Source organism: Janthinobacterium sp. 75 (genome assembly GCF_004365495.1).
GTDB lineage: Bacteria > Pseudomonadota > Gammaproteobacteria > Burkholderiales > Burkholderiaceae_D > Janthinobacterium.
The window spans coordinates 2166712-2280326 of the sequence record NZ_SORD01000001.1 but is presented as its reverse complement, the minus strand read 5'-3'; the positions used below and the strand labels follow the sequence as shown (position 1 = coordinate 2280326).

Sequence of the window (113615 nt, the reverse complement as noted above, 5' to 3'; positions counted from 1 at the left end):
CGGCACGCGCGTGTTTTCCGTCGAACCGGCCATTCCACGCCCAGGCAGCGTGGCACACCCGCGACGCCGCCCCAGCGACCGCGCGCGCCACTTGCCCGTGGGACCGCAACTGCTGGGCCGCGTGCTCGATGGCGCAGGACGGCCGCTTGATCAGCTGGGCCCGCTGCATACGACCGATAGCGCTCCCATCAATGTACGCCCCGCCAATCCCCTGGGCCGCGCGCCCATCGTGGCCACGCTGGACGTGGGCGTGCGCTCGATCAATGCCATGCTGACCGTAGGCCGTGGCCAGCGCATGGGCCTGTTCGCCGGTTCCGGCGTGGGTAAAAGCGTGCTGCTGGGCATGATGGCCCGCTACACGGAAGCGGACGTGATCGTCGTCGGCCTGATCGGCGAACGGGGACGCGAGGTGAAGGAATTCATCGAGCAAATTCTCGGCCCGGAAGGCTTGGCCCGCTCCGTCGTCGTGGCCGCGCCGGCCGACACGCCGCCCCTGATGCGCCTGCAAGGGGCGGCATATGCGACGGCCATTGCCGAGTATTTCCGCGACCAAGGGCAAAACGTGCTGTTGATCATGGATTCGCTGACCCGCTACGCCATGGCCCAGCGCGAAATCGCCCTGGCCATCGGCGAACCGCCAGCCACCAAGGGTTATCCGCCGTCCGTCTTCGCCAAGCTGCCCGTGCTGGTGGAACGGGCCGGCAATGGCGAGGAAGGCGGCGGCTCGATCACGGCCTTCTACACCGTGCTGACCGAGGGCGACGACCAGCAGGACCCGATCGCCGACTCCGCGCGCGCGATTCTCGATGGCCACATCGTGCTGAACCGCCGCCTGGCCGAGGCAGGCCACTACCCGGCCATCGACATCGAGCAATCGATTTCACGCGCTGCCCACTCGATCACCACGCATGAACACCAGCAACAGGCGCGCAAACTCAAGCAACTGTATTCGCGCTATGAACGCAGCCGCGACCTGATCAGCGTGGGCGCCTACAGCGCCGGCACCGATCCCGTGCTGGACCAGGCCATCGCGCTGCATGAAAAAATCGAGGCGTTTTTGCAACAGCAAATCACGGAGCGGGTCAGCATGGACGAGAGCTTGGGGCAACTTACCGCTCTATTCGACTGATTAGGGCTTGCACAGCGGGAATATAATCAAGTATGGCTTCTCCTTCCCAACTTGCAACCCTGATTGACCTTGCCCAGCGCGAAACGGACGATTGCGCCAAGCGCCTGGGCGCGGCCCTGAAAGCGCTGGACGATTGCCGCCAGAAGCTCGAGATGCTGTCCGGTTACCGCGATGACTATGCCAAGCGCTTCGAGGCGAGCATGAGCAACGGCATTACGCCCATGGCCTACCGCAATTTCCAGGCCTTCATGGTCAAGCTCGACAGCGCCATCCTGGGCCAGCAGCAAGTGGTCAACCACGCGCAGGCACGCAGCGACAATGAAAAACAGCACTGGCAGAACGCCGAACGCAAGCGCATGTCGTACACCACCCTGAACAACCGGGCGCAGGAACAGGCGCTGAAGCTGGAAAACAAGCGCGACCAGAAAGCAATGGATGAGCACGCGGCGCGACAAGCCTATTACAAACGCTAAGCAACACTGAGGCAGCATCATGCAAACCCTGCAAAACCCGATTTCCCAGATTGTCTCGCCGAACGCCACGCCGGGCGCTCCCAACCGCAGCCAGCCGCCCACCAGCGGCACGGCGGGCGACTTCCAGCGCACCCTGAACCGCCAGATCGAGCAACGCCAGGCCAGCCGCAATATGGAGCAAGCGGCAGCACCGGCGGCGGCCCGCCCCGCCAGCCCTGCCGCCACGCAAGCACCCGCCCAGGCACAGGCCAAGGAAACGAAGCCGGCGCAAGTGGGCACCGAACAGGCCGCCACCAGCGAACAGCCATCCGCGCCAGCCAGCGAAGCGGCCGCGCCCGCCACCGGCGACAGCGCCACGGCCGAGGCAAACGTGCCCGCCGCCCCCGCCGCAACAGTCACGCCGCCAGCCGATCCGGCCGCCGAGATGCTGGCCCTGGTGGGTAGCATCCAATTGGCGATCCAGCCGCCAGCCCCCAAGGCCGTACCGGAACTGCCAGCGCGCGCCAGTGTCAAGGCCGACGCCAAGGGCGTGACAGCAGCGCCATTACTGGCAGCCGGCCAGGGCAGCGGCAAGACCGCCGCCACCGCCGCCACTGCGCAAGCCGACAGCGCCGACTTCGCCGACAGCCTGGGCCTGGCCCAGGGCAAGACGGCCACCACGCAAGGCAACAGCGTGCCGACCGGCAAGGGCGAGCCGGGCAAACTGGCCATCGACGCGCAACTGGCGGCCACCGCCAAGGCTGGCACCACCGTGGCCGAACCGATTATCAAGGAAGCTCCTGCCGACCTGAGCCGCCTTGCGGCCCAGTTGCAGCCAGGCGCGCTGCAGCAGGCCGCCGCCGCTGTGGCTGTGCCGGCAGATAAACTGACGGGCCGGGTCGGCACGCCGGCCTGGGACCAGCAACTGGGGCAAAAGGTCGTGTGGATGGCGGCCGGTGGCGACCAGAGCGCCACCCTGACCCTGAATCCACCCGACCTGGGGCCTGTGCAAGTGGTCCTGACGGTCACCAATGACCAGGCCGATGCCGCCTTCATGTCGGCCCAGCCCGAAGTACGCCAGGCGCTGGAAGCGGCCATGCCGCGCTTGCGCGAGATGATGAGCGAAGCGGGCATCGCCTTCGGCAGCGCGACCGTCTCGGCCGGCACGCCGGAACAGAAAAACAATGGCGAGCGTGCCGCCTCGGGCGAACGCCGCGGCAATGGCCAGGGCGGCGGCGTCTCCGGTGGCGAGATCGCCATCGCGCCGGCGACAGGCGGACGCAGCCGGCCCAGCCTGAGTGCCGTGGATACCTTTGCCTGAGGCCAATTCGTCGTCCACGGGCCACTGGCGCGCCTCACAGCGTAACTTTTCGTATAAAAACAGCGAGTTGAGGGCGCTTCCGCCCTCTTTTCACTGCATCCTTCTGCGCAGAATTTGCCGATAATGACATAATGGCGTCGTGATCCACTTCCATGCACTCGAGTACCATTGAAAGCAAATCCAAAAATGAAAGCAGATCCGAAAGCAGATGCAGGCCTGGCCCCCGCCGGCGCCTCGAAAAAGAAGCTTCTGATCATCGTGCTGGCCTCGGTGCTGGTGGCTGGCGGCATCGGTGGCGGTGCCGCCTGGTACTTCCTGCATGGCAAGGCCGATAAAGAAGAATCGGCACCCAGCAAGAAAAAACATGCCGCTTCCAAGGCAGGTCCGCCCGTCTTCGTGCCCATCGATGCCTTCACCGTCAACTTGCAGCCGGAAAATGGCGAGCAATACCTGCAAATCGCATTCACCTTGCAAGCGAGCAGCCCGGAAGAAATGGACTTGATCAAGGTCAACATGCCGAAGGTGCGTAGCCGCTTGCTGCTGCTGCTGTCCGGCAAAAAAGCATCCGAACTCAATACCGTGGAAGGCAAGCAGCAACTGGCGGCCGAAATCATCAATCAGGTGAACCAGCCGTTCGAGGACAAAGGGCCGGAGCAGGACGTGACGGACGTATTATTTACCGCATTCATCATTCAATAAGCAGCCATGGCCGATAATTTCCTCTCCCAGGAAGAAGTCGATGCCCTTTTGAAGGGCGTCAACGGAGACCAGGACGACGCGCAGGCGCCGGAAGATGTCACGGGAGTTCGTACCTACAACCTGGCAACCCAGGAGCGCATCGTGCGCGGCCGGATGCCAACGTTGGAAATTATCAACGAGCGTTTCGCCCGTCTGCTGCGCGTGGGCCTGTTCAACTTCTTGCGCCGCAGCGCCGAAGTGTCAGTAGGTTCCGTGCGCGTATCGAAATATAGCGAATTCATCCGCAACTTGGTGGTGCCGACCAATCTGAACCTGGTGCACATGAAGCCGCTGCGCGGCACGGCCCTGATGGTCTTCGATCCGGGCCTCGTATTCTTGCTGGTCGACAATCTGTTCGGCGGCGACGGACGTTTCCATACGCGCGTCGAAGGGCGCGATTTTACGCAGACGGAGCAGCGCATCATCTTGCGCATCCTCGACATCGTCTTTGAAGCCTATACCAAGTCGTGGGAGCCGGTCTTCCCCGTCGAGTTCGAATATATTCGTTCAGAAATGAACACGCAGTTCGCCAACATCGCCACGCCGAACGAAGTGGTGGTTGCCTCCACATTTACGGTGGAACTAGGCTCCGTTTCCGGACAAATTCACTTCTGCATGCCATATTCGATGATCGAGCCGATCCGCGATTCGCTGACCTCGAGCCTGCAGGGCGAGGCGCTGGAAGTGGACAAGCGCTGGATCCGCCTGATGACGCAGCAAATCCAGATCGCCGAAGTGGAACTGGTGGCCTCGCTGGGCACGGCGCGCGTCTCGTTCGACGAAATCCTGAACATGAAGGTGGGCGACATCATCCCGCTGAATATTCCCGAACTGATCGCCGCCACCGTCGACGGCGTGCCCGTGATGGATTGCACCTACGGCGTGTTGAACGGACAATATGCGCTGAAAGTCGAAAAGTTATTGGCAAACACCGATAACATGAACAATCACTAAATAATTACCCGGGCCGCGTTGCGGTCCGTATCTGTACAACAGGAGAAACACATGTCTGACAACCAAGACGACCAAAGCGCGGAAGACGATTGGGGCGCGGCCATTGCCGAGCAGGCCAAGGCGGAAGCGGAAGCGCTGCAGAACCAGGCCGCCAATACGGCCAGCGCGGCCAGTGCCGCCGTGTTCAAGGACTTTTCCAAGCAGGCGTCGAAGTCGGAAACGCATAACGATATCGATTTCATCCTCGATATCCCCGTGCAGCTGACGGTAGAGCTGGGCCGCACCAAGATTGCCATCAAGAACCTGCTGCAACTGGCGCAGGGTTCCGTGGTCGAGCTCGACGGCCTGGCCGGCGAACCGATGGACGTGCTGGTGAACGGCTGCCTGATTGCCCAGGGCGAAGTGGTGGTGGTGAATGACAAGTTTGGTATCCGCCTGACCGACATCATCACGCCTTCCGAACGCATCCGAAAATTGAATAAATGAAGCCTGGCCTGTTGATTTCCACCCTGCTGCCGCTCATGGCGGCATGCAGCATTGCGCTGGCGGCGCCGGCTTCGGCGCCCGTACCCGCTTCGGCCCCGGCTGAAACGGCAGCGGCCAGCGCACCTGCCGAAGTTGCAACTGAAAAACCCGCTGCCGCCACTGCCGCTGCATCGGCGCCTGCCGCCGCCCTGCCCGCCATGCCGGCAGGCGCGCCCATGACGATGGCGCCGACGAGCTCGGCTGGAAGCTTGCTGCAAACCATCTTCGCACTGGTGTTCGTGCTGGCCTTGCTGATCGGCCTGGCCTGGTTCATGAAGCGCTATGGTCCCAAGGTCATGGGCGGCAACAACAAGATGCGCGTCGTCAGCTCGCTCAACCTGGGCGGACGCGAACGCATTGTCCTCGTCGAAGTGGCCGACCAGTGGATCGTTGTCGGTGCCTCACCCGGCCGCATCAACGCACTGGCCACCATGCCGCGCCAGGAAGGCGAGTTGCCGCAACTGGCAACGGCGCAAAACGGCCCTGCGGCCGCCAATTTTTCCGAGTGGCTGAAACAGACCATCGAAAAACGCAATGGGAAATAAGCAGCAGATGGCGTGGTCCAACGTAAAGACTCCCCTGACCTGGCTGCTGGCGGCGGCCGCCCTGGCCTTGCCGCTGTGGGCCATGGCCCAGCCGGGCATCCCCGCCTTCAACAGCACGCCAGCGCCGGGCGGAGGGCAGAATTACTCGCTGCCGGTGCAGACGCTCATCCTGATGACGTCGCTCACCTTCTTGCCGGCGGCCCTCTTGATGATGACCTGCTTTACGCGCATCATTATCGTACTATCCCTGCTGCGCCAGGCCATCGGCACGCAATCGGCGCCGCCAAACCAGGTGCTGGTGGGGCTGGCCCTGTTTTTGACCTTGTTCGTCATGGGCCCCGTGTTCGACAAGATTTATACGGATGCCTATCTTCCTTATCAGGAAAATAAGATCAGCATGCAGCAAGCCATGGACAAGGGTGTCGATCCCCTGAAAACCTTCATGCTCAAGCAAACGCGCCAGGCTGACCTGGCCCTGTTCGCCAAGATGTCGCGCTCGCCGGCCTTGCAAGGCCCGGAAGACGTGCCGCTGCGTATCCTCGTGCCCGCCTTCGTCACGAGTGAACTGAAAACGGCGTTCCAGATCGGCTTTGCCATCTTCATCCCGTTTTTGATCATCGACATGGTGGTTGCCAGCGTACTGATGTCGATGGGTATGATGATGATGTCGCCGGCCACCATTTCGCTGCCGTTCAAGCTGATGTTGTTCGTGCTGGTCGATGGCTGGCAGTTGCTGCTGGGCTCGCTGTCACAGAGTTTTTACTAGGGGAAATAAATGACACCCGAAAGCGTCATGACCCTGGGCCGCCACGCGATGGAAATCACCCTGATGGTGGCCGCGCCCATGCTGCTCGTCGCCCTCATCATCGGCTTGATCGTGAGTATTTTTCAGGCGGCCACGCAGATCAACGAGGCGACCCTGTCTTTCATCCCCAAGCTGGTCGGCATCTTTGTCGCGCTCGTCGTGGCCGGCCCGTGGATGCTGTCCGTCATGCTCGACTACATGCGCCAGGTATTTACGGGCATTCCGAACCTGGTGGGCTAGTGCAGCAACCGTTGCCATGCTGACCCTGTCCAGCATCGAACTGAACACGTGGATCGCAGCACTGCTGTGGCCGCTTAGCCGCATCCTCGGCCTGATCGCGGCCGCCCCCCTGTTCGGCAACGCTGCCGTGCCGGCCACCGTCAAGGTGACCCTGGGCGCGCTGCTGGCCATGATCATCGCCCCCACCGTACCTGCCTTGCCGGCCGTCAACCCGATGTCATTGCCCGGTTTGCTGATCCTCACGCAAGAGATGCTGGTGGGGCTCGCCATGGGCTTTTCCATCCGCATCGTGTTTTCCGCCATCGAAATGGCCGGTGAGCTCAGCAGCCTCACCATGGGCCTGGGCTTCGCCTCCTTCTTCGACCCGCAAACCAAGGGCAGGTCTTCCGCCATCAGCCAGTTCCTCGTCATGCTGGCCACGTTGATGTTTCTCACTGTCAACGGCCATCTGGTCTTGCTGGCGGCGCTGGCGGAAAGCTTTGTCAGCCTGCCCATCTCATCGAGCCCCATCAGCGGCGGCGGTTTCCAGCAGTTGGCGGCCTGGGGCGGGGAAATCTTCCGTTCCGGCCTGCAAATTTCGCTGCCCATCATCGCCGCCTTGTTGCTGACCAACGTGGCCCTGGGCATCTTGACGCGGGCCGCGCCGCAGCTGAACATTTTCGGTATCGGCTTCCCCGTCACACTGGGTGTGGGATTGCTGGTAATCAGCATGGTACTGCCCTACCTGGCCACGCCCTTCCAGAACATGTTCCTGCGCGGCATAGAAACGGCGCGTTTGCTGCCGCGCGGCTTTGCCACGCGCGACCGCCCGCCACCTCCCGCGCCGCCGAACCCCTTGCGCCCGGCGACGCCGCTACCGCAGCCGCCCGTACGCTGATCAGGGCTAGCAGCCCAGCGCGTGGCGCAACAGCAGTGCGGACAGCACGAACATGCTCACGCCAATCAAGCCATCAAGCACTTGCCAGGCCCTTGGCCGCGCAAACCAAGGCGCCCGCCATCGCCGCCTTCGGGGCCGAGCACCCGGTGCTGCTGCAAGTGGCCGTCGACGACCAGGACCATACGGCCAAGTGGCTGCGTAGCGGCGCTGTGCTGGCGGCCGTTAGCGCCCCGGCCCGGCCCGCATCGGGCTGCAACAGCCGCCCCTTGGGCGCCATGCGCTATCTGGCGGCCGCCAGTCCGGCCTTCATGCACCGGTATGTTGCCCAGGGGTGGGCGCCGCCAGCCTGGCACTGGCGCCCAGCCTCATATTCAATGCCAAGGACGAGCTGCAATCGCGCTGGGTGCGGCGCCTGCGCCACCGGCATGTGGAACTGCCGCGCCATGCCCTGCCTTCCTCGCATGCCTTCGTCACGGCAGGCCTGGCCGGCTTGGGCTGGGGCTTGCATCCGCAGGCACTGATCCAGCCCTGTCTCGACAATGGCAGCCTGATCGAACTGCTGCCCGAGACGCCCCTGGATGTGCCCCTGCACTGGCATACGGCATGCGCCGCGTCCGGCCTGCTCGACGGCTTGAGCGGGGCCATCCTGGCCGCCGCCCGCACGGGCTTGCTGCCGCCCTGACTTGTCGCTTCAGTGCTGGTCGCTGCTGAGCGCAAGGCGCCAACGCCGCAGATCCAGATTCAGGCGCAACTGGTGATATTTGACCAGGTAGCGCACGCCGACCAGGGCTGCTGCCAGGCCCGACAGGGCGCCGATACCCAGCGCCCAGCGCGGGCCGAAAGTGTCGGCCACCCAGCCCACCACGGGCGCGCCCAGCGGCGTGCCGCCCGCCGAGATCGCCAGCAGGATGGCCATCACGCGGCCCCGCATGGCGGGCGCCGTCGACAGTTGCACGCTGCTATTGACGCTGGTGGTAAACGTTTGCGCGGCGATGCCGATGACCACCAGCATCATGCCGAACAGCCAGTAATTAGGCATCACGGCGGCCAGCGCGCAGGCCAGGCCGAACAGCGCGGCCGCCCCCAGCAGCAAGGCCAGCGTGGGCTGGCCGCGCCCCGCCGCCAGCAGGGCGCCGGCCACGGAGCCGCAAGCCATCACGGAACTGAGCACGCCATACTGGCCGGCGCCCGCCTGGAATGCCGTGACCGACATGGTCGAGAGGAAAATCGGGAAATTCAGGCCAAAGGTGCCGATCAGGAACAGCATCAGCAGGATGGCCATCAGATCGGGCCGCTGGCGCACGTAGCGAAAGCCCTCGCCCAGGCTGGCGCGGGTGGCCTTGATACGCGGCGCGCGGCGCAGCAACTCCACGCGCAGCAGCAACAGTGAACCGATCACGGCCGCAAACGAGGCGGCGTTGATGATAAAGACCCAACCGCTGCCGACGCTGCTGATCAGCAGCCCTGCTACCGCAGGGCCCAGCATGCGCGCCGCATTGAACGAGGTGGAATTGAGCGCCACGGCATTCGTCAGGTCTTCCTCGCCGACAATTTCGGCAACAAAAGTCTGGCGCACGGGCGAATCGAAGGCCGTCACGCATCCCAGCAGGAAAGCAAACACATACACATGCCACAGTTGTACCAGGCCGCTGATGCACAGTATCCCGAGTCCCAGCGCCAGCAAGCCCATCGCTGCCTGCGTGCACAGCAGCAATTTTCTCCGGTCGAGCAAGTCGGCCGCCATGCCCGTCAGGGGCAGCAACAGCAGTTGCGGGCCGAATTGCAAGGCCATGACGATGCCGACGGCACTGGCTTTGTGCTGCGTCAATTCGCTCAGCACCAGCCAATCCTGCGCCGTGCGCTGCATCCAGGTGCCGATATTCGAGACGAGGGCGCCGCCGGCCCAGATACGGTAATTGGGAATGCGTAGCGAACGGAATGTGTTGTTCATCTGGGCGTGCGGGCTCCTTGCCGGGGTCGTGGTGAAAAATTCAGCGGGTCATTCCGCCAAGCGTTTGAGTAATGCCACCGCTTGGTTCAGTTCGGTGACTTCGGCCGGCGTGAGCCGGTTTTCAATGGTGCGCGCCAGCCAGTCTTCGCGCGCGGCGCGGCTGGTCGCGATCCAGGCCCGGCAACTATCCGTCAGGGTCAACAGCGTCTGCCGGCCATCCAGCGGGTCGGGCGAGCCCGTCACCATCTGCGCTAGCGTCAAGGCTTGCACGGTGGCAGCCATCGACTGGGGCCGCATGCCTTCGGCGCGCGCCAGGCTGCTGGCGGTGGCCGGGCCGTCGCGCTCAAGGCGGCTCAACACGGATGCCTGCGACATGCTGACATCGCCCAAGTGCGCTTCTTCGCGCAGGCGGCGGCGCAGCTTGCCGATGAGAATGCGCAATTCGCCAGCCAGTTGCAGCACCTGCTCGTGGTCTTCGTGTTCTTCTTGCTGGGTGGTCATGGTAGCCGTGGGGTGGATCAACGACCTCCACTATAACAGATAGTCAGGTAGACTGCACAGTTTGCCTGTGTATATTGCAAGAATGGCCAGATTGCAGGCGCAAAAAAAAATGCCGGGGCGGGAGATGCACTCCCTGCCCCGGCTTGCCGGTCATCCTGCGATGCTGGCCGCTTAACTGATGTAATTGAACAGTGACAGGCCTGAAATCGAGGTAAACGATTTTTGCGCCGCCTGCAGGGTCACCTGCTGCTGGCTGAAAGTGGAAATGGCCTTGACCATGTCCAGGTCTTGCAGATCCGACAGGGTGGTGGCGTACTGGATATCGAGGTCGTCGCCTGCGCTGTCGAGATAATCGAGTTCCTTCATGCGGGAACCGACTTCCGCGCGCACGGACAGGACATTGTCATAGGCCGTGTCAAGAATATTATGCGCGGCGTTCAAGCCGTTCGTCAGGCGTGCCTGGCCCGCATCGCCGCTGCCCGGCTGGCCCAGCACGCCGATCAGGTTTTTCACGGTGGTAAACAGCGATTCCTTGGCGCTCGGCTCCAGCGTAAAGCTGTCCTGGTCGGCCGGCTTGCCCGTGATGTTTACCTGCTGGCCGTCGAAGGTAATGGCGTCGCCCGCCTTGTAGGGAATGGGCACGGCGGGATTCGGCACCGTCTGGCCCAAGGTGGCGTCCGTGACGGTGTACGTGGTGACGGCGTCGGTGCCCGTGCCCGTGACCTTGAAATCGATAGAATACTTGTGCCCCGTCAATAGCGACGGGTCCGTCACCGTGCCGCCCGACACGATGCCCGAGCCGCCGCGCGTAAAGTTCGCGGTGGCCGCCGCCGTGGTGAACTTGCCGTTGCCGGTCAGGTTATTTTCGAACACGGTGGCGCCGGAATCGCTGGTAGCGAGGTAGCGCGCCGAACCCACCTGCAATTCGCGCTGACCCTGGTCGCCCACATAGGTGGCGCCCGTCGGTGTTTGGCTGAATGGCTGGGTGGTGGATTTATAGCCGGAAAACAGGTAGCCGCCGGCGCCGTCGGCCGTGTTGGCGATGCCCAGCAAGTCGGTCAGCCGGCCTTCCAGCTCCTTGGCCAGGGTATCGCGGTCGACATCCTTGAGGGCAGGATTACCGGCCTTCAGGACCAGGTCTTTCACGTCGGCGATCAGCGAAGTGGTGCTGGCCAATGCCAGTTCTTCCTGCGACAGGAAATTCTTCGCGTTCGAGCGGTTCGTCACGAACTGGGTATTGATCGATTGCGACTGCGTCACTTCCAGCGCGCGCGCCGAGGCGATCGGATCGTCGGCCGGCGTCAGGTTGCGGCGGTTCGCCGACAGCTGCATCTGCGTACGGTTCAAGGCGCCCTGCAGATTGTTCAGCTGCGAGCTGCCCTGGTCATAAATCATTCGTGTACTGATGCGCATGATGCTGCCCTTCCAGAAAGCCGCCGCGCGCAAGGTCGCGGCAAAAATTGATTAACGTCCCAGGCCGATCACCACGTCGAACAGGGTGCTGGCGATCTGCATGACCTTGCCGCACGCCTGGTAGGACTGCTGGTAACGCAGCAGGTTGGCCGCCTCTTCATCGAGGTTGACGCCGGAAACGGCCTGCTGCTGGGTGCTGACCTGCTGCAGCAAGGCCAGGCTGGCCAGGCCGCTGACCTGTACTTCACGTGTCTTGTTGCCCACGAAGCTGACGGTTTGCGCATACGAACCCTGGAACGTGGCATTGCCCCCATCGAGGATGTTCTTCGTCTGCAAGCCCGCCAGCAGCGCCGCGTTACGGTTGTCGCCCACGCCGCCCGAGTTCGGCGCAATGGTGAATTTATCGCCCTGTGCGGGCGTACCCGTCATGCTGACATTGATGCCGCCAAAGCTGAGGCTATCGCCTTCCGTATACGGGATGTTCGCCGTGCCGGCCGGATAGGTCGTGGTAGCGCCATTCAAGCCCTTGACCGTCACCGCCTGGCCCGGCGGGAAACCCGTCAGCGAGGTGGTCGCCTTGTCATAGGTCAAGGTCAGCGGCCCCGTCAGGGCATTGCCCGGGGTCAGGTATGCCTTGTCGACGGAGCCGGCGCTGAGCTTGCCCGAGCCCGTATTGGCTACCGGCGCCGAGGTGGCGATGGGCGCGGCGGCGGCGATCTTGTTGCGGTCGGTGATCAGCACGTTCAGGCCGGCCGCGCCATTCGCCGTCGGCCTGATGACGTAGTTGTCACCTTGGGCGGCCGTGCCCGAGATCGAGAAATCGACGCCGTCGATGGTTTGCGGCCCCGTTTGCGGATAGGGATTGATGATGGTGTGCGCACCGTCGGATTCGCGCGTCACCACATAGTTGCTGCCGTCGTACTTCAGGCTGTAATCGCTGGCCGTCAGCTTGGTGGGGTCGCTGACCTTGGCCGACAGCACGGTGGTGCTGCTGGCGTTGTTGCCGCGGTCGGCGCCGATCACGGGGTCGGGTATCTTGAAGAAGTCGCCGCCCATGGCGCCATTCAAGTCCTGGCCCAGCTTGTGCTGGTCATTGAAGGTGCTGGCCAGCGCGATGGCCACCTTGCCCAGGGAGTTCTGGACATTGTCCAGGGTGCCGCTGCGGAAATCCAGCAAGCCGCCCAGCGAGCCGCCGGTCAGGGAGCTGTCCGGCAACACGGTGACGGTACTGCCAGTGACATAGCCCACCTCAATGCGGTTCGGGTCTGTCCGCGAAGGCGTGGCCGCCAGTTCAAAGCTGCGGTCCGCCACCACAAGCGGCTGGCCCGCGCCGATGGAAATGGTGACGGTATTGTTGGCAGCGGGCTGCACCGTCGCCTTGACATATTTGTTCAATTCCGTGATCAGCTGGTCACGCTGGTCCAGCAGATCGTTGGGCTGGTTGCTGGCATCGACCGACAACTGGGAAATCGATTTGTTCAGCTCGGCGAGCTGCTTGGCGTAGGTATTAATCACCGCCACGTTCGACGTGATCTGCGAATTGACGCCATCGCCGATCTCCGTCAGGCGCGCGCTCAAGCCCTGGAAACGGGAAGCGAGCGAACCGGCGCTCGACAGCAGCGCCTGGCGCGAGGCGACCGAGGACGGATTGGCGCTGAAATCCTGTACGCCCTTGAAGAAATCCTGCATGGCGGGCGACAGGCCCGCCGTGGGATCGGCCAGCAAGTTGTCGATCTGGCTGATCTGCGTGTAATAGCTATCGAGGGCGCTGGTGGCGCTTTGTGCGGCATTGACCTGGGTGGCCATGAAGCTGTCGTACTGGCGCTTGATCTGCGACACCTCCGTGCCCGTGCCGACGAAGCCATAGCCGGCATAATTCGACTGCGAAGTCTGCTGCAGCACCGTCTGGCGATTGTACCCGGGTACATTCGCATTGGTGATGTTATGCCCGGTCGTCGACAGGCCCACCTGCGCTGCAAGCAAACCGCTCTTACCGATGCTGAGTAGATTCGAAGTCATGGTGTCTTATTGGTTACCGTCAAATGTATTTACGGCAGCCGCGGCGAAAACTTGAAGCGCGCGGCCTGCACATGGGTGGGGACGCGCCTTAACCGACCAGCGAATTCTTGATAATTTTTGTCAATTTGGCAGCGTAATTCGGGTCCGTCGCGTAGCCGGCCTTTTGCAAGCCCTGGGCGAACGTGCTGGCATCGCCCGCGCTGGCCAGCACTTTCTCGTAGCGCTTGTTGCCGGTAATCAACTGCGCATAATCCTTGAAGCTGTCCGCATAGCTGTCATAGGCGCGGAACTTCTCCACCTTGCGCTGCGCCTTGCCATTCACATATTCGGTCGTGACGGCTTCCGTGACCTTGCCCTTCCAGTCGGCCGAGGCTTTGATGCCGAACAGGTTATGGCTGCTGCTGCCGTCGCGGCTGATGATTTCGCGCTTGCCCCAGCCCGTTTCCAGCGCCGCCTGGCCCAGCATGAACTTGGCCGGGATGCCGGTGGCACGGCTGGCTTCCTCCGCATGCACGCCCAGTTTTTCCTGGAAGGCGCGCACATGCGGTGCTTGCGTGGCGTTGGCCTTGTCGCTGAGGGTCTTGCCGGTGCCGGTGGCATTGCTTGCACCCTCGGTGAGGGCGCCCTGCTGCTGGCGGAAGGCGGCCAGCGCCTGCGCCATGCTCGACGAGCGGGGTGACGGCGCTTCGGCGCCGTCGGCAGCCAGCGCCTGGTTCGACGACGACAGTTGGCGGATCAGCACGTCCGCCAGGCCCGTGCCTCGCTTGGCCAGATTCTGGCTCGTCTGCTGGTCCAGCATCGAGGTGTACATCTTGCTTTGCTGGCTATCCATGATGCCGTCCTGCGGCGTGGCGTCGCGCATGCTTTTCATCATCATGTTGATGAACATGGCTTCAAATTGCGTGGCCGCCTCTTTCAGGGCGGCGGGGTCTTTCGCCTTGGCGGATTGGCGCAAGCCATCCATGCCCTTGACGTCGTAGGCGGCGGTATTGCTGAGGTCGGTTTGGCTGATCATGGCGTGCCCATCAAATGATTTCAAGTTCGGCGCGCAGCGAACCGGCCGCCTTCATCGCCTGCAGAATGGCCAGCAAGTCTTGCGGCGAGGCGCCGATGGCATTCAAGGCTTTCACCACGTCGGACAGCGAAGCGCCGCCCTTGACCAGCATGACCTTGCCCGGTTCTTTCTTGATATCGATCTGTGCCGTCTGCGTGACCACCGTGCGCCCGCCCGACAAGGGCGCCGGCTGGCTCACCTGCGGCTCGACATTGATGGTGACGGACAGGTTGCCGTGCGAAATGGCACATGTTTCCAGGGTCACGGACTGGTTCATCACGACGGAACCGGTGCGCGCATTCATGATGACCTTGGCCGCCAGGCGGGCCGGATTGACTTCGATGCTTTCCAGCTGGCCCAGGAAGGTCACACGCTGGTCGCTGCCGCCCGGGGACTGCACCTGGATCACGCGCCCGTCCAGCGCGGCTGCCGTGCCGGCGCCGTAGCGGCTGTTGATGGCGTCGACCACCCGGCTGGCAGTGGCGAAATCGGTAGCATTCAATTCCAGGCGTATCGTGTTGTTGGCGCCCAGCACCGAGGGCACGGTGCGCTCGACGGTGGCGCCGCCCGAGATGCGTCCCACGCTCAAGTGATTGATGACGATGGAGCTGCCGGCCGCCTGCGCGCCCACGCCACCCACCAGCACGTTGCCCTGCGCCATGCCGTACACCTGGCCGTCGGCGCCCTTCAATGGCGTCATTAATAAAGTGCCGCCGCGCAAGCTTTTTGCATTGCCCATCGACGACACCGTCACGTCGAGCAGCTGGCCCGGCTGGGCAAACGCGGGCAAGGCCGTCGTCACCATCACGGCGGCCACGTTTTTCAGCTGCAAGCTGGTGCCTTGCGGCAAGTTAATGCCCTGCTGCTGCAGCATCGCCGCCACGCTCTGGATGGTAAATGGTGTTTGCGTGGTCTGGTCGCCGCTGCCATCGAGGCCGACGACGAGGCCATAGCCCATCAGCTGATTCTGGCGCACGCCGGCGATACTGGCCAGGTCTTTCAGGCGTTCGGCCTGGGCGACGGGCGCCAGCATGGCGCAAGCCAAGCCGCAGGCGAGCAAAAGGCGGGGGAAAGTCAAGGTCGCCATGATCAGAACGGCAACAGGCTGAGGAAGAAGCGCGAGGCCATCGAGGCCATTTCGGCGCGGTCGATCTGGCTGTTCGTGCGGTACTCGACGCGCGCGTCGGCCACCTGGGTCGATGGCACGACGTTGCCCGTGCCGATGGTGTCCGGATTGACCATGCCCGAGAAGCGGATGAATTCCGTGCCCTTGTTCATGGCGATTTGTTTTTCGCCGGCGACGATCAAGTTACCGTTTGGCAATACCTCGATCACCGTCACGCCTATTGTGCCGCTGAAGGTGTTGCTGGCGGACTGGTTGTCGCCATCGGCAAATTTCGTTGCGCCAGTCGCCGAGACGGTGCCGCCGAAACGGCCCTGGGCGATGCCAGGCGTGCTGAAACCCACGCTGCCGGACTTGTTGCCGGAACTGGCGCCCGCCTTGACGGCATTCGTGCGCTCGGTGATGGCAATCGTCATGGTGTCGCCCACGTGGCGCGCGCGGCGGTCTTCGAAGGCGGGACGGTAGGTCGACGGCTGGTAAATGGAACCGTTGCTGACGACCACGGGTTCGGGCATCGGCGCGCGCGTGGTGGTCGGATATTGCACGATCGAGGTGGGCGTGATGGCGCAGCCGGACAGCAGGACTGCGGACAACAGGGCGATGATGGGGTATTGCATGACGAACCTCCGCTGCCATCCGGCTGCGGATGGCATGACGACTATGAACATTAAAGTTGCGACAATTTCTGCAGCATTTGATCGGATGTGGTGATGGCCTTGCTGTTGATCTCGTAGGCGCGCTGCGTCTGGATCATGTTGACCATTTCCTCGGCCACGTTGACGTTCGAGCTCTCGATATAGCCCTGCATCAGCACGCCGGCGCCATTCGTGCCCGGAGTGTTCGTCTGCGCCACGCCGGAGGCGCCCGTTTCCATGTACAGGTTTTCGCCCTTCGATTCCAGGCCGGCCGGATTGACGAAGGTGGTCAGCTGCAGGGAGCCGATCTGCGATGGCGCCACGGTATTGGGCAAGGTGACGGAGACGGTGCCGTCGCGCGCGACGGTCAGGCTCAGCGCATTGGTCGGCACGGTGATGGCAGGCTGGATGACGAAGCCTTCGGAGGTCACCAACTGGCCGTTGGCATCCGTCTGAAAGGAGCCGTCGCGCGTGTAGGCGGTGGCGCCATCGGGCAGCAGCACCTGGAAGAAACCGGTGCCGTTGACCATCACGTCGCGCGAATTGCCCGACGCCTGGGGATTGCCCTGCGTATGGATGCGTTCGGTAGCTACCGTGCGCACGCCCGTGCCGATCTGCAAGCCCGACGGCAGCTGGGTTTGCTGCGACGATTGCGCGCCCGGCTGGCGCACATTTTGATACAGCAAGTCTTCAAACACGGCGCGCGACTTCTTGAAGCCGGTGGTGCTGACGTTGGCCAGGTTATTGGCGATCACGTCCATCTGCGTCTGCTGCGCTTCCAGGCCGGTCTTGGCTATCCAAAGGGAACGAATCATGTTTTTTCTCCAATAACAGCGCTTGCCAGCCCTGTAGACTATTTCTATGTGACCATTATGCGACCGGCTCTATCAATTCAAAGCGAGGATCTGGGTGGCTTTCGCCGCGTTATTCTCGGCATTCTTCAACAAGCTCATTTGTGTTTCGAACTGGCGCGCCAGGGCGATCATGCTGACCATCGAGTCGACGGGGCTGACATTGCTGCCCTCCAGCGCGCCTGTGGTCAGTTTGACGGCCTGGTCGGCTTGCGCCACCGTGCCATCCTTCAGGCGGAACAGGCCGTCGTCGCCGCGCACCAGTTGCTGCTCGGGCGGGTTGACCAGCTTGATGCGTCCCAGCACCGTGGACGGGCCCGGCGGCACATCCGTGGAAATCGTGCCCACCGTGCCATCGCTGGCGATGGCCACCGTGACGCCCGGCGGAATGGCCAGCGGTCCCGTATCGCCCTGCACCATCAAGCCCGATTGGGTCTGCAACATGCCGTTTTCATTGAGTTTCAAGGCGCCGTTGCGCGTATAGGCTTCTGACCCGTCGGCCGACTGCACCGCGATCCAGCCCGCATTTTCCACGGCCACGTCGAGCGCGCGGCCCGTGTGCTGCATGGGTCCTTGGGTGAAATCGGAACCGACCGTCGAATCGACGACAAAGGCGCGCGTCGGCATCATGCCGTCAGCCACCACGGGCACGGCGCGAAACGAGTCGAGCTGGGCACGGAAACCCGTGCTGGTGGCGTTCGCCAGGTTATTCGCCGTGGTCGCCTGCTTGTCCAGGATGTGCTTGGCGCCCGAGCCGGCGGTGTAGATGAGACGGTCCATTTTTTATTTCTCCTGTTGCCTTCAACCCAAGGCAGAAAGCTGGGGTCAGACCCGGCGGGGGAATGCGCCGCAATGCGGCACATTCCGGTCACGAAGTGACTGACTCCCTGATTATTAACGCAGGTTGACCAGGGTCTGCAAGACCGAATCCTGCGTCTTGATGGTCTGCGCATTCGCCTGGTAAGCGCGCTGCGCCGTGATCATGTTGACCAGTTCGGCCGTCAGGTCCACGTTCGACACTTCCACGGCCGAGGCGCGCAAGTCGCCCAAGCCGCCCGAGCTCGGCTCGCCCGTCATGGGGCTGCCCGAGGTCGAGCTTTCCGCCCAGGCATTGTTGCCCAGCGGCTCGAGGCCATTCGGATTGGCAAATTTGGTCAATACCACCTGGCCCAGGTCCCGTGTCTTGCCATTGTTATACTGGCCCTGGATCACGCCATCGGTGCCCACCACGAAACGGCTCAGCTGGCCGGCCGCATAGCCATCGGCCACGGTCCGCTTTTCGCTGGTCGACGAACTGAGCTGGGTGGAATTGGTGAAGTCGACCTTGATCGCCAGGTTCGCGTTCGCGCCCGTGGCGGGGAAGACGGGCAGGTTGACCGTCACCGGCAAGGTTTGCGGCGGCGTCAGCGCCAGCATGGCTGCCTTGTCCAGGCTGCCGACGCTGTTGAACACCAGCGAAGCCGACTTCACGGCGGGCACTTCCGTCACCGAGGCGATATTCTTGTCGATCTGGTCTGGCGTCAGGCTGGAATTGACGCCATTGGGCACGGCGCTGCCATAGGTGGCGCTGATGGCGGCCAGTTGGGCGGGGCTGGCGCCGGCCGCGGCGGCGGCAGTGCGCACGGCGGCGCCGGCCGCATTGCCATAGGCCACGGCGGCTGCCGTGATATTGGCTGGCACCAGCGGCACGGCCGTGACAGCGGACTGGTAAGCGGCGCGCGCGGCGACCGAGGCGGCATCGGTCTGCGCCGCCGCCGCCACTTTCGCGCTGGTAATTTCCTTGCCGTCAGTGGCCGAGTAGACATCCCAGGTATTGGTGCCCGTCTTGACGTAGAAATTGGACATGGTGTGCGAATTGCCCAGCGAATCGAAGACCGGCACGGGGAATTGCTTGGTCCACGACTTTTGCTCGCCCACGCTGAACGGCACCACGGTCGGCATGGCCGAGTTGGAATCGAGGTTGACCTGGGTATCGACCTTGGTAGTCGCCTGCGGCGCCATGTCGGACGGGTCGATCTGCAGCGGCACGGTAGCGCCGGCCAGGATCTTGCCGTTCGCATCGGCCGGATAGCCCGTCAGCTGGGCTTTCTGGGCGTTGATGATAAAGCCGCTCTTGTCAACCTGGAACTGGCCATTGCGCGAATACTGGATGGCGCCGTTCACGCTGGTGCGGAAGAAACCGCCGCCATTGATGGCGATATCGAGCGGATTGGACGAACTCTCCAGGTTACCCTGGTTGAACAGCTGCGCCACTTGCGACACGGCCACGCCGATGCCGGGCTGGTTGCCGCCCACGCCATACAGCGAATTGGCATAGATGTCGGCAAACTGCGCCTGCGACTGCTTGAAACCCACGGTGGCCGAGTTGGCGATATTGTTGCCGATGACGTCCAGCGATTTGGCGGCGCCATTCAAGCCGCTCAGGCCTTGTTGGAAAGACATTGTGTTCTCCTGGTAGAAATTAGGGGTAGAGGGTCTACGCTACAAATGAGCGGCTTACAAAATCTGTTTCACATCGGCCATGGTAATGCTGCCCACGCCCGGTACATTCAACTTCACGCCACCCGCCCCCGTCGACACGCTGGCGACCGAACCGAACATCAGCGCCGCTGCATCCGTGAGCTTGGCCCCGCCGCGCGTGGCTTCCACCGAGAAGGTGTACGCGCCGTCGGCCAGCACGATGGGCTTGCCATCCTTATCGAGGTCGGCGGTGGAACCGTTCCAGCCCAGCGGCAAAGTACCCGCGTCCTGCGGGCCCAGGTCGATGGAATGGACTTGCTTGCCCAAGCTGTCGTAGATGATGACCTTGACGCTGTCGGCCGGCGTCGCCAGGTCCACGCCCAGCAGGGCCGCACTCTTGCTCAGGGTGATGTTCTTGCCTGCTGTCAGCACGCCGTGGCCGATAATATTGGCCGCCTGCATGGATTCAGCCTGCTGGTAGCTGGTTTTCAGCGTTTCCAAAGTGGTATTGAGCTTGTTGACGCCCGTCACCGTGGACAGCTGGGCCAGCTGGCTGGTCAGCTGTGCATTGTCCAGCGGGTTCATCGGGTCCTGGTTTTGCAGCTGGGTCACCAGCAGGGTCAGGAATTTGTTCGTCTCCTCCTCGACGCTGCCCTTCGCGGCCGTCGTCTTCTTCGGATTCATCGTCGCCATCAGGTCGGTGACGGGGCTGGTGCTGGTATCGATGGTTGCCATAATAGTCAGTCAGCCTTATTGGCCGAGCGTAAGGGTTTTCAGGAGCAGCGACTTGGCCGCATTCATGGTTTCGACGTTGGTCTGGTAGGAGCGCGAGGCGGACAGCATGTTGACCATCTCGTCGACCGTATTCACGTTCGGCATGGTGACGTAGCCCTTTTCGTCGGCCAGCGGATTCTTCGGATCGTAGACCAGCTTCATCGGCGACGGATCTTCGATCACCTTCTGCACCTTGACGGCCGTGGCGCCGTTGGCCATGGGCACGGCTTCGAACACCACCTGCTTGGCGCGGTAGGCTTCGCCCGTGGCGCTGGTGGCGCTATCGGCATTGGCCAGGTTGCTGGCCACCGTGTTCAAGCGCTGCGCCTGAGCGCTCATGGCCGAACCGGACACATTGAAAATATTAAACAGCGACATGATTATTGTCCTCCCTGAATGGCCGTCAGCATGCCCTTGATCTGCGAGTTGAGGAAGGTCACGGCCGCCTCATAGCGGATGGCGTTGTCGGCAAAGGCGTTGCGTTCGAGATCCATATCCACCGTGTTGCCATCGACGGCGCCCTGGGCCGGCGCGCGGTACAGCAGCGGCGTGCCGTCGGCCAGGGACTCGACCTTGCCGCCTGCGCCCGCAACTGCAGCCACACCCTTGCCCGGCATATGCTGCGGCGCCGTGCCCTTCAGGGCCGGCTGCACGCCATCCTTGCGCGCCATCGCGCCCTTCAGCGCGCTGGCGAAATCGACATCGCGTGCCTTGTAGTTGGGCGTATCGGCATTGGCGATATTCGAGGCGAGCAATTCCTGGCGCGTCGAGCGCAGGCTCAGCGCCGTCTCGTTGAAGCGCATGTAATCGTCGAGTTTCCCTATCATGTCAGGCTCCGGAAAGATCTGCCACTGGCGCCTGAGATGGCGAAAGGATGGCGGTATAGTGATGACAGGAAACATAGTACGGCGGCCACCGGTAAGGCCATCGCCGGATCAGACTGTACTTTTACCCCTTAATCGGGGCTTCGAACGGGGCGACGCGCACTATCATGGCAGTATTCCAGAGGCCTATCACCATGAAAACACCGCTTGCACTCCTTCTCGCTCTAGCCACCCTGCCAATGCTGGCCCAGGCGCAAAACGCCGGCCGGCAAACGCCGGAAGCGCTGCGCAACAGCGTGGAACAGTTTCTGCAAGTGCAAAGCAATGGCTTGCCGGGAAAAGTAACGATCAGCGTCGGCGCCGTCGATCCGCGCCTGAACCTGGCGGCCTGCCCCGCACCGCAAGCATTCATGGCGCCGGGCGCCCGCGCCTGGGGCAAGACCACGGTGGGCGTGCGCTGCACGGCACCAAGCAACTGGACCATCTATTTGCAAGCCAACGTGGCCGTCGTGGGCGACTACGTGGCCAGCGCCGTGCCGCTGGCGCAAGGGCAAGCCATTGATGCCAGCCAGCTGGTGACGATGCAGGGCGACCTGGCCGCATTGCCGGCAGGCATCGCCACCGACATGGCCCAGGTGGTGGGCGCCAGCACGAATATTTCCTTGCCGCCAGGCACGCCAATGCGCCTCGACACCCTGCGCCGCAAGCCGGTGGTGATGCAGGGCCAGCTGGTGCGCGTCGTTTCCAGTGGCAATGGTTTCCAGGTAGCATCAGAAGGACGCGCCATCGGCAGCGCCGGCGATGGGCAGACGGTACAGGTACGCACGCAGAGCGGCCAGCAGATCAGCGGCGTGGCGCGCGCGGGTGGCATGGTGGAGGTCGCCTTTTAACACGGATAGATAGCGATATTGTAGTCTGGTGCACTAAAGTTCCTGGATAAGATGCCGATAAGAAGTCATATCCCGGAGTTTTTTGACTTCGACCAGACGAGGATCACGCTGTGAAAATTACCGATAACACCATTAAAAGCAATCCCGGCCTGCCGGTGGCGCCCCCGAGCACCTCCGGCGCCCGGAATGCCGAGAAAGCCCAGGCAACACCGACGACGTCGGACAATGTACGCCTGTCGCCGCAAGGACAGGCATTAGCGGCCAGTGCAACTGCCGGCAGCGGCGCCGTGTTCGACACGAAAAAAGTCGAACGCATCAAGCTGGCGATCGCCGACGGGCAGTTCCAGGTCAACTCTGAAAAAGTGGCAGACGGTCTCCTCGACACAGTCAAGGACTTGCTGCACTCACGAAATAGATAGGTTCCCTCATGCAATCAGTGACTCCGTTTTCCAGCCTGCGCGACGAGCAACAGCTCATGACCACATTGCTGGCATTGATGAAAGAAGAACAGCGGCATCTGGTTGCGGCTGACATCGATGCAATCACGGAGCTCACCGCGCGCAAGACGGCACTCGTCGGACAATTGAGCCAGCTGGCGGCGCAACGCCACCAGGCGCTGGCGGCGGCCGGTTTCACGGCCGCCGAAGCGGGCATGGAAGAGTGGCTGGTCGGTGCCAGCGAAGCCGAGGCGGCGCCCCTATGGAAAGCCCTGCTCGAGACCACGCGCGAAGCCAAGGAACAGAACCGGTTGAATAGCCTGCTGGTCAACAAACACATGTTGCACACGCAAGGCGCCCTGAACGCCATGCGCCCCACGGCCCAGAGCGGCAACTTCTACGGCCCCAGCGGCCAAGCAATGACGAACACAGCCAGCCGGCGCGTCGTCATCGGCTAAGTTTTCACGCGACGCTCACGACGCCAAACCCGGAAACAGCAGCGACAAGCACAGCAATAAACCATTGCTGCAAGCATGCGCCGCGGCGGCCGCCACATACGCGGGCGCCGGGCCCATGCTGCGCGCCGTCAGGTAGCTGGCTGCGAACGTGCATCCGCCAATAAAAGTGATGGCCGCGTGCAAGATCCCGGCACCGTTCACGACATGGAGCAGGGAAAAAAGTGCCGCGCTGGCCAGCAGGCTGACCGCAGTGCGCACCTTGTAACGGCGTAATATCTCCAGCGGCAGCCACTGCCCGATGAGCGTCTCGAACAACGGCGCCCAAACGACGGCTATCCAGAGTATCGTCGCCGTGCTGGCGTCTTTCAGGGACGCCGCAGCGGTACCACCCAGTTGCTGCGAGGTGAACAGGGCCACGGCAGCCAGTGCCAACGGTACGAAGATGAGAAAGTTGATGGCGCCCACGGTCACCCCCAACATCAAAGCGCCCCGCATGGGGTGCGCTGCCATGCGCACCCGCAAGGCGGCCAGGCTGGCAGCCAACTGCGGCAGCGGAAAATTCCTCGCTTTCAGCATCCGTGCATGTCTCCTCATGGCGCATCCGCCCCTCAGGCAGGCGTGCGGCCATCATAGCGCGGCGGCATGGCGTCAAACAAGGCTAATTATTGCAAAACATGCATGCTCTCCACGCCTCAGCCATGCGCGGCACGCCCCGTATGCTGGCGAAATTTCGCCGCGATGGCTTGTCCCTTCGCTGCCGCGGCGGCCTGCTGCGCCGGCGTCAGCTCGTTTTGCAGCCAGTGCCAGTATTCATCCTGATACGGATTGGTGGTGCCGGGCGCCAGGATGTCGTCGTACACCATGCGCAGGGCCAGCAGGTAGCCATACGCTTGCGGGGCATCCTTCTGCACCACCTCGCCATCGCGCAGGTAGGCCATCATCAGGGTAGCCACGCTGCTCAGTTCAGCGTCATCCGCCTGCGCCGTCAGCTGGGCAATGGCTTGCCGCTTCCATGCCTGCACCAGCGGATCGTCAGGACGGTTGCGCAGCGCGCTGCGGTCGCCGAACGGCCCTTCCCACAGGAACAGGGTGGCAGCGCCCGGCACACCCGCCTTGGCGGCGGTCGCCAGGTAGGCCAGGCGGTCCTCGCGCTGGCGTTGCGTCAGGCCCCCGCACAGCTGCTGCTGGGCGGCTTTTTCTTCCGCCGTCATCTCGCGTCCCAGCTCGAATTCCAGCCCCGGCAAGCGGCTTTCGCGCTGGAAAACAATGCAGTCGTCGATCAGGTTGAAGGCCGCATACGCGTCTTCCGCCCTGCCGCTGGCAGCCAGGCGTTCGAGCCGCTGCGCCAGGGACACGACAACGGGCGCGGCATCGGCGACGGGGCTGGCATCGATATTCAAATACGATGCCAGGCTGCGCCCCGGTGGTGCGCTGGCAGCAGCGATGGCCACAGATTGCGGCGCGCCGCCGTCGGGCGCGGGCCAGTACACGAGCGCCAGCACTGCCGCGATGGCAGCGGCAGTGGCGATGCCGGTCAGCTTGCTAATCATGATGAGGTGGCGCGCGTGGATGGGAAACGCACGTTACCACAGGCGTGCTGCGGCGGGCCGCACGCCTCCACACTCTCAGCCGCCGGCCTTTTTCGCCTGGTGGCCCAGCTTGGCCAGCGCGGCCATCACCGTCTCGACATGGTCGCCCTGCACTTCGATCACGCCATCCTTGACGGTGCCGCCCGAGCCGCACTGCGTGCGCAGCTGCTTGCCCAGCAGCGCCAGGGCGATGGCGTCCAGCGCCAAGCCTTTCACCACGGTGACGCTCTTGCCGCCACGGCCCTTGGTCTGGCGCGACACGCGCACCACGCCATCGCCCGCAGGCGCCGCCTTGGCCTGCGCCTTGCACGCGCATTGCGCCAGCGGCTGGCGGCAGGCTGGGCACATGCGGCCCGTTTCGGTGGAATACACTAGACCGCCCAGGGAGCTGCTTTTCATGATGGATAGCTAAAAAGGAAGAAGGCAGCGATTGTACCAAGCGGCGAGGGTCAGTTGGCCGGCGCCGGAGCAGGTGCGACGGGCGACGTCGGCACTTCCGTCACGGTCTCGGGGATGCCCGACAAAATCGTCACGGCGACCCTGCGGTTGCGCGCGCGCCCTTCCGGCGTGGCATTCGGCGCCACGGGGATATTATCGGCATGTCCCACGGCCGTCAGGCGCGACGCTTGCACGCCGCTGGCGATGAACAGGCGAACCACGGCGCTGGCGCGCGCGGCCGACAATTCCCAGTTCGAGGCAAAGGTCGAATTGCTGATCGGCTGCACATCCGTATGCCCTTCCACCTGCACGTCGTGCGTGTCATCCTTGAGCAGCACGGCCACGGCGCGCAAGGCCTGGTCCGACTCGGCCGTCAGCCCTGCGGCACCCGGGTCGAACAGCACACTGGCATTGATTTCCACGCTCACGCCGCGGCTCGTCTGCGTGACCCTGACCTTGCCTTCCTTGACCAGCGGCGCCAGGGTGGACGTGAGATCCTGCGCCAGGCGCGTCATGTGTTCGCGCTCGCGGCGGAGGGCTTCAGTGCGGCGTTTCAGGGCGGGATTCGGCAGCGCAATGGCTTGCGGTGCTTCCATGATGATGGGCGGCGCGCCCTTTTCCAGGCTGAAAGCCTGGCCGATGGCATTCTGGAAGACGCGGTACTTACCTTCGTTGACTTGCGAAATCGCATACATGACGACGAAAAAGGCGAACAACAAAGTGATGAAGTCGGCGTACGAGATCAGCCAGCGGTCCTGGTTGTCCGGTTCCTCGTCATACTTCCTGCGCGCGCGCCGCATCATGGTCAGTGCTCGTGCAGCAGGCTGGCCACGCGCTCTTCGATGATGCGCGTGTGGTCGCCCGTGGCGATGTCGTACAGCACGGCGGCCGTGATTTCATACTGCAGCACCCGGCGCGAGACGATGGCCTTGAGTTTATTGGCCACCGGCAAGAACAGCAGATTGGCCAGGCCCACGCCGTAGATGGTCGACACAAACGCCACGGCGATGCCGCTGCCCAATTTACTCGGGTCGGTGAGGTTTTCCATGACATGGATCAAGCCCAGCACGGCGCCCAGAATACCGATGGTGGGCGAATAGCCGGCCGCCGACTCCCACACCTTGACGGCCTGGCGCTCGGCCATTTCGTAGGCAGAGATCTCCACGTCGAGCAGCTGGCGCAGCTTGTCGGGGGCGATGCCGTCGACGATCATGCGCAAACCCTTGGCGTTGAAGCGGTCGGCCGTGTTTTCCATCAGGCGCTCGAGCGCCAGCGGGCCGTCGCGGCGCGCCGTCAAGCTCCATTGCCCGATGTCGCGCGCCAGCGCGGCGCGCGTATCGGCCGGCGGCAAAAACACCCAGCGCAGCATTTCCAGGCCGCGCACGAAAGTACGCAGCCGCGTTTGCAGCAGCACGGCGCCGAAGGTGCCGACGATGACGATGGCAAAGGCGGCCGGCTGCAGCAGGGAGGCCATCTTGCCGCCTTCCAGTGCCTGGCCGACCAGGAGGCCCGCCAGCGCCAGCGCCAGCCCGATTACGCTGGACCAGTCCACGCCAGCTCCCTCAAGGTTGCCCGCAGGCGTGCGACGGCCTGGGTATGCAGCTGCGAGACACGCGACTCGGACACGCCCATCACCGCGCCGATCTCCTTCAGGTTCAGCTCTTCTTCGTAGTACAGGCCCATGAGCATTTTCTCGCGTGGCGGCAGCGCGTCGATGGCATCGATCACGGATTGCCGGAAATCGGTATCGAGCAGGGACCGCAAGGGGTCGCTGTCCTCGTCCACGCAATGGCGGTCGAGAAAGCTGTCATTGCCGTCCGGGTCATGAAAGTCTTCGTAGTACAGCAACTGGTGGCCGCCGCCGTCACCCAGCATTTCCTGGTAATCGGCCAGCGACATTTTCAGCAATTTCGCCACTTCCGACTCCGTCGGCGGGTGTCCCAGGCGCTGCTGCAGGATGCTCATCGCCTCTTCGATCTTGCGCATGTTCTGGCGCATGCTGCGCGGCAACCAGTCGCTGGTGCGCAATTCGTCGAGCATGGCGCCGCGGATGCGCAGCACGGCATACGTCTCGAACTGCGCGCCATGCGTCTCTTCATAGCGGCTGATGGCGTCGAGCAGGCCGATCATGCCGGCCTGGATCAGGTCATCGACCTCGACCGAAGGCGGCAATTTCGCCTTCATATGGTGCGCCAGACGCTTCACCAGCGGAATGTGCTCCGTCAGCAAATAGTCCTTGTTCGATTTCCCTTTGACCGTGTACATAGGCTGCTTATTGTTTTAACTGCTATCGTGTGCTGATGATGGATTCAGACGCTGAACTGGTGCGGGCTCCCCGTCTGGTACAAGGTGCCACCGAGCACCGGCGCCGCCGAACGGGCCAGCCGCTCGGCCAGTCCGCGAAACGCCACCGAAGCTCCCGCCAGCGGAAAGGCATCGACCACGCTGCGGCCCAGACGCGCCGCGCGGTGCAGATACTCATCGGCAGGCACCGACCCCATCGAGGTCAGTTTCACGGCCAGGTAACGGCTCGCCGCCTGCGCCATATTATCGTATACCACTTTTGCCTCGGATTCGGAAGCGCCGGTGACCAGAATGCCAAACGGACGGCGTCCCAGTTCCTGGCTCAGGCGCTTGATCAGGCAGTATGCCGCCTTGATCGAAGTGGCGCTGGTCGACACTTGCACCACGATATCGGACGAGGCCATCAGCGGCACGGGAAAGCAATCGCCCTCGTCGGCCATGACGCCGTCGACCAGCACGATGCCGCTCTGGCGCGCCATCACCTCGAAGGTCTTGCCCAGGCGGCGCAGTTCTTCCTCGCCCGCATAGTCCATGCTGTCCATCAGGTGGTTGCGCGCACCCAGGCTGGCTACGCCGAAGCCTTGCGGCACCTGGTGGATGACCTGGTTCAAGGCGCACTGCTGGCGCGCCACGTCGCGCAGGCTGGCGCCGTGCGCCAGTCCCAGGCGCGCAGCGACGCCATCGCTGCCGCCGCTGGCGTCGAGCAGCAGCACGTCATTGCCGCCGTAGACCAGCGAGGCGCCCAGGTTGACCAGCATGGCACCCTTGTCGTCCTGCGGCGTGGCAGAGAGAAAAGTCATCACCCGCGGCTGCGGGCCGGCCAGCATGCGACGCAAGCCTTCGGCCTGGTCGAAATCGAAATTAGCCAAGGCGCACCCCGCGCGCTTCATTGTTGCGGGCAGCTGCCTGCGCCATCAGCAGCGGCAGTTCGGCATCGGAAAACTGCGTCGCCGCCGCATCGCGCTTGAGCTTGAAGGCGCGGTCGATCAGATAGCCGCGGTCGGCCAGGTACAGGTCTTCCGGCACGCGCTGGCCGTTCGACACATAAAACAGGTTCAGTTTCTGGCGGATCACCACGTCGAGCACATTGCCGATCGAGGCCGCTTCATCGAGCTTGGTCATGATGCAGCCGGCCAGGCCGCTGCCCTGGTAGGCGCGCACCACCTCGTTCAACGTTTCCTGCGTCGCGGTGGAGTTCAGGCACAGCAAACGTTTCACGTCGGCGCCGGCGCCCGACAGCATGGCCACCTGTTCCGTGACCATCTGGTCGCGCTGGCTCACGCCCACCGTATCGATCAGCACCGTGTGCTTGTTCTTCAATTCCTTCAGGGCGATGCGCAAGTCCGCTTCATCCTTCACCGAATGCACCATCACGCCGAGGATCTTGCCGTAGATGCGCAGCTGTTCGTGCGCGCCGATACGGTAGGCGTCCGTGGTGATCAGGGCCAGCTTTTCCGGGCCGTGGCGCATCACGCAGCGGGCCGCCAGCTTGGCCGTGCTGGTGGTCTTGCCGACACCGGTCGGGCCTACCAGGGCAAACACGCCGCCCTGCTCCAGCATGGCGTCTTCATTGGCCACCGTATTCAGGTTACGGCTCAGGACGGTCTTGATCCAGCGCATGCTTTGCGCGCCATCGAGGCCGGCGGGCAGCTTGTCGATCAGGTAGCGCGCCAGGCTGGCCGAAAAACCTGCTGCCAGCATTTCGCGCAGCACCACGGCTTTTTGCGGCTCGCGCTGCTGCGTCGAGCCCCACGAGATTTCCGCCAGCTGGGTTTCCATCATGCCGCGCATGGCGCGGATTTCATTCATCATGCCGCTCATCTCGGCGGCGGCGTTCTCTTTGACGTGCGCCAGTGCGCTGGCCATCATCTGCTGCATGCGGGCCATGTCCACTGGCTCGCCGGCTGCCTGGCGCGGCGCGGCAGGACGCGGCGCAGCCGGGCGCTGGGCCGGGGCGGCCGGACGCTGCGGCGTGGCGAACTGGGTCTGCAACTGGGGACGGGGCTGGGACATTTCGGACGCGGCCGGCGGCGAGGCCAGCGAAGCGGCATCGTCATTGGCCAGCGCGAGGATTTCCACCACGCCATCGGCCTGGCGGTTCGACAAGATCACGGCATCGGGGCCCAGCGCTTCGCGCACCTTGCGCAGCGCATCGCGCGACGAGGCGCCCGTAAATTTCTTCACATTCATGACCGGCCTCCCAGGGCGGGGGTGGCGCAAAATTGGCTGAACTGTGTGACCATCATGGACTCCTGTTGCTTGAGTGCTGTCTTCCACATGGACACAGATCACCCGGACAGTTTCCATTATTAGCGATGCTTGGAGGAAATGATCGAAGGAACAGGACGGGAAAGTACCCGTTATTCAGTTTGCCAGCAGGAAATTGATGAAAAAATAAGCAAAAAGAGGCAAAGGGGCCGTCGCCTGGGGTCAGACCCCCAACACCGCCGACATCAAGGTCATCGGCAACGTGTATGAGGGTCTGACCCCGGTATTGACTGTGCCAACTATTGCGCGCCCACCAGGCTGGTGACGCGAATGGTCTTGGTTTCCGGCACTTCCGCATGCGACAGCACTTTCAGCTGCGGCAGGGCGCGGCGCAGGAAGCGCGACAGCAGGGCGCGCAGCGGCGCCGGCACCAGCAGCACGGGCGTCAGGCCCAGCGCTTCCTGCTGCTGCGCGGCCAGGCCCGCCTGGTGGGCGATGGTATCGGCCAGGCCCGGCTCGATGCCGGCGCCATCGCCGCCATTGCCCATGGCTTGCATCAGCAGGCGCTCCAGGCGGCTGTCGAGGGTCATCACGGACAGTTCGGCGGCGCCGGGGAACAGTTGCTGCACGATGGCGCGGCCCAGGGACACGCGCACCAGCGCCGTCAGATCGTTCGGGTCTTGCGTATTGACCGTATGCTCGGCCAGGGTTTCGATGATGGTGCGCATGTCGCGGATGTGCACACCCTCGGCCAGCAGGTTCTGCAGCACTTTTTGCAGGGTCGACAGCGACAGCATCTTCGGCACCAGGTCTTCCACCAGGCGCGGCGCATCCTTGCCCAGGTGATCGAGCAGCGATTGCACTTCGGCACGGCCCAGCAGCTCGGACGCGTGCGAGGTGATCAGGTGATTCAAGTGCGTGGCCACCACGGTGCCCGCATCGACGACCGTGTAGCCCATCGATTGTGCCTGGTCGCGCAAGCTGGCGTCGATCCAGGTGGCGGGCAAGCCGAACGCGGGGTCGCTGGTAGCCAGGCCCGGCAAGCTACCGCTGGCCATGCCGGGATTGATCGCCAGGAACTGACCATTGAACGCCTCGCCCACGCCCACTTCCACGCCCTTGAGGGTGATGCGGTAGGCGGACGGCTTCAATTCCAGGTTGTCGCGGATATGCACGGGCGGCGCCAGAAAGCCCACTTCCTGGGCAAATTTCTTGCGGATGCCTTTGATGCGCTTGAGCAATTCTCCACCCTGCGTCTTGTCGACCAGGGGAATCAAGCGGTAGCCCACTTCCAGGCCCAGGGTATCGACTGGCATGATGTCTTGCCAGCTTGCCTCTTCCTGCTCGGGCGCCACGGTCGCTTGCGGCACTTCGGCCGGCTTCTCGGCCGCCGCCTTTTCCTGCGTGCGTTTCTTGCTGATCAAATAGGCGGAGCCGGCCAGCAATGAGGCCAGCAGGATGAAGACCATGTTCGGCATGCCGGGAATCAAGCCCATGCCGCCGATGATGCCGGCGGTAATATATAGCACTTGCGGTTTCGCAAACAATTGGCCCACCAACTGGGTGCCGATGTCCTGGTCGCTGGCCACGCGCGAGACGACGATACCGGCTGCCGTGGAAATGATCAGCGAAGGAATCTGTGCCACCAGGCCGTCACCGATGGCCAGCAGGGTGTAATTCTTGAGCGCATCGGCAAAGCCCATGTCGTGCTGCAGCAAGCCCACCAGCAGGCCGCCAACGATATTGATGACGGTGACCATGATGCCGGCGATGGCGTCGCCGCGCACGTATTTGCTGGCACCGTCCATGGCGCCATAGAATTCCGCTTCCTGCGCCACTTCCGTGCGGCGGCGGCGCGCTTCGTCTTCGCCGATCAGGCCAGCGTTCAGGTCGGCATCGATGGCCATCTGTTTACCGGGCATGGCGTCCAGCGCGAAGCGGGCACCCACCTCGGCGATACGGCCCGCACCCTTGGTCACCACGGTAAAGTTGATGATGGTCAAAATGATGAACACCACGATACCGACCGTATAGTTGCCACCGATCAGGAAGTGGCCGAACGCTTCAATCACTTTACCGGCCGCGTCGGCGCCCGTGTGGCCTTCCGTCAGCACCACGCGCGTGGACGCCACGTTCAGCGACAGGCGCAGCATGGTCGACACCAGCAGAATGGTCGGGAACGCCATGAAGTCGAGCGGCTTGACCGTGTACAGCGCCGTCAGCAGCACGATGATGGACAGCGCGATATTGAAACTGAAGAAAATGTCGAGAATGAAGGCCGGCAGCGGCAGCACCATCATCGCCAGCAGCATGATGATGATGACCGGCGCAGCGATGCCCTTGCTGGCGTTGCTGCTCATACCGCTGAGCCAGGCTGGCAATCTCAGGCCGTTCATGGTGTACTTCCTTTATTCTTGTCTGCCGCGTCTGCTGCGGCTTTGGTCTGCGATGCGGGGTCCAGCGGATCGAGCTCGGGCGGCACGTCGAGTTTTTTCGGCTTGTCGGGGCGCTGGCCGTGGCCACTGCCGTAGCTGCGCAGCTGGAACACATACGCCAGCACTTCGGCCACGGCGCCATACAAGGCCTCGGGAATCTCGTCGCCGATGTCCGTGTGCTTGTACAGCGCACGCGCCAGGGCCGGCGCTTCCAGGATGGCAACCTTGTGCTCGCCCGCCAGTTCGCGGATCTTCGCCGCCACCTCGTCGATGCCCTTGGCCACCACCTGCGGCGCGCCGCGCGAATTCTCGCCATACTTCAAGGCCACCGCGTAGTGGGTAGGATTGGTCACCACCACGTCGGCTGTCGGCACGTCGGCCATCATGCGGCGGCGCGACATTTCATGCTGCATCTGGCGGATCTTCGCCTTGATCTGCGGATTGCCGTCCGACTCCTTCGACTCTTGCTTGACTTCCTGCAAGGACATTTTCATCTTGTTAGCGTAGTGCCACATCTGGTAGGGGCCGTCGATGGCGGCGATCAGGCCCAGCGCGCCCACGATCAGCAAGAAGGCCGTGATCAGCAGGCTGATCAGATGGGCCGAACCGGCGCGCAGCGATTCCACCGACAGGCCCAGCACGGCATCTTTCTGGTGCTGCATCACCATCCAGGCAACGACGCCGACGACGATGGTCTTGGCGACGGCCTTGAGCAACTCCACCAGCGCATTCTTCGAAAACATATTTCCCAGGCCGCGAATCGGATTGAGCTTGCCAAAATTGGGGGTGAATGCCTTGGAACTGAACAGCCAGCCGCCCACCAGCACGGGCGAGGCCAGGGCGACGAGCATGATGGCTGCGGCGTACGGCAAGCAGGTCAGCAAGACGGAGCCCACGTCGTAGCCGATGCGTAACATCATCGCGTCGGGATTGAGGATTTGCTCCCGGTCCAGGGTCAAACCGGAGACCATGACCGCCGTCAGCCGGCGCACGATGGCGTCGCCGGCAAACCACAGGCAGCAGCCGGACGCCATCAGCACCGTAAACGTTGCCACTTCACGCGATCGCGGAACGTCGCCTTCCTCACGCGCCTGCTCGAGGCGCTTCGGTGACGCGGCTTCGGTCTTTTCTGCGTCGCTGTCTTCCGACATCAATCAACTCCGGTGAAGTCCTGCAGCCTGGTTAGGCGCAATACGGACTGGGCATGACGCATTATCGGTTCAATCACCACAACGCCATCAAGGGAAAAGCGGGGCGAATCCCCTGCTTTTCCTTTGCTCCCCAGAAACCTTAGCGGGACTTGCGTGCTTCGGCCTGCTTCACTGTCTGCTCGATGGCGCCAAACAGCGACTTGCCATCGTCACCCAGCATTTCCAGTCGAACAACATCACCGAACAGCAAATAGGGCGTACTGGCGACGCCATCGGCGATCATCTCCTGGTTACGTCGCTCAACGATACTGGAAAAACCCTTCTTGACTTCCTTGTTGGCCACGCCGCCCGCACTCACCACGCTGCCGGCACGCGCGTTGCGCGTCTGACACAGATGGGCCAGCAATTGCGGATAATTAAAGGCCATGTCGGCACCCGCGTGGGGCTGGCCCGTCAATTTGCCATTCAGGCTGCAACGCAAGGCGTAATGCACCTTGCCGCCGCGCCAGGCGTCGCCCAGTTCATCGGGCGTGATGGCGACAGGAGAGCAGGCCATGGCCGGCTTCGCCTGCAGGAAGCCGTAGCCGCAGGCCTGCTCGTCGGGCGCCAGGTTGCGCAGGGTAATGTCGTTGACCAGCATCAACAGCTTGATGTTCAGGTGCGCCTGGTCCGGCGTGGAACCCATGGCCACGTCGTCCGTGATGGCGGCGATGCCGGCCTCGTAATCGATGCCCCACTGCTCGTGCGCCAGAGTGATGTCGTCGTGGGCACCGAGGAAATCGTCGCTGGCGCCCTGGTACATCCGTGGCGCCTCGCGCAGATTGGCAGGCGCCTCGCTGCCTGCCGCCTTGCAGGCACGCTCGATCTGCTGCAGGTAGGACATGCCGCCCACACGCAGACTGCTGCGCGGCAAGGGCGCCATGCAGTTGGCGGGATCGAACTCGAAGGCCCGATGGCCACGGCCACTATTGATGGTCTGGTACAGCAGGTCCAGCTGGGGCGCGATGAAACTCCAGTCGTCGAGCGCCTTTTGCAGGGTCGAGGCGATGCCATCGGCCAGATGGGCCGTTTTCAGGTCGCGCGAGACGACAGCCAGCTGGCCGTCACGCGTGCCATCCTTCAGGGTAGCTAATTTCATGTGCGGGAAACTTCATCAAATGCAGGCAATGGGGACTAAAGACGCCAAAAAGCCGGGAAGTCCCCGGCTTTGGCGGTCAGCAGGAGGTTCAGGCCAGCAATGTCAGCTGTTCTGCGGTCAGATAGCACCATTCGCCTTCGGCGATGCCCAGCGACTCCAGGGTCAGGCTGCCGATCGCGGAACGGTGCAGCGCGCTGCAATGGTTGCCGGCGGCGGCCAGCATGCGCTTGACCTGGTGGTACTTGCCTTGCTCGAGCACGATTTCAAGCTGGAATTCTCCGCGCTTGACGCAGACGAGGGCTGCCAGCGGGGCCGGCTCGTCGTGCAACTGCACGCCAGCCAGCAGCAGGGCCACCAGCTCATCGGTCACCGGCTCTTGCGTGGTGGCCTGGTAAATCTTCGGAACGTGACGCTTCGGCGACGATTGCGCATGGATAAATGGGCCATCGTCGGACATCAGCAGCATGCCGGTCGTATCGTGGTCTAGCCTGCCGACGGGCTGCACTTCGCGCCAGGTGAACTGTTCCGGCAACAGGGTCAGCACACCAGGATGATGGCTGGGTTTGCGCGAGCATTCGAAGTTGGCGGGCTTGTTCAGCGCCAGGTACAGGTGCGCGCGGTATACCCACTCTTCTTCAAAAACGTGCAGCACCAGGCCTTCGGTCTCGACGGTAGTGCGGTAATTGGTCTGGGTGACGCCATCGATGACGACATCGCCATCTTCGATGAGGGAACGACAATATTTACGGGTGCCAAAACCCTGCGATTGCAGGATGCGGTCTAGGGATAATTTACTCATGGGCGTGACTTTACCAGAAGCGGCTGGCAGCGTGAAGCGGCGGCGCGCGCCGCCCGCGCCAGGCGCAGGAGCGCGCGCCAGCGTGGCGCAGACACAGATAAGGCGAAGCACAAGGTGAGATTTCGATATAAATGGCCAATTCCTTTGAGAAATATCAAGCGCTCGAAATATCGCATTGATAGACTGAAACTTCGTTAGGAATCCGCCTAACGAACTTTAGGAATCGTGGCAGTCGCCACCCCTTACAAGGACATCGTATGAAGCATACCGATACCATCGCCTTACAAGGCAGCATCGCCGACATGCGCGAGCGCATCGCCGCGGAACAGGCATCCATGCACAAGGTCAGACTCGGCGTGGCGCGCTGGCGCAACACCCCTGCGCAGCAGGAGACGGACGTGCCCCCATCGCCGGCGAGCCAGACGCACTGGCATGCCGAGGCGCAATGCCATTTCATGTGCTGGCTGGAACGGGGTGGTTTTGCGCACGCGGATGCGGACGTGAGCACGCCCGCCATGGCGGACACGCCGCCGGACATCAGCTCCCACGCCAGCAGCACCGCAGCGGCGCCGGCCCGGCAAGCAACCCTGCCTGTGCACTGTAACGGCTGCGCCGCCTGAGCGCACGGCCATCGAACCCGCCATGCCCCGCCCCCGCATGCCAACCTTGCTTCTGCCTTGCCAGCCAACCCAGACCAAATATCGCGCGATGCCGGCACACCCGGTACGAACGACGCACAAAAGGAAACGGCGGCATTGCGCCGCCGTTCCCAAGCCCCAACGGGACTTCAGTGAGGAATGTAAATTCACTCAAAACCACATCTGCGATGCGGCGAGTAGTTCCAAGACCTGCCAATCAAGTTAGTACTGACAACATAGTTGATATATCGCCCCTCCTTGAAAAGAACTACGCCTTCACTATAGCCCAAGCAGCCCGTTTTTCAAGCCAAAATACCACCTTATTGAAAATCATTCTCGACTGGCTTGCCAGCCAGTCAAGAGTCATGTCCTCAGCGCAACGCCGGTTGTGACTGCTGTACGGCCGCCTTCATGGCACCGGCGCCCATGGCGGCGCCAAATTTCTTCAGCACCCGTTCCGGCAAGCCTTCATGCTGCGTGTAGTCGACGATGTCTTCCGCCTTGACGACGTCGCGCGCCACGCTGTCGACCGTGCCAAAATCGTCGGCCAGGCCCATTTCCACGGCTTTCGCGCCCGTCCAGTACAGGCCGGAAAAGGTATCAGCCGTTTCCTTCAGGCGCTTGCCCCGCCCCGTGCGCACCACGTCGATGAATTGCTGGTGGATTTCATTGAGCATGCCTTGCGCATACGCCTTGTGTTTTTCCGTCAGCGGGCTGAAAGGGTCCATGAAACCCTTGTTCTCGCCCGCCGTCAGCAACCGGCGCTCGACGCCCACCTTTTCCATCACGCCCGTAAAGCCGAAGCCGTCCATCAGCACGCCGATGGAACCGACCACGCTGGCCTTGTTGACATAGATGCGGTCGGCCGCGGCGGCGATGTAATAGCCGCCCGAAGCACACATTTCATCGACCACCACATACAAGGGCTTGTCCGGATAGCCCTTGCGCAGGCGCTGCATCTCGTCGACGATCATGCCAGCCTGTACGGGACTGCCGCCCGGACTATTAATATGCAGTACCACAGCCACGGAACCGGCGTCGGAAAACGCCTTGTCCAGCGCAGGAATGACGACGGCGGCCGAACCGCTGCCTTCAGACTCGATGGCACCGCTGATGTCGATCAGGGCCGTGTGGCGGCCCAGGGTTTCGCTGTCGTCGGCCGTGTTGTAGTCATAAAACACCCACAGGGCGAACAGCACGATCAGCAGGCCGAACACCTTGAAAAAGATGCTCCAGCGGCGGTGCGCGCGTTGCTCTTGCAAAGTGGCAAATACCAGCTTCTCCAGCACGTCGCGCTCCCAGTTCCCTGCAGGGGCGCCGTAGCCGGGGGCTGGCACGCTGCTGTCCACCTTGTCATTCGTGTTATCGCTCATGGTTCACTTTGTTTAAATTGCAATAATGCCTGCGCCCGGCTTCAGGCCGGCAGCGGCTGGACATACTCATCGGGTTGCCAGTACAGCTGGCCATCGCGCTCGGTCACGGGAATCGGACGCAAGCGGCCGCCCTTGCAGGGACCGCCCGCGCAGTAGCCGCTTTCCGGCACATAGATGGCGCCATGCGTCGAACACATCAGGTACAAGCCGCTGGATTCGAAAAACTCACCCTCGGCCCAGTCCAGTTCGATCGGCACGTGGGCGCAGCGGTTCAGATAGCCGTACGCCTTGCCGCCATGGCGCACGACAAAGCCGGTGGTCGCTTCGCCACCGGCCGAAACGGGAAAGCGCACGCCCTTGCCGCCATCGGCCACCGCGTCGGCGGCACAAATCAATACTTCCGCAACGTCGGTCATCATGCGTGCTCGCTCAGCCATTGGTGCAGATCGGCCACCGTGGCGGCCGAATACAGCGGATTGCAGGCCTGCAACTGTTCCACAGGATGCGCCCCATACTCTACGGCAATACCAGCCGCGCCTGCATTGCTTGCCATCAACAAATCATGACTGGTGTCGCCGATCATCACGGTGCGGCGCATATCCTGCCCCAGTTCGCGCGTCAGCTCCTGCAGCATGGCAGGATGAGGCTTGGAGAACGTTTCATCGGCGCAGCGCGTCGCATCGAACAGCGACAGCAGCTTGACGGCATTCAGCGAACGGTTCAGGCCGACACGGCTCTTGCCCGTGGCGACGGCCAGAAAGTACGCTTGCTGCGACAATTCCTGCAGCATTTCCTGCACGCCGGGAAACAGGGTCAGCTCATGGTCGCGCGACAGATAGTGATAGCGGTAGCGTTCAGCCATGCGCGCATGGTATTTCGGCTCGACATCGGGCATCACCAGCCGCATCGCTTCCTGCAAGCCCAGGCCGATCACATGCGAGGCCAGCAACTCGGTGGGAATTGGCAAGCCCAGGTCTTTCGCCGACGCCTGGATACACTTGACGATGGTCGAGGTACTGTCTATCAGGGTACCGTCCCAATCGAAGACGATCAGATCAAATTGCTTTCTTGCCATGTTTCCCGACGGCAAAGCCGCCGGCTCCTTGAGAATGAATGATGGCGACTGACTACCTTGTGAGTAGTCTTGCGCCCACGCGATGGATATTTATCGTGCGGCAACGGCCAATGGTTTGCCCAAGCTTACCAAGAAACGCTCGCATTCAGCAGCCAGCGGCGCATTCAGGGTCATCGTCTTGCCCGTCTCCGGATGCGTAAACGTGATCTGGTGCGCGTGCAGGAACATGCGCTTCAGGGCGCCGCGCGTACTGTCGGCTTTCAACAGGGCGCGGTTGAGGGCAAAGTCGCCATATTTATCGTCGCCCGCGATGGGGAAACCGGAGGAAGACAGATGCACGCGGATCTGGTGCGTGCGTCCCGTCTTCAATTCCGCTTCCAGCAAGGCGAAGTTGTGATATTTATGCAACAGTGAAAACACCGTGTGCGACGCCAGGCCATCGGCCTGCACAGCCACCCGGCGCTCGCCTTCGGCCGTCGTATATTTATGCAGCGGCAACTTGATATGCTGGCGCGCATTCTTCCAGTCGCCAGCCACCAGTACCAGGTAGCGCTTGTCGGTGACGCCGTCGCGCATCTGCTCGTGCAAGTTCGTCAAGGCCGTGCGCTTCTTTGCCAGCAACAACAAGCCGGACGTGTCGCGGTCCAGGCGGTGCACCAGTTCCAGGAACTTGGCGTCGGGGCGCGAGGCGCGCAATTGCTCGATCACGCCGAACGAGACGCCCGAGCCGCCATGCACGGCCACGCCGGCCGGCTTGTCGATGACGAGCAGCTGCGCATCTTCGAAGATGATCTTGAATTCGGCGGCCGGCGCGCCCGTGGGCGCCTTTTCGGCCACGCGCACGGGTGGAATGCGCACCACGTCGCCGGCGGCGAGACGGTACAGCTGATCGATACGGCCTTTATTAACCCGCACTTCTCCCGATCGCAAGATCCGGTAGATGTGGCTTTTAGGCACTCCCTTGCACACTCTTAATAAGTAGTTGTCGATGCGCTGGCCTGCTTCTTCCTCGGCGATCGTTACGAATTGGGCTTGCGGCTGAACCGGGGGTGTTGAAGGGGGAACAACATCATTTTGACTCTTCATTTACTATGTCTTCCCAGAAATCTCTCTAAGTCCTTCATTTTGAATATATAATTGTTTTTGCTGCGGCCCTGGCTGCTGCGAGTGTAAGAATAAAAGCACATTTTACACAGGGGCGTCTCCACCGGCCTCGCCAAATTGCAAATTCGGTGGAAAAAAATGTATATGCACCATCCCTGCGCGAATCAAGGTTGCACCGTAGTTGTAATCGGATAACGCGTGGAGATGCTGAAGTGAGTGTATTGGATTATAAGGATAAGTACCCGTTAGCGCGACTTATCGAGTCGGGCTCGCGGGTTGATGAAGTTGATAACGCTTGCCGTTTTCGCCAAACCCCGTATGAGGCCACAATACTGAGGGTTGTCGATGAATAGGCTGAGGCCAAGCCTCGCCATCGCGATCCCTGTAATGAGCCGGCTTACGATTTGGCTCTGAATTTGCTGACCACTTGCATTCTCTGCCCCCCGACATTCGGGCTGTTTCAGATGAGTTGCAAGTGTCCTGTGCACTCGGCATGACGATTGACCTCACCGCGCCTGTTGCGGCCGTAACGTATACCTCGTACGCGTTGTTGCTCCGCACGCTAAGGCATTTCCCCCGCCAACACTCCCGTTCTCGCATATATCCCTGTACTTTCGCCGCTTCCCCGGAAGCGGCTTTGAGATGGCCTACGGGTCGCGGAGTTATAAAAATGAAACGCATGTTGTTTAATGCCACGCAGCAAGAAGAACTGCGCGTAGCGATTGTCGACGGACAGAAACTGATCGACATCGATATCGAGACAGCCGGGCGCGAACAGCGCAAATCCAACATCTACAAGGGCGTCATCACGCGCATCGAGCCATCGCTCGAAGCGTGCTTCGTCAGCTATGGCGAAGACCGCCACGGCTTCCTGCCTTTCAAGGAAGTTGCTCGCACGTACTTCCGCGAAGGCGTGGACGTCCGTAACGCCTCCGTCAAGGAAGCGCTGCGCGAAGGCCAGGAAATCATGGTCCAGGTGGAAAAGGAAGAGCGCGGCAACAAGGGCGCCGCCCTGACCTCGTTCGTCTCGCTGGCCGGCCGTTACCTGGTCTTGATGCCGAACAACCCGCGTGGCGGTGGCGTATCGCGCCGCGTGGAAGGTGAAGAGCGCCAGGAATTGCGCGAAACCATGGATAAACTGGACTTGCCTGCTGGCATGTCCGTCATTGCCCGCACCGCCGGCATCGGCCGCAACGTCGATGAACTGCAGTGGGACTTGAATTACCTGATGCAACTGTGGCGCGCCATCGAAGGCGCCGGCAAGTCGGCCAACGGCGCTTTCCTGATCTACCAGGAATCGTCGCTCGTCATCCGCGCCATCCGCGACTACTTCCAGCCAGACATCGGCGAGATCCTGATCGACACCGACGAGATCTACGACCAGGCGCACCAGTTCATGAGCCACGTGATGCCCGACATGGTGCACCGCGTAAAACGCTACAGCGACGACGTGCCGCTGTTCTCGCGCTTCCAGATCGAACACCAGATTGAAACGGCGTACAGCCGCACCGTGCCGCTGCCATCGGGCGGCGCCATCGTGATCGACCATACCGAAGCACTGGTGTCCGTCGACGTCAACTCGGCCCGCGCCACGCGTGGCTCGGACATCGAGACGACCGCCTTCAACACCAACTGCGAAGCGGCCGAAGAAGTGGCCCGCCAGCTGCGTTTGCGCGACCTGGGCGGCTTGATCGTCATCGACTTCATCGACATGGAAGTGGCAAAAAATCAGCGCGAAGTGGAACAGCGCCTGAAGGACGCGCTGCACCATGACCGTGCCCGTGTACAGATGGGCAAGATTTCCCGCTTCGGCCTGATGGAACTGTCGCGCCAGCGCCTGCGCCCTTCGCTGTCCGAAGGCTCGCACGTGACGTGCCCGCGCTGCTCCGGCACCGGCCACATCCGCGATACCGAATCGTCCGCCCTGCAGGTGCTGCGCATCATCCAGGAAGAAGCGATGAAGGAAAACTCGGCCACCATCCACGTGCAAGTACCTGTGGACGTGGGCGCCTTCCTGCTGAACGAAAAGCGCGGCGAAGTACTGAAGATCGAAAACCGCCACCGCATCGCCGTGATCCTGATCCCGAACAAGCATCTGGAAACGCCGCACTACAAGCTGGAACGCATCAAGCACGACGATCCGCGTCTGGAAGACAGCCAGGCCAGCTACAACCTGGCGGAAAGCGCTGAAACCGACATGGCTTACAGCAAGCGCCAGAAGGAAGAAGCCAAGCCGCGCCAGGAAGCCGTCGTCAAGACGATCACCCCTGACCAGCCGGCACCGCTGGTCGAGCGCAAGCCCGTCGAAGCGAAACCAGCTCCGGTGGCCGCGCCTGTCGCACCACAAGGCCTGATCGCCAAGATCATCAGCTTCTTCACCGGCGCCCCGGCACCGGTGGCGCCAGCGCCCGCCCCTGTCGCACCAGCCAAGCCGGCCGGCGCCGACCGCGGTGACCGCAACAGCCGTGGCCCGCGTGGCCGTGGCCGCAACGGCAAGCCTGGCCGCGAAGAACGCGAACCAGGTCAGGGCCGTCCCGCCCAGGACGACGCGACCAAGGAAGCCGAAGCACTGGAAAAGGCGGCCCGTCCGCCACGCCCACCACGTCCGCCACGCGAACCGCGCGAAGCCGGCGAAGCAACGGCAGCACCACGCGAGCGCGGTGAGCGCGGTGAACGTCCTGAACGCGCCGAGCGTCCGGAACGCGCGGAGCGTCCAGAGCGCGCCGAACGTCCGCCACGCCAGCCACGCGAAGGCCGTGAACCACGCGCCGACAAAGCCGTTGTTGCTGAAGTGAAAGCTGACGAACTGGCCCTGTTTGGCGCCAGCGCCAGCGCCGTGAATGTCGTCGTGCCGTCAAACGGCCCTGAATCCGACGCCGCACCAACGAGCTTGCTGAAAGCACCGGCGAATGCCGGTCCTGAAGGCGAAGAGACGGAAAACGACGTGGAAGGCGAAGAACCGCGCCGCCGCCGTCGTCGTGGCGGCCGCAACCGCAACCGCCGCGACCGCGAAACGGGCGAGCTGATCGAATCGGCAAACGGCGAGAACGAAGGTCAGGACGCACCCGTGATCAGCTTTACGGTCGCTCCGGCGCCGGAAGCTGCTGCCGCTGTTGCTGCTGACGCGGCCCCGGTCGCCGTCGTGGCTGCCGCCGCTGTCGTCGCCGTTGCTGCACCAGTGGAAGCTGCCGTCGTGGAAGTGGTCGACGTGGTGGAAGTGGCCAAGGTCGCGGATATCGCCAAGGTCGAAGAAGCCGCTCCTGCCGTTGAGGCCGCACACCCTGCTGAAGTGATCGTGCCGGAAGCTCCTGCCGAAGCCATCGTTGCAGCAGCACAAGCGGAACCAGCCGCTGCCGAACCAGCACCGGCTGCCGAGTACAGCTTTGCCGAGAAAGCGGAAGCCGCACCAGCGCCAGCGCCAGTTGCAGCGGAAATCATCGTCGAAGCCGCGCCAGTGGTGGAAGCCGCACCGCTGGTCGAAGCCGCCGCCGTGATCGAGGAAACGCCAGTCGCTGAAGCAGCACCTGCCGTGACGGAAGCCGCCCCGGTGGTTACTGCTCCTGCTCCTGCTCCTGCACCAGCGCCAGCACCGGTCGTTGCTCCTGCCCCGGCAGCTGCCGCGCCAGTCGCCGCGCCGCTGGACTTGAGCGCAGTACTCGGTTCGGCCGGCCTGACCCTGGCTGCCACCGATCCGGAAAAACTGCGCCTGGCGCAGGAAGCGGCCGCCAAGGCTGTCGCTCCGGTACGCAAGCCGCGCGAACGCAAGCCATTGCCGCCGCAATCGGATGAGCCGTTGATCCAGGTCAACACGCAACGTCCATAAGCAGGCCGGGTTCGCCCAGCCGCCAATGATGAAAGGGGAAGCTCAGGCTTCCCCTTTTTTACGTCCACTACCTTTGCCAGCCAGCCGCCATGCACGAGAACACCCATCTTGCCCGTCCCGATCCCGTCAGCCTGCGCAGCGCCTTCTGGTACTGGCTCAAGCTGGGCTGCGTCAGCTTTGGCGGCCCGGCTGGGCAAATCGCCATGATGCATGCGGAACTGGTGGAAAAGCGGCGCTGGATTTCCGAGCAGCGTTTCCTGCACGCCCTCAATTACTGCATGCTGCTGCCCGGGCCGGAAGCGACCCAGCTGGCCATCTACATCGGCTGGCTGATGCACCGCACGCGCGGTGCGCTGGTGGCTGGCCTGCTATTCCTGCTGCCCTCGCTGCTGCTGCTGATCGTCCTGTCCTGGCTCTACATGGCGTATGGCCACGTGGGCGCCATCGCCGGCGTCCTGTACGGCATCAAGCCGGCCGTCGTCGCCATCGTGCTGGCGGCGGCCTGGCGCCTGGGCCGGCGCACCTTGCGCAGCCCCGGCCTGATCGCCATTGCGGCGGCTGCATTTGTCGCCATCGCCGTGCTACGGCTGCCATTTCCGCTGATCGTGCTCACCGCAGCCCTGCTGGGCATGGCTGGCGGTCGCTGGCTGCCGACCCACTTCCAGCTTGGCGCCACCTCGCATGGCGGCGCGGCCGGCTTTGGCCCCGCCCTGATCGATGACGACACGCCCACGCCGCTGCACGCGCGTTTCGGATGGCCGCGTCTGCTGGCCACTTGCGCGCTGGGCCTGGCGCTGGCTTTCATCACCTGGCTGGGCCTGGCGCTGGCGGGCGGGATGGATCAGCCACTGGCGCAGATGGGCATATTTTTCAGCAAGGCGGCCCTGCTCACGTTCGGCGGCGCGTATGCCGTGCTGCCCTACCTGGTGCAGGGCGCCGTCGACCACTACCACTGGATCAGCAGCGCGCAGATGATGGATGGCCTGGCGCTGGGCGAAACCACGCCCGGCCCCCTGATCATGATCGTCGCCTTCATCGGCTTCGTGGGTGGCTGGAGCCATGCCGTGGCGGGTGAACACCTGTGGCTGGCAGGCGTGTGCGGCGCGCTCGTCGCCAGCTGGTTCACCTTCCTGCCCTCGTTCATCTTCATCCTGGGCGGCGCGCCGCTGGTGGAAGCTTCGCGCGGCAATTTGCGCCTGAGTGCGCCCCTGACGGCCATCTCGGCGGCCGTAGTGGGCGTGATCGCCAGCCTGGCCCTGTTCTTTGGCCGGCATGTCTTCTGGCAAGCAAACCCGCTGCCGCACTGGGACTGGCTGGCGATCGCCATCGCGCTGGCGGCCGGCGTGGCGCTGATCAAGTTTCAAATGGGAACCATCAAATTGCTGCTCGCCTGTGCCATCTTCGGCCTCGTGCTATCGTATCTGCCTTGAACGACTTTACGTAAGTGGCACCACCTTTTATGGCTGACAAGATTATCTACCTCGCCGAAGCCCGCAATGGGGCACCGGCGATCCCCGCGCGGCTGGAAAGTCCCAGCGGCAACGTGGCCGACAGCCTGGGCCGGCCCCTGCACGACCTGCGCATCTCGATTACCGACCGCTGTAATTTCCGTTGCGTGTACTGCATGCCGAAGGACGTGTTCGACAAGAACCACGTGTATCTGCCGCACACGGATTTGCTGTCGTTCGAGGAAATCACGCGCATCGCGCGCCTGTTCGTGGCGCATGGTGTAGAAAAGATCCGCCTGACGGGCGGCGAGCCGCTGCTGCGCAAAAATATCGAGAAGCTCATCGCCATGCTGGCCGAACTGCGCACGCCGTCGGGCCAGCCGCTGGACCTGACCCTGACGACCAACGGTTCCTTGCTGGCCAAAAAGGCGCAAGCGCTCAAGGATGCAGGCCTGAACCGGGTCACCGTGTCGCTCGATTCGCTCGACGACGCCACCTTCAAGCGCATGAACGATGTCGATTTCGCCGTGGCCGACGTGCTGCACGGCATAGCCGCCGCGCATGCGGCGGGCCTGGGCCCCATCAAGATCAACATGGTCGTCAAGGCTGGCATGAACGAGCAGGAAATCGTGCCCATGGCGCGCCACTTCAAGGGCACGCCCTACATCTTGCGCTTCATCGAATACATGGACGTGGGCGCATCGAACGGCTGGAACTTGCAGGAAGTCATCCCTTCGGCCGAAGTCGTGCGGCGCATAGCCTCGCACATGCCCCTGCTGCCAATCAACCCCAACTACACGGGCGAGACGGCGGCGCGCTGGCGCTACGCCGATGGCAGCGGCGAAATCGGCCTCATTTCCAGCGTCACGCAAGCATTCTGCGCCGACTGCAGCCGCGCCCGCCTCTCGACCGAGGGCAAGCTGTACACCTGTCTGTTCGCCAGCAGCGGCCACGATTTGCGCAGCCTGCTGCGCGGCGGCCACAGCGACGCGGAAATTTCCTCGGCCGTGGCGCAACTATGGCGCGGCCGCGGCGACCGCTATTCGCAATTGCGCACCAGCCAGACGGATTTGACGGGCGGTGCGCTTGAGCAGGGTAAAAAGAAAGTGGAAATGTCGTATATCGGCGGCTGAATCGGGCGTGGTGCAGGCCCGCCGCTGCTACCATGGCGCATGCATCCATTTCACTACCTGACATGATCAACAAACACGACATTACCGGCCTGGTCCTGGCCGGCGGCCTCGGCACGCGCATGGGCCAGCGCGACAAAGGCATGCAGCCCCTGCATGGCCAGCCTCTGGCCCGCCACGTTCTGCAGCGCCTGGCGCCGCAAGTGGGCCAACTGGCCATCAGTGTCCACGCCGATGCCGGCGACTACGCGCGCTTCGGCTTGCCCGTGTGGCCGGATGCGCTGCCGGGACAGCTGGGCCCGCTGGCCGGCTTGCATAGCGGCATGCAGCATGCCAGCACGCCGTACCTGCTCTGCGTACCGTGCGACTCGCCCCTGCTGCCGGCCGACCTGGCAGCGCGCCTGGCGGCCGCCTTGGTCCAAAACAATGCCGACCTGGCCATCGCCGTCACAGAAGAGATCGATCCGGCGACGGGATCGGCAGTGCGCCGCCCCCATCCCGTCTTCTGTCTCGTCAAGACTTCGGCCCTGCCCCAGCTGGACGCCTACCTGGCCACCGGCGAACGCCGCATGCGCACCTGGCACGGCCCCTTGAAACTGGCCGAGGTGCTCTTCGAGAACCATGGCGCGTTCGGCAACATCAATACCCCAGACGAGCTCGCCGCCCTGCAGGCGCAGGGACTGTCCGTGCCGATGGCGCAAGCCATCCTGGCCGACACCGTCGCCCCCGTCGCCGAGATCGAAACATTGCCGCTGCCGCAAGCGTTCGAGCGCATTTTGGCGGCCGACATCATCTCGCCCATCAGTGTGCCCGCGCACGACAATTCCGCCATGGATGGCTATGCGCTGCATGGGGCCGACCTCGGTGGGAGCGTTCCGCTGACCCTGGCCGTGGTCGACACCATCCTGGCGGGCCGTCCCGGCACGGTCAACGTCGGGCGCGGGCAATGCGCTCGCATCATGACGGGCGCCGTCATGCCGGACGGCTGCGACAGCGTGGTGCCGCAGGAACTGGTGCAGCAGGCCAGCGCAAGCAGCATTACGCTGGCACCGGACTGCATCCGCCCCGGCGACAACCGCCGGTTCAAGGGCGAAGACTTGATGCAAGGCCAGCCTGCGCTGCTGCAGGGCAAGATACTCGGACCGGCCGAACTGGGTCTGCTGGCCTCGCTGGGCATCCCCACGGTGCCCGTGCGCCGGCGCCTGCGCGTGGCTTTCTTTTCCACGGGCGACGAATTGCGCTCGATCGGCGAGCCACTCGACGCGGGCTGCATCTACGACAGCAACCGCTACACCCTGCTGGGCATGCTCACCCGCCTTGGTTGCGAGGTGCTCGACATGGGCATCGTCAAGGATGCGCCGCAAGCGCTGGAAGCGGCCCTGCGCGGCGCCTGCGCCTCGGCCGACGTCATCATCACCTCTGGCGGCGTGTCCAGCGGCGCAGCCGATTTCACGCGCGACATCCTGGCGCGACTCGGTGACGTGGCCTTCTGGCAAATCAATATGCGCCCCGGCCGTCCCATGGCCTTTGGCCGGATTGCCAGCGAGGGCGACACGGCCTTGCTGCTGGGCTTGCCCGGCAACCCGGTGGCCGTGATGGCGGCGTTTTACTTCCTCGCGCGCCCCACCTTGCTGCGCCTGATGGGCGCCGATGCTGACACTGCCACCCTGCCCCTGCTGCAGGTGGCGGCGCAGGCACCCATCCGCAAGAAACGGGGACGCACGGAGTACCAGCGCGGCATCGTCGAACGGGCCGCGGATGGCCGCCAGCACGTGCGCGTGACGGGTGCGCAAGGCTCCGGCATCCTGCGCTCGATGACGCAAGCCAATTGCATGATCGTGCTGCATGAGGGGCAAGGCCACGTGGCGGCCGGCGATCTCGTCGATATCGTGCTGTTCCATGGACTGACCTGATGCTGCACCACCGGCCAGGCTGACGCGCTGGCCGGGGCGCATACAAAGCGCCACCACCTGCTTCCCCTTCCTCTTCACGACGGCCCGCCCTGCGCGGGCCGTTCGCATTGCCCCTTCCAATCAATTTTCGTCTACGGCAACTGTCAGCCCATCAAGATAAAAATCTTGATTACCTCCCTAAAAAATATAAATAAACACAACAAAATTGTAATAATTTTATTTATTTGTTGATATCAGAGTTTCTTCGGTGATAACATTCGAACTCGCATAAAATTCAATTTTGATATTTTTTTTCACCGGGATACTAATAATGAGACACCGCTCATGGATCGCAGGCGCCAGCATGCTGGGGGCCGCAAGCCTGCTTGGCATGCTGTCACTGGCACCGCTGCCCGCCTATGCCAAAGGGGCCCCACGGGCCGATGTGCTGGAGCATTGCAGCTGGAACCGTCCCGGCGCCGACCCGTTCATGGGCGATGTCGTGGCAGCCGTGGACAGATACCCGGACATCGCGCCGCAGGTGCGCGAACAATTGAAGGCGCGCATGCGCGCGCGCCAGTACGATGAAATCGTCGTGATCAGCCGCGACGCGATCCGCGGCAAGGGCAATTACGATGCACGCATCAGCGACATGCATTTCGGGCCGGGCCGCGTGTGCCGCAATGTCACGCGTGCAGGTTGGAGCGAGCAGATGCAGGAAAGGGGGCTCGTGTACTGCGTGCAGGGCGCATGCATCCTGGTGCCCACCGTGTGCCGCAATGTCAGCCGCATCACGCAGGTGGCGGCGGCCGGGCCGCGCGGCGCAGGAGCGGCGCCAGCTGTGGCAGCCGCACCTGCGGCGGCGCCATACGCTCCCGTCATCGACAATCCCGGCACCGCGCATGGCGGTTCGCTCACAGGTTCGGCGCCGCCGGCCGTGCTGGCCAGCCTGCCCGTACAGGCCTTCGATGTCGTACACAGCAGCAACACGGTGTGGCCATCGGGCATAGGCGATGGGCGCAACGGCGGCGGACCGCCACCACGCGGCAGCAGCATCATCGAGTCGCTTGTGCCGCCACCCGACCTGTCCGTCCTGCCGGCCGTGCCGGAACCGCACACCTGGGCCATGCTGCTGGCGGGACTGGCGCTACTGGTCTGCGGCGCCAGAAAAACCGTGCCCGCAAGCATGGCGCCTGAGGCGTAGCCACCCGCGTGCGGACTTGCTACTATGGTGCATTCCAGACAAGGACCGCCATGCCCGCCATCGATAACCGTTTGACACGCATGTCTGCGCTGCGCAGGGAAGGCCGGCATGCGGAAGCGCTGCCGCTGTTGCAGCAACTGTTCGCCGATGCCGGGCAGGCAATGAAGCCGGCAAGGTCTACCCATTTCATCATCATGCTGGAGTGGAAGTTTTTGGCCGATGCCTACGCGCCGGCGCGTGCCGCACTGCAGGCTGAACGTGATGGACAAATACGGCTGCTACTGGCAGGCGAGCATGCGTTCGTACGCCACGACAGCGGCAGGCCGCAGGCCGGGGACATGTCGCGCTTCTCGCTCATTGTCGAGATGAACGACACCTTGGGCGATGCCCGTTCCACCGCCGACCTGTTCGCCCAGTTGGACAGCAGCGCCCCCGAACTGGCGCGCCAGTACGCTTGGCAAGCCCTGCCAGCCATCGTCGAGGCGGGTAATTTCGCGCTGGCGGACCGCTATCGCCGCGCCCCGCTGGAACACCTCGAAACGGTCAATGCCCTGGCCGCCAGCCAGCCCCTGTTTCCTGCGCCGGGCATGGCACCGCGTCTGGCGACGGAGTTGATGAATCTGGTGAAAGACGTGCGGATCGCCGCTGCCGTACTGCGCGGCCAGGGACAAGCCACCGAAGCCGACGCGCTGTACGCCGCCTTGCTGGCCGGCCTGGCAGATGACGCCATGCGCGCACTGGCGCTGCGCGAGCTCGATGCGCCAGGCAGCATCACCGCTGACATCGTCAAGCGCCAGATGGAGCAGGAACAGCTAAGCTAGCCGGCAGTGACGGCAAACAAGGCGGCCCTAGTCGCCGTCCGCCTCGGCGGACGATCCCGCGTCCGCTGCCCCCAGCAGCAAGGCGGCCGCCTCGCCCGGCAAGGCTTCCACGGATTTCAGCTTGCGCGCCATCTGCCGGCTGCGCACTTCCGCGCTTTCGATATTCTTTGCCGCTTTTTCCAGGGTCAGCCGGGTTTGCGACAGCACGTCGCCAAATTTGCCGAATTCCGTCTTGACGGCGCCCAGCACCTGCCACACTTCCGACGAGCGCTTTTCCAGCGCCAGGGTGCGGAACCCCATCTGCAGGCTGTTGAGCAAGGCCGTCAGGGTGGATGGACCGGCGATGCTGACGCGGTGCACGCGCTGCAATTCGTCGGCCAGGCCCGGCCGGCGCAGCACTTCCGCATACAAGCCTTCCGTGGGCAGGAACAAAATGGCGAAATCCGTGGTCTGCGGCGGCGCCAGGTATTTCTCGGCAATGGTTTTCGCCTCGCCCCGCACGGCCCGCTCCAGCTCGCGGCCGGCCAAGGCCACGCCGTCGGCATCGGCCCGCTCGGCCGCTTCGACCAGGCGCTCGTATTGTTCTTTCGGAAATTTCGCATCGATAGGCATCCACACGGGCGGCCCGCCGTCGCTCATGCCCGGCAACTTCAGGGCGAATTCCACGCGTGCGCCGCTGCCCGGCACCGTTTCCACGTTCTTTGCATACTGGTCGACAGTGAGTACCTGCTCCAGCAGCATTTCCAGCTGCACTTCACCCCAGGTTCCACGTGTCTTGACGTTGGTGAGCACTCGCTTCAGGTCGCCCACGCCCAGCGCCAGCTGCTGCATTTCGCCCAGGCCCTGGTGGACTTTTTCCAGCCGCTCCGACACTTGCTGGAACGAGGCGGAAAGCCGCGTTTCCAGGGTAGCGTGCAGTTTTTCATCGACCGTCTTGCGCATCTCTTCCAGGCGCGCGCCGTTGTCGGCCTGCAAATCGCGGATCTTGGTCTCCAGCGTGGCGCGCACTTCCAGCATGCGCTGCGCATTCGATTCCGTCAGCTGGGACAGGGTCTGGTTCGTGCTGTCGGCAAAGCGCGCCAGGCTTTGCGCCTGCTCTTCGCGCCCGACTTTCCCCTGCGCCTGCATCTGCGTGCGCAGGCTGTCGAGCTGTTGCAATGTCGCTGCCTGGAATTGCGCCAGGCCGGCGGCCAGGTCCTGCCGCGTGGCTTGCGCCGACGCCTGCAACTGTAGCCGCACTTCCCGTTCGACGCGGTCGATGCGTTCTAGGCTTTGCTGCTGGTGCTGCTGCACCAGCGCCAGCGTGGTGGCGCCATCGCCGGCAGCGCCACGCGGACGCACCAGGATCAGGATCAATAGGACGATGGCGACGGCAGCGGCGCCCAGCAGGCTATAAAACTCGATTGGGCTCATGGGATCAGTCAGGTTTGTTGCGCATCCAGTCGGCTGTCTGATAGAACGACTCCATCAGGCGCACGCGCAGGGACTCTTCGATGCCCGTGTCTTCCATGGCCCAGGCCATGGCGCGCAGCCACTGGTCGCGCTCGCTGGTGCCGATGGCGTAGGGCAAGTGGCGAGCGCGCAGGCGCGGGTGGCCGAATTTCTCGATATACAGGTCCGGGCCGCCCATCCAGCCCGTCAGGAAGAAATACAGCTTGTCGCGCGAGCCGTCCGTCGAGGGAGGATGCATGACGCGGATGCCGGCAAACTCGGCTTCCAGTTCCATCAAGTCGTAAAAACGGTCGACCATTTCACGCAGCACGGTGGCGCCGCCGATGGTCTCGTACAGGGTAGGGGCAGTGGTATCAGTCATGGCCGCCATGATAGCGCAAGCGTCGGCGGCCCACGCAGCCCCCGCTGCCAATGCCACAATAAATGGCAATATACTTGACTACTCAAGCTTATCTCAACTACTATGCCAATTTTAAACACGGACAATACGACCATGCCAACCACGACAGAGACTCCTTTGCTGCGCAATAGCAACTTCCGCTGGCTGCTGGGCGGCGGCCTGGTCTCCATGCTGGGCGACCAGTTCAGCATGCTGGCCCTGCCCTGGCTGGTGCTGAGCCTGACCGGCGATAGCCTCAGCCTGGGCATCGCCGTGGCCCTGATGGGTGCCCCGCGCGCCGTGTTCATTTTGTTGGGCGGCACCATCGCCGACCGCTATTCACCCCGACGCGTAATGCTGCTGAGCAAATATGCGAACGCCGCCATCCTGCTGTTGCTGGCAGCACTGCTGTTGCTTGACCACGCCAGCCTGGCGCTGGCGTATGCGGCCGCGTTGGCGCTGGGCATCGCGTCCGCTTTCGGCATCCCGGCCGGCACGGCCATTCTGCCGCAGGCTGTGCCGCTGCAATCGTTGCAAAAAGCCAATGGCTTGCAAATGGGTGCGCGCCAATTGTCCTTGCTGGCCGGCCCCCTGCTGGCGGCGCTGGTCCTCAGCGCTCACGATGGCGCGCAGCAAACCGGCATGGCGGCGCTGGCCGCCGCCTTTGCCATCGATGCGTTGACGTTTCTGTTCTCCGCCTGGACCTTGCGGCAAGTCAGCCTGCGGCCACTGGCAGCGGCCGGCGGGGCACAGGGCATCTGGCGCGACACGGCGTCGGGCCTGGCCATGGTGTGGCGCGACATGCCCTTGCGCAGCTGCTATGCCTACTGGGCGGTGGTGGCGTTCTTCGTCATGGGACCGCTGCAGGTGGCCTTGCCCGTGCTGGCCAGCGAACGCCTGCACGGTGCCGCAGCGCTGGGCCTGCTCATGGGCGCGCACGGCGCCGGCACACTGGCCGGCATGCTGGCATCAAGCCTGGGCGGCGCCTGGCTGCAGCGGCGTTTCGGCGTCACCTTGCTGCTCCTCGACGCCATCGTGGGCTGCCTGTTGATGGCGCTGGGACAAATCAGCACAGCCTGGCAAGGCGCAGCCTTGTTGGCCGTCACAGGCATGCTGGGCGGCTACTTGCAGGTCGCCATCTTTACGTGGATACAACGGCGCGTGGCGCCCGCCATGTTGGGCCGGGCCATGGCCCTGTTCATGGGCATCTTCCTGGGCCTGGCTCCTCTGTCCGCAGCGGCCACGGGGGCGCTGCTACGCCACCTGAGCGTGGGTGAGCTGTTCTACGGCGGCGGCACCCTGCTGCTGGCGGCAGCCGTGGTAGCTGCACTTTTCAGCGCCATCCCGCGCATCGTCGGGCCAGAAACGATTTGAACAAACGATAGGAGAAATACAATATGGACAAGACACGACAGGCAACATTGAAAGCCCACTACCGGCAACAGCCGCCGCCGCTGGGCATCATCGCCCTGCGGCACCTGCCCAGCGGACGGACCTTGCTCGAATGCAGCCGTAACGCGCCCGGCTCGCTGAACCGGCACCGTTTCGAGCTGAATCTGGGCAAGCACCGCAATGCCGCGCTGCAGGCGGATTGGCGGCGCGACGGCGCGGCGGCCTTTTCCTGCGAAATCATCGACACCGTCACGCCGTCCGACGACCCCGCCTTCGATGCGGACGCCGAACTGGACGCCCTGCTGGCACTGCACCGTGTACTGTGGCAGGAACAGGGGCAGCCACTGTATTGAGCACGATTGCTTTACACTTGCGCACTCAAGCACTTCGCAGCGAATACAATGGCAGCCATGAACGATCACACTCCCCCGTCGCCGGACAGCGATGGTGCGCTGGACTTTTGCCTGCGCCTGGCGCGCGCCCAGGCACTCATCGTGCGCCGCTTCGACAGCGCCCTGGGCAATTTGCATGGCCTGAGCTTCAGCGACTATCAATTGCTGTATCAGCTGCAGCGCGCACCCGGTGCGCGCCTGCGCCGCATCGACTTGGCCGAACGCCTGGCGCTGACGGCCTCGGGCGTCACGCGCTCCCTGATGCCGCTGGAAAAAATCGGCCTGGTAGCACGCCAGGCGGACCAGCGCGACGCGCGCGTCGGCTATGCCGTGCTGACTGCCACCGGCCAGCAATTGCTGGACCATGCCAGCGCCACCGCGCATGCGGTGGGCCGCGAATTGCTGCAGGACGCACCGGCAGAGCAGCTGGGAGCGCTGTCCGCCGTCCTGGGCAGACTGGCCGGCTGACGCTGCCCAACGGCTGGCGCCGGCCCGCGTACCAGCCCTACACCAGCGCCAGCTTGCGCAGGCGCCGCGTTGACGGCCAGTGTTCCACACCTGCTTCCGCGCGAACCGCCGCGCAAGCGGCCAGCAGCCGGGCGATGCCCGTCTCGTCGAGTCCCGCGTTGAGGGTCAGGCGCACGAGGGCGCGGTTCTTCGCCGTCGCCGGGGCACAAAACATGGCGCCATAAATGCCGTGCCGTTCCAGCGCCTGGCGCAGCGCCAGGGTGGCAGGTTCGCCGCCCGCTTCCAGCGCCACGATCTGTTCCGTGCCATCGCTGACGTTATAGCCGAGCGCGCTCAATCCCTCGCGCACCTGCACCGTGTGGCGCCGCAAAATGGCGCGGCGCGCGTCGGCGGCCATGATGAAGTCGAGCGCCGCGTCCAGCCAGGCCAGCTCGTGGGCCAGCAGGCAGGAGCTGAAGATGGCGGGACGTGATTCGGACAAAAAATACCCCTTGAAGCGGCTGGAACAGCTGATGAAACCGGCCCGGCCCGCAAACGCCTTGGCCAGCGACGCCGTGCGGAAATGCACGCGGTGGCCCAGTCCCCAGGCTTCCACCAGGCCCGCGCCCTGCGGGCCATGCGTGCCCAGCGAGTGCGACTCGTCGACCACCACCACGCAATCGCTGCGCTCGGCGATATCGAGCAGTTCCAGCAGCGGCGCCAGGCTGCCGTTGGTACTGTAGAGGGCGTCGACGACAATCACGCCGCGGCCCTGCTTTTCCACTTGCCGCCGCAGGTGCGCCATGTCGTTGTGCAGGAAGGCGACGGCCTGCGCCTGCGCCGACAGCACCCCTTCCCACAGCGAGGCGTGGGCCTGCATGTCCAGGTAGACGGGAATGCCGGGGCCGGCGATGCACTGGATCAAACCCACGTTGGCGGCCATGCCGGACTGCGCCAGGATGCCATCTTCGCAGCCCATGAAACGTGCCAAGCGGCTTTCCAGCCGATGCTGTTCGCTGCCTTCCTGCAAGTACACGGCCGACATCAGCATGCCGCCCGCGGTTGCCTGCAGGGAAGCCACCTGAGCCGCCACCAGCGCGGGTTCGGCGGCGATGGAAAGATAGTCATTACCCGCCAGAAAAATGGCATGGGCAGGTGTCGGTTGCCAGGCATGGGGATGCTGGCCGCCCAGCAGTTTTTCGATGCGCGTGATGTGATGCGCATCCATGCGCCGCGCGATGTAGTCTGGCAGGCGGTGTTCGGCGCGGCCGAAGGATGGGGTGTGCAAGCTGGTAGCGATGGTCATGAGTTTTCTCCTGGGGAAAGGTTTGTTGCAAATTAAAACCTTGACCCTGTCGCCAACCCATCCATTGACGTATATCAATGTCCGGCGAGATAACCGTTCAAGCAGGAAAATTTACGCGATGATCGTGTTCTGAAGAGGATCAGGGCAGAGTCATGACGCAGCAATGGCAAGGACGATGGACACACTGGCGCAGGCGCCTGCTCCATTCGCTGCTGCATGAGCGCGTGCCCCATGAAAACCTGGCAGGCAGAGTCGCCATGCTGGCCGCCGTGGGCACGGTGGCGATGCCGCTGTACTACCTGCTATGGCAATTTTTTTTTCCGCAGTCTTATGAAAACCTGATCCTGCGCCTGACGGGCGTGGGCATCTGCGTGGCGGGCCTGTTTGCGCGCCGCTTCTCGGCCCGCTGGCTGTCGCGCTACCTGCTGTTTGCGCTCAGCTACATCCTGCCCTTCTTCTTTACCTTCATGTTTCTGATGAATCATGCCTCGTCCATCTGGAGCCAATCGCTGCTGATCGGCCTGGTAGTGCTGTTTCATTTCGAAACGGGACTGGCTTGCCGCGCCTACCTGATCGGCACGGGCGCCGCCTGCCTGGCCGTCGTGCTGCAAGGGGAAGGCGCTTACGTGCTGCAGCGTGAAGTGCTGCAGCAATTGCCCGTGCACTGGTTCACCATCGCCGCGCTATCCGTGGTGAAAGTGGGCAGCAAAGTGCTGGAACGGGAACGGCTGGCGGGCATGTCGGCCGGGCTCGGTTCCGTGGCGCACGAACTGCGCACGCCACTGACCAGCGTGGAAGCGAATGTGCGGGGCATGCGTCGGCTGCTGCCGCAGCTGGCCGGCCAGGCGGACACCATACCGCCGCTGCAGGATGCCCTGTCGCGCATCCAGTTCGAAGTGCGCCACATGCAGCACATGATCGATTTGTTCCTGATGAGCGCCAGTGCCGTGAACCGCAACCTGCAGCCCAGCCAGTCGCTCTCGATGCTGGCGATGGTGAACGCCGTGCTCAAGCGTTACCCGTTTACCGGCAAGCTGCAGCGGGTCAGCGTCACGGTGGACGTGCGCGCCGACTTCCAGTTTGCTGGCCAGGACGAACTGTGCGTGGTGATCCTGCTGAACCTGCTGAGAAATGCGCTGAAAGCCATCCAGCGGGCCGGCAAGGGCCGCGTGCGCATCATCGTCGACGGCGCCCGCCCCACGCCCAGGCTGCTGTTCATCGACACGGGCTGCGGTATCGCGAAGAATCGCCTGCCGCTGATCTTCGAGCGTTTCTATTCCTATCCCGTGCATAACGGCAGCGGCATCGGCCTGGCACTGTGCCGGCAGATCGTCACCGCCTGGCAGGCGCACATACGCTGCGTGTCGCGCGAACATGCGTATGCGATTTTCATCCTGGAGTTTCCCCAGCCCTGCCTGCCCGCTTCCACCCCTCTTCTCCCGCAAGGTGATGCATGCAACTGCCCGTCTACACCCATCCGACCCTGACCGTATTGATCGACGACAGCGATTCCTTCCTGAAAAGCCTGGCGTTCCAGCTCGATCCCGGCTTGGCGCGCAAGACTTTCCACGACACCAGCAGCGCGCTGCACTGGCTGCGCCACAGCACGCAGCTGGGCGAGACGCCGCTGCACGTCAATTTCGACACGCAAAACCTGCCGCCCGACCAGTGCAACGTGGCGCTCGATCTCGAACGCATCTGGCGCATCAGCGGCCAGGCGCAGCGCTTTGCCGTGCCTTCCGTGCTGGTGGTCGATTATTCGATGCCGCAGATGAATGGCCTGGAATTCTGCCAGGCCGTGCGTGACTTGCCCTGCAAGAAGATTTTATTTACGGGCGCAGCCGATGAAAAAGTGGCCGTGACGGCCTTCAACCGGGGCTTGATCGACCGCTACATCAAGAAGAGCGACGACAATGCGCTCGATATCCTGGAACAGGAAGTCCATGCCCTGCAACGCGAATTCTTCCTGCAGCAATCGGACACCGTGCGCGACTTGCTATTGCTGCACGACTATCGTTTCCTGCAAGACGAAGCCCTGGCCACCGTCGTGTACGAGCTGTGCCAGCGCCAAGGCTACGTCGAGTTTTACATCTTTCCCAATCCCAGCGGCATCCTGTTCTTCACGCGCGACGGCCACGCCAAGCTGATGATCATCGAAACGGAACGCAGCCTGCACACGCAGTACGAAATGGCGCGCGACAGCGACGCACCGGCGTCCTTGCTGCTGGCCCTGCTGGAAATGCGTGTGATCCCGTACTTTTCCGACGCCGACAGCGACGGCATGTATGCGGCGCACATCGGCGAAAACTGGTTCCGCTACTGCGCCGCGCCCACCATCTGCCTGGGCCAGGTGACGTATTTCTGGGCCTTGTTCGACGTGCCGCCGCACCAGCTGGGGCAGCCGGTCATGTCCTACGCGCAATTTTTACGCGCCCAGGCGGGCGAGAGCGTGGGCGCTTAGCTTTCGCGCAGCGTTTGCAGCGGCGGATGTTTCAAGACATTGCGCAAGCCCAGCCAGCCGCCGGCGATGGCGCACAGGGCGCCGGCCAGTAAACCAAAGGCCCACACGCCCGGCGCGAAGCTCCAGGCGAACTTGAACTGGTACGTGGCCAGGGCCCAGCCCATGGCGGCCGCGCCCGTGGCCGCCAGCAAGCCGGCCAGCGCGCCCACGAGGGAAAATTCGATCAGCTGCGCCTGTGCCAGCTGGCGCCGCGTGGCGCCCAGCGCGCGCAGCAGGCCCGCTTCGCGCGTGCGCTCGTCCTGCGACCCCATCAAGGCCGCATACAACACCAGCAAGCCCGAGGCCAAAGTGAACGCGAAGAGAAATTCGACGGCCGTGACCACCTGGTCCAGCACGCCCTGTATCTGTTTCAGCACGCCGCCCACGTCGACCACCGTCAGGTTCGGGTAGTCGCGCAGCAAGGCATTGCCCAGGTCGGCCTGCGCGGGCGGCAAGTGAAATGCCGTGATCCACGTCTGCGGCGCGTCCGCCATGGCGGCCGGGTTGATAACGACAAAGAAATTGACGCGCATCGAGCCCCATTCCAGCTTGCGCAGGCTGGTGATCGCCGCTTCCACAGGCTGGCCGGCGATGTCGAAGCGCAGCTTGTCGCCCAGTTTCAGCTTCAGTGTCTTGGCGATGCCCTCTTCCACCGACGCTTCGGCCGGCGCACCGGGCGCATTGCCGAACCACTTGCCCGCCACCAGCTTGTTTTCTTCCTGCATGGTGAGCATCGTCGACAGGTTGAATTCGCGGTCAGCCAGGCCCTTGGCGCGGTCATCCTCGTAAGTTGCTTCCGTGATGGTGTTGCCATTCACGGCCACCAGGCGCCCCCGTATCATCGGATACAAAGGTGCGTTGGCCACGCCGGCCTGCGCCAGGCGCGCGGCGATCGGGTCTTTCTGTTCCGGCAGGATATTGATCATGAAGCGGTTCGGCGCGTCCGGCGGCGTAGCGTTGCGCCAGGCCACCATCAAGTCGCCGCGCACCACCGTCAGCAGCAGCAAGGCCATCAGGCCCAGTGCCAGGGACACCACCTGGATGACGGTGGCGCCCGGACGGCGCTGCAAGGACGTGACGGCAAAGCGCCAGCCTTGGTGCTTGAAGGCGCCACGCAGGCTTTTCAGCGACTTGATGCCCAGCCAGCCGGCCAGGCCGAACAGGGCGAAGCCGCCGAGGAAGCCGGCCGCCGTCAGCAGCGCCAGTTTCACGTCGCCCGCCTGCCACAAGAGCAGCACGACGAAGGCGACGATGCCCAGGCCATAGGTCGCCAGGGCCAGCGCCTGCGGCGGTTCCTGCTCACGGCGAATGACGCGGTTATGGGGAACATTGCGCAGTTGCAAAATCGGCGGCAGGGCAAAGCCCAGCAGCAACAGCATGCCGGTGGCCACGCCCTGCAATGCGGGCAGCATGGACACGGGCGGCAAGTCGCTCTGCACCAGCTTGCCCAGCAGTTCCAGCAGCACCAGATGGCCAGCGAAACCGACGGCAACGCCTATCAGGCTGCCGGCCAGGCCGACGAGCAGGAATTCGATCACGTACATGGCCGTCACCTGGTTTTGCGTCAGCCCCAGGCAGCGCAGCATGGCGCAGGCATCCAGGTGACGCAGCATGAAGCGGCGTGCCGCCATTGCCACGGCGACAGCGGCCAGCATGGCCGACAACAAGCCGACCAGCGACAGAAAACGGTCGGCCCGGTCCAGGGTCGATTGCATCTGCGGGCTGCCCGATTCCAGCGATTCGATGCGCACGCCCTTGATGGCCTGCGTCTTGATCTGGCTTTCCAGCCAGGCTTGATATTGCGCAAGCTCGGCCGCCTTGGCGGGTGGCGCCGACAGCAGCAAGCGGTACGATACGCGCGAGCCGTTCTGCACCAGCGCCGTGGCAGCCAGGTCGCTCAAGGGCAGCATCACCCGGGGGGCGAAATTGAGGAAGGAGGCACCGCGGTCCGGTTCGCTGGCGATCAGTTGCGTCACCGTAAATGCCTTGTCGCCCAGTGTCAGGGTGTCGCCCAGCCTGGCATTCAGGCTGGCCAGGATCGCCGCATCGACCCACAGGGTGCCCGGTGCCGGCACCTGGCTGGTTGGCTGGCCCACGGCATCCTGCGCCTCGCTCAGTTTGGTCGTGATTTTCAGCTTGCCCCGCTGCGGGTAGCCGGGCGAGACTGCCTTGATGGACGCCAGCTGCGACAGCGATTGCTCGCCCTCGCCCGCCTGCGCCATGCTGGGGAAGGTCACCGTATCGGCCAGGGTAAAACCGCGCTTGACGGCTTCGGCGCGCCAAACGGCATTGACGGGCTGGTCGGCGCTGATGACCAGGTCGGCCCCCAGCAGCTGGTGCGCGTCGCGGTTCAGGCCCGCGCGCAGGCGGTCGACAAAGAAGCCCACGGCCGACAGGGCCGCCACGGCCACGATCAGGGCGACGAGCAGGAAACGCAATTGCCCGGCGCGCCAGTCGCGGCCGGTCATTTTCAGGGAGAGGCGGAGCATGGGCGGCGGGTCTTTATGCGAATTGATTGTGATGCGTTATTGCGCGATGCCATGGGCGGCCGCGTGCTGCGCGAAATACGCATCGACGGTAGCGAGGAAGGCATCTTTTTGCGCCTGCGGCAGGAAGGCGGCGATGAAACCGTTGCGCGCCAGGCGCTGCGCATGGGACAGGCCCAGCGGCAAGGCATCGAAAATGGCGTCGAAGTTGTCGTTCATGTAGCCGCCGAAATAGGCGGGATCGTCCGAGTTGACCGTCACCAGCAGGCCCGCGTCGAGCAATTGCACCAGGTTATGGTCATGCATCTGGTCAAACACGCGCAGCTTGGTGTTCGACAGCGGGCAGACTGTGAGCGCAATCTGTTCGCGCGCCAGGCGGGCCGTCAGTTCCGCGTCTTCCAGGCAGCGCACGCCATGGTCGATGCGTTCAACCTGCAAATCATCGAGCGCCGTGCGGATGTAGGCTGGCGGGCCTTCTTCGCCCGCATGGGCCACCAGGTGCAGGCCCAGCTCGCGGCAACGGGCAAACACGCGCGAGAATTTCTCGGGCGGATTGCCCACTTCCGAGGAATCGAGGCCGATGCCGATGAATTTGTCGCGGTGCGGCAAGGCGTCTGTCAGGGTGTCAAATGCTTCTTCCTCGCTCAGGTGGCGCAGGAAACACAGGATCAGGGTCGCGCTGACAGGGCTGTCCTGGCAGGCGCGGTGTATGCCATTAATAACATCAGCCATCGCCACGCCGCGCGCCGTATGCGTTTGCGGGTCGAAGAAGATTTCCGTGTGCAAGACGTTATCGGCTTCGGCGCGGCGCAGGTAGGCTTGCGTCATGTCATAGAAATCCTGCTCTTTCAAGAGCACGCTTGCGCCAGCATAATAGATGTCGAGAAAAGACTGCAAATCCGTAAAGGCATAGGCGCTGCGCAAGTGTTCCACCGATTCATAGCCCAGCGGTACGCCATTGCGCTCGGCCAGTGCGAAAATCAGTTCGGGTTCCAGCGAACCTTCGATATGGATATGCAGCTCGGCCTTCGGCATGCCGCGGACGATCGCGCGCAATTGGGGGTTCATCATGGGTGTTCCTTATAGGGTGACGATAAAAGTGCTGGCACGCACACGCGCGGTGCGCAGGGCCATCAGACATGCAGGCATCTTAGCGCAAGATGGCCGGCCTCACCGGCGCCCGGCCGCCACGGCGCTGGCGGGTGCGGCGCCATGGCCCGCACCGGCACGCGCTGGCGAATTGTCGTATGATGATTTAAAAGGTACAAAAAGGCGCATTGAAATGGATCAAAAATTTGTTGATTTATTTAATTAAATCAAAAACTTACAAACAAGTATTAAGGATATGCTGACATATCTTTTGACTTCCTGATCCTTTAGAGCAATAATTAATTTCATGGGGTAAAGGTAGGTGCAACAAGCGCTATCAACAGTGAAAAAAAAGCCGGCTGGCCACGTCAGCGTACGGCATCAAGCGCCAGTTTTTTGGTCCGGGCAATCCGGACTCGCAAAGACAGCCGGGCTTGAAACAACAATAAAAATCGGTACGGGGTACAGGAAAAGTTCAGACGGCAAGCCCAGGCGAGTGCCAGGCGGGCGGCCATGGTGACTGGCAGTTCAGGTTTACATTAAAGGACATTGACATGACCATTTTTGATAACTATGCAGCACGCTACGAGCGCACCCGTGAAGAGGAAATGTCGCTCACCGAATACCTGGCCCTGTGCAAGAAGGACAAGCTGACGTATGCCAGCGCACCCGAACGCATGCTGGCCGCCATCGGCGAGCCGCAACTGGTCGACACGCGCAACGACACGCGCTTGTCGCGCATCTTCGCCAACAAGGTCATCAAGATCTATCCCGCCTTCCGCGAGTTCTACGGCACCGAGGAAGTGATCGAGCAAGTCGTCTCGTATTTCCGCCATGCAGCGCAAGGACTGGAAGAACGCAAGCAGATCCTGTATCTGCTGGGGCCTGTCGGCGGCGGCAAGTCGTCCATCGCGGAAAAACTCAAGTCGCTGATGGAACACGTGCCTTTCTATTGCCTGAAAGGCTCGCCCGTCAACGAATCGCCGCTGGGCCTGTTCAACGAGGAAGAGGACGGCACCATCCTGGAAGAGGATTACGGCATACCGCGCCGCTACCTGCGCAACATCCCCAGTCCGTGGGCCGTCAAGCGCCTGCATGAATACAATGGCGACATCAACCAGTTCCGCGTCGTCAAGCGCTATCCGTCCGTGCTGAAGCAGATCGCCATCTCGAAAACGGAGCCGGGCGACGAGAACAACCAGGATATTTCCTCGCTCGTGGGCAAGGTCGACATCCGCAAGCTGGAAGACTACGCACAAGACGATCCGGACGCCTACAGCTATTCGGGCGGCCTGTGCCTGGCCAACCAGGGCCTGATGGAATTCGTGGAAATGTTCAAGGCCCCCATCAAGGTCTTGCACCCCTTGCTGACGGCCACGCAGGAAGGCAATTACAAGGGTACGGAAGGTTTCGGCGCGATTCCGTTCGACGGCATCATCCTGGCCCACTCGAACGAGTCGGAATGGAAGACCTTTAAAAACAACCGCAACAACGAGGCCTTCCTTGACCGTATCTATATCGTCAAGGTGCCGTACTGCCTGCGCGTGACCGATGAAATCAAGATCTACGACAAGCTGGTGGCCAACTCCTCGCTGGTCAAGGCCCCGTGTGCGCCCGGCACCCTGCGCATGATGGCGCAGTTCGCCATCCTGTCGCGCCTGAAAGACCCGGAAAACTCCAGCATTTTCTCGAAGATGCTCGTCTACGATGGCGAAAACCTCAAGGATACGGACCCGAAAGCCAAGTCCATGCATGAATACGTGGATTACGCGGGCGTGGACGAGGGCATGAACGGGCTGTCGACGCGCTTTGCCTTCAAGATCCTGTCCAAAGTGTTCAACTTTGACAATTCCGAAGTGGCCGCCAATCCCGTGCACCTACTCTATGTACTGGAGCAGCAGGTCGAGCGCGAGCAGTTCGCGCCGGAACTCGAACAGCGCTACTTCTCCTATATTAAAGAGCACCTGGCGCAGCGCTATGTGGAATTCATCGGCAAGGAGATCCAGACGGCTTACCTGGAAAGCTATTCGGAATACGGTCAGAACATTTTCGACCGCTATGTGACGTTTGCCGATTTCTGGATACAGGACCAGGAATACCGCGATCCTGACACGGGCGAAAGCTTCGACCGCGAATCGCTGAACAATGAACTCGAGAAGATCGAGAAGCCGGCGGGCATTTCCAATCCGAAGGATTTCCGCAATGAAATTGTGAACTTCGGGCTGCGCGCGCGGGCGTCGAACGGCGGCAAGAATCCCGCCTGGACCAGTTATGAAAAGTTCCGCACCGTGATCGAAAAGAAAATGTTCTCGAATACGGAGGAATTGCTGCCCGTGATTTCCTTCAATGCCAAGGCCAGTGCCGACGACGCCAACAAGCACGCCGACTTCGTGGCCCGCATGGTGGAAAAAGGCTATACGGCCAAGCAGGTACGCCTGTTATGCGAATGGTACTTGCGCGTACGCAAGTCGTCATAGCGCGGACAGCAAAGGCGCGCTCCCGCCCGGTGACTGGCGGGGCGCGCAAGACGAGAGGCAAGGAGGCACCCTTTGACATACCTCATCGACAGGCGCTTGCAAAGCAAGAATAAATCCGCCGTCAACCGCGAGCGTTTCCTGCGGCGCTACAAGGGCCAGATCAAGGATGCCGTGGGGCGCGCCATCAAGGGGCGCTCGATCACGGACGTCGAGAATGGCGAGAAAGTCAGCATCCCCGTCAAGGATGTGGGCGAACCGTCGTTCGGCCACGCGCATGGCGGCGTATGGGAAGTGGTCAATCCCGGCAACAAGGAATACCTGAAGGGCGACCAGATTGCCCGGCCGAAAGGCGGTGGCGGCGGACGGGGCAAGGCGGGCAATAGCGACGAGACGACGGAAGACGACTTCATCTTCGAATTGTCGCGCGAAGAGTTTATGAATTATTTCTTCGAGGACCTGGAATTGCCGCACATGGTGAAAACCCAGTTGACGGCCACCACGGAATTCAAGAACCAGCGCGCCGGCTACAATATGTCGGGCACGCCATCGAACATCCATGTGCTGCGCTCCCTGCGCGGCGCGCTGGGACGTCGCATCGCCGTGGGCGGCGGCGCCCGCAAGCAATTGGCGCAGGCCGAGGAAGACCTGGCGGCCCTGCTGCTGGAAGGCGTGCCCGAGGACGACATACTGGTGCAGGAACTGCGTCGCCAGATCCACCACATCCACACGCGCCTGCTGGCGATTCCCTTCATCGACCCGTTCGACTTGCGCTACAGCAATCGCATCAAGGTGCCCAAGCCGATGACGCAAGCGGTGATGTTCTGCATCATGGACGTCTCCGGTTCCATGGACGAGTCGCGCAAGGACACGGCCAAGCGCTTCTTCATCCTCTTGTATCTGTTCCTCAAGCGCGCCTACGACAAGATCGAGGTGGTCTTCATCCGCCACCATACGGCGGCGGCGGAAGTGGACGAGCATGAATTCTTCAATTCGCGCGAGTCCGGCGGCACCGTGGTGTCTTCCGCCCTGCACTTGCTCAATACCATCATCGACGAGCGCTATGGCGCGGGACAATGGAACAGCTATGTTGCGCAGGCGTCCGACGGCGATAACTGGGACAACGATTCCGTGCTGTGCCGGCAGTTGCTGATCAATACCATCATGCCCAAGGTGCAGTACTACACCTATGTCGAAATCACCGATGGCCCGCAGCAAAACCTGTGGGAGCAATATGCGGGCGTGCTCGACCATCACGCCCATTTCGCCATGCAAAAGATCGTCACGCCGGCCGATATCTACCCGGTCTTCCGCGAACTGTTCAAGAAACAGGTGAAATGATGAGTGCAGCCTTTGACCGCGCCAGCAACACCCCGGGCGAACCGTTCGTGCGCCTGCGCCACCCGAATGCCCTGCCCGAGCAGTCGGAATGGACGTTCGAACTGATCGAGCAAATCCACGAGGAAATTCGCCGCGTGGCGAAGCAGTTTGGCCTGGACACCTATCCGAACCAGCTGGAAATCATCACGGCGGAGCAAATGATGGATGCCTACACCTCGGTGGGCATGCCCGTTTCCTATAACCACTGGTCTTTCGGCAAGCATTTTTTATCGACCGAGAAAAGCTACAAGCGCGGGCAGATGGGCCTGGCCTACGAGATCGTCATCAACTCAAACCCGTGCATCGCCTATTTAATGGAGGAAAACAGCCTGACCATGCAATCGCTGGTGATCGCGCATGCGGCCTACGGCCACAACTCCTTCTTTAAAGGCAACTATCTGTTCCGCGCCTGGACGGATGCCGACGCCATCATCGACTATATGGTGTTTGCCAAGAATTACATCGCCGAATGCGAGCAGCGCCATGGCGTCGATGCGGTGGAATTGCTGCTCGACTCTTGCCACGCCATCCAGAATTATGGCGTGGACCGCTACAAGCGCCCGGCGAAACTGTCGATGGCGAAGGAATATGCGCGCCAGAAAGAGCGTGAAGCCTATGTGCAGTCGCAGATCAACCAGCTGTGGCGCACCCTGCCCCGGCGTGACGAGGATGAGGACGAGGACGACCAGCGCAAAGCCAGTCCCCGCTTTCCGCCCGAACCCGAGGAAAACCTGCTGTACTTTATAGAGAAGTACGCGCCGCTGCTGGAACCATGGCAGCGCGAGATGGTGCGCATCGTGCGCAAGATTTCCCAGTATTTCTATCCGCAGCGGCAAACCCAGGTGATGAACGAGGGTTGGGCCACCTTCTGGCACTACACCATATTGAACCAGCTCTACGACGAAGGCGTGGTGGGCGACGGCTTCATGATGGAATTTCTGAAAAGCCATACCAACGTGGTCTATCAGCCGCCCATCGACAGCCCCTATTACAACGGCATCAATCCGTATGCGCTGGGTTTTGCCATGATGAGCGACATCCGCCGCATCTGCGAGCATCCGACCGAGGAAGACCGGGCCTGGTTCCCCGACATGGCCGGCACCGACTGGCGCAAGAGCCTGGACTTTGCCATGCGCAATTTCAAGGATGAAAGCTTCATTGCCCAGTATTTGTCGCCGCAGCTGATCCGCGAATTCCATTTCTTTGCCGTGCTCGACGACGACAAGAATGAAAAACTGGCCATTTCCGCCATCCATGACGATGCCGGCTACCGCTACGTGCGCCAACAGTTGGCCGAGCAGTACAACCTGGGCAACCGCGAGCCGAATATCCAGGTCTGGTCCGTCAATACGCGCGACGACCGCGCACTGACCCTGCGTCACACGCAATTCCAGCGCCGCCCGCTGAACCAGCAGGCAGCCGAAGTGCTCAAACATGTGGCACGGCTATGGGGCTTCGACGTGCACCTCGACACACTCGATCCGCAGGGCGTCGTCCTGGGTACCCTGAATTGCCGGCGCGAGAAGCGCAATCGGCGCGACGATGCGCCGGCACGGCCATAAGTGACATTCTTGATAATTATTTTAGCAAGAACATAAGCGCATCCTATGCCACCATAGGAATTCCGTATGGCCTGGCGACGTCGAAACAGCCGCCAGGACCTCCTTTTTTGACCTGGATTAAGCACCTTTCGCACCCGATTGGTGCGCGCGCACGGCTAAGTGGTCTGGTTCCGAGGCAAAACATTTCCAAAAGGAAAGATTTTCCTCCAAATTTAGCGGTTTCCATATTGAATATCACGAAATATAATTCCGCCATATGGGCACATCGGAGAACTTAGCAGTGGTAGCCCAAAACGGCTGTAAAAAACCGATAAGACCGCCTTTTTTTATGTCCGAAAGCGTGCAAAGATGACATAAGCAAGTACGTTTTCAGGGCGCAAAAGCGCCAAAAATTTAACCGGTTTTAGGCGTTAAAAATCTGTGTAAAATAAAGAATTCGTATGTATAATTCGGCGACGTCCCGGATACGGCTGGAGCTTTGTGTCGTCATTTTGGGGTTCAGTTGCAAGACAAGAGATGGTATTTGGAGAAAGCAGGCATGAATTTTTCGAACGAGAAAAGTCCCAAGAACTACACAGGCATAACTGTCGTTGTCCTGCTGCACGTTCTCGCGGCTTACGGGATCGCGACGGGCTTGGGCAAGCGGTTAGTTACCAAAATGATGGAACCGGTTGAAACCAAGATTATCGAGGAAGTCAAACCGCCTCCACCGAAGGATCTTCCACCGCCACCACCGCCGCCAGAAATGAAGGCGCCACCGCCGCCATTCATTCCGCCAGTCGAGGTGAACGTGCAGCAGCCGCCACCACAGCAGAACGTGATTGCAAATGCGACTGCCGTGAAGCCAGCCACGAATGTATTGGCACCGCCAGCACCGCCTGCACAGCCTTCGCCAACTCCTGGACCAGCCAAATCGGTGCGCACACCGGCCGTGGTTGACTTCAGTGTCTGCGAAAAACCGGCTTATCCAAAGTCGTCGCAGCGCAATGAGGAAACCGGTGTGGTGACACTGTCGTTCCTGATCGGTGTAGACGGCAAGGTCGCTGATTCGAAGATCGTGAAGTCCAGCGGCTTCAGAGACCTGGACAAAGCTGCAGTGCAAGGTATCAGCCGCTGTACATTTAAGCCGGCAACAGTTGACGGCAAGCCGGAACAAGGCTGGCAGCAAATGCAATACGTTTGGTCGCTGGATTAAAACCCGAGACAGTTATCCCCTGTCTCACACTATGATTTCGTTGTCATTACGTTCAGCGATCTGTTATTTTTAATTTTGGAGGAAGCATGTTTAAGAATACCCGTTTGTCCGCATTTTTTGCCGCGGTTCTGTTGTCCGTCACCGCCACTACCGCTCTGGTAGCAGCACCGGCATTCGCTGACGCGCCAGCATCGGCTGCCGCTTCGGCTCCTGCGGCAGACGCTGCACCAGCACCAGTTGCCGCAGATGCAGCAGCTCCAGCAGCAGACGCAGCAGCTCCAGCCGCTGACGCAGCAGCTCCAGCCAAAACCGAAGAAGTGCACAACCCGTTCGGCCTGTCCGCAGTATGGGACGGCGGCTTCGTGCCACGCGCTACCCTGATCATCCTGTCCATCATGTCGATCGGCAGCTGGTACATCATCATCACCAAGCTGCTGGATCAAATGAAGATCTTCAAGCAAGCTAAAGAAGCCGCTTCCAAATTCTGGAAAGCTCCTTCGATCGCTGCTGGTTCGGCAACCTTGAGCGATGGCTCGCCATTCCGCTTCATCGCTGAATCGGGCACCAAGGCAACCGCACACCATGACGGCGCCCTGCTGGAACAAATCGATCTGTCGACCTGGGTGACGATGTCGATCCAGCGCGCTTCGGACAAAGTTCAGTCGCGTCTGCAAGATGGCCTGTCGTTCCTGGCAACCGTTGGTTCGACCGCACCGTTTATCGGTCTGTTCGGTACCGTTTGGGGTATTTACGGCGCGCTGACCGCTATCGGCATGACCGGTAACGCATCGATCGATAAAGTTGCAGGTCCAGTTGGTGAAGCACTGATCATGACCGCTTTCGGTCTGCTGGTCGCTGTTCCTGCCGTTCTGGGTTACAACTGGCTGGTTCGTCGTAACAAATCCGCAATGGAAGACATCCGCTCGTTCAGCGCCGACGTTCACTCGGTTCTGGTTTCCGGCGTAATGTCGACCAGCGAAGCTGGCCGTGCTGCCGGCGCTAAAAAGATCGGATAAGAATCATGTCGATGTCCGTCGGCTCCGACAGCGGAGATGAAGATCAAGTAATGTCAGAAATCAACACGACGCCGCTCGTCGACATCATGTTGGTTTTGCTGATCATTTTCTTGATTACAAGTCCAGTTGTCCTCAAGCTGCAGAAAATCGATCTGCCGATTGAGGCCAATCAAGCCCTGCAAACCAAGCCAGAGAACGTTAACATCGTTGTTAACAAGGACGGCGAGATTTACCTGGGCCAGACCAGACTGAAAGACACGAACGAACTGTTCGATTATCTTAAAGTTGAAGCAGTGAAAGTACCGCAGCCGGAAGTACACGTTCGTGGCGACCAAGAAGCACGCTACGAATCGATCGGCCGGGTTATTTACACGACCCAACGTGCCGGGATCCAGAAGGTCGGCTTCATCACCGAACCGCCTGACAAGGGCTGATAGCGGCTGGCAGCGGCGTCCCGGCAACATGGGGATGCCACTGCCGGAAGCTGACCGGGCGGCAGTTTCGCCCGGTGCTTCGTTGGACTTCTTAAAGGAAACACTATGAGTATGAATGTCGGTTCGGGAAGCGCAGCAGGCGCGGATCCGGAACCAATGATGGAACTGAACATGACGCCCCTCATCGACGTGATGCTGGTGCTGATTATCATGTTGATCATCACGATTCCTAAGCAAAACCACTCGGTGAACCTGAACATGCCGGTCGGCACCCCGCCGCCACCGACAACCGAACCAGTGGTCGTCACGATCGATGTCGATTTTGATGGCACTATCTTGTGGGACAATCAGGTAGTACCTGATCGTAATACGCTGGAAGCCAAGCTGAGCAACGTTGCTGCGCAAGCAGACCAGCCAGAAGTGCATCTGCGTCCTAACAAGCTGGTGGAATACAAAGTCGTCGCCGGTGTGATGGCGTCGGCACAGCGTCTGGGCGTGACCAAAATCGGTCTGGTCGGCAACGAGCAATTCCAGTAAGCTGTAGCAATCAGGTTATCTTTACATCCGAATAGGCAGGACTTCCTGCCTATTCGCTTTTTACTGAAAGACTTTCTCATGTCCAAGTTTCGTCTCGCTCATCTCGGCCTCGTCATGGCCGCTATCGGTTTTACCGCAGCAACTCCCGTAATCGGCCTGGGCTCGCTGGCATACGCCGCGGACACCGTGCGTGCCGAAGTGGGCAAGCCACTGCAAGAAGCGCAAAAACTCGCTAGCAGCGGCAAAAACAAGGAAGCACTGGCCAAGCTGCGCGAAGCTGACAGCGTCGGCGGCAAGACCGCCTTTGAAAGCTACCAGATCGAGCGCGTGCGCGCCTCGGCCGCAGCTGCCGCCGGCGATAACGGCACCGCCATCAAGGCTTTCGAAGCCGTCATCAATTCCGGCCGCCTGAGCGCCGCCGAAGCCCCCAAATTCACGCAAGCGCTGGCAGGCATGTACTACCGCGCCAAGGACTGGCCAAATACCATTACCTGGATCAAACGCTCGCTGAAAGACCGCGACGATGCGCAGATGCGCGAATTGCTGATCCAGACCTACTACGTCAGCGGCAACTACGCCGAAGCGGCCAAGGAACTGCAAGCGCGCGGCGGCAACTCGGAAGCGAGCCTGCAAATGCTGGCCAACATCCAGATGAAGCAAAATGACAAGGGCGGCTATGTGGCCACCCTGGAAAAACTGGCCGCCAGCTATCCAAAGACCAGTTACTGGGCTGACCTGCTGAACCGCGTCTCGGGCAAACCTGGCTTCTCGCAGCGCCTGGGCCTGGATGTCCAGCGCCTGCGCCTGGCCAACGGCCTGTTCACCAAGCCGTCCGAATACATGGAAATCAGCCAGCTGGCCCTGCAAGCAGGCAATCCTGGCGAAGCTTTGGCCATCATCGACCAGGGCTACAAAAAAGGCGTGCTGGGTACCGGCACCGATGCCGCCCGTCACCAGCGCCTGAAAGACCTGGCCCTGAAAACCCAGGCTGACCTGAAGGCCAGCGCCGCCAAGTCGGAAGCGGAATACGTCAAGAACAAGGACGCTGACAGCTTGAACAAGCTGGGCTTTGCCCTGGTCTACGATGGCCAGACCGACAAGGGTCTGGGGCTGATGAATGACGCCGTGAAAATGGGCACCGCCAAGTACGCGGAAGAAGGCAAGCTGCATCTGGGCATTGCTTACATGCACGCCGGCAAGAAGTCCAATGCAACGACGGCATTCAAGGCCGTCAAGGGCACGGATGGCGCGGCTGACCTGGCCCGTTACTGGACTTTAATGAACAAGTAATTGACATCGAACCCAAGCTACTGCGCGTCGCGCTTTGCGGCCTGTGATGCTCACCGTACTACGGTACGGTTGCGCTTCTCGGCCACAAATCACTGCCGCTCGCTACGCTTGGGTTCGACGTTGAGAGTGTATTGAATCAATACTAAAGCGTTGCCAGCACACCCGCCGGCAACGCTTTTTATCATTTCAGCAGGGAAATTACCCCTGTGCCCACCCTGCCGGGTGTGCATCCCCGAAACAGTCCGTATAATCCCCCTTTTGGCACAGTTTTTCATCAGATTCCTATGAAGGTATTCCGCGGACTTCCCAATGCCCAGGCACGAGCGCCTTGCGCTCTGACCATCGGCAATTTTGACGGTGTCCACATCGGCCATCAAGCCTTGCTGGCGCGCGTGCGCGGCGCGGCGACCGAACTCGGCATTGAAGCGGCCGTGATGACGTTCGAACCGCACCCGCGTGAATTCTTCGCGCAGCGCGCGGGCGACCTGTCGAAGGCGCCGCAGCGCATCGCCAACCTGCGCGACAAGCTGCAATCGCTGGACGACGCCGGCATAGACAGAGTCGTCGTCGAGCACTTCAGCGCGCAATTCGCCGCCTTGACGCCGCAGGAATTCACGGAAAAAGTCCTCGTCAGCGGCTTGCATGTGAAATGGCTGATGGTTGGCGACGATTTCTGCTATGGCGCCCGGCGCGCCGGCGACGTCGCCATGCTGCAGGAAGCGGGTCGCGAATACGGTTTCCATGTGGAAACTTTGCCGACGGTGATGAATGGCAGCACGCGCATCTCGTCGTCCGCCGTGCGCCTGGCCCTGGCCGCCGGTGATTTCCCCCTTGCCACGCAGTTGCTGGGCCATCCGTACGCCATTTCCGGCCACGTCATCCACGGCCAGAAGCTGGGCCGTACCCTGGGCTTCCCCACCTTGAACCTGCGCGTGGCGCACCGTCCCGCCCTGTCCGGCATCTTCATCGTGCAAGTGCACGGCCTGGGGCCGCTGCCGCTGCCGGCCGTAGCCAGCCTGGGCGTGCGCCCTACCGTCGACGACAGCGGCCGAGTCTTGCTGGAAGTGCATCTGTTTAATTTCAATCTATCCTGCTACGGCAAGCTGGTACGCGTGGAGTTTTTGGAAAAGCTGCGCGACGAAGAAAAGTATGACGACTTGCCCACCCTGACGGCCGCCATCGAGCGGGACTCGAACCAGGCGCGCGCCTATTTTGAGAAGCGCAGCGGCGCCATTACCGCCACCGACCGAATTTGACGCCGGCCAACTCCGCCGCCTGGCGGCGCCTGTCGCCGCAAACCCGCTGCAAAAATATACTCCATACCATTAAAGAAGATTATGTCCGATCAAAACAAGCCAGCCACGCCCAAGCAAAACAAGAAGCCTGAAAGCAAATACCCGGTCAACATGACGGAAACCCCGTTCCCGATGCGCGGCGACATGGCCAAGCGCGAGCCGCAATGGGTACAGCAATGGCAAGACAAGAAGATTTACGAGCGCGTGCGCAAGGCTGCCGCCGGCCGTCCGAAATTCATCCTGCATGACGGTCCGCCGTACGCGAATGGTGACATCCACCTGGGCCACGCCGTCAACAAGATCCTGAAGGACATGGTCGTCAAGTCGCGCTCGCTCGCCGGCTTCGATGCGCCGTATGTACCTGGCTGGGATTGCCACGGCATGCCCATCGAGATCCAGATCGAAAAACTGCACGGCAAGAACCTGCCGACGGCCGAAGTATTGGAAAAGGCCCGCGCCTATGCGAATGTGCAGGTCGAACGCCAGAAGAAGGATTTCATCCGCCTGGGCGTGCTGGGCGAGTGGGACAACCCGTATCTGACCATGGCGCACGGCAATGAAGCCGACGAATTGCGCGCACTGGGCAAGCTGCTGGAAAAAGGCTATGTCTACCGCGGCCTGAAACCCGTCAACTGGTGCTTCGACTGCCAGTCGGCGCTGGCCGAGGCGGAAGTGGAATACGCGGAAAAACGCGATCCCGCCATCGACGTCGGGTTCAAGTTCGCCGAGCCGGAAAAACTGGCGGCCGCCTTCGGCCTGCCTTCCCTGCCGACGGATAACGGTTTCATCGTCATCTGGACCACCACGCCGTGGACCATCCCGTCGAACCAGGCGCTCAACGTGCACCCGGAAGTGAAATATGCGCTGGTGAAGACCGAGCGCGATGGCCAGCCGCTGCTGCTGATCCTGGCGCAAGACCTGGTCGTGGCCAGCCTGGCGCGCTTCAAGCTCGATGGCACGACGATCGCCACCTGCGACGGCGCGGCCCTGGCCGGCATCAGCTTCCGCCACCCGCTGCATGCCAGCGATGCCTTCTATGACCGTTTGTCGCCGTTGTACCTGGCAGAATACGTGACCACGGAAAGCGGCACCGGCGTGGTGCACTCGGCGCCAGCCTATGGCCTGGACGACTTTATCTCGTGCAAGGCGCACGGCATGAAGGACGACGACATCATCAAGCCCGTCATGGGCGACGGCAAGTTCGCATCGACCCTGCCCCTGTTCGGCGGCATGACCATCTGGGAAGCGTCGAAACCGATCTGCAACGCCTTGCGCGATGCAGGCGCGCTGTTCGAAGTGAAGATGTTCGACCACAGCTACATGCATTGCTGGCGTCATAAGACGCCGATCATCTACCGCGCCACGTCGCAGTGGTTCGCCGGCATGGACGTGACGCCGAAGGACGGCGGAGCGACCCTGCGCGAGACGGCCTTGAAAGGCATCGCCGACACCGAGTTCTTCCCGGACTGGGGCCAGGCGCGCCTGCACGGCATGATCGCCAACCGCCCTGACTGGACCCTCTCGCGCCAGCGCCAGTGGGGCGTGCCGATGGCCTTCATCGTGCACAAGGAAACGGGCGACCTGCATCCGCGCACGCCGGAATTGCTGGAGCAGGTGGCCAAGCTGATCGAAAAGAACGGCATCGAGGCATGGCAGGCGCTGGACTTGCAAGACCTGATCGGTGACGAAGCGGCCATCTACGCCAAGAACAAGGACACGCTGGACGTGTGGTTCGATTCCGGCGCAACGCACCAGACGGTGCTGGGCGGCCCGCAAGGCCACGGTTCGCACTCGACGCAGCTGCAATTCCCGGCCGACCTGTACCTGGAAGGCTCGGACCAGCATCGCGGCTGGTTCCACTCGTCCCTGCTGGTGTCGTCGATGCTGAATGGCCGTCCGCCATACAAGGCCCTGCTGACGCACGGCTTCACGGTCGATGGCGAAGGCAAGAAGATGTCCAAGTCGCTGGGCAACACGCTGGCGCCGCAAAAAATCTCGGACACCCTGGGCGCGGACATCCTGCGCCTGTGGATCGCCTCGACCGACTACACGGGCGAACTGTCGATCTCCGACGAGATCCTCAAGCGCGTGACCGAATCGTACCGCCGCATCCGCAACACGCTGCGTTTCCTGCTGGCGAACACCTCGGATTTCAATCCGGCCACGGACGCCGTGCCGACGGCGGAGATGTTCGAGATCGACCGCTATGCGCTGGCCAACATGGCCTCGCTGCAAACGCAGATCGAGAACAACTACGCGCGCTACGAGTTCCACCCGGTGGTGTCGAAGCTGCAAACGTACTGCTCGGAAGACCTGGGCGGCTTCTACCTGGACATCCTGAAGGACCGTTTGTACACCTCCGGCCTGACGTCGCACGCGCGCCGCTCCGCGCAGACGGCTCTGTGGCACATCACGCAAAGCCTGCTGCGCCTGATGGCCCCGGCCCTGTCGTTCACGGCCGAAGAAGCGTGGGCCGTCTTCGCCGGCAGCGAAGCGTATGCTGCCAGCGATGAAACCATCTTCACGCAAACCTGGTGGCAACTGCCGGAAGTGTCGGATGCCGCCGACCTGCTGGAGAAATACACGGCCCTGCGCGCAGTCCGCACGGACGTCACAAAACAGCTGGAGGACTTGCGCACCTCGGGCGCCATCGGCTCCTCGCTGCAGGCGGAACTGACAATCAAGGCCGCGCCGATGAAGTACAAGCTGTTGACCACCCTGGGCGACGACTTGAAATTCGTCTTCATCACCTCGCAGGCAACGGTAGCCGAAGTGGCCGACGAAGCGGCCGAAGAGGTGGTCGTGACCGCGTCGACGGCGCAGAAGTGCGAGCGCTGCTGGCATTACCGCGCAGACGTGGGCACGGACGCCGCGCATGCCACCCTGTGCGGCCGCTGCGTCAGCAACCTGTTTGGCAAGGGCGAAGTTCGCCGCTTCGCTTAAAACGGTGCGGGGCGGGAATTCTTACCCGCTCCCGCACCGCTTCCCACCGCCGCTGCCCGCAAGAGTAGCGGCGGCTTTATCTTCCCTGGAAAAATATGGCCACTAAAAACCGTTTTTCATCGAAATCGTCATCCTCTTCGTCGCTGGTGCCCTGGCTGGGCATTGCCGCCATCGTCATCCTGTTCGACCAGATCACCAAGATCACGATCCTGAAGACTTTCCGCTATGCGCAAGAGATGGTCATCACCTCGTATTTCAACCTGGTGCTCGCGTATAACAAGGGCGCCGCGTTCAGCTTCCTGTCCGACCAGGGTGGCTGGCAGCGCTATTTCTTCACCGGCATCGCCCTCGCGGCGGCCATCTACATCATTTATTTGCTGAAAAAGCACGCCGGCCAGCGCATGTTTTGCTGGGCCCTGGCGCTGATCCTTGGCGGCGCACTGGGCAACGCCATCGACCGCCTGATCTACGGCCATGTGGTCGACTTCCTCGACTTCCACTGGAAAAGCTGGGGCCACTTCCCCGCCTTCAATATCGCAGATAGCGCCATCTGCATCGGCGCGGCCCTGTTCATCATCGATGAACTGCGCCGGGTAAACAAATAAACAAGCAGGAGAACGGCATGGAATTGTCCGGCAAAAAAATCGTCCTGGGACTTTCGGGCGGCGTCGCCTGCTACAAGGCGGCGGAACTGTGCCGCGCCCTGACCAAGGCAGGCGCCTCGGTGCAGGTGGTGATGACGGATGCGGCCAGCCATTTCATCACGGCCGTGACGATGCAGGCCCTGTCGGGCCACCCCGTGCACACGAGCCAGTGGGATGCGCGCATAGACAACAACATGGCGCATATCGATTTGACGCGCCATGCGGATGCCATCCTGATCGCACCGTGTTCGGCCGATTTTCTGCGCAAACTGGCGCATGGCGTGTGCGACGACCTGCTGTCGACCCTGTGCCTGGCCCGCCCTGCCCACCTGCCTTTGCTGGCGGCGCCGGCCATGAACGTGGAAATGTGGCAGAACCCCGCCACGCAGCGCAATGTGCAGCAGCTGCGCGACGATGGCATCAAGCTGTTCGGCCCGGCCGCCGGCGAACAGGCGTGCGGCGAAGTTGGCCTGGGCCGCATGCTGGAGCCGGAACAGCTCTTGACGGAGCTGATCGCCGCCTTCCAGCCGAAAGTGCTGGCGGGCAAGCGCGTGCTGGTCACGGCCGGTCCCACCTTTGAAGCCATCGACCCTGTGCGCGGCATCACCAATCTGTCCTCGGGCAAGATGGGCTATGCGGTGGCGCGGGCGGCGCGCGAAGCGGGCGCCGAAGTGCTGCTCATTTCCGGCCCCACAGCCCTGGACGCGCCATTCGGCGTGCGCCGCATCGATGTGCAAAGCGCGCAGCAGATGCATGATGCGGTGCTGGCCCACGTCGACGGCCAGCATGTCTTCGTCGCCGTCGCCGCCGTGGCCGACTGGCGCGTGGCCAACGCCAGCGAACAGAAGATGAAAAAGCAGGCTGACGGCTCCGTGCCCGAACTGAAGTTTGCGCAAAATCCCGATATCTTGGCCACTGTAGCGGCACGCACCAACCTGGCCGGCTATCCCTACTGTGTGGGCTTTGCGGCCGAATCGGAAAACCTGGTGGAGTTCGGCTCGACCAAGCGCGAAAAAAAGGGCATCCCCTTGCTGGTCGGCAATATCGGCCAGAATACGTTTGGCCAGGACGACAACACCATCATCCTGTTCGACGAGGAAGGCCATACCGTGCTGCCGCGCGCCTCGAAACTGAACCTGGCGCGCCAGCTGATTTCGGAAATCTCGAAACGCCTGGCAAAAAATTCGCTCCTCAAGTAACCCTTTATACGACTTAGCTTAGTTAGTTAGATTAATGAAAAATATCGACATCAAGATCCTCGACGCCCGCATGAAAGAACTGCTGCCGGCCTACGCCACGCCAGGCAGCGCGGGGCTGGACCTGCGCGCCTGCATCACCGAGGCCATCACCATCGAAGCGGGACAGACGGTGCTCATTCCCACCGGCCTGTCCATCCACATCGGCGACCCGTCGTATGCGGCCATGATCCTGCCGCGCAGCGGCATGGGCCACAAAAACGGCATTGTATTGGGGAATCTGGTAGGCTTGATCGACTCCGATTATCAGGGCCAGTTGATGGTATCGACCTGGAACCGGGGCCAGAGCGCTTTCACGCTCAATCCCATGGAACGCCTGGCACAGCTGATTATCGTGCCGGTGCTGCAAGTGGGCTTTAACGTCGTCGAGGAATTCGGCGACAGCGAACGCGGTGTTGGCGGTTTCGGCAGCACCGGCAAACATTAAGGATTGTCTTATGCCAGGTTTTCGCCATCTGCTCCCAGTCAAGACTTCGCTGCGCCATCTGGCCTCGCCATTGCTGGTCGCTTGCGTTGCGCTTCTCTCTGCCTGCACCACGCCGACGACGAATGGCAACGGCCCGTTCAACGTCGTGCCCGCACCCGATGCGCCGGCCCTGACGGCGCAGCAAAAGGCGGCGCAGGAAGAACTGGTGAAGATGGTGGCGCTGCAGGACCGCCTGTCGAAAGTCTCGGCGCCCCTGCTGATCAACAATGCGGACCTGTGCAAGACGTATGCGCGCAACCTGCTGGGCTTCACGGCGCAGAATAAGTATTCCTACCCGGGCATCTATGCCGACGCGGCACAGGCAGCCCTCGGCTACGGCGAACAGATGCAGGTTTCGGGCGTGCTGCCAGGCAGCGGCGCCGCGCGCGCCGGCTTGCGCAAGGGTGACGGCTTGCTTGCCGCCGAAGGCAAGCCGCTGCCCGCCGGCCCGAAAGCGGAAGGCCCGTTCGGCGCCATCGTCGGCCCGCTGGCCTCCAAGAGCGCCAGCCTGAACATGACCATCGCCCGCGACGGCCAGCAGCAGGATCTGAAAATTCCCGTCACGCGCGCCTGCGCCTTCCGCGTCGCCCTGGGCAATGCGGACAATATCAACGCGTATTCGGACGGCGCGCGCATCATGCTCACGCGTGGCATGGTCAATGCGGCGCAAAATGACGAAGGCATCGCCTTCGTCATCGCCCGCGAAATGGCGCACAACATCCTCGACCACCCGCGCAGCCAGCGCACGGCAGGCACGGCCGGCAGCATCATCGACAGCCTGGGCGCCGTGCAGCCCGACGTATCGATGCTGACGGGCGCCGCCGGTATCAAGGCCATGCCGCAGGAACTCGACGTGCAAGCCGACACCCTGGCCATCTATCTGCTGGCGCGCGCCGGCTACAACGTCGACAACGCCGCCCGCTTCTGGCAGCGCATGGCCACGCAAGTGCCGGCCACGGTCGCCAACGGCTACACGGCCCTGCATCCGGGCACCAACTCGCGCATGGCTGCCATCAACCGCGCCGTCACCGACGTGCGCGCCAAGCAGGCGGCAAAGAAGCCGCTCAAGCCTTAAGCACGGAGGCGCCTGACAAAACCAAGTTTGCTCAGGCGCCGGGGAAATTCGGGAAGTAGGTGCCCATAATCCAAGTAAGAGCGCCGCAGAACACCACGGCTAAAAACAGGACTATGAGCAGCTTGCCGAACTTGGGAATACCCTCTTCTTGCGTCTTGACTTCATTTGACATGAAAATTCTCCGCAGGGTGGTGGAACAGGTAGTATATCCACAATCTTGAATACTATTCCATACTTTGCCGCAAACATGCGGCATCACTCTCGCGGCCCATGGACAGCATCGACCTTGAAGTTCTGAAAACCAGCGCCGCCTGGCTCGCCGCCGGCCACCGCTGCGAACTCGTCACCGTCATCAAGACCTGGGGCTCCAGCCCCCGCCCCGTGGGCGCCACGCTGGCCATCTGCGACGATGGCAAGGTGGTCGGTTCCGTGTCCGGCGGCTGTATCGAGGATGACCTGATCGACACCGTCCGCGTGCACGGCATCGTGCGCACTCTGCCGGACGTCGTCAGCTACGGCATCAGCGCCGACGAGGCGCACCGCTTTGGCCTGCCCTGTGGCGGCACCATCGAACTGGCCATCGAGCCGCTGCATGCGGGCAGCGGCGTGGCCGAACTGCTGGCGCGCCTGGAAGCGCATGAACTGGTCGAGCGCCGCCTCGACTTGCGCAGCGGCGTCGTCACCCTGCAGCGCGCGACACCGGGCGCCGTGCTGGCCCTGGAAGATGGCATACTCACCACGCAGCACGGCCCGCGCTGGCGCTTGCTGATCATCGGCGCCAGCCAGCTGTCGCGCTTCGTGGCGCAAATCGCCACGGCCATGGATTACCACGTCATCGTCTGCGACCCCCGCGAGGAATACAGCGGCGGCTGGAACGTGCCCGGCGTACCGCTGCTACACGCCATGCCTGACGACCTCGTGCTGGATTTGAAGCTCGACAGCCGCAGCGCCGTCGTCGCCCTCACGCACGATCCCAAGCTCGACGACCTGGCCCTGATGGAAGCGCTCAAATCCCCGGCCTTCTATGTCGGCGCCATCGGCTCGCGCGCCAACAACGCCAAGCGCCGCGAGCGGCTGCTGCAGTTCGACGTCAGCGCGGAACAGCTGGCGCGCCTGCACGGCCCCATCGGCCTGTATATCGGCAGCAAGACCCCGGCCGAAATCGCCATTTCCATCCTGGCCGAGCTGACTGCAGTCAAAAACGGCGTGCCCGACGCCCTGCAGATCCAGCACGCGGCGGCCTTGACGCCACCCGGCACCGATATCTGTGCGCGCTAAGGCAGAAAGCAAGAAACGGGATGCCCCAGCATCGCCCTCCTGATACCGTCCCTGACTTTGGCCCACCATGACCCTGCTGCACTGGACCCTCCCCCTGCCCGCCGGCTACCGCCGCGACGATGTCATCGCCTTCCACAGCCGTGACACGGAAGCCGTGGCCGAACAGCTCACGCCGACGGGCCTGCGCAAGGGTATCCTGCTGCAAGGGGTGCCTGTCGTGCTGGATGTGGCGTTCACGGACGATGCCGCTATCTGCCAGGCCGAGATCGACGACAACGACAATACCGTCGCCGATCGTCGAGCGCCCCTGCACGGCGCGCTGCTCAACATCCTCGGCCTGCGCATCGATCCGCAGCCATTCGCCCAACTGGCCGCCAGCGATCCGCTGCTGGCGCCTTTGATCCGCGTCAACCCAGGCTTGCGCATCGTGCAGTCGGCCAGCCCCTTCGAGGCGCTGACCTGGGCCATCATCGGCCAGCAGATCAACCTGTCGTTCGCCATTTCCCTGCGCCGCACCTTCATTTTGCAGGCGGGCCGCAGGCACGGCAGCGGTTTGTGGTGCTACCCGGAGGCGCGCGACGTGGCGCAGCTATCCGTCGAGGACTTGACGAGCCGCAAATTTTCGCGCGCCAAGGCGGAAACCGTGCTGCGCCTGGCGCGCCTGGTCGATGAGGGCGCACTGTCGCTTGAGTTGCCGGCGTCCGGCGACGTGGCGGCGATCTCGCAGGCACTGCTGGCCGTGAAGGGCATTGGCCCGTGGACCGTCAATTACGCGCTGCTGCGCGGCTACGGCTACGCCGACTGCTCGCTGCATGGCGACGTGGCCATTCGCGCTGCCCTGCAAAAGCTGCTCGGCGAAGAGAGCAAGCCGGACATGGCGCGCACGGAACAATGGCTGCGCCAGTACGCGCCGCACCGCACCATGGCCGCGGCCCACCTGTGGGCCAGCCTGCATGCGCCGGAAAAAAATAATTCGCCAGAGCGGGAATAAACGGCGAGCGGCCAACGTCTATCCCTTGCAAGCCCTCAAAACCTCAAGGAGACCATCATGCGCTTTACTACTTTTGCCGCCACCGCCCTGTTTACCGCCTTGTCCGCCCCGCTGGCTTTCGCCGCCGACGTCATGCCCGCCAACGGCATGCTGGTCAACGCCACAGGCATGACCGTGTATGTCTTCGACAAGGATGTCGCCGACAGCGGCAAGAGCGCCTGCAGCGGCGGCTGCCTGGTCGCCTGGCCCGCCGTCATCGCCACGGACGCGACGCCCGCCGCGCCGTATGGCAGCATCAAGCGTGAAGACAACGGCGCCATGCAGCTGACCTACAAGGGCAAGCCCCTGTACCTGTACAAGGAAGACAAGAAGCCGGGCGACGTCGCAGGCGACAATTTCAAGAACGTGTGGCACGTCGTCAAGCCTTAAGCTACCCGCCCCCTCTCCACGATGACCATGCAAGAGGACAGCCGCCAGTTGCAAGCGTGCCTGCCAGGCCTGCGTCGCTATGCGCGCGCGCTGGTCGGTCCCCTGCACGCGGACGACCTGGTGCAGGACACCGTGGAGCGGGCCTGGCGCAGGCTGGCACAGTGGCAGCGGGGCAGCGAAATGCGCCCCTGGCTATTCTCCATCATGCACAACCTGCACGTGGATCACTTGCGCCGCCCCGGCCTGGCGCTGCAGGAACTGGACGATGACACCCTGCTGCACGCCCCGGAGCACGCGCCGGGGCAAGCGATCGCCATCGGTGAAATGGATGCGGCGCTGGCTCGCTTGCCGCTGGGACAACGCGAGGTCATCCTGCTCGTCGCGCTCGAACAGATGCCGTATGAGCAGGTGGCGGCTACGCTGGACATCCCCGTCGGCACCGTGATGTCGCGCCTGTCGCGCGGACGCGACAAACTGCGCACCCTGCTCGATGGCCGCCCTGCCGGCAGCCAAGGCAGCGGCCCACCCACCCTGAAAGTCGTGAAATGACAACGCAAGCCATCAGCGAAGCGCAATTGCACGCCCTGGCCGACGGCGTCCTGCCCGAAGACCAGCGCGCGGCCATCGACGCCCACCTGCGCGCGCACCCCGAGGACGCCGCCAGGGTGGACGCCTGGCGTGAACAGAACCAGCAATTGCGCGCCCTGTTCGACCCGATGCTGGAAGAAACCTTTCCGCCGGCCTTGCTGCAAGCAGCGGCCCCGCCGGCGGCCAACCAAGCCTGGTACAGCCACGCCATGCAGGCGGCAGCAGCCATCGTGCTGGTGTTCGCTGGCGGCATGGGCGGCTGGCTGCTGCGCGGCGATGGAGGCGACATGCGGGTCGCCAGCGCCAGCCCCCTGACCCTGGCGCGCAGCGCCGCCATCGCCCATGCCGTCTACACGCCCGAGGTGCGCCACCCCGTGGAAGTGGGGGTGGAGCAAGAGGCGCACCTGGTGCAATGGCTGTCGAAACGCCTGGGCAGCACCTTGCGGCCGCCTGTGCTGTCGCCGCTCGGCTATCACCTGATCGGCGGCCGCTTGCTGCCCGGCGATGGCGACGGCCCCGTGGCACAATTCATGTATGAAGAGGGCACTGGCAAGCGCCTGACCCTGTACGTGGCCAAGGAGCGGGCCGGCAAGCAGGAAACGGCTTTCCGCTACACGCAAGAAAAGGACTTGAGCGTTTTTTACTGGATTGACGGCCAGCTCGGTTATGCCCTCTCGGCGAGCCTTCCCAAACAGGCGCTGGGCAAGATAGCCGACGCCGTGTATACGCAGTTGGAACAGCCTCGATAAGTACAGGTTAGCCCTTATGACAGCACCGGCGCGCGCCGTTGTGCGCGTGCGCCGGCCAGGTGGATGCAGCCGGCCACCAGGCCCAGTACGACACCAAACACCGCCACCCCCATCCAGCCATAACGCTGCATCAGCCAACCGCTGGCCGCGACGCCGGCGGCGCCGCCGATGAAGGTGGCCGTCATGTACAGGCTGTTGATGCGGCCCTGTGCAGTCGGATCGACGGCAAAGGCGCGCGTCTGGTTCGCTACCAGCGCAGCCTGCACGCCGATGTCGAGCACGATCACGCCGATCACCAGCAAGGCCAGCGACGAGGCGGCGCCCGCCAGCAGCAGGTAGGACAGCGTCACAATGGCGATGCTCAGGCCGATGACCGTGCGCGAACCCAGTCTGTCAGCGGCCCTGCCACCGAGGGTGGCGGCCAGCGCGCCGGCCGCGCCGATGATGCCGAAGGCGCCGGCCCAGGCGCTGCCCAGGTGCCATGGGCCGTTGGCCAGCAACGACGCCAGGTTGACCCAGAACGCATTGAAGCATGCCCACAACAGCGCCTGGATCAGCATGGCTTCGCGCAGGGGGCGATGGTCGCGCGCCAGAGGCCACAGCGATGCCAGCAAGCGCCCGTAAGACAGGTCCGTGCCGGGTTTCCCGCGTGGCAGCAAGGCGGCGGCCGCGATCCACACGGGCACCATGAACGCTGCTTCCATGGCGTACACGACGCGCCAGCCCCAGGCATCGCCCACCACGCCGGCGACCGTGCGTCCCAGCAGGATGCCCACCATGATGCCGCTGACCACCGTCCCGACGGAACGGCCGCGCTCACCGGGTGGCGACATGCTCGCGGCGAGCGGCACCAGTTGCTGCGGCACGCAGCTGACGATACCCAGGCCAAACGATGCAACGATCAGCGCCCAGATGCCGGGCGCCAGCGCCGCCGCCAGGGCGCAAACGAAGGCCAGCGCGATCTGCCCCAGTACCAGGGTGCGCCGGTCGAATCGGTCGCCCAACGGCAGGAGCAGGGCCAACCCCGTGGCAAAGCCCAGCAGCGCCGCGCCGGCGACCAGATTGACGGCCGCCAGGTCGACGCCCAGGCCGGACTGGATCAGGGGCAGGATAGGCTGGGTGCAATAGATGTTAGTGATCACCGCGCCGGCGATCACCGCCATCATGAGGATCTTGCCGCGCGGCGCGGGCGTCACAGTGTGTACATTGGGCGGGGGATTGGGCGTGGGGCGCATGGCGCTGTCCTTTCTAATTGCCGCGGCAACATGCCGCAGCGAAGGAGACCAGCTTATCTACTTGCACCTGCAAAGAGAATCCCATAAGATTGAGAATCATTCTTCCAAATATTGATAGGCTGTCTATGAGAACAGGATGAGAACAAACCATGGATAGGTTGGAATCGATGAGCATCTTGCTGGCGGTGGTGGACGCGGGCAGCCTGTCGGCCGCCGCGCGCCGCCTCGGCATGCCGCTGGCCACTGTCAGCCGCAAGGTGGCGGCGCTGGAAACGCACCTCAACACGCGCTTGCTGCACCGTACGACACGCCAGTTGTCGCTGACGGAGGCCGGCCTGTCCTACGTGGCCGCGTGCCGCCGCATCCTCGAAGAGATCAGCGAAGCGGAGCGCACGGCGACGGGCGAATATGCGGCCCCGAAAGGCGAGCTGACGATCACGGCACCCGTCGTATTCGGACGCCTGCACATCGTGCCCGTAGTGGCGGCGTTTCTCGCCCACTATCCGGATATCGAGATCAAGCTCGTACTGACCGACCGCGTCCTGCATCTGATGGAAGAGCAGGTCGACGTGGCAGTGCGCATCGGCGACCTGCCCGACAGCAGCTTCATGGCGACGCGGGTCGGCACCGTGCGCCGGGTCGTCTGCGCCAGTCCCGGCTACCTGGCCACGCATGGCGCGCCAACTGCGCCGGGCGACCTGGCGGCGCATGCCTGCATTAGCTTCGAGGTGCTGGAATCGCGGCGCGCCTGGGTCTTCGGCACGGGCAAGGCTACGCAGTCCGTGCCCGTGCACTCGCGACTCGCCGTCAATACGGTGGACGCGGCGATTGCCGCAGCCACCCTGGGCGCGGGCGTGATCCGCGTGCTATCGTATCAGGTCATGGACGCCCTGCGCGACGACAGGCTGCGCATCGTGCTCGCACCGTTCGAAGCGGCGCCCTTGCCCGTCAGCCTGCTGCACAAGGGACAAACGCCGCTGCCGTTGAAATTGCGCGCCTTCCTCGATTTCGTCACGCCGCTGTTGCGCGCGGTGGAACTGAACTTCAGCCCAGCGCGCGTTTGAGTTCCGCATACGCGTCGACCAGTCGCTCCTTTGAATAGCAGCGATTGAGGCCACTGGGATTGGGCAATATCCACACGCGCGCTCCGCCGAAGCGCTCTGGCTGTTCGCCCCACTCCAGCTGGCGTTTTCCCGTCATCGCCGCGTAGGCAGCCTTGCCCAGGAAGGCGATCCACTGCGGCTGCATCAATACCAGTTTATGCTGCAGGCCCGCCGCCGCTTGCGCGAACTCCTCCCCCCCCACCTGGTCCGCGCGGCTGGTCGGGCGCCCGACGGCCGCAGTCAAACCCAGTCCGAAACCGAGCACACTGGCATCGTCTTGCGGCGACACCAGGTGCGGCGTGAAGCCGGCCAAGTGCAGCACGGGCCAGAAGCGGTTACCACGGCCGAGAAAATGGTGGCCGGCCGCCGCCGCGTCCACGCCGGGATTGAGGCCGCAAAAAACCACTTGCAAGCCGGGCGCCAGGATGTCCGGCAATCCTTGCGCCGGTGTCATGTGTACCATAGAAAATTCCAATATCAGGAGCCGCAGTATAGAAGACCTTGCGCCGGCATGTGCCAGCCTGGCCTGCCGCCACCGGTCCCACGCCCTGCAGCGCAGGACGGCTGGTGCTACCATCCCGTACTGATGCGCTCATCCGTTTGGCGGATGGCCGTCGCGCTTCCCCGTACCATCCCCACCCCGAGGAATAAACATGACGACCCTGACCATCAATGGCAAGCAGCACGACCTAGCCCTGCCTGACGACACGCCCCTGCTGTGGGCCCTGCGCGACGAACTGGGCATGACCGGCACCAAATTCGGCTGCGGCATGGCCCTGTGCGGCGCCTGCACCGTGCACCTCGATGGCGACGCCATCCGCTCCTGCGTGACGCCCGTATCGGCCGCTGCAGGCAGGAAGATCACCACCATCGAAGCGGTGGGCGAAGACAAGGTCGGCCTGGCCCTGCAGCAAGCCTGGCAGGAACACGGCGTGCCTCAATGTGGCTACTGTCAGGCAGGGCAGATCATGTCGGCCACGGCCCTGCTGCACAAGACGCCAGCGCCGAACGACCGGCAGATCCGCGAAGCGATGAGCGGCAACATCTGCCGCTGCGGCACCTATACGCGCATCCACGCGGCCATCAAGCAGGCCGCGACCAGCATCAACGCGAAAGGAGCGGCCAAATGAGCATCCTTGAGAATATCTCCGTCCCCGCTTCGCCTGCGCGGCGCAACTGGCTCAAGGCCGCCGGCGCGCTGGCCGGCCTGACCCTGGTGGCCGGCCCTTCCGGCCTCGTGATGGCGGCCGACGCCGTCAAATACGGCGGCGACAATATGGCTGGCGGCGTGGTCGACGACACCCTGGTCTTCCTGTCGGTCGGTGCCGACGGCATTGTCACCATCGTGGCGCACCGCTCCGAAATGGGCCAGGGCATCCGCACCAGCCTGCCCATGGTCGCTGCCGACGAACTGGGCGCCGACTGGGCGCAGGTGCGCGTGCAGCAGGCGCCCGCCGACGAGGCGCGCTACGGCAGCCAGGATACGGACGGTTCGCGCAGCATGCGCCACTCGTTCCGCGCCATGCGCCACGTGGGCGCCACGGCGCGCCTGATGCTGGAAACGGCGGCGGCCGTGCGCTGGGACGTGCCCGTGACGCAAGTCAAAGCCACCAACCACGCGGTCGTGCATGCGGCCAGCGGACGCTCGCTGTCCTTCGGCGCGCTGGCCGAAGAAGCGGCCAAATTGCCAGTGCCGCCGCGCGCGCGCATCAGCCTGAAAACGGCGGGCGAGTTGCGCTACATCGGACAAACCAGCACGCGCGGCATCGACCTGCATGACATTGTCACGGGCAACACCCACTTCGGCATAGACACGCGCCTTGATGGCATGGCGTATGCCGTCATCGCCCGTCCTCCCGTATTTGGCGGCAAGCTGAAAAGCGTGGACAAGACGGCGGCGCTGAAAGTGCCTGGCGTGCTGCGCATCGTCGAACTGGCGGGCAGTCCGCCGCCGGCCATGTTCAATCCGCTGGGCGGCGTGGCCGTCATCGCCAGCAACACCTGGGCCGCCATCAAGGGCCGCGAAGCGCTGGTGCTGGAATGGGAGGATGGCCCGAACGGCAGCTACGATTCGAAGGCATTCCGCAAGACGCTGGAAGCGGCCGTGCGCCAGCCGGCCAACCCCGCGCGCGACCAGGGCAAGACTGTGGACACCCTGGCCGCCGCTCCCGCCGCGCGCAAATTCAGTGCCGAATACTATCTGCCACACCTGGCCCACGCCACCATGGAGCCACCCGCCGCCACCGTGCGCATCGCCGATGGCAAGGCAGAAGTGTGGGCCTGCGTGCAGGCGCCGCAGGCCACGCGCAGCAACGTGGCCAAGGCACTGGGCCTGGCGTACGACGACGTGACCGTGCACGTGACCCTGCTGGGCGGCGGCTTCGGGCGCAAGTCGAAACCCGATTTCGCCGTCGAGGCGGCGCTGCTGTCCAAGGCCATGGACGGCGCGCCCGTCAAGCTGACGTGGACGCGCGACGACGACCTGCAGCATGACTACCTGCATACGGTGTCCGTCGAACGGCTGGAAGCAGCGCTGGACGCCAAAGGCATGCCGACGGCCTGGCTGCACCGCACGGCCGCGCCCACCATCACCTCGACCTTTGCCGCCGGCGCGAACAAGCAGGCGCCGTTCGAGCTGGGCATGTCGGCCATCAACGTGCCGTTCGCCATTGCGAACATCCGCGTCGAAGTGCCGGAAGTGCCGGCCCACACGCGCATCGGCTGGTTCCGTTCCGTGTCGAATATCCCGCACGCGTTTGCCATCCAGTCGTTCACGGCCGAACTGGCGCATGCGGCAAAGAGGGACCACCGCGACTACCTGCTGGCATTGCTGGGCCCCGCGCGCAAGATCAACCCGGGCGACCTGTCCGATGCCTGGAACTATGGCGAAGACCCGGCGAAGTATCCGGTAGACATCGGCCGCATGCGCCACGTGATCGAGCTGGCGACAGCCAAGGCGGGCTGGGGCCGCAAGCTGCCCAAGGGACGGGGACTGGGACTGGCCGTGTCCTACAGCTTTGTCACCTATGTGGCGGCCGTGATCGAAGTGGAGATCAACGCGGCCGGGGAAGTCATCGTGCCCAGGGTCGATATCGCCATGGATTGCGGACCGCAGATCAACCCGGACCGCGTGCGCTCGCAGATCGAGGGGGCCTGCATCATGGGCCTGTCCCTGGCCATGAGCGGCGAGATCAGCTTCAAGAATGGCCGGGTCGAGCAAAGCAATTTCCACGACTATAGCGTGCTGCGGGCCGCCGACGCGCCACACGTGATCCACACGCACCTGGTACCGGGCACCCTGGACATGGAGCTGGGCGGCGTGGGCGAACCGGCAACGCCGCCCATCGCGCCCGCCCTGTGCAACGCCATCTTCGCGGCCACGGGCAAGCGCATCCGCGCCCTGCCCGTGGGCATGCAGCTGGCGAAGAAAGCCTAGGACCTAGACGCGCCGCGCGGCGGGCAACTGCAATAACAGCGCTAGGGCGGCGACAAAAGCGGCGGCCGCCGCCAGCAGCCACATGGGCCAGTCCAGCAGGAGCAGCAAGCCGCCTGCGGCGGCGCCGATGGCGCTGCCGAGGTACAGGGCCGATTCATTGAGGGCGATGGCCAGGTTGCCATCGCCCTGCCGCGTGCGTGCGGCCAGCAACTGCTGGTTCTGCGGCACTTGCAGGGCCCAGCCAGCCGCGCCCCACAGCGCAATCGGCGCCAGCATCAGCCACGCCGACCAGCCGGCCGCCAGCGGGAGCGCGCACAGGGCCAGCGCCAGCAGCAGCAAAATGAACCAGCTCAGCTTCGGCGCCGCCATCTTGTCCGCCCACGGCCCCACCAGCACGCTGCCCGCGATGCCACCCGCGCCCCAGGCCCACAGGAAGGGCGTGGCGGAAATCGGCGCACCGTGCGCGGACCATGCCAGCAGCGGCGCAATAAACGTGTACATGCCCAGGCTGGCAATGGCCGCCAGCAGCGACACGAGCAGGATGGCCAGCACCTGCCCGTCGGCAAGCAAGGCCAGCTTGCGGCGCAGCGAGATTGCCGGCACTGCCGGCAACGCGGGCAGCTTCCACAACAAGCCCGCCAGCGCCAGCGCACCGAGGATGGCGACCAGCCACAGGGCCGCGGCCCAGCCCAGCTGCTGCGCCAGCAACAAGCTCAATGGCACGCCCAGCACCGTGCCGCCCGCCATGCCGCCCATGATCACACCGATGGCCTTGCCCCGCTGCTGCGGCGCCGACACGCCCGCCGCCGCCGCGATGCCCAGCGCCAGATAGACGCCCGCACCGATGCCGGCGATGGCGCGCCATGCCAGCAAACCGCTGAAACCAGGCGCCAGGGCGCTGGCACCGTTCGCCAGCACGAACACGGCCAACGCCCACAACAGGCCGGCGCGCTGCGCGCGCGCCGGCAGCAGGGCCACGGCCAGGGGCGAACCGAGGCCATAGGCCAAAGTAAACGCCGTCACCAGTTGCGCGGCCATCGCCAGGGAGACTGAAAATGCGCTGGCAAGCATCGGCATCAGGCCCGCCGTCACATACGACGCCATGCCCAGCGCGAACGCGCCCATGGCAATCAGGTAGACGGTGGCGGGCAGCGCGGTGGTGGCAGGCGCTACGGCACTGGAGGAGGAAGAATCAGACATGGGCACGCTTTCAGGAAGAAAGCTGGCATTCTGGAATACAATATAAACAATTACAATTTAACTGTTTATGCTATTACTGATAGCAACAGGCTCACAGGAAAGACCGCACCATGCGCACTTTGGCCCGCACCCGCCACGAACTGGCCGCCTACCTGCAGGCGCGGCGTGCGCGGCTGTCGCCCGAAGATGTCGGCCTGCCCGGCGGCGGGCGGCGCAGGACGCCAGGTTTGCGCCGCGAAGAGGTGGCGGCGCTGGCCGGCGTGGGGCTGACCTGGTACACCTGGCTGGAGCAGGGGCGCGACATCGGCGTCTCCAGCACCTTCCTCGACAAGCTGGCGCAGGTGCTCAAGCTGGATGCGGGCGAGCGCCGCCACCTGTTCCTGCTGGCGCATGCGCGTCCACCGGCAGAAGAGGGCAAGACATTTTGCGTGGTGCCACCGCTGGTGCGCCGCTTGATGCACGAACTGGCGCATCCGGCCTATGTGCTCAACTTGCGCTGGGACGTGCTGGCGTTTAACGGGGGAGCCGATGCCCTGTTTGGCTTCGGCGCGCATGCTGCCTCAGGCCGCAATCTGCTGTGGCTGCTGTTTACCGATCCGCTGCTGCGCTCTCGCATCGCCGGCTGGGAAGAGCAGGCGCCGCTGATGCTGTCGAGCTTTCGCCGCGACTACGCGCGTGCCACGCAGGAAGCCGATATCCACGCGCTGGTGGAAGACCTGGAAAAAGTGTCGCCCGAGTTCAAGCTATGGTGGCGCCGCCACGACGTGCACGCGCCGTGCGCCGGCGTGCGCCAGCTGAACATCGACGGCGAGGAGCTTGCCTATGAGCACACTTCGCTGACCATCGATGCGGACCGCCATTTGAGGCTGGTGGTGTATGCACGCCAGGCGCAGGAGTAAACACTAGCGCACAACGAAAAAACCGCTGACCCTCTTGCGAGGAGCCAGCGGCTTCGAATTGGTTGCGGGGACAGGATTTGAACCTGTGACCTTCGGGTTATGAGCCCGACGAGCTGCCAGACTGCTCCACCCCGCACTTGAATTATATACCAGATTGTTGCGCGGCGTAAAGGGCATGATTTGACAATGTCATTCCCGCCCCGCCTCGCAGAGTGTGGCTTGGGCTAGAAATGGAAAAAGCCGCTGATCTTTTGCAAGAGTCAGCGGCTTTCCGGTATTGGTTGCGGGGACAGGATTTGAACCTGTGACCTTCGGGTTATGAGCCCGACGAGCTGCCAGACTGCTCCACCCCGCACTCGAATTATAAGGGCAAACGGGCGACTTAGGCAATAGCTATCTCACCTTGGACTGCAATAGAGCCATTTAATGAAAAAATCTGGCCAATTGCCGGTTGGCATTGTGTCCGCCCGCCATGCCACGGCGCGCGCAATCGGTGTACAGTAAGCGTTACACTAGCGACTAAGCCCATGCCATCCCTTTTCCAAGCCAGCCCATGAAATTCTGCTCCGAATGTGCCCATCCTGTCAGCCTGTCCATTCCGGAAGGCGACAACCGTCCACGCTATGTCTGCACCAACTGCGACGCCATCCATTACCAGAACCCGAAAATGGTGGTCGGCTCGATTCCCGTATGGGAAGAGGATGGCCAGCTGCAGGTCTTGCTGTGCAAGCGGGCCATCGAGCCACGCCTCGGTTACTGGACGCTGCCGGCCGGCTTCATGGAAAACGATGAAACGACGTCCGACGCGGCCGAGCGCGAAACGGTGGAGGAAGCGGGCGCCAATATCGAGCTGGGCCCCCTGTTTTCGCTGCTCAACGTGCAGCGCGTGCACCAGGTGCATTTGTTCTACCTGGCGCGTTTGCGCGACCTCGATTTCGCACCGGGCATCGAAAGCCTGGAGGTGCAGCTGTTTACGGAAGCGCAAATTCCCTGGGATGACCTGGCCTTCCCCACCATCCGCGCCACCCTGGAACTGTACTTTGCCGACCGCGTGAAAATCCGCGAAGGCGGCAGCTACGGTGTCCATACAGGCGACATCACGCGCCCGATGGCGCGTACGGATGCCGAGTAAGCCTCCACCAACTGCCACCTTTATCGCCGCATGATTCCCTGGCTCGACATCCACACCCCGTTCCCCGACGTCTCGCGCGCCCTCACCGATGAAGCGCCCGGCCTGCTGGCGGCCGGCGCCGACCTGTCGCCCGCGCGCCTGCTCGACGCCTACCGGCACGGCATCTTCCCCTGGTTTTCCGAAGGCCAGCCCATACTCTGGTGGAGCACCGATCCGCGCATGGTGCTGAAGACGGAGGATTTCAAGGTCTCCGACAGCCTGCACAAGGCCATCCGCAGGGTCGAGCGCAGCGCCGCCACGGACGGGCACTGGCAGCTGCGCTTCGACGGCGATTTCGACGCCGTCATGCGCGCCTGTGCGGCGCCGCGCAAGGATGGCCCGGGCACCTGGATTTCCGAAGAGATCATCGCCGGCTACACGGGCTTGCACAAACTGGGTTACGCGCATTCGTCGGAACTGTGGCTGGACGGCGAACTGGTGGGCGGCGCCTATGGCGTATCGATCGGGCGCATGTTCTATGGCGAATCGATGTTCGCGCGCGTCTCGGATGGCTCGAAGATTGCGCTGGCGCAACTGGTACGCTTTTTAAAAGCACGCGGCGTGACCATGATTGACTGCCAGCAAGAAACAAAACACCTGGCCTCGCTGGGCGCAGCGCCCATTTCGCGCGCGCGCTTCCTGGCCCATGTACGCGTCGCCATTGAAGCAGCGCAAATCACCGACTGGCATGCTGCACCACCGGCATAAAAAAGTTATGATAGCTTCACACAGACATCCATTGCTGCGGCCAGACCAGACAGGATCAGCATGACGCACCTGAACGAACTACCGTTTGCCACCTTGCAGTTCTACACGACGGCGCCCTACCCGTGCAGCTACCTGGACGACCGCCAGGCCCGCTCGCAGGTGGCCACGCCTTCGCACCTGATCAACAGCGACGTGTATTCGGAACTGGTGCGTAACGGCTTTCGCCGCAGCGGCATTTTCACCTACCGCCCGTATTGCGACGGCTGCCAGGCCTGCATCCCCGTGCGCGTGGTGGCGCAATCCTTCACGCCCAACCGCAACCAGCGCCGCGCCTGGAGCCGGCATGCCGACCTGCAGGCGGGCGTGGCCACCCTGTCCTTTCTTGACGAGCACTACGAGCTGTACCTGCGCTACCAGAGCACGCGCCACGCGGGCGGCGGCATGGACCAGGACAGCCGCGACCAGTACGCGCAATTTTTGCTGCAAAGCCGTGTCAACACGCGCCTGGTGGAATTCCGCGAGCCCGATGGCACGCTGCGCATGGTCAGCATCATCGACGTGCTGGCCGATGGCCTGTCGTCCGTCTACACTTTTTTTGATCCCGACGTGCCGGGTGCCTCATACGGCACCTACAACGTACTGTGGCAAATCGCCCAGGCGCGCGAACTGAACCTGCCGTATATCTACCTGGGTTACTGGATCGCGCAAAGCCCGAAGATGGCCTATAAAATCAACTTCAAGCCACTGGAAGCGCGCATCAAAGGGCAGTGGGTAATCCTGTAACCCCGGGGTCAAGCAATGGTGTCGGATTACGCTTCGCTCATCCGACCTACAGGGTGAATCGAACAGTGCAAGGCAGGTCGGATTAGCGCAAGGCGCGTAATCCGACACATTGTTGGCGGCACACGTCGGATTACGGTGCTTCGCGCCTAATCCGACCTACTTGCTCTTGTCCGGAAACGCCGGACGCTTGGGCTGCACGGGCGGGTTCTTCGCCAGTTCGGCCCGAATCACCTCGATCGCCTTTTCCAGCTGCGGATCGCGGCCGGCGATAACGTCGGCTGGCGTCTGCTCGACTTCGATATCGGGTGGCACGCCTTCGTTTTCCACGCCCCAGCCGTTTTCGCGCGTCCAGAAGGCAAGGTTGGGTGCAGTGATGAAGCCGCCGTCCATCAGCACGGGAAAGCCCAGCACGCCCACCAGGCCGCCCCAGGTGGCCTTGCCGATCAGCGGGCCCATGTTGTTTTTGCGGAACATCCACGGCAGCAGGTCGCCGCCCGAGCCGGCCGTCTCGTCGATCAGCATGGCGCGCGGCCCCTGGATGGAGGCCGACGGCGTCTTCATGTCGGCGCCGTAACGCATGGTCCACCATGCGATTTCCTTCTTCTGCAGGATCTCGATATAGTAATCGGCCACGCTGCCGCCGCCATTGAAACGCTCGTCGACGATGATGGCCTGCTTGTCCGCCTGCGGGAAGAAATAGCGCTTGAAGTAGGTGTGGCCCAGGCCTGCCGTATTGGGTACGTACACGTACGCCACCTTGCCGCCGGTTGCCGCATTGACCTTGCGCATATTGCCTTCGATCCAGTCGCGGTTGCGCAAGGCATCCTCCGTCGGCACGGGCACCACGGTAATCGTGCGCGCGCCCTTGCCGTCGGCCGATGGCCCCACCGTCAGATCGATGGCTTTGCCAGCCGTGTTTTCAAACGCGCTGTACAGATTGGTGGGCGGCAACAAAGGACGGCTATCGACGGCCAGCAGGTATTCGCCCGCCTTCACATTCAGGCCAGGCTCCGTCAGCGGCGCGCGCAGGGCCGGGTTCCAGTTCAAGCCGCCATACACCTTCTTGAAACGGTAATGGCCGTCGCTGACCTCGTAATCGGCGCCCAGCAATCCCCCCGGCACCTTCTTCGCCTCGATAAAATCGTCGCCGCCGCCACCGCGGTGGTGGCCCACGGCCAGTTCGCTGCACATCCACTGGATCAGGCGGTTCAGGTCGGCGCGGCTGGACAGCTCGGGCAGGAAGACGGCGTACTTGTCGCGCATGGCCTTCCAATCCACGCCATGCATGCCCGGATCATAGAAATAGTCGCGGTTGATGCGCCACACTTCATTGAAAATCTGCGTCCATTCGGCGCGCGGATCGGCTTTCACTTCGATGGCGTCGACCTTGATCTTGCCCTCCCCCTGCGCCAGCAGCTTGCCCGTGGCGGAGCCCATGGCCCAGTTGTCCTTTTGACGGTACAGCAGCTTCTTGCCGTCGGCCGACACTTCGAAATCGTCGGCCTCAGCCACCACGGTTTCCGCCTTGCGCTCCTTCAAATCAAAGCGCTGCACGGCCTTCTTGCCGTCGCTTTCGCGCAGCAGGAATATCTGCCCCGCAGCGCCAGCGGCCAGGCTGGAGAACTGCGCGGCCGGCAGCGGCAGATCGACGATGCGCGTGGCGATGCCGTCAAAATCGATGGCTATCGGCGCCACCGGCGCCACGGCCACTTTCGGATCGTCGCGGCCCGTCTTCGGATCGACCTTCGGTTCGCTCTTCGCTTCCGGTTCCGCCTTCGCCGTGTCTTTTTTACTCTCTGCGCTGGCGGCTTTCTCTTCGTCGCTTTCCTTGATCAGGGGCGACGGCAAGTCGCGCCGCAGCACGGCCATCCACACGGTGCGCGTCACCAGGTTGTCTTCATTCTGCTGCGAGAACCAGTTGTTGCTGGGGCCTGCATTCGTCGAAGCGAAGAAGTACAGGTATTTGCCGCTCTTGTCGAACACGGGTTCGGCCACGTCGGACAGGCCATCGGTCACAGGCATCGACTTGTTCTGCTCCACGGAATAGATATACGCGCTGCGCGTGTAGGTAGGCGAATTGAGCGTGTAGGCCAGCCAGCGCGAATCGGGCGCCCACGAGGCGCGCATGCTCTTGTCGACGCCATACATCGGTTCTGTGGCGACCTTTTGCAGCTTGCCCGTGCCGACGTCGATCACGTACATGCTCCAGCCATTGTCGGCAAAGGCGATCTTCTTGCTGTCGGGCGACCAGACGGCGTTGTCGTAAAAGCCGCTGCCATTGAGCTTGAATTTTTTCACCGCGCCCTTGCCGTCCTGGGGCCGCACATGCAGCGCGTATTCGCCCGACTCGTCCGAGAAATACGCGACAGAGCGGCCATCGGGCGACCAGATGGGCGTGCGCTCGTGGGCGCCGGCCGTCTGCGTCAGGTTGCGCACGTCGCCCTTGTCGGCGGGGATGGTGACGATCTCGCCCCGATATTCAAAGGCGACCCTGGCGCCCGATGGCGAAATCGACGCGTCGCGGATGTATTTCGCGTTCTTGACCCAGCGGGGGCGCGTCTGCCCCAGGTCGCTGGCCACGGCGATACTCAGCTTGCGCGCCTGGCCGCTGGCGATGTCAAACGAGTGCAGATAGCCAGCCTGCTCGTAGACGATGGTGCCATTCGCCGCAGAGGCATTCAGTACGGGGAAATCCGCATGCTGCGTCAGCTGGCGCACGGCCTTGGTCTTCACGTCGTAGGCAAACAGGTTGAATTCGCCGTTGCGGTCGGAGCGGAAGTACACGGTGTCCTTGATCCACATCGGGTCGACGTCGTTCGAGCGCGTGGTCGGCTGGGGGATTTTCTCGATGGATTTATCGCTGGACGAAAACAGCCACAACCAGGAATTGGTGCCGCCCCGATAACGCTTCCACTGCTTGAAAGCGGGCATCAGGGGGTTGTACGCAATGCGCTTGCCGTCCGGAGAATACGTGGCGCGCGATGCGTTGGGGATTTCCAGCTGGGTTTCTACTCCGCCCGTCACCGGCACCGTAAACAGCTTCTGGAAGCGGTTGTTGAAGGCGGCGCGGGGCGAAGTGAACATTACGGCCTGGCCATCGGGCGTGAACGATTGCGCCAGGTCAACGCCTGGGTGGAAAGTCAGGCGGCGTGGCACGCCGCCCGCCGCCGCGATCACATACACGTCGACATTGCCGTCGATGTTCGCGCTATACGCGATCTGGCTGCCGTCGGGCGAGAAGACGGGATTGGACTTGTCGCCCAGGTCGGAAGTGAGGCGCCGCGCGCCGCCGCCGTCCAGGTTGGACAGCCACAGATCGCCCGCATAGATGAAGGCGATATGCCGGCTGGAAACGGCCGGTTCGCTCAGCATGCGGGTGTCTTGCGTATTGGGCAGGGCCAGGGCCGGGTGGCTCAGCAGCAGTGCGCTGGCGGCCGCGATGGCCGTCAAGATGCGTGTCTTTTTCAATCGATGTCTCGCTTATGAAGTCAACAGAACAGAGAAGAAACAGGAAAGTCCAAGGTCGAATGCAAATTATCAAGATCTCAATATTGCATTTCACCAACAGGAACTATACACCCGGCAGCCGCGCGGAACACGGTAAAATACGGCACTTATTTCGCGCGCAGCCAGCCCTCCCCGGTAGCCCGCACACCTACTCAAAGCGCCCCATGTCTGAAAAATTCCTGTACTCCCTCGCCCGCCCGCTGCTGTTTTCGATGGATGCCGAAGCGGCCCACCATCTCACCCTGCCCGCCCTGAAACGCGCTAGCGCGCTGGGCCTGACGAAGCTGGCCGGCAAACCTGCCGCCGACCCGCGCACGGTGATGGGCATCACCTTCCCGAATCCCGTGGGGCTGGCAGCCGGCTTGGACAAGGATGGCGCCTACATCGACGCGCTGGCCGACCTGGGTTTCGGCTCCATCGAAGTCGGTACCGTCACACCGCGCGCACAAGCGGGAAATCCGAAACCGCGCATGTTCCGCCTGCCGCAGGCGCAAGGCATCATCAACCGCATGGGTTTTAACAATGGCGGCGTGGACGCGTTTGTGGCGAATGTGCAGGCGTCGAAGTTTTACCAGGACCGCGCCGGCGTGCTGGGCCTGAACATCGGCAAGAACGCCGACACGCCCATCGAGCGGGCGGCCGACGACTACCTGCTGTGCCTGGAAAAAGTCTACCCCTACGCCAGCTATGTGACGGTGAATATCTCCTCGCCGAACACCAAGAATCTGCGCCAGCTGCAGGGCGCGTCCGAACTCGACGCCCTGCTGTCGCAACTGAAGGAAGCGCAGGCGCGCCTGGCGGACAAGCACAAGCGCTACGTGCCGCTGGCCCTCAAAATCGCGCCGGACATGGATGGCGAGCAGGTGAAAAGCATCGCCGAGTCGCTCACGCGCCACCGCATCGACGGTGTCATCGCCACCAACACGACCCTGTCGCGCAGCGCAGTGGAAGGCATGCCGCACGGTGCGGAAGCGGGCGGCCTGTCGGGCGCGCCCGTGTTTGAGCTATCGAACAATGTCATCCGCCTGCTGAAGGCGGAACTGGGCGACGCCCTGCCCATCATCGGCGTGGGCGGCATCATGCAAGGCAAGGATGCCTTGGCCAAGTTCGAGGCGGGCGCGCAGCTGGTGCAGCTGTACAGCGGCCTGATTTACGCCGGTCCGGCCTTGATCAAGGATTGCGCCCGCGCGCTGCGCGGCAAACAGCCAGCATGATGGATAAGGTCAGACTCGGCTCCAGCAGCCTGGAAGTCAGCAGGATCTGCCTGGGCACGATGACCTTCGGCGAACAGAATTCGGAAGCCGAAGCGCACAGCCAGCTCGATTACGCGCTGGAACGGGGCATCAACTTCATCGACACGGCGGAGATGTACCCGGTGATGGCCAGCGCGCAGACGCAAGGCAGCACGGAACGCCATATCGGCAGCTGGCTGAAGAAAAGCGGCAGGCGTGGCGACATCGTGCTGGCCAGCAAGGTGGCCGGGCCGAACTCGCGCATGCACTGGATACGCAAGGGCAAGACGGACCACGACGCGGTCAACATCCGCGCCGCCGTCGAAGACAGCTTGCGCCGGCTGCAGACGGAGCACATAGATCTGTATCAATTGCACTGGCCCAGCCGCAACCTGCCCATCTTCGGCGCCAGTGTGTATAACCCCCGCAAGGAACATGCCTCGGTGGCCATCGAAGACACCCTGGCCGTGCTGGGCAAGCTGGTCGAGGAAGGCAAGATCGGCCACATCGGCGTGTCGAACGAATCGTCGTGGGGCGTGTGCGAATACATCAAGCAGGCGGAACTGAAAGGCTTGCCGCGCATCGTATCCATCCAGAACCTGTACAACTTGACGGCGCGCCATTTCGAGACAAGCCTGCTCGACGAAACCTGCCACCGGGAAAATGTAAGCTTGCTGGCATACAGCCCGCTGGCGTTCGGTCAGCTGACGGCGAAATACCTCGACGATCCACAGGCCAAGGGCCGCCTGACGCGCTTCCCGGCCGGCTGGAGTCCCCGCTACGTGCGCCCCGCTACCATAGCTGCGGCCAGCCAGTATGCGGCGCTGGCCCGCGCGCAAGGCTTGAGTCCGGCGCAACTGGCGCTGGCCTGGTGCTACTCGCGCTGGTTCGTGGCCTCGACCATCATCGGCGCCACCAGCGTGGAGCAGTTGCAGCAAAATATCGATGCCCATCAAGTCACCTTGTCGCCGGAACTGGTGGCGGCCGTCGACGCCATCCACGCCAGAGCGCCCAATCCGGGACAGTAAGCAAGCGCGCTCCGCCTGGCGGTGCATGCCGCCGCCAGACTCCCCTCTCTCATCGCACATAGTCGTATTTATACAACAGCCATCAATTTACTGCTGTGCAGCATTGCAGCCTTGCTATGCCCGGTCGTATGCTGGAAATGAGGCCATATGCGCTACTCGCGCCATTTCGACGTCTTTCAGATATTTATTACATATCGATAGACAGAACGATTCGTAAGCACGCCGCGTGCCCACTGTTAATCTGATTGCATCACCGGACCGCCATGGTTCGCGCAACCACCAACCGAAGAGATATTGTCGATGAGTTCAAGCACCGCCCGTTCCCAGCTTCCCGCCCTCCCCGTAAAAACCGTTATCGCCGCCAGCCTGATCGCCTGCTTCAGCCTGCCAATGCAGGCGCAAGCGCAGCAAGAACTGCCGGCCGAAGGCGAATTGCAATCGGTGGTGGTCACCGGCACCTTCGCCAAAAACCGCCGCACCATCGATTCCGAATCGCCGATCGACATCCTTACCTCGCGCGACCTGCAAAGCACGGGTTCGGGCGAGCTGGCCACCGTGCTGGCGCGCCTGCTGCCATCGCTGAACTTCGCCCGCGCCACGGGTGCCGACGCCAGCGACGCCGTGCGTCCGGCCCAGCTGCGCGGCCTGTCGCCCGACCAGACGCTGGTGCTGGTGAACGGCAAGCGCCGCTATACCTCGGCCGTCGTCAACGTCAACGGTTCCCTGGGCCGCGGCTCGGCGCCCGTCGACCTGAACGCCATTCCCCTGGCCGCCATCGACCACGTGGAAGTGCTGCGCGATGGTGCGGCGGCCCAGTACGGCTCTGACGCGATTGCCGGCGTGATCAACATCATCCTGAAAAAAGGCGCGGCCGGCGGCGATATCGAAGTAGGCTATGGCCAGACGCAGGAACGCGACGGCAAGCAAAAATCCATCAAGGGATCGGCCGGCTTCGCCCTGGGCGACGACGGCTGGGTGCGTGTCTCGGCGGAAGTGGCCGAACGCGATCCGACCAACCGCGCCGGCGCCGATTTCCGCAATCCGCTGGAGCCGCGCTATGGCAAGGTCAACCAGCGCTATGGCGACCCGGAAAGCAAGCCGGCAACGATTTTCCTCAACAGCGAATACCACATCAATGACAATGTGGACTGGTACGCCTTCGGCAACTACGGCAAGCGCGACACCTCGGCCGCCGCCACCTGGCGCACGGCCCTGATCCAGGACCCGAATAATTCGAAGCTGTTCGTCCAGCGCACGCCGCTCTTCCCGGAAGGCTTCTTGCCGTTGCAAAACAGCACTCTGACCGACCAGTCCATCGTCACGGGCTTGCGCGGCGAGGCGGCCGGCTGGCGCTGGGATGCCAGCATCAATTACGGCAGCAACAAGTTCGAACTGGACCTGGACAATACGGTCAACCAGTCGCTGGGCGCAAACAGCCCCACGCATTTCTATGCCGGTTCGCTGAAAAATGAGCAGACCGTGTTCAACCTCGATGCGGCGCGCGAATTTCCCGTCTCTTACTTTACGGGACCGCTGACTGTGGCTGTCGGTGCCGAAGCGCGCCATGAAAAGTACAGCATCGGTGCCGGCGACGAAGCGTCGTACACGGGTGGCGGCTCGCAAGGCTTTGCCGGCTTCCGTCCTGCCAACGCAGGCAGCCACTCGCGCCACAACGAGTCGATCTATGTGAACCTGGAAGCGGAAGCGACGAAAAACCTGTCCGGTGGCGTAGCCCTGCGCCATGAGCGCTACAGCGACTTCGGCAGCACCACCTCGGCCAAGGGTTCGGCGCGCTACGCGTTCAGCGATGCCCTGTCGCTGCGCGGCACCGTGTCGAGCGGTTTCCGCGCGCCATCGCTGGCGCAGCAGTACTACACCATTACCACCACCAACTTCCAGGTCGTCAACGGCGTCAACACGCCGATCGAGACGGGCACCTTCGCCGTCAACACGCCGCAGGCGCGCGCCCTGGGCGCACAGGATCTGAAACCGGAAAAGGCCCGCAACTACAGCCTGGGCCTGCAGTTCCAGCCTAGCCGCAACTTCACGACGACAGTGGACGCCTACCGCATCGACATCGACAACCGCATCCTGTTCTCAGCCAATCTGGTCCTCAGCAATGCCTTGAAAAACGTCCTTGCTGCGCAGGGCACGCCGGTGGGTTCGGGTCGCTATTTCACCAACGCCGTCGATACGCGCACGGAAGGCGTGGACATCGTCAGCACCTACCGCATCGACCTGCAGGACAAGGACCGCCTGGACCTCACCGTGGCGTACAACCATAACAAGAGTACGGTACAGAAAATCGCCGACAATCCGGCCATCCTGACGGCCAACAACCTGAAACTGATCGACCGCCAGAGCATCGACCGCATCACGGTGGCGTCGCCAAAGGACAAGTTCAGCCTGGCCGCCGACTACGGCTTCGGCATCTGGAATGCACACGGTGTCGTGACGCGCTACGGCAGTTTCACCGTGCCGCAAAACGATGTCAAGCTGGACCAGACGTATGATCCGCAATGGGTGCTGGACGTGTCCGGTTCCGTGAAACTGGGCAAGAACTGGCGCCTGGTGGCCGGCATCGACAACGTCACCAACCGCTACCCGGCGCAAGTGACCAGCAACGGCAACCTGAACGTCAACGGCACCCAGCCCTACAGCATCTTCGCGCCGAACGGTTTCAACGGCCGCTATTACTATGCCAAGGCGGGTTATAGCTGGTAAAAGCTGCTGACAGCAACGCAGCATATAGAACGGGAGGCATTTGCCTCCCGTTTTTTATTGCGGCCTATGACATCAAATAAAGCACTGGCGTACGGGTGGCCATCCTGGCAGGCAATCGGCTACCATGGACATTCCCCCAACTCTGACGACGGAATACCATGCCCAGCTGGCATCTGACCGACGCCGCCGATCTGGCAGCGCGCCACCCTTACACCTTCTATAAATCGCCGCCCGAGGCCATCGCCCAGGTACGCCCCGGCGACGTGGTCAAGCTGATCTTCGCCTTCCACAGCGACGATCCGCAGGCACCGGGCGCCGAGCGCATGTGGGTGCTGGTGGAGATGATCGAGCCGCATGGGCATTTCACGGGCAAGCTAGACAACATGCCCGGCTACATCGCCGATTTGCACGCCAAGGACCCCGTCGATTTCGAAGCGCGCCACATCATCAATACGCAGCACGACGATGACGATAACCTCGTCAACCGCTATGCGGGCCTGTGCTTCGTCACCAAACGCGTGCTGGAAGATGGCGCGCCCGTCGGCTATCTGTACCGAGAAGACCCCGACAACGACGACGACAGCGGCTGGCGCTTCACGGCCAACGACGAAAGCGATGACTACATCAACGACAGCGCCAACGTGGCCCTCGTGTCGCTGGGCGCCGTGCTCAGCGTGGACGACCGTTTCATCCGCCTGCTGGATTCTCCGGCCGGGTCAGCCTATGCTTTCGACCACAAGACGCAACAATTCATGGCGGTTGACGAATGACTAGCGATGAACTGAAAGATTTTTGCGCAGCCCTGCCCGGCGCGCAAGCCGTGCTGTACGGTGCGCCGTCGAACATCCTCGTGGTTGAAGTGGGCGGCAAGAAGTTTGCCTATTTCAAGACCAGCATGCCCGAGCAGTGGCGCTTCAGCCTGCGCGTCAGCGCGGAGCGCTTTATCGAACTGACGGACATGCCCGGCGTCAAACCGGCCCGCTACATGGGCCGCTTTCACTGGGTCACGATCGTTGATGTAGTGCGCTTCCCACCTGATTACCTGGCGGAACTGGTACAGGCTAGCTATGCGCGCGCCGTCGCCAGCCTGACGCGCGCGCAAAGGGCGGCGATCGCCTAGAGGGCGTCTTCTCCCGCCATGGCGCGGTCGATATCTTCGCGCGTCAGATCCGGTGCCAGCTGCAGGATGAACTCGTAGGCATAGGCGCGCAGATAGGCGCCGCGGCGCACGGCCAAGCGCGTCGTGTTGGTAGCGAACAGATGCGACGCTTCCACTGCCCTTAAACCCTTGTCGCGGCCATGGTCGAAGGCCATCGAGGCCACGATGCCCACGCCCAGGCCCAGCGCCACGTATTGCTTGATGACGTCGGAATCCATGGCCGTCAGGATGATGTCGGTGGCCACGCCCGCCTTGGTGAACGCATCGTCGATATGGCCCCGTCCCGTGAAACCCTTGTCGTAGGTAATCAAGGGATATTTCGCCAGGTCTTCCAGGCGGATGGGCGAGTGCTCGAGCAGCGGGTGGCCGTCCGGCACGACGATCAGATGGCTCCAGCGGTAGCATGGGAACGACACCAGGTCGGGGAACTGGCTCAGGCCTTCGGTCGCGATGCCGATATCGGTCTTGCCCGACAGCACCCACTCAGCGATGTGCTCGGGCGCGCTTTGTTGTAGCGCAATACGCACGTCGGGGAAGGCGGCACGGAAGCCCTGCACCACTTTCGGCAGCGCATAGCGCGCCTGCGTGTGCGTGGCCGCCACGGACAAAGTCCCGCTGGTCTGGCCGCTGTATTCGAGGCTGGCCTGCTGCAGGTTTTCCGCCTCGATCAAGAGACGGTCGACGATTTTCAGAATGCCCTTGCCCGGCTCCGTCAAGCCAGTCAAGCGCTTGCCGTTGCGCTCGAAAATCACCACGCCCAGCTCATCCTCGAGTTCGCGGATCTGCCGGCTCACGCCCGGCTGCGACGTGAACAGGGCGTTCGCCACTTCCGTCAGGTTATAGCCGCGGCGGGCCGCTTCGCGGATCGATCGCAGTTGTTGAAAATTCATAGTGTTCCAGCCTCTTAGGTTCTTGTCGGTTCAACGAACACGTGTAATCGTTTCGGGCGCACGACCAGGGTCTCGCCCTCTTTCAGCTGCAGATGGGTGAAGCGCTCGTTCGACATCACCGCTTCGATCAGTTCGCTGTTATCGATGCGCTGCAAGTCCAGCTGGGCCAGCGGGCCGATGGCATGCGCGCGGCTCAGCTTCACGACGATGCCTTCGGCACCCTGCGTGTAGCGGTCGATTTCCAGGTCGTGCGGACGCACATAGGCCGTGCCCTTGCTGTCGCTCACGCCCGCGTAATCAGGCACCTCGAAGCTGGCGTCGCCCGTGGCCATCACACCGTCATGCACGCGGCCGTGGAACAGGTTGACGTTGCCCAGGAAGCCGTACACGAAAGGCGACGCCGGGTGGTTGTACACTTGCTCAGGGGAACCCAGCTGCTCCACGGTACCCTTGTTCATCAGCACCACCTGGTCCGCCACTTCCAGCGCCTCTTCCTGGTCATGCGTAACGAAAATGCTGGTGACATGCAAGTCGTCATGCAGGCGGCGCAACCAGCGGCGCAATTCCTTGCGCACCTTGGCGTCGAGCGCGCCGAACGGTTCGTCCAGCAGCAGCACACGGGGCTCGACGGCCAGCGCGCGCGCCAGGGCGATACGCTGGCGTTGCCCGCCCGACAGTTGCGGCGGATAGCGGTCGGCCAGCCAGTCCAGCTGCACCAGTTCCAGCAAATCTTTCACCTTGCGGCGGATCTGGTCTTCCGACGGGCGCTCGCTGCGCGACTTCACGCGCAAGCCGAAGGCCACGTTCTCGAACACCGTCATGTGCTTGAACAGCGCATAGTGTTGAAACACGAAACCGACTTGGCGCTCGCGCACGTGGCGGTTCGACGCGTCTTCCGCATCGAGCAGCACCTGGCCGCTGTCCGGATGTTCCAGGCCGGCGATGATGCGCAGCAAGGTGGTCTTGCCGCAGCCGGACGGGCCCAGCAGGGCCGTCAGTTCGCCGGCGGGAAAGTCCAGCGAGATATTGTCGAGGGCGACGAAATCGCCAAAACGCTTGTGGATGTTTTTAACTGCGATGGTCATATCAGTGCTCCGTGGAACGTAAGGCGGAATCGTCGGCGTCGCTCTCGTTCAAACGCCACTCAATGAAAGCTTTCAGGGCCAGGGTCACCAGCGCCAGCAGGGCCAGCAGGGAGGCGACGGCAAACGCGGCGGCGAAGTTGTACTCGTTGTACAAAATCTCCACCTGCAGCGGCATGGTGTTCGTTTCGCCGCGGATATGGCCGGAGACCACGGACACGGCACCGAACTCGCCCATGGCACGGGCATTGCACAGGATCACGCCGTACAGCAGACCCCACTTGATATTTGGCAAGGTCACTCTGCGGAAAGTATTCCAGCCCGACGCACCCAGCACGAGGGCGGCCTCCTCCTCTTCGCTGCCCTGCGACTGCATCAGCGGGATCAGTTCGCGCGCCACAAACGGGAAGGTAATGAAGATGGTGGCCAGCACGATGCCGGGCACGGCAAACAAAATCTTGATGTCGTGTTCCTGCAGCCATGGTCCGAACCAGCCCTGGGCGCCAAACATCAGCACATAGATCAGGCCGGAAATCACGGGCGAGACGGAAAACGGCAAGTCGATCAGGGTCAGCAGGATGCTCTTGCCGCGGAATTCGAACTTGGCGATGCACCAGGAGGCGGCAACGCCAAACACCAGGTTCAGCGGCACGGCGATGGCCGCCGTGATCAGGGTCAGCTTGATGGCGGAAATCGCGTCCGGATCGATGATGGCGGCGATATACGCTTCCCAACCCTTCTTGAACGCTTCCGCAAACACAGCCACCAGGGGCACGATCAAAAAGGTCGTCAGGAACAGCAAGGCGATGGTGATCAATACCGTGCGCACCCACAAAGGTTCCAGCACGACGGGACCGACATTCGGCTCAAAACGGCGCGCTGTCGGCCGTGCATTGTCCACGCCAGCGACGGCAGTCGTATTCGTACTCATGATTTCTTCGCCTTTCCGCGCGTCCATGCTTGCAGCAGGTTAATCGTCAACAACAGCAGGAAGGACACCACCAGCATCACCACGGCGATGGCTGTGGCGCCTGCGTAATCGTATTGCTCCAACTTCGTAATAATGAACAGCGGCGTGATTTCCGACACCATCGGCATATTGCCGGCGATAAAGATCACTGAACCGTACTCGCCCGTGGCACGGGCAAAGGCCAGCGCAAAGCCCGTCAACAAGGATGGCAGGATGGTCGGGAAGATGACGCGGATAAACGTTTGCAATGAATTGGCGCCCAGGCTGGCGGCCGCTTCTTCCAGTTCCTTTTCCGCGTCTTCCAGCACCGGTTGCACGGTGCGCACGACAAACGGCAAGCCGATGAAGGTCAGCGCCACCACCACGCCCAGCGGTGTGAACGCCACCTTGATGCCCAGCACGCCTTCGATGAACTGGCCGAACCAGCCGTTCGACGAGTACAGGGCCGTCAGGGTGATGCCGGCCACGGCCGTCGGCAAGGCAAACGGCAAGTCGACCAGTGCGTCAATGATGCGCTTGCCGGGGAATTTATAGCGCACCAGCACCCAGGCCAGGATGCCGCCAAACACCACGTTCAATAGCGCGGCGATCAGCGAGGCGCCAAATGTCAGCCTGTATGACGCCATCACGCGCTCGGACGTGACGGCGCTGAAGAAGGCGTCCCATGTCATGGTGAAGGTTTTCAGGAACACCGACGACAGCGGAATGAGGACGATCAAGGCCAGGTAAAAGAGCGTGAAGCCCAGTGACAGCTTAAACCCCGGCATGACCCGAAACGGCGCTCCGCGCGCCTTGAGCGGTGCTGCTGATGCTGCAGACATAGAAACTCCTTCTTATTACATTTTTGAGTTATAGGGCGCAATAATCACATGCAATCGTTATAAAAAGAACTAACCATTTCTCATTTGCTTAGATGGATTTTGCATACTTGCTGGCAGAATCGACTGGCGAAAAAAAACGCACCGATGAGGTGCGTTTTTGCTTCTTAGACATATTTATACCCGAGACAAATGCTGGGATCAGACCCGACGGGTCTGACCCCGGAATTACTTGTTGGGCTGCGGCGTCAAGCGCAAGTACGGTTTCGCGGCCGTAAAGCCCTTCGGGTATTTCTGCTTGATCACGTCCGGGTCTTGCACGGTCAAGGGAATGATGACGTCGTCGCCATCTTGCCAGTTGCCGGGCGTGGCGACCGTGTAGCCGTCCGTCAGTTGCAGGGCATCGATGACGCGCAGGATTTCATTGAAGTTGCGGCCCGTGCTGAGCGGATACGTGAGGATCAGGCGTACTTTCTTGTTCGGGTCGATGATGAAGACGGAGCGCACGGTAGCCGTGACGGATTGCTCCGGATGGATCATGTCGTACAGCACCGACACTTTCTTGTCGACGTCGGCGATGATGGGGAAACCCACCACGGTGTTTTGCGTCTCTTCGATATCCTTGATCCAGCTCTTGTGCGACTCGGCAGCGTCCACGGAGAGGGCGATGGCCTTCACATTGCGCTTGTCAAATTCCGGCTTGAGCTTGGCTGTCAAGCCCAGTTCCGTGGTGCACACGGGGGTAAAGTCGGCCGGGTGGGAAAACAGCACCACCCAGGAATCGCCAGCCCACTCGTGGAACTTGAGCGTGCCGATCGAGCTGTCTTGTTCAAAATCAGGGGCGACATCGCCCAGGCGTAAGGTCATCGTGATCTCCTTGAAAAGTTATGTGGCAGGATGTTCGTCGTGTCAGGCTGCCTGACGGTGGCGTTTGTCGCTTTGCGCCAGATCAAACAGTGTCTGCAGTTGCGCCTGGCCGTAGACCCAGTCCCCCAGGCGCGACTCGGCGTTGATATGGCCCAGCGCACCGCCATCAATATACTTGCAATTCCAGCGCCGTGCCCACTGCGCCGCGTGTTCGGCCGTCATCCACGGGTCGGTCTGGCTGGCGATCAAGATGCCGGGGCAAGGCAATCGCTTTTGCGGCAAGGCTTTCGCTACGCCAAACTTGTCCGGATCGGCAGGCCCCACCAGCAGCACGCCGGCCACGCCCTGCGGGTCGCGGGCCAGGCTGTGCGCCGTCGTCAGGCAGCCGAAGCTGTGGGCGACGATCAGGATGGGGCGCGCATCTTGCCGCCGCACCTGATCCAGACGCGCCGACCAGGTGGCCAGGTCGGGCTCGTTCCAGTTGTCCTGCTCGACCCGCTCAAATTGCGGATACAGGCGCTGCCAGCGGCTCTGCCAATGCTCGGGGCCGCTGTTATGCAAGCCCGGCACGATCAGTACCCGGTAATCGGAAAAGCTGCGCAGCGCCATGATGGATCCCTTTTGGTAACAGTCTGGCAATCGTCTCCGATTGCCATCCGACATTACTTGGGTTGGTAGATCTGGTCGAAGATGCCGCCGTCGGCAAAGTGCGCCTTCTGTGCTGCCGTCCAGCCGCCTGCCACTTGCTCGATGGTGAACAGGTTGACCTTGGCGAACTGGGACGCGTATTTCTTCGCCGCCTTGTCCGTGGCCGGACGGTAGTAGTTCTTGGCGATGATATCCTGCGCTTCGTCCGTGTACAGGTAGTTCAGGTAAGCCTCGGCCACCTTGCGCGTACCGTGCTTGTCGGCAAACTTGTCGACGACGGCGACGGGCGGTTCGGCCAGGATGCTGACGGACGGCGTGATGATGTCGAACTTGGTCGGGCCCAGTTCCTTGACGGCCAGGTAAGCCTCGTTTTCCCAGGCGATCAGCACGTCGCCGATACCGCGCTCAACGAAGGTGGTGGTGGCGCCGCGCGCACCTGAATCGAGCACGGGCACGTTTTTATACAGTTTGCCGAGGAATTCCTTGGCCTTGGCTTCGTTGCCGCCCGGCTGGCGCAAGGCGTAGCCCCAGGCAGCCAAATGGTTCCAGCGGGCGCCGCCCGAGGTTTTCGGATTCGGCGTGATGACGGACACGCCCGGCTTGATCAAGTCATTCCAATCCTTGATGCCTTTCGGGTTGCCCTTGCGCACCAGGAACACGATGGTCGAGGTGTAAGGCGAGCTATTGTGCGTCAAGCGCTTTTGCCAGTCGGCGGCCAGCAGCTTGTGTTCGGCCAGCGCGTCGATGTCATAGGCCAGGGCCAACGTGACGACGTCCGCTTCCAGGCCGTCAATGACGGCACGCGCCTGCTTGCCGGAACCGCCGTGCGATTGCTTGATCTTGACGTTGTCGCCTGTCTTGCCTTTCCACTCCTTGGCAAATGCCGTGTTCACATCCTGGTACAACTCGCGCGTCGGGTCATACGACACGTTGAGCAGGGTGATATCGGCAGCTTGCGCCGTTTGCAGAACGGCAAACGCGCTGAGGGCGGCGGCAATGATGATTTTTTTCGACAGCATCTAAGATCCCCGTATGGTTGAACTTTCAGAGCCACCAGATTACGGCGCAACGGCCGCAAAGAGAACGAAGCGTTTCGTCGTTTGATATGCGTTTTTCGCATATGGGCGGTGCGCAACGGGGATATAACGCTTAATAAAAGCGGTTGAACAATACAACGGCCCAGGTAGCAAAGGCCAGGATGCAAGTCAGCAGCACGGCGGCGCTGCCGAAGTCCTTGGCGTTTTTCGACAGAGGATGAAGCTCGAGCGAGATGCGGTCGACCACGGCCTCCAGCGCAGAGTTAAGCAATTCTATGATCAATACCAGCAGCAGCACGCCGATCAGCACCAGCTTTTCAAAGGCGGAGATGCGCAGCAGCAAGGCGATCACCGTGCCGACGACGAACAAGCCTAGTTCCTGGCGGAATGCATGTTCATGGCGCCAGGCCGCCTTCAAGCCGTCGAGCGAGTAGAAAAAGGCGGAAAAAATCCGTTTCAAGCCGCTCTTGCTCTTGAATTCATTGACAGGTTGCATAATTTTCCATGGTTCAAAGTACGTCCAGCCGCCAATTATGACGGCCAATATGAGAATTGTGACAATTTATTCGCTGAATATCTCGGAACATTTCACTATTTTTTCACATCATGGTATAAAGAAGCATGAATACTGCATTGCACCAAATCCATCATGAAAATTGAACCGGTCGCTGCCCCGAAGACGACGATCCAGGTCATCGAACGCATGGTCGCCCTGCTCGATGCCCTGGCCAAATATTCCGACCCGGTCAGCCTGAAGGAATTATCCAAGGTTTCCGGCCTGCACCCGTCGACGGCGCACCGCATCCTCAACGACATGGTGCTGACGCGCTTTGTCGACCGCATCGAACCGGGCACGTACCGCCTGGGCATGCGCCTGCTGGAACTGGGCAATGTGGTGAAAAGCCGCCTCAGCGTGCGCGAAGCGGCGCTTGACTTCATGCGCCAGCTGCACAAGAAAACCCAGCAAACCATCAACCTGTCCGTGCGCCAGGGCGACGAGATCGTCTACATCGACCGCGCCTTTTCCGAGCGCTCTGGCATGCAAGTGGTGCGCGCCATCGGTGGCCGCGGCCCGCTGCATCTGACTTCGACCGGCAAGCTGTTCCTGTCAGTCGATGAGCCGAAAGCCATCCGCGCGTACGCCACGCGCACGGGCTTGGCCGGACACAACAAAAATTCCATCACGGATCTGCAAAAACTCGAGCGCGAGCTGAGCCTGGTGCGCGAGCGCGGCTATGCGCGTGACAATGAAGAGCTGGAACTGGGTGTGCGCTGCATGGCCGCCGGCATCCGCGACGACTCTGGCAAGCTGATCGCCGGCCTGTCGATCTCGGCGCCAGCCGACCGCCTGCAAGATGAGTGGCTGGTGGACCTGGTCGAGACGGCGAACCAGATTTCTGTCACCTTGGGATTTATACCGCAGGACTAGACCACTGCCGCATAAAAATGTTCAGGGCAAGGCGCACTAACGAAGACAGTACGACTAGTACGGCGAGTTAGTGCAACGCTGCCATGGACATTCGCATTGAAACTTAATTAACCGCCAGGCAAGCTCATGTTGGCAGGCTTGAGTGCTTCCAGCCACTTTCGCATGCGTCCCGCATCGGCCGTACGTGACTGTTTCCCTTTGGAATCGAGGAAGACCATGATCACGGCTCGTCCCTCGATGACGGCCTGCATCATCAGACAACGTCCCGCTTCATTGATGAAGCCCGTCTTTTGCAAGCCGATTTCCCAGCCCGGATTGGCCACCAGGTGATTCGTATTGCCAAACTGCATGGGCTGGCCACTGGCCTCGACGATGGCTTTCGGGTCCGTCGAGTACTCGCGCAGCAAAGGATGGCGGAAGGCGGCCATGGCCAGCTTGCCCAGGTCACGCGCGCTGGCCACGTTCATTTTCGACAAGCCGCTGGAATCGACGTAATGCGTATCGAGCATGCCCAGCTGGCGCGCCTTGCTATTCATGGCGTCGACAAAGGCCGGCAAGCCGCCCGGATAATTGCGGCCCAAGGCCGAGGCGGCGCGGTTTTCCGAGCTCATCAGGGCAATGTGCAGCATATTGCCACGCGTCAATTGCGAGCCCACTTTCAGGCGTGAGCTGCTGAACTTGGCACGGTCGACATCCTCGTCCGTGATCGTCAGCACTTCATCCATGTCCTGGCGCGCTTCGACCACCACCAGGCCCGTCATCATCTTGGTGATGGAGGCGATGGGCAAGGCCACATTGGAATTCTTTTCAAACAGCACTTCCGAATTGTTCTGGTCCAGCACCAGCGCCACGCTGGACTTGAGGTCGAGCGGATCGCGCGTCAGGTTCAGGCCGGCCAGGTCGCCCATGGTGGGCATCGGTGCGGCCATGGGTACGGCCACGCTGCTGACTTTTTGATAGATAACCTTGCGTTTGCCACGCACCATGACGACCCGGCGCACGGTCTTTTCGCGCGGCGCGGCCGTCGCCCCCTTGCGCAGCACGACTTTGACTTTCTTGGTGTTGTGTTTCTTTGCGGCTGAGGATTTGCCGTTCGCCTCCCTGGCGTGCACGGCCGCAGCCGGCGCCAGCGCAAACAGCAGGGAAGCCAGGATACCCAGCGCAAGTTTAAACTTAGCCATTCGATAATTCCCCGTGAAGCTGTTGCCTTATTGCAGTGTAGCGAAATGCAGAGTAATCGCAAGCCTATTTAACAGTTGGAACAGTATTTATTGCAGTAACGAAATACAAATAGTTATCTATCAGCAAACAAACCTCTCCTTAATCAGCTGATTGCTTGTGCAAATCGCCAGAGTGTCTATTTATCCATGAATTTAACAAAGCCCGCCAGCGGCTCGCGTTCCGTGTTCAAGCGGTTCTCGATCTTGTCCGGGTCGGCATAGCCGAGAGCCATGCCGCACACCACCATTTCGCTGGCCGGCACGCCCAGTTCCTCGCGGATGATGTCATGGTAGTGGATGAAGGCCGCTTGCGGGCAGGTATCGAGTCCCCGCGCGCGCGCCGCCAGCATGATGTTTTGCAAGAACATGCCATAGTCGAGCCAGGACCCCTGTTCCAGCACCCTTTCGATGGTAAAGATCAGGCCCACGGGCGCATCGAAAAACTGGAAATTGCGTCCATGCTGGGCCGCCATGCCGGCCGTGTCGCCGCGCTCCAGGCCCAGCAGTTGATACAGATCCAGGCCGATCTTGCGGCGGCGCTCGATGAACGGCGCCGTCCACTGGCGCGGATAATACGTATACGACGCCGTGCGCGCGGGAGCGTCGGGCGCCTTGGGTGCGGCATAAGCGTCGAGGATGCGGCGCGACAGGCGCAGACGCGCTTCACCCGACAGCACATACACTTTCCACGGCTGCATGTTGGCGCCCGATGGCGCGCGCGCCGCCACCTCCAGGATGCGCGCAATATCGTTTTGCGCCACCGGCGTGGGCAAAAAGGCGCGGATCGAGCGACGCGACACAATGACGGCGTCCACGGCTTGCTGCGCCGACGGTGTTTCAGATACTTGTTTGCTCACTGCCCTGCTCTCCTGCTATTTCTTGACAACAAAAACCACGCCGACCACGGCTACCAGCATGCCGGCGATGCCCAGCATATTAAATGCTTCGCCAAACATCAGCCAGGCCATCACGGCCGTCGTGGGCGGCGTCAGGTACAGCAAGCCCGTCACCTTCGTCGCATCGCTGCGGCGGATCAGGGCGAACAGCAGGAATATGGCGCCGATGGACAGGACGAGTACAGACCACAGCAAGGCGCCAACAAAATTCGCCGTCCATTGGACGTTGCTGAAATGCAGGTCCAGACCTTCGTAATACAGGGCAAACGGCAACACGACCACGATGGAGGCGGCAAACTGCACCACTGTGCCCGTGCGCAAGTCGAATTGGGGACAGTGGCGTTTTTGATACATGGTGCCGGCCGTCATCGACAGCAGAGCGAACACGCACAGCAGCACGCTTTCCACGGTCAGGCCCACGAGATTGATCTTGGCATACACGACCAGAGCCACGCCCAGCAAGCCAAAGAATAGGCCCAGCCACTGGCGCGGGCGCACGGATTCGCCGATCAGGGGCGCGGCGCAGGCCGTCAGCACAGGCTGCATGCCCACGATCAGGGCGGACAGGCCGGCTGGCATGCCCAGCTTGATGGCGCACCAGACGCCGGCCAGATAGCCAGCCTGCATCAGGATGCCGGCCACGGCGATCTGGCGAAACTGTCCCACGGGCCACGGCGCACGCAACAGCAGCACCAGCGGCAGCAGGATCACCAGCACGCCCAGGAAGCGCAGCAGCAGGAAGGTCAGCGGCGGCGCGTACGGCAGGCCGAACTTGGCGACAATAAAACCTGTGCTCCATAACAACACAAAGAAACCGGGCAAGGCCATCGGCGCCAGGGTCGTCAAGAAAGGGGCTTTGGGGGCTTTGCCGCTGGCGCCGGCTGCGGCGGGAAGATTGGACATGGTATCAACTCGGGAAACGGGATCGGCACCGGGGCGCTGCGCCAGTGCGGGAGGCAAAGTCTAGCATGCTGCGCCGCAA

Annotated in this window: 108 protein-coding genes, 2 tRNA genes and 2 pseudogenes (1 of these 112 running past the window's edge); 59 read left to right on the top strand and 53 right to left on the bottom strand. The window is 62.6% G+C overall.

Annotation, left to right across the window (positions count from 1 at the left end):
- The 10 genes from fliI to fliR form a co-directional block, all read left to right on the top strand.
- On the top strand, window positions 1-1129 hold the 3' portion of the coding sequence (gene fliI, locus C8C89_RS10410) for a flagellar protein export ATPase FliI (protein WP_243858287.1). Its footprint begins 188 nt before the window's first position; the window shows 1129 of its 1317 coding nt (coding positions 189-1317); its start codon lies beyond the left edge, outside the window; the stop codon is at window positions 1127-1129.
- Window positions 1130-1161: 32 nt separating this feature from the next.
- Window positions 1162-1602: a flagellar export protein FliJ gene (fliJ, locus tag C8C89_RS10405; RefSeq protein WP_101482393.1), complete on the top strand. Its 441-nt coding sequence runs from the start codon at window positions 1162-1164 to the stop codon at window positions 1600-1602.
- A gap of 19 nt (window positions 1603-1621) precedes the next feature.
- Window positions 1622-2902, top strand: a complete 1281-nt coding sequence (locus C8C89_RS10400; RefSeq protein WP_133989791.1) for a flagellar hook-length control protein FliK — start codon at window positions 1622-1624, stop codon at window positions 2900-2902.
- A gap of 186 nt (window positions 2903-3088) precedes the next feature.
- A complete protein-coding gene (gene fliL / locus C8C89_RS10395; protein ID WP_101482395.1) occupies window positions 3089-3601 on the top strand; it encodes a flagellar basal body-associated protein FliL in 513 nt (170 codons plus the stop codon).
- 6 nt (window positions 3602-3607) lie between these two features.
- A complete protein-coding gene (gene fliM, locus C8C89_RS10390) occupies window positions 3608-4594 on the top strand; it encodes a flagellar motor switch protein FliM (protein ID WP_101482396.1) in 987 nt (328 codons plus the stop codon).
- A gap of 51 nt (window positions 4595-4645) precedes the next feature.
- A complete protein-coding gene (gene fliN, locus C8C89_RS10385) occupies window positions 4646-5080 on the top strand; it encodes a flagellar motor switch protein FliN (RefSeq protein ID WP_034754038.1) in 435 nt (144 codons plus the stop codon).
- The gene (gene fliO, locus C8C89_RS10380; RefSeq protein WP_133989789.1) at window positions 5077-5664 is read left to right on the top strand and encodes a flagellar biosynthetic protein FliO; all 588 of its coding nucleotides are present in this window, start codon (window positions 5077-5079) and stop codon (window positions 5662-5664) included. Before fliN ends, fliO begins: the two co-directional genes overlap by 4 nt.
- A gap of 82 nt (window positions 5665-5746) precedes the next feature.
- Window positions 5747-6430, top strand: coding sequence for a flagellar type III secretion system pore protein FliP (gene fliP, locus C8C89_RS10375; RefSeq protein WP_232730917.1), 684 nt, complete (start codon window positions 5747-5749; stop codon window positions 6428-6430).
- Between the two features lie 9 nt (window positions 6431-6439).
- A complete protein-coding gene (gene fliQ, locus C8C89_RS10370; RefSeq protein WP_035821365.1) occupies window positions 6440-6709 on the top strand; it encodes a flagellar biosynthesis protein FliQ in 270 nt (89 codons plus the stop codon).
- 16 nt (window positions 6710-6725) lie between these two features.
- Window positions 6726-7586 (top strand): flagellar biosynthetic protein FliR, encoded by an 861-nt coding sequence (gene fliR, locus C8C89_RS10365; protein WP_133989787.1) that lies wholly within the window; start codon window positions 6726-6728, stop codon window positions 7584-7586.
- Between the two features lie 6 nt (window positions 7587-7592).
- Here the strand turns inward: fliR and C8C89_RS27305 are convergent.
- Window positions 7593-7709 (bottom strand): annotated as a pseudogene (locus C8C89_RS27305) (amino acid transporter); the annotation flags it as partial.
- On the opposite strand from C8C89_RS27305, the pseudogene C8C89_RS10355 reads away from it, so the two are divergent.
- Window positions 7697-8268, top strand: a pseudogene (locus C8C89_RS10355) (ArgP/LysG family DNA-binding transcriptional regulator); the annotation flags it as partial. The pseudogenes C8C89_RS27305 and C8C89_RS10355 overlap by 13 nt on opposite strands.
- Window positions 8269-8277: 9 nt before the next feature.
- On the opposite strand, the gene C8C89_RS10350 reads toward C8C89_RS10355, so the two are convergent.
- The 13 genes from C8C89_RS10350 to flgB all read right to left on the bottom strand — a co-directional run bounded on the left by C8C89_RS10350 (window position 8278) and on the right by flgB (window position 21194).
- Window positions 8278-9537, bottom strand: a complete 1260-nt coding sequence (locus tag C8C89_RS10350; protein ID WP_101482399.1) for an MFS transporter — start codon at window positions 9535-9537, stop codon at window positions 8278-8280.
- A 48-nt stretch (window positions 9538-9585) separates the two neighbouring features.
- A complete protein-coding gene (locus C8C89_RS10345; RefSeq protein ID WP_101482400.1) occupies window positions 9586-10038 on the bottom strand; it encodes a MarR family transcriptional regulator in 453 nt (150 codons plus the stop codon).
- 171 nt (window positions 10039-10209) lie between these two features.
- The gene (flgL, locus tag C8C89_RS10340; RefSeq protein ID WP_166674705.1) at window positions 10210-11451 is read right to left on the bottom strand and encodes a flagellar hook-associated protein FlgL; all 1242 of its coding nucleotides are present in this window, start codon (window positions 11449-11451) and stop codon (window positions 10210-10212) included.
- A 51-nt stretch (window positions 11452-11502) separates the two neighbouring features.
- Complete coding sequence (flgK, locus tag C8C89_RS10335; protein WP_133989785.1) at window positions 11503-13470, bottom strand: flagellar hook-associated protein FlgK; 1968 nt, start codon at window positions 13468-13470, stop codon at window positions 11503-11505.
- 88 nt (window positions 13471-13558) lie between these two features.
- Complete coding sequence (gene flgJ / locus C8C89_RS10330; protein WP_101482403.1) at window positions 13559-14485, bottom strand: flagellar assembly peptidoglycan hydrolase FlgJ; 927 nt, start codon at window positions 14483-14485, stop codon at window positions 13559-13561.
- A gap of 10 nt (window positions 14486-14495) precedes the next feature.
- On the bottom strand, window positions 14496-15611 hold the full coding sequence (locus C8C89_RS10325) for a flagellar basal body P-ring protein FlgI (RefSeq protein WP_133989783.1): 1116 nt from the start codon (window positions 15609-15611) through the stop codon (window positions 14496-14498).
- 2 nt (window positions 15612-15613) lie between these two features.
- Window positions 15614-16264 (bottom strand): flagellar basal body L-ring protein FlgH, encoded by a 651-nt coding sequence (locus C8C89_RS10320; RefSeq protein ID WP_166674704.1) that lies wholly within the window; start codon window positions 16262-16264, stop codon window positions 15614-15616.
- Between the two features lie 50 nt (window positions 16265-16314).
- Window positions 16315-17097, bottom strand: a complete 783-nt coding sequence (gene flgG / locus C8C89_RS10315; RefSeq protein ID WP_010400781.1) for a flagellar basal-body rod protein FlgG — start codon at window positions 17095-17097, stop codon at window positions 16315-16317.
- Window positions 17098-17169: 72 nt separating this feature from the next.
- Window positions 17170-17913, bottom strand: a complete 744-nt coding sequence (locus C8C89_RS10310) for a flagellar basal body rod protein FlgF (RefSeq protein ID WP_101482406.1) — start codon at window positions 17911-17913, stop codon at window positions 17170-17172.
- 114 nt (window positions 17914-18027) lie between these two features.
- The gene (locus C8C89_RS10305; RefSeq protein ID WP_101482407.1) at window positions 18028-19575 is read right to left on the bottom strand and encodes a flagellar hook protein FlgE; all 1548 of its coding nucleotides are present in this window, start codon (window positions 19573-19575) and stop codon (window positions 18028-18030) included.
- 54 nt (window positions 19576-19629) lie between these two features.
- The gene (locus C8C89_RS10300) at window positions 19630-20328 is read right to left on the bottom strand and encodes a flagellar hook assembly protein FlgD (RefSeq protein WP_101482408.1); all 699 of its coding nucleotides are present in this window, start codon (window positions 20326-20328) and stop codon (window positions 19630-19632) included.
- A 15-nt stretch (window positions 20329-20343) separates the two neighbouring features.
- Entirely contained in the window at window positions 20344-20745 is a 402-nt protein-coding gene (gene flgC / locus C8C89_RS10295; RefSeq protein WP_071075845.1) for a flagellar basal body rod protein FlgC, read from the bottom strand.
- Between the two features lie 2 nt (window positions 20746-20747).
- Window positions 20748-21194, bottom strand: coding sequence for a flagellar basal body rod protein FlgB (flgB, locus tag C8C89_RS10290; RefSeq protein WP_101482409.1), 447 nt, complete (start codon window positions 21192-21194; stop codon window positions 20748-20750).
- Between the two features lie 191 nt (window positions 21195-21385).
- Between flgB and flgA the strand changes: the two genes are divergently transcribed.
- From flgA to C8C89_RS10275, 3 genes are all read left to right on the top strand, one after another.
- Window positions 21386-22081: a flagellar basal body P-ring formation chaperone FlgA gene (gene flgA / locus C8C89_RS10285; protein WP_101482410.1), complete on the top strand. Its 696-nt coding sequence runs from the start codon at window positions 21386-21388 to the stop codon at window positions 22079-22081.
- A gap of 110 nt (window positions 22082-22191) precedes the next feature.
- Entirely contained in the window at window positions 22192-22500 is a 309-nt protein-coding gene (gene flgM, locus C8C89_RS10280; RefSeq protein WP_101482411.1) for a flagellar biosynthesis anti-sigma factor FlgM, read from the top strand.
- Between the two features lie 8 nt (window positions 22501-22508).
- Window positions 22509-22976 (top strand): flagellar protein FlgN, encoded by a 468-nt coding sequence (locus tag C8C89_RS10275; protein WP_133989781.1) that lies wholly within the window; start codon window positions 22509-22511, stop codon window positions 22974-22976.
- A 15-nt stretch (window positions 22977-22991) separates the two neighbouring features.
- Here the strand turns inward: C8C89_RS10275 and C8C89_RS10270 are convergent, their stop codons facing one another.
- The 12 genes from C8C89_RS10270 to C8C89_RS10215 form a co-directional block, all read right to left on the bottom strand.
- Complete coding sequence (locus C8C89_RS10270; protein ID WP_133989779.1) at window positions 22992-23570, bottom strand: CPBP family glutamic-type intramembrane protease; 579 nt, start codon at window positions 23568-23570, stop codon at window positions 22992-22994.
- 98 nt (window positions 23571-23668) lie between these two features.
- Entirely contained in the window at window positions 23669-24526 is an 858-nt protein-coding gene (locus C8C89_RS10265; protein ID WP_133989777.1) for a hypothetical protein, read from the bottom strand.
- Between the two features lie 75 nt (window positions 24527-24601).
- The gene (locus C8C89_RS10260; RefSeq protein ID WP_101482415.1) at window positions 24602-24964 is read right to left on the bottom strand and encodes a translation initiation factor Sui1; all 363 of its coding nucleotides are present in this window, start codon (window positions 24962-24964) and stop codon (window positions 24602-24604) included.
- A 50-nt stretch (window positions 24965-25014) separates the two neighbouring features.
- Window positions 25015-25803 (bottom strand): flagellar motor protein MotD, encoded by a 789-nt coding sequence (gene motD, locus C8C89_RS10255; RefSeq protein ID WP_133993276.1) that lies wholly within the window; start codon window positions 25801-25803, stop codon window positions 25015-25017.
- Window positions 25804-25808: 5 nt separating this feature from the next.
- Window positions 25809-26555 carry a flagellar motor protein gene (locus C8C89_RS10250; protein WP_133989775.1) on the bottom strand — a complete coding sequence of 249 codons (747 nt, stop codon included), beginning with the start codon at window positions 26553-26555 and terminating at the stop codon, window positions 25809-25811.
- On the bottom strand, window positions 26537-27268 hold the full coding sequence (locus C8C89_RS10245; RefSeq protein ID WP_133989773.1) for an RNA polymerase sigma factor FliA: 732 nt from the start codon (window positions 27266-27268) through the stop codon (window positions 26537-26539). The genes C8C89_RS10250 and C8C89_RS10245 overlap by 19 nt, the downstream gene beginning before the upstream one ends.
- A 44-nt stretch (window positions 27269-27312) precedes the next feature.
- A complete protein-coding gene (locus C8C89_RS10240) occupies window positions 27313-28176 on the bottom strand; it encodes an antiactivator of flagellar biosynthesis FleN protein (RefSeq protein WP_101484688.1) in 864 nt (287 codons plus the stop codon).
- Entirely contained in the window at window positions 28169-29497 is a 1329-nt protein-coding gene (gene flhF, locus C8C89_RS10235) for a flagellar biosynthesis protein FlhF (RefSeq protein ID WP_099762516.1), read from the bottom strand. Before flhF ends, C8C89_RS10240 begins: the two co-directional genes overlap by 8 nt.
- A gap of 317 nt (window positions 29498-29814) precedes the next feature.
- Complete coding sequence (flhA, locus tag C8C89_RS10230) at window positions 29815-31911, bottom strand: flagellar biosynthesis protein FlhA (protein WP_133989771.1); 2097 nt, start codon at window positions 31909-31911, stop codon at window positions 29815-29817.
- Window positions 31908-33101, bottom strand: a complete 1194-nt coding sequence (flhB, locus tag C8C89_RS10225; RefSeq protein ID WP_101482418.1) for a flagellar biosynthesis protein FlhB — start codon at window positions 33099-33101, stop codon at window positions 31908-31910. The genes flhA and flhB overlap by 4 nt, the downstream gene beginning before the upstream one ends.
- A gap of 139 nt (window positions 33102-33240) precedes the next feature.
- On the bottom strand, window positions 33241-34239 hold the full coding sequence (locus tag C8C89_RS10220; protein ID WP_101482419.1) for a fumarylacetoacetate hydrolase family protein: 999 nt from the start codon (window positions 34237-34239) through the stop codon (window positions 33241-33243).
- A gap of 88 nt (window positions 34240-34327) precedes the next feature.
- Window positions 34328-35038, bottom strand: coding sequence for a 16S rRNA pseudouridine(516) synthase (locus C8C89_RS10215; protein WP_101484689.1), 711 nt, complete (start codon window positions 35036-35038; stop codon window positions 34328-34330).
- A gap of 257 nt (window positions 35039-35295) precedes the next feature.
- Between C8C89_RS10215 and C8C89_RS10210 the strand changes: the two genes are divergently transcribed.
- Window positions 35296-35658, top strand: a complete 363-nt coding sequence (locus tag C8C89_RS10210) for a hypothetical protein (RefSeq protein ID WP_133989769.1) — start codon at window positions 35296-35298, stop codon at window positions 35656-35658.
- 389 nt (window positions 35659-36047) lie between these two features.
- Here the strand turns inward: C8C89_RS10210 and C8C89_RS10205 are convergent, their stop codons facing one another.
- From C8C89_RS10205 to C8C89_RS10190, 4 genes are all read right to left on the bottom strand, one after another.
- Entirely contained in the window at window positions 36048-37049 is a 1002-nt protein-coding gene (locus C8C89_RS10205; protein ID WP_101482421.1) for a S49 family peptidase, read from the bottom strand.
- Window positions 37050-37090: 41 nt separating this feature from the next.
- Window positions 37091-37468, bottom strand: coding sequence for a Rieske 2Fe-2S domain-containing protein (locus C8C89_RS10200; protein WP_180338519.1), 378 nt, complete (start codon window positions 37466-37468; stop codon window positions 37091-37093).
- Complete coding sequence (locus tag C8C89_RS10195) at window positions 37465-38124, bottom strand: HAD-IIIA family hydrolase (protein ID WP_133989767.1); 660 nt, start codon at window positions 38122-38124, stop codon at window positions 37465-37467. Before C8C89_RS10195 ends, C8C89_RS10200 begins: the two co-directional genes overlap by 4 nt.
- Window positions 38125-38214: 90 nt before the next feature.
- A complete protein-coding gene (locus tag C8C89_RS10190) occupies window positions 38215-39210 on the bottom strand; it encodes an RluA family pseudouridine synthase (protein ID WP_034754116.1) in 996 nt (331 codons plus the stop codon).
- A 688-nt stretch (window positions 39211-39898) separates the two neighbouring features.
- Here C8C89_RS10190 and C8C89_RS10185 point away from each other — a divergent pair.
- The 6 genes from C8C89_RS10185 (at window position 39899) to C8C89_RS10160 (ending at window position 49546) form a co-directional block, all read left to right on the top strand.
- Entirely contained in the window at window positions 39899-43051 is a 3153-nt protein-coding gene (locus C8C89_RS10185; RefSeq protein WP_133989764.1) for an Rne/Rng family ribonuclease, read from the top strand.
- Between the two features lie 89 nt (window positions 43052-43140).
- Window positions 43141-44481 (top strand): chromate efflux transporter, encoded by a 1341-nt coding sequence (gene chrA / locus C8C89_RS10180; RefSeq protein WP_133989761.1) that lies wholly within the window; start codon window positions 43141-43143, stop codon window positions 44479-44481.
- A gap of 29 nt (window positions 44482-44510) precedes the next feature.
- The gene (moaA, locus tag C8C89_RS10175; protein WP_133989758.1) at window positions 44511-45632 is read left to right on the top strand and encodes a GTP 3',8-cyclase MoaA; all 1122 of its coding nucleotides are present in this window, start codon (window positions 44511-44513) and stop codon (window positions 45630-45632) included.
- Window positions 45633-45694: 62 nt separating this feature from the next.
- Window positions 45695-47542 (top strand): gephyrin-like molybdotransferase Glp, encoded by a 1848-nt coding sequence (glp, locus tag C8C89_RS10170; RefSeq protein WP_243857961.1) that lies wholly within the window; start codon window positions 45695-45697, stop codon window positions 47540-47542.
- 343 nt (window positions 47543-47885) lie between these two features.
- Window positions 47886-48725 carry an MHFG family PEP-CTERM protein gene (locus C8C89_RS10165; protein WP_133989752.1) on the top strand — a complete coding sequence of 280 codons (840 nt, stop codon included), beginning with the start codon at window positions 47886-47888 and terminating at the stop codon, window positions 48723-48725.
- A gap of 50 nt (window positions 48726-48775) precedes the next feature.
- Complete coding sequence (locus C8C89_RS10160; protein WP_133989749.1) at window positions 48776-49546, top strand: hypothetical protein; 771 nt, start codon at window positions 48776-48778, stop codon at window positions 49544-49546.
- A 27-nt stretch (window positions 49547-49573) separates the two neighbouring features.
- On the opposite strand, the gene rmuC is transcribed toward C8C89_RS10160, so the two are convergent.
- Window positions 49574-50959 (bottom strand): DNA recombination protein RmuC, encoded by a 1386-nt coding sequence (rmuC, locus tag C8C89_RS10155; protein ID WP_133989745.1) that lies wholly within the window; start codon window positions 50957-50959, stop codon window positions 49574-49576.
- A gap of 4 nt (window positions 50960-50963) precedes the next feature.
- Window positions 50964-51359, bottom strand: a complete 396-nt coding sequence (locus C8C89_RS10150; protein WP_101484691.1) for a group II truncated hemoglobin — start codon at window positions 51357-51359, stop codon at window positions 50964-50966.
- A gap of 132 nt (window positions 51360-51491) precedes the next feature.
- Here C8C89_RS10150 and C8C89_RS10145 point away from each other — a divergent pair, with 132 nt between their 5' ends.
- Genes C8C89_RS10145 through C8C89_RS10135 form a run of 3 tightly spaced genes read left to right on the top strand, consistent with a single transcriptional unit; the run spans window position 51492 to window position 53629 of the window.
- Window positions 51492-52751 (top strand): MFS transporter, encoded by a 1260-nt coding sequence (locus tag C8C89_RS10145; protein WP_133989741.1) that lies wholly within the window; start codon window positions 51492-51494, stop codon window positions 52749-52751.
- A gap of 23 nt (window positions 52752-52774) precedes the next feature.
- On the top strand, window positions 52775-53122 hold the full coding sequence (locus C8C89_RS10140; protein ID WP_133989736.1) for a GIY-YIG nuclease family protein: 348 nt from the start codon (window positions 52775-52777) through the stop codon (window positions 53120-53122).
- Window positions 53123-53179: 57 nt separating this feature from the next.
- Window positions 53180-53629 carry a MarR family transcriptional regulator gene (locus C8C89_RS10135; RefSeq protein WP_347876586.1) on the top strand — a complete coding sequence of 150 codons (450 nt, stop codon included), beginning with the start codon at window positions 53180-53182 and terminating at the stop codon, window positions 53627-53629.
- Window positions 53630-53666: 37 nt separating this feature from the next.
- Here the strand turns inward: C8C89_RS10135 and cqsA are convergent, their stop codons facing one another.
- Window positions 53667-54914: an alpha-hydroxyketone-type quorum-sensing autoinducer synthase gene (cqsA, locus tag C8C89_RS10130; RefSeq protein ID WP_133989728.1), complete on the bottom strand. Its 1248-nt coding sequence runs from the start codon at window positions 54912-54914 to the stop codon at window positions 53667-53669.
- A 152-nt stretch (window positions 54915-55066) separates the two neighbouring features.
- Between cqsA and C8C89_RS10125 the strand changes: the two genes are divergently transcribed.
- Window positions 55067-56401 carry a HAMP domain-containing sensor histidine kinase gene (locus tag C8C89_RS10125; RefSeq protein WP_133989726.1) on the top strand — a complete coding sequence of 445 codons (1335 nt, stop codon included), beginning with the start codon at window positions 55067-55069 and terminating at the stop codon, window positions 56399-56401.
- A complete protein-coding gene (locus C8C89_RS10120) occupies window positions 56368-57375 on the top strand; it encodes a response regulator (protein ID WP_133989724.1) in 1008 nt (335 codons plus the stop codon). Before C8C89_RS10125 ends, C8C89_RS10120 begins: the two co-directional genes overlap by 34 nt.
- Here C8C89_RS10120 and C8C89_RS10115 read toward each other — a convergent pair.
- The gene (locus tag C8C89_RS10115) at window positions 57372-59903 is read right to left on the bottom strand and encodes an FtsX-like permease family protein (protein WP_133989721.1); all 2532 of its coding nucleotides are present in this window, start codon (window positions 59901-59903) and stop codon (window positions 57372-57374) included. The genes C8C89_RS10120 and C8C89_RS10115 overlap by 4 nt on opposite strands.
- A 36-nt stretch (window positions 59904-59939) precedes the next feature.
- Window positions 59940-60971 carry an adenosine deaminase gene (locus C8C89_RS10110; protein WP_133989717.1) on the bottom strand — a complete coding sequence of 344 codons (1032 nt, stop codon included), beginning with the start codon at window positions 60969-60971 and terminating at the stop codon, window positions 59940-59942.
- Here C8C89_RS10110 and C8C89_RS10105 point away from each other — a divergent pair.
- The 15 genes from C8C89_RS10105 to C8C89_RS10035 all read left to right on the top strand — a co-directional run bounded on the left by C8C89_RS10105 (window position 60970) and on the right by C8C89_RS10035 (window position 78556).
- The gene (locus C8C89_RS10105; protein ID WP_133989714.1) at window positions 60970-61215 is read left to right on the top strand and encodes a hypothetical protein; all 246 of its coding nucleotides are present in this window, start codon (window positions 60970-60972) and stop codon (window positions 61213-61215) included. The genes C8C89_RS10110 and C8C89_RS10105 overlap by 2 nt on opposite strands.
- Window positions 61216-61543: 328 nt before the next feature.
- Window positions 61544-63466 (top strand): PrkA family serine protein kinase, encoded by a 1923-nt coding sequence (locus tag C8C89_RS10100; RefSeq protein WP_101482438.1) that lies wholly within the window; start codon window positions 61544-61546, stop codon window positions 63464-63466.
- A gap of 72 nt (window positions 63467-63538) precedes the next feature.
- Window positions 63539-64804: a YeaH/YhbH family protein gene (locus tag C8C89_RS10095; protein ID WP_133989710.1), complete on the top strand. Its 1266-nt coding sequence runs from the start codon at window positions 63539-63541 to the stop codon at window positions 64802-64804.
- Entirely contained in the window at window positions 64804-66405 is a 1602-nt protein-coding gene (locus C8C89_RS10090) for a SpoVR family protein (RefSeq protein WP_101484692.1), read from the top strand. Before C8C89_RS10095 ends, C8C89_RS10090 begins: the two co-directional genes overlap by 1 nt.
- Before the next feature lie 538 nt (window positions 66406-66943).
- Window positions 66944-67600 (top strand): energy transducer TonB, encoded by a 657-nt coding sequence (locus C8C89_RS10085; RefSeq protein ID WP_101482440.1) that lies wholly within the window; start codon window positions 66944-66946, stop codon window positions 67598-67600.
- 86 nt (window positions 67601-67686) lie between these two features.
- The gene (locus tag C8C89_RS10080; protein ID WP_166674703.1) at window positions 67687-68616 is read left to right on the top strand and encodes a MotA/TolQ/ExbB proton channel family protein; all 930 of its coding nucleotides are present in this window, start codon (window positions 67687-67689) and stop codon (window positions 68614-68616) included.
- Between the two features lie 5 nt (window positions 68617-68621).
- Window positions 68622-69050, top strand: a complete 429-nt coding sequence (locus C8C89_RS10075; RefSeq protein ID WP_101482442.1) for a biopolymer transporter ExbD — start codon at window positions 68622-68624, stop codon at window positions 69048-69050.
- Window positions 69051-69155: 105 nt separating this feature from the next.
- Window positions 69156-69587 carry a biopolymer transporter ExbD gene (locus C8C89_RS10070; protein WP_170840419.1) on the top strand — a complete coding sequence of 144 codons (432 nt, stop codon included), beginning with the start codon at window positions 69156-69158 and terminating at the stop codon, window positions 69585-69587.
- A gap of 78 nt (window positions 69588-69665) precedes the next feature.
- Window positions 69666-70877, top strand: coding sequence for a hypothetical protein (locus C8C89_RS10065; RefSeq protein ID WP_133989708.1), 1212 nt, complete (start codon window positions 69666-69668; stop codon window positions 70875-70877).
- Between the two features lie 284 nt (window positions 70878-71161).
- Window positions 71162-72133 (top strand): bifunctional riboflavin kinase/FAD synthetase, encoded by a 972-nt coding sequence (locus C8C89_RS10060; RefSeq protein WP_101482444.1) that lies wholly within the window; start codon window positions 71162-71164, stop codon window positions 72131-72133.
- Window positions 72134-72214: 81 nt separating this feature from the next.
- Window positions 72215-75115 (top strand): isoleucine--tRNA ligase, encoded by a 2901-nt coding sequence (gene ileS, locus C8C89_RS10055; RefSeq protein WP_133989706.1) that lies wholly within the window; start codon window positions 72215-72217, stop codon window positions 75113-75115.
- 95 nt (window positions 75116-75210) lie between these two features.
- Window positions 75211-75720, top strand: a complete 510-nt coding sequence (lspA, locus tag C8C89_RS10050; protein WP_101482446.1) for a signal peptidase II — start codon at window positions 75211-75213, stop codon at window positions 75718-75720.
- Window positions 75721-75737: 17 nt separating this feature from the next.
- Window positions 75738-76958 (top strand): bifunctional phosphopantothenoylcysteine decarboxylase/phosphopantothenate--cysteine ligase CoaBC, encoded by a 1221-nt coding sequence (gene coaBC / locus C8C89_RS10045; RefSeq protein ID WP_133989704.1) that lies wholly within the window; start codon window positions 75738-75740, stop codon window positions 76956-76958.
- Between the two features lie 34 nt (window positions 76959-76992).
- Window positions 76993-77442: a dUTP diphosphatase gene (gene dut / locus C8C89_RS10040; protein WP_133989701.1), complete on the top strand. Its 450-nt coding sequence runs from the start codon at window positions 76993-76995 to the stop codon at window positions 77440-77442.
- Window positions 77443-77452: 10 nt separating this feature from the next.
- The gene (locus C8C89_RS10035; RefSeq protein WP_133989699.1) at window positions 77453-78556 is read left to right on the top strand and encodes a M48 family metallopeptidase; all 1104 of its coding nucleotides are present in this window, start codon (window positions 77453-77455) and stop codon (window positions 78554-78556) included.
- Window positions 78557-78587: 31 nt separating this feature from the next.
- Here the strand turns inward: C8C89_RS10035 and C8C89_RS26940 are convergent, their stop codons facing one another.
- Window positions 78588-78728, bottom strand: a complete 141-nt coding sequence (locus C8C89_RS26940) for a hypothetical protein (RefSeq protein ID WP_162835767.1) — start codon at window positions 78726-78728, stop codon at window positions 78588-78590.
- A 98-nt stretch (window positions 78729-78826) separates the two neighbouring features.
- On the opposite strand from C8C89_RS26940, the gene C8C89_RS10030 reads away from it, so the two are divergent.
- The 5 genes from C8C89_RS10030 (at window position 78827) to C8C89_RS10010 (ending at window position 82591) form a co-directional block, all read left to right on the top strand.
- A complete protein-coding gene (locus C8C89_RS10030; RefSeq protein WP_133989697.1) occupies window positions 78827-79834 on the top strand; it encodes an XdhC family protein in 1008 nt (335 codons plus the stop codon).
- Window positions 79835-79901: 67 nt separating this feature from the next.
- A complete protein-coding gene (locus C8C89_RS10025; RefSeq protein ID WP_133989695.1) occupies window positions 79902-80825 on the top strand; it encodes a DNA-3-methyladenine glycosylase 2 in 924 nt (307 codons plus the stop codon).
- Window positions 80826-80882: 57 nt separating this feature from the next.
- Complete coding sequence (locus tag C8C89_RS10020; protein ID WP_133989693.1) at window positions 80883-81254, top strand: hypothetical protein; 372 nt, start codon at window positions 80883-80885, stop codon at window positions 81252-81254.
- A gap of 27 nt (window positions 81255-81281) precedes the next feature.
- Window positions 81282-81803: an RNA polymerase sigma factor gene (locus C8C89_RS10015; protein ID WP_133989691.1), complete on the top strand. Its 522-nt coding sequence runs from the start codon at window positions 81282-81284 to the stop codon at window positions 81801-81803.
- On the top strand, window positions 81800-82591 hold the full coding sequence (locus C8C89_RS10010; protein WP_133989689.1) for an anti-sigma factor: 792 nt from the start codon (window positions 81800-81802) through the stop codon (window positions 82589-82591). The genes C8C89_RS10015 and C8C89_RS10010 overlap by 4 nt, the downstream gene beginning before the upstream one ends.
- A gap of 14 nt (window positions 82592-82605) precedes the next feature.
- On the opposite strand, the gene C8C89_RS10005 is transcribed toward C8C89_RS10010, so the two are convergent.
- Window positions 82606-83826 (bottom strand): MFS transporter, encoded by a 1221-nt coding sequence (locus C8C89_RS10005; protein ID WP_133989687.1) that lies wholly within the window; start codon window positions 83824-83826, stop codon window positions 82606-82608.
- Between the two features lie 149 nt (window positions 83827-83975).
- On the opposite strand from C8C89_RS10005, the gene C8C89_RS10000 reads away from it, so the two are divergent.
- Window positions 83976-84890, top strand: coding sequence for a LysR family transcriptional regulator (locus C8C89_RS10000; protein WP_180338520.1), 915 nt, complete (start codon window positions 83976-83978; stop codon window positions 84888-84890).
- Here C8C89_RS10000 and mug read toward each other — a convergent pair.
- Window positions 84871-85383, bottom strand: coding sequence for a G/U mismatch-specific DNA glycosylase (gene mug / locus C8C89_RS09995; protein WP_133993274.1), 513 nt, complete (start codon window positions 85381-85383; stop codon window positions 84871-84873). The two genes, C8C89_RS10000 and mug, sit on opposite strands and share 20 nt — an antisense overlap.
- A 199-nt stretch (window positions 85384-85582) precedes the next feature.
- Between mug and C8C89_RS09990 the strand changes: the two genes are divergently transcribed.
- Complete coding sequence (locus C8C89_RS09990) at window positions 85583-86059, top strand: (2Fe-2S)-binding protein (protein WP_101482456.1); 477 nt, start codon at window positions 85583-85585, stop codon at window positions 86057-86059.
- Complete coding sequence (locus tag C8C89_RS09985) at window positions 86056-88365, top strand: xanthine dehydrogenase family protein molybdopterin-binding subunit (protein ID WP_133989685.1); 2310 nt, start codon at window positions 86056-86058, stop codon at window positions 88363-88365. The genes C8C89_RS09990 and C8C89_RS09985 overlap by 4 nt, the downstream gene beginning before the upstream one ends.
- Window positions 88366-88368: 3 nt before the next feature.
- On the opposite strand, the gene C8C89_RS09980 is transcribed toward C8C89_RS09985, so the two are convergent.
- Window positions 88369-89565: an MFS transporter gene (locus C8C89_RS09980; RefSeq protein ID WP_133989683.1), complete on the bottom strand. Its 1197-nt coding sequence runs from the start codon at window positions 89563-89565 to the stop codon at window positions 88369-88371.
- 110 nt (window positions 89566-89675) lie between these two features.
- Between C8C89_RS09980 and C8C89_RS09975 the strand changes: the two genes are divergently transcribed.
- Window positions 89676-90464, top strand: coding sequence for a helix-turn-helix transcriptional regulator (locus C8C89_RS09975; RefSeq protein ID WP_101482459.1), 789 nt, complete (start codon window positions 89676-89678; stop codon window positions 90462-90464).
- Window positions 90465-90523: 59 nt separating this feature from the next.
- On the opposite strand, the gene C8C89_RS09970 is transcribed toward C8C89_RS09975, so the two are convergent.
- Both C8C89_RS09970 and C8C89_RS09965 read right to left on the bottom strand, forming a co-directional pair.
- Window positions 90524-90600 (bottom strand) — tRNA-Met (locus C8C89_RS09970).
- A gap of 142 nt (window positions 90601-90742) precedes the next feature.
- Window positions 90743-90819, bottom strand: a tRNA-Met gene (locus C8C89_RS09965).
- A gap of 198 nt (window positions 90820-91017) precedes the next feature.
- Between C8C89_RS09965 and C8C89_RS09960 the strand changes: the two genes are divergently transcribed.
- Genes C8C89_RS09960 through C8C89_RS09950 form a run of 3 tightly spaced genes read left to right on the top strand, consistent with a single transcriptional unit; the run spans window position 91018 to window position 93126 of the window.
- Window positions 91018-91596 (top strand): NUDIX hydrolase, encoded by a 579-nt coding sequence (locus C8C89_RS09960; RefSeq protein WP_101482460.1) that lies wholly within the window; start codon window positions 91018-91020, stop codon window positions 91594-91596.
- Window positions 91597-91626: 30 nt separating this feature from the next.
- The gene (gene aat, locus C8C89_RS09955; RefSeq protein WP_133989681.1) at window positions 91627-92343 is read left to right on the top strand and encodes a leucyl/phenylalanyl-tRNA--protein transferase; all 717 of its coding nucleotides are present in this window, start codon (window positions 91627-91629) and stop codon (window positions 92341-92343) included.
- A gap of 60 nt (window positions 92344-92403) precedes the next feature.
- Entirely contained in the window at window positions 92404-93126 is a 723-nt protein-coding gene (locus tag C8C89_RS09950) for an arginyltransferase (protein ID WP_101482462.1), read from the top strand.
- Between the two features lie 156 nt (window positions 93127-93282).
- Here C8C89_RS09950 and C8C89_RS09945 read toward each other — a convergent pair whose 3' ends face one another.
- A complete protein-coding gene (locus C8C89_RS09945) occupies window positions 93283-96594 on the bottom strand; it encodes a S41 family peptidase (RefSeq protein ID WP_133989679.1) in 3312 nt (1103 codons plus the stop codon).
- Window positions 96595-96797: 203 nt separating this feature from the next.
- Between C8C89_RS09945 and C8C89_RS09940 the strand changes: the two genes are divergently transcribed.
- The 5 genes from C8C89_RS09940 to C8C89_RS09920 all read left to right on the top strand — a co-directional run bounded on the left by C8C89_RS09940 (window position 96798) and on the right by C8C89_RS09920 (window position 102737).
- Entirely contained in the window at window positions 96798-97847 is a 1050-nt protein-coding gene (locus C8C89_RS09940) for a quinone-dependent dihydroorotate dehydrogenase (RefSeq protein ID WP_101482464.1), read from the top strand.
- On the top strand, window positions 97847-98893 hold the full coding sequence (locus tag C8C89_RS09935; protein ID WP_133993272.1) for an aldo/keto reductase: 1047 nt from the start codon (window positions 97847-97849) through the stop codon (window positions 98891-98893). The genes C8C89_RS09940 and C8C89_RS09935 overlap by 1 nt, the downstream gene beginning before the upstream one ends.
- A 300-nt stretch (window positions 98894-99193) precedes the next feature.
- Entirely contained in the window at window positions 99194-101617 is a 2424-nt protein-coding gene (locus tag C8C89_RS09930; protein WP_101482465.1) for a TonB-dependent receptor, read from the top strand.
- 158 nt (window positions 101618-101775) lie between these two features.
- Window positions 101776-102387 carry a DUF2185 domain-containing protein gene (locus tag C8C89_RS09925; RefSeq protein ID WP_133989677.1) on the top strand — a complete coding sequence of 204 codons (612 nt, stop codon included), beginning with the start codon at window positions 101776-101778 and terminating at the stop codon, window positions 102385-102387.
- The gene (locus C8C89_RS09920; protein ID WP_101482467.1) at window positions 102384-102737 is read left to right on the top strand and encodes an MmcQ/YjbR family DNA-binding protein; all 354 of its coding nucleotides are present in this window, start codon (window positions 102384-102386) and stop codon (window positions 102735-102737) included. The genes C8C89_RS09925 and C8C89_RS09920 overlap by 4 nt, the downstream gene beginning before the upstream one ends.
- Here the strand turns inward: C8C89_RS09920 and C8C89_RS09915 are convergent.
- The 8 genes from C8C89_RS09915 to C8C89_RS09880 all read right to left on the bottom strand — a co-directional run bounded on the left by C8C89_RS09915 (window position 102734) and on the right by C8C89_RS09880 (window position 109584).
- Window positions 102734-103666: a CysB family HTH-type transcriptional regulator gene (locus tag C8C89_RS09915; protein ID WP_101482468.1), complete on the bottom strand. Its 933-nt coding sequence runs from the start codon at window positions 103664-103666 to the stop codon at window positions 102734-102736. The two genes, C8C89_RS09920 and C8C89_RS09915, sit on opposite strands and share 4 nt — an antisense overlap.
- 14 nt (window positions 103667-103680) lie before the next feature.
- Window positions 103681-104751 (bottom strand): sulfate ABC transporter ATP-binding protein, encoded by a 1071-nt coding sequence (locus C8C89_RS09910; RefSeq protein ID WP_096237561.1) that lies wholly within the window; start codon window positions 104749-104751, stop codon window positions 103681-103683.
- A 1-nt stretch (window position 104752) separates the two neighbouring features.
- On the bottom strand, window positions 104753-105679 hold the full coding sequence (cysW, locus tag C8C89_RS09905) for a sulfate ABC transporter permease subunit CysW (RefSeq protein WP_101484696.1): 927 nt from the start codon (window positions 105677-105679) through the stop codon (window positions 104753-104755).
- Window positions 105676-106485, bottom strand: coding sequence for a sulfate ABC transporter permease subunit CysT (cysT, locus tag C8C89_RS09900; protein ID WP_070224513.1), 810 nt, complete (start codon window positions 106483-106485; stop codon window positions 105676-105678). Before cysT ends, cysW begins: the two co-directional genes overlap by 4 nt.
- A 279-nt stretch (window positions 106486-106764) precedes the next feature.
- Window positions 106765-107403, bottom strand: coding sequence for a peroxiredoxin (locus C8C89_RS09895; RefSeq protein WP_133989673.1), 639 nt, complete (start codon window positions 107401-107403; stop codon window positions 106765-106767).
- A 42-nt stretch (window positions 107404-107445) separates the two neighbouring features.
- Complete coding sequence (locus C8C89_RS09890) at window positions 107446-108012, bottom strand: alpha/beta hydrolase (RefSeq protein WP_101482471.1); 567 nt, start codon at window positions 108010-108012, stop codon at window positions 107446-107448.
- 53 nt (window positions 108013-108065) lie between these two features.
- On the bottom strand, window positions 108066-109070 hold the full coding sequence (locus C8C89_RS09885) for a sulfate ABC transporter substrate-binding protein (protein WP_133989671.1): 1005 nt from the start codon (window positions 109068-109070) through the stop codon (window positions 108066-108068).
- 130 nt (window positions 109071-109200) lie between these two features.
- Window positions 109201-109584, bottom strand: coding sequence for a diacylglycerol kinase (locus C8C89_RS09880; protein WP_101482473.1), 384 nt, complete (start codon window positions 109582-109584; stop codon window positions 109201-109203).
- Window positions 109585-109737: 153 nt separating this feature from the next.
- Here C8C89_RS09880 and C8C89_RS09875 point away from each other — a divergent pair, with 153 nt between their 5' ends.
- On the top strand, window positions 109738-110517 hold the full coding sequence (locus C8C89_RS09875) for an IclR family transcriptional regulator (protein ID WP_046685991.1): 780 nt from the start codon (window positions 109738-109740) through the stop codon (window positions 110515-110517).
- Between the two features lie 107 nt (window positions 110518-110624).
- Here the strand turns inward: C8C89_RS09875 and pbpG are convergent, their stop codons facing one another.
- The 3 genes from pbpG to C8C89_RS09860 all read right to left on the bottom strand — a co-directional run bounded on the left by pbpG (window position 110625) and on the right by C8C89_RS09860 (window position 113536).
- A complete protein-coding gene (gene pbpG / locus C8C89_RS09870; RefSeq protein WP_101482475.1) occupies window positions 110625-111698 on the bottom strand; it encodes a D-alanyl-D-alanine endopeptidase in 1074 nt (357 codons plus the stop codon).
- 176 nt (window positions 111699-111874) lie between these two features.
- Window positions 111875-112594, bottom strand: coding sequence for a nitroreductase (locus tag C8C89_RS09865; RefSeq protein ID WP_133989669.1), 720 nt, complete (start codon window positions 112592-112594; stop codon window positions 111875-111877).
- A 15-nt stretch (window positions 112595-112609) separates the two neighbouring features.
- Window positions 112610-113536, bottom strand: a complete 927-nt coding sequence (locus C8C89_RS09860) for a DMT family transporter (RefSeq protein ID WP_101482477.1) — start codon at window positions 113534-113536, stop codon at window positions 112610-112612.
- Window positions 113537-113615: the final 79 nt, after the last annotated feature.

Bases quoted from the DNA above. Each gene is read 5' to 3' on its own strand.
- C8C89_RS10345 (WP_101482400.1), bottom strand. From the start codon at position 10,038: ATGACCACCCAGCAAGAAGAACACGAAGACCACGAGCAGGTGCTGCAA.
- mug (WP_133993274.1), bottom strand. From the start codon at position 85,383: ATGACACCGGCGCAAGGATTGCCGGACATCCTGGCGCCCGGCTTGCAA.
- flgC (WP_071075845.1), bottom strand. From the start codon at position 20,745: ATGTCGCTGTTTAATATTTTCAATGTGTCCGGTTCGGCCATGAGCGCT.
- fliR (WP_133989787.1), top strand. From the start codon at position 6,726: ATGCTGACCCTGTCCAGCATCGAACTGAACACGTGGATCGCAGCACTG.
- C8C89_RS10110 (WP_133989717.1), bottom strand. From the start codon at position 60,971: ATGATGAACCCCCAATTGCGCGCGATCGTCCGCGGCATGCCGAAGGCC.
- C8C89_RS10310 (WP_101482406.1), bottom strand. From the start codon at position 17,913: ATGGACCGTCTCATCTACACCGCCGGCTCGGGCGCCAAGCACATCCTG.
- C8C89_RS10025 (WP_133989695.1), top strand. From the start codon at position 79,902: ATGACCCTGCTGCACTGGACCCTCCCCCTGCCCGCCGGCTACCGCCGC.
- C8C89_RS10270 (WP_133989779.1), bottom strand. From the start codon at position 23,570: ATGAGGAGACATGCACGGATGCTGAAAGCGAGGAATTTTCCGCTGCCG.
- flhA (WP_133989771.1), bottom strand. From the start codon at position 31,911: ATGAACGGCCTGAGATTGCCAGCCTGGCTCAGCGGTATGAGCAGCAAC.
- C8C89_RS09950 (WP_101482462.1), top strand. From the start codon at position 92,404: ATGACGCACCTGAACGAACTACCGTTTGCCACCTTGCAGTTCTACACG.
- C8C89_RS10035 (WP_133989699.1), top strand. From the start codon at position 77,453: ATGCCAGGTTTTCGCCATCTGCTCCCAGTCAAGACTTCGCTGCGCCAT.
- C8C89_RS09920 (WP_101482467.1), top strand. From the start codon at position 102,384: ATGACTAGCGATGAACTGAAAGATTTTTGCGCAGCCCTGCCCGGCGCG.
- C8C89_RS10020 (WP_133989693.1), top strand. From the start codon at position 80,883: ATGCGCTTTACTACTTTTGCCGCCACCGCCCTGTTTACCGCCTTGTCC.
- C8C89_RS10320 (WP_166674704.1), bottom strand. From the start codon at position 16,264: ATGCAATACCCCATCATCGCCCTGTTGTCCGCAGTCCTGCTGTCCGGC.
- C8C89_RS10145 (WP_133989741.1), top strand. From the start codon at position 51,492: ATGCCAACCACGACAGAGACTCCTTTGCTGCGCAATAGCAACTTCCGC.
- C8C89_RS10140 (WP_133989736.1), top strand. From the start codon at position 52,775: ATGGACAAGACACGACAGGCAACATTGAAAGCCCACTACCGGCAACAG.
- C8C89_RS10195 (WP_133989767.1), bottom strand. From the start codon at position 38,124: ATGGCAAGAAAGCAATTTGATCTGATCGTCTTCGATTGGGACGGTACC.
- C8C89_RS10125 (WP_133989726.1), top strand. From the start codon at position 55,067: ATGACGCAGCAATGGCAAGGACGATGGACACACTGGCGCAGGCGCCTG.
- flgL (WP_166674705.1), bottom strand. From the start codon at position 11,451: ATGCGCATCAGTACACGAATGATTTATGACCAGGGCAGCTCGCAGCTG.
- coaBC (WP_133989704.1), top strand. From the start codon at position 75,738: ATGGAATTGTCCGGCAAAAAAATCGTCCTGGGACTTTCGGGCGGCGTC.
- C8C89_RS09985 (WP_133989685.1), top strand. From the start codon at position 86,056: ATGAGCATCCTTGAGAATATCTCCGTCCCCGCTTCGCCTGCGCGGCGC.
- flhF (WP_099762516.1), bottom strand. From the start codon at position 29,497: ATGAATGTGAAGAAATTTACGGGCGCCTCGTCGCGCGATGCGCTGCGC.
- flgG (WP_010400781.1), bottom strand. From the start codon at position 17,097: ATGATTCGTTCCCTTTGGATAGCCAAGACCGGCCTGGAAGCGCAGCAG.
- fliO (WP_133989789.1), top strand. From the start codon at position 5,077: ATGAAGCCTGGCCTGTTGATTTCCACCCTGCTGCCGCTCATGGCGGCA.
- C8C89_RS09975 (WP_101482459.1), top strand. From the start codon at position 89,676: ATGCGCACTTTGGCCCGCACCCGCCACGAACTGGCCGCCTACCTGCAG.
- cysW (WP_101484696.1), bottom strand. From the start codon at position 105,679: ATGAGTACGAATACGACTGCCGTCGCTGGCGTGGACAATGCACGGCCG.
- C8C89_RS09895 (WP_133989673.1), bottom strand. From the start codon at position 107,403: ATGACCTTACGCCTGGGCGATGTCGCCCCTGATTTTGAACAAGACAGC.
- C8C89_RS10260 (WP_101482415.1), bottom strand. From the start codon at position 24,964: ATGAAAAGCAGCTCCCTGGGCGGTCTAGTGTATTCCACCGAAACGGGC.
- C8C89_RS09960 (WP_101482460.1), top strand. From the start codon at position 91,018: ATGAAATTCTGCTCCGAATGTGCCCATCCTGTCAGCCTGTCCATTCCG.
- glp (WP_243857961.1), top strand. From the start codon at position 45,695: ATGATCAACAAACACGACATTACCGGCCTGGTCCTGGCCGGCGGCCTC.
- C8C89_RS10075 (WP_101482442.1), top strand. From the start codon at position 68,622: ATGTCGATGTCCGTCGGCTCCGACAGCGGAGATGAAGATCAAGTAATG.
- C8C89_RS10105 (WP_133989714.1), top strand. From the start codon at position 60,970: ATGGGTGTTCCTTATAGGGTGACGATAAAAGTGCTGGCACGCACACGC.
- pbpG (WP_101482475.1), bottom strand. From the start codon at position 111,698: ATGGCTAAGTTTAAACTTGCGCTGGGTATCCTGGCTTCCCTGCTGTTT.
- C8C89_RS09890 (WP_101482471.1), bottom strand. From the start codon at position 108,012: ATGGCGCTGCGCAGCTTTTCCGATTACCGGGTACTGATCGTGCCGGGC.
- fliP (WP_232730917.1), top strand. From the start codon at position 5,747: ATGGCCCAGCCGGGCATCCCCGCCTTCAACAGCACGCCAGCGCCGGGC.
- C8C89_RS10165 (WP_133989752.1), top strand. From the start codon at position 47,886: ATGCTGGGGGCCGCAAGCCTGCTTGGCATGCTGTCACTGGCACCGCTG.
- C8C89_RS09885 (WP_133989671.1), bottom strand. From the start codon at position 109,070: ATGCTGTCGAAAAAAATCATCATTGCCGCCGCCCTCAGCGCGTTTGCC.
- lspA (WP_101482446.1), top strand. From the start codon at position 75,211: ATGGCCACTAAAAACCGTTTTTCATCGAAATCGTCATCCTCTTCGTCG.
- C8C89_RS10150 (WP_101484691.1), bottom strand. From the start codon at position 51,359: ATGACTGATACCACTGCCCCTACCCTGTACGAGACCATCGGCGGCGCC.
- C8C89_RS10190 (WP_034754116.1), bottom strand. From the start codon at position 39,210: ATGAAGAGTCAAAATGATGTTGTTCCCCCTTCAACACCCCCGGTTCAG.
- C8C89_RS09935 (WP_133993272.1), top strand. From the start codon at position 97,847: ATGGATAAGGTCAGACTCGGCTCCAGCAGCCTGGAAGTCAGCAGGATC.
- fliM (WP_101482396.1), top strand. From the start codon at position 3,608: ATGGCCGATAATTTCCTCTCCCAGGAAGAAGTCGATGCCCTTTTGAAG.
- C8C89_RS10135 (WP_347876586.1), top strand. From the start codon at position 53,180: ATGAACGATCACACTCCCCCGTCGCCGGACAGCGATGGTGCGCTGGAC.
- fliL (WP_101482395.1), top strand. From the start codon at position 3,089: ATGAAAGCAGATCCGAAAGCAGATGCAGGCCTGGCCCCCGCCGGCGCC.
- C8C89_RS10220 (WP_101482419.1), bottom strand. From the start codon at position 34,239: ATGAAATTAGCTACCCTGAAGGATGGCACGCGTGACGGCCAGCTGGCT.
- flgJ (WP_101482403.1), bottom strand. From the start codon at position 14,485: ATGATCAGCCAAACCGACCTCAGCAATACCGCCGCCTACGACGTCAAG.
- motD (WP_133993276.1), bottom strand. From the start codon at position 25,803: ATGCGGCGCGCGCGCAGGAAGTATGACGAGGAACCGGACAACCAGGAC.
- C8C89_RS09940 (WP_101482464.1), top strand. From the start codon at position 96,798: ATGTCTGAAAAATTCCTGTACTCCCTCGCCCGCCCGCTGCTGTTTTCG.
- flgA (WP_101482410.1), top strand. From the start codon at position 21,386: ATGAAAACACCGCTTGCACTCCTTCTCGCTCTAGCCACCCTGCCAATG.
- chrA (WP_133989761.1), top strand. From the start codon at position 43,141: ATGCACGAGAACACCCATCTTGCCCGTCCCGATCCCGTCAGCCTGCGC.
- C8C89_RS10065 (WP_133989708.1), top strand. From the start codon at position 69,666: ATGTCCAAGTTTCGTCTCGCTCATCTCGGCCTCGTCATGGCCGCTATC.
- aat (WP_133989681.1), top strand. From the start codon at position 91,627: ATGATTCCCTGGCTCGACATCCACACCCCGTTCCCCGACGTCTCGCGC.
- fliQ (WP_035821365.1), top strand. From the start codon at position 6,440: ATGACACCCGAAAGCGTCATGACCCTGGGCCGCCACGCGATGGAAATC.
- C8C89_RS10100 (WP_101482438.1), top strand. From the start codon at position 61,544: ATGACCATTTTTGATAACTATGCAGCACGCTACGAGCGCACCCGTGAA.
- C8C89_RS10400 (WP_133989791.1), top strand. From the start codon at position 1,622: ATGCAAACCCTGCAAAACCCGATTTCCCAGATTGTCTCGCCGAACGCC.
- C8C89_RS10115 (WP_133989721.1), bottom strand. From the start codon at position 59,903: ATGCTCCGCCTCTCCCTGAAAATGACCGGCCGCGACTGGCGCGCCGGG.
- C8C89_RS10015 (WP_133989691.1), top strand. From the start codon at position 81,282: ATGCAAGAGGACAGCCGCCAGTTGCAAGCGTGCCTGCCAGGCCTGCGT.
- C8C89_RS10210 (WP_133989769.1), top strand. From the start codon at position 35,296: ATGAAGCATACCGATACCATCGCCTTACAAGGCAGCATCGCCGACATG.
- C8C89_RS10185 (WP_133989764.1), top strand. From the start codon at position 39,899: ATGAAACGCATGTTGTTTAATGCCACGCAGCAAGAAGAACTGCGCGTA.
- C8C89_RS10305 (WP_101482407.1), bottom strand. From the start codon at position 19,575: ATGTCTTTCCAACAAGGCCTGAGCGGCTTGAATGGCGCCGCCAAATCG.
- ileS (WP_133989706.1), top strand. From the start codon at position 72,215: ATGTCCGATCAAAACAAGCCAGCCACGCCCAAGCAAAACAAGAAGCCT.
- C8C89_RS10275 (WP_133989781.1), top strand. From the start codon at position 22,509: ATGCAATCAGTGACTCCGTTTTCCAGCCTGCGCGACGAGCAACAGCTC.
- C8C89_RS10010 (WP_133989689.1), top strand. From the start codon at position 81,800: ATGACAACGCAAGCCATCAGCGAAGCGCAATTGCACGCCCTGGCCGAC.
- C8C89_RS10085 (WP_101482440.1), top strand. From the start codon at position 66,944: ATGAATTTTTCGAACGAGAAAAGTCCCAAGAACTACACAGGCATAACT.
- C8C89_RS09875 (WP_046685991.1), top strand. From the start codon at position 109,738: ATGAAAATTGAACCGGTCGCTGCCCCGAAGACGACGATCCAGGTCATC.
- C8C89_RS10060 (WP_101482444.1), top strand. From the start codon at position 71,162: ATGAAGGTATTCCGCGGACTTCCCAATGCCCAGGCACGAGCGCCTTGC.
- C8C89_RS09925 (WP_133989677.1), top strand. From the start codon at position 101,776: ATGCCCAGCTGGCATCTGACCGACGCCGCCGATCTGGCAGCGCGCCAC.
- C8C89_RS10160 (WP_133989749.1), top strand. From the start codon at position 48,776: ATGCCCGCCATCGATAACCGTTTGACACGCATGTCTGCGCTGCGCAGG.
- dut (WP_133989701.1), top strand. From the start codon at position 76,993: ATGAAAAATATCGACATCAAGATCCTCGACGCCCGCATGAAAGAACTG.
- C8C89_RS10000 (WP_180338520.1), top strand. From the start codon at position 83,976: ATGGATAGGTTGGAATCGATGAGCATCTTGCTGGCGGTGGTGGACGCG.
- C8C89_RS09910 (WP_096237561.1), bottom strand. From the start codon at position 104,751: ATGACCATCGCAGTTAAAAACATCCACAAGCGTTTTGGCGATTTCGTC.
- C8C89_RS10350 (WP_101482399.1), bottom strand. From the start codon at position 9,537: ATGAACAACACATTCCGTTCGCTACGCATTCCCAATTACCGTATCTGG.
- fliJ (WP_101482393.1), top strand. From the start codon at position 1,162: ATGGCTTCTCCTTCCCAACTTGCAACCCTGATTGACCTTGCCCAGCGC.
- flgB (WP_101482409.1), bottom strand. From the start codon at position 21,194: ATGATAGGGAAACTCGACGATTACATGCGCTTCAACGAGACGGCGCTG.
- C8C89_RS10205 (WP_101482421.1), bottom strand. From the start codon at position 37,049: ATGAGCGATAACACGAATGACAAGGTGGACAGCAGCGTGCCAGCCCCC.
- moaA (WP_133989758.1), top strand. From the start codon at position 44,511: ATGGCTGACAAGATTATCTACCTCGCCGAAGCCCGCAATGGGGCACCG.
- C8C89_RS10005 (WP_133989687.1), bottom strand. From the start codon at position 83,826: ATGCGCCCCACGCCCAATCCCCCGCCCAATGTACACACTGTGACGCCC.
- flgK (WP_133989785.1), bottom strand. From the start codon at position 13,470: ATGACTTCGAATCTACTCAGCATCGGTAAGAGCGGTTTGCTTGCAGCG.
- C8C89_RS09980 (WP_133989683.1), bottom strand. From the start codon at position 89,565: ATGTCTGATTCTTCCTCCTCCAGTGCCGTAGCGCCTGCCACCACCGCG.
- C8C89_RS10120 (WP_133989724.1), top strand. From the start codon at position 56,368: ATGCAACTGCCCGTCTACACCCATCCGACCCTGACCGTATTGATCGAC.
- flhB (WP_101482418.1), bottom strand. From the start codon at position 33,101: ATGTCGGAAGACAGCGACGCAGAAAAGACCGAAGCCGCGTCACCGAAG.
- C8C89_RS10300 (WP_101482408.1), bottom strand. From the start codon at position 20,328: ATGGCAACCATCGATACCAGCACCAGCCCCGTCACCGACCTGATGGCG.
- rmuC (WP_133989745.1), bottom strand. From the start codon at position 50,959: ATGAGCCCAATCGAGTTTTATAGCCTGCTGGGCGCCGCTGCCGTCGCC.
- C8C89_RS10325 (WP_133989783.1), bottom strand. From the start codon at position 15,611: ATGGCGACCTTGACTTTCCCCCGCCTTTTGCTCGCCTGCGGCTTGGCT.
- C8C89_RS10090 (WP_101484692.1), top strand. From the start codon at position 64,804: ATGAGTGCAGCCTTTGACCGCGCCAGCAACACCCCGGGCGAACCGTTC.
- cqsA (WP_133989728.1), bottom strand. From the start codon at position 54,914: ATGACCATCGCTACCAGCTTGCACACCCCATCCTTCGGCCGCGCCGAA.
- C8C89_RS09880 (WP_101482473.1), bottom strand. From the start codon at position 109,584: ATGCAACCTGTCAATGAATTCAAGAGCAAGAGCGGCTTGAAACGGATT.
- C8C89_RS10030 (WP_133989697.1), top strand. From the start codon at position 78,827: ATGGACAGCATCGACCTTGAAGTTCTGAAAACCAGCGCCGCCTGGCTC.
- C8C89_RS09990 (WP_101482456.1), top strand. From the start codon at position 85,583: ATGACGACCCTGACCATCAATGGCAAGCAGCACGACCTAGCCCTGCCT.
- C8C89_RS10265 (WP_133989777.1), bottom strand. From the start codon at position 24,526: ATGATTAGCAAGCTGACCGGCATCGCCACTGCCGCTGCCATCGCGGCA.
- C8C89_RS10200 (WP_180338519.1), bottom strand. From the start codon at position 37,468: ATGATGACCGACGTTGCGGAAGTATTGATTTGTGCCGCCGACGCGGTG.
- C8C89_RS10070 (WP_170840419.1), top strand. From the start codon at position 69,156: ATGAGTATGAATGTCGGTTCGGGAAGCGCAGCAGGCGCGGATCCGGAA.
- C8C89_RS26940 (WP_162835767.1), bottom strand. From the start codon at position 78,728: ATGTCAAATGAAGTCAAGACGCAAGAAGAGGGTATTCCCAAGTTCGGC.
- C8C89_RS10215 (WP_101484689.1), bottom strand. From the start codon at position 35,038: ATGAGTAAATTATCCCTAGACCGCATCCTGCAATCGCAGGGTTTTGGC.
- C8C89_RS09915 (WP_101482468.1), bottom strand. From the start codon at position 103,666: ATGAATTTTCAACAACTGCGATCGATCCGCGAAGCGGCCCGCCGCGGC.
- C8C89_RS10080 (WP_166674703.1), top strand. From the start codon at position 67,687: ATGTTTAAGAATACCCGTTTGTCCGCATTTTTTGCCGCGGTTCTGTTG.
- C8C89_RS10245 (WP_133989773.1), bottom strand. From the start codon at position 27,268: ATGTACACGGTCAAAGGGAAATCGAACAAGGACTATTTGCTGACGGAG.
- fliN (WP_034754038.1), top strand. From the start codon at position 4,646: ATGTCTGACAACCAAGACGACCAAAGCGCGGAAGACGATTGGGGCGCG.
- C8C89_RS09860 (WP_101482477.1), bottom strand. From the start codon at position 113,536: ATGTCCAATCTTCCCGCCGCAGCCGGCGCCAGCGGCAAAGCCCCCAAA.
- cysT (WP_070224513.1), bottom strand. From the start codon at position 106,485: ATGCCGGGGTTTAAGCTGTCACTGGGCTTCACGCTCTTTTACCTGGCC.
- C8C89_RS09930 (WP_101482465.1), top strand. From the start codon at position 99,194: ATGAGTTCAAGCACCGCCCGTTCCCAGCTTCCCGCCCTCCCCGTAAAA.